We start from the raw sequence: 81,667 nt of genomic DNA on the forward strand, positions 1-81,667 counted from the left end.
TCAATCCGCTCGACTTGCATGTATTAGGCACGCCGCCAGCGTTCGTCCTGAGCCAGGATCAAACTCTCCGAAAAATTGTTGGCTCAAAGCCACAAAGTTTCAAGCTTGATTAGCTCGATTTTTAAAAAATAGATTAACGTTGACGTTTTGTTTTGTTCAGTTTTCAAAGATCAAGTTTGGAGCGGGTGAAGGGAATCGAACCCTCATCATCAGCTTGGAAGGCTGAGGTTTTACCACTAAACTACACCCGCATATAATATTGAAAGAAATCATGGTCGGGAAGACAGGATTCGAACCTGCGACCCCTTGGTCCCAAACCAAGTGCTCTACCAAGCTGAGCTACTTCCCGGATAATGATAGATTTACTATGAATTTGCTCTGCTCGTTTACATCATAGTGTTTTCTATGTACACTCGGTGTAACTCGCTCGCTTGTTTAAAAAATTTATGGCGCGCCCGATAGGAGTCGAACCCATAACCTTCTGATCCGTAGTCAGACGCTCTATCCAATTGAGCTACGGGCGCATGATGTGTTTGGTGCGGCCGAGAGGACTTGAACCTCCACGGGGTTGCCCCCACTAGGCCCTCAACCTAGCGCGTCTGCCATTCCGCCACGACCGCATTTTAGCGACAGGATCTATTATAACCTGATGGCTTTCAAAAAGTCAAGAATCTTTTTGAAAAGAAATGGTGCGGGTGAAGGGACTTGAACCCCCACGCCTTGCGGCGCCAGATCCTAAGTCTGGTGCGTCTGCCAATTCCGCCACACCCGCATAATTATGAAAGAGTTTTTGCTTTTCACAAAAATCTTATGGTGAGCCATGAAGGACTCGAACCTTCGACCCTCTGATTAAAAGTCAGATGCTCTACCAACTGAGCTAATGGCTCTCTTGGCTGGGCTAGCTGGATTCGAACCAACGCATGTCGCAGTCAAAGTGCGATGCCTTACCGCTTGGCTATAGCCCATCGTGTTTTTATTCTCGCCTTAAGACGAGGTTTTTAGTATATCACCATTTCTTGAAGACTGTCAACAAAATGTTTCAAGTTTTTTTAAGAAAGAAATGGCGGTCTGGACGGGACTCGAACCCGCGACCTCCTGCGTGACAGGCAGGCATTCTAACCAACTGAACTACCAGACCGAATTTTTTTGCTTTAGCAAAATAAATATCCTTAATTTACGCCAGCAAAATAACTTTCATTATAAAGCGCAAGTAAAATAAATGGTGACCCGTACGGGATTCGAACCCGTGTTACCGCCGTGAAAGGGCGGTGTCTTAACCGCTTGACCAACGGGCCGATATGTATGGCGGAGAAGGAGGGATTTGAACCCTCGCGCCGCTTACGCGACCTACACCCTTAGCAGGGGCGCCTCTTCAGCCTCTTGAGTACTTCCCCAAACATAAAAATGGCTCCGCAGGCAGGACTCGAACCTGCGACCGATCGGTTAACAGCCGATAGCTCTACCACTGAGCTACTGCGGAATAAAAAGTATGTTTAATACGACTCTTTAAATTATACTTAGGGACACCTATACTGTCAAGACGATTTCCAAGAAAAAATATAGAAGGAAAACAGGCCGTTAAAACATCAATAAAATTCATTTAAAACTTCGATAAGAGCTGTTTTCCTCTATCCTTTCTTAACGAGTTTCCCTGCACATTTCCCGCACACATACCTTTGTACGTTCACCCGTCTTTTCCGGTTGTATTTTTGCCCGCAGCCCGAACACTCATATAAATGCATCGCTTGTTTACGCTGCATCACCCTGCTTTTCAACGGGGTGCAATGTCTAGGAGATCCTGTTTCTTTCAGCAATTTGCGGAAATCTTCATCTCTGTGCTGATGCCCTTTCCCCTCAATATGCAGATGATAATGGCACAGCTCATGTTTGATAATGCCGATCAACTCATCCATCCCGTGTTCTTCATAATAAGCGGGGTTAATTTCAATATTGTGAGAACGCAGCATATACCTTCCGCCAGTGGTCCGCAGCCTTTTATTAAAAAGAGCTTTATGGTTGAAAGTCTTTCCGAAGACATTTTCTGAAATGGTTTCAGTCAATTGCTGAAGCTTCTCATCGTTCATCTGCAGTCCCCCCATTCACTTCTTCTCTCTATGATTTAAGGTGCAGGTATTCTGTAAACATGACAACCTATTATAGCATACAATGATTAGCAACTATCATGGCAAGGAGGTATTCTGCATGCCGACTTGGCTGCAAAAACAAATGCAAAAAGCTTTTCTCGAGAAAAACAGATATCAGATCAAACTTCTCAACCAGTGCTGGTATTTCTATAGAAAAAAACACTGCTCCTAATGAACAGTGTTTTTTCGTTTATTTAGAAGGAAGCATGGTCAAGGCTACTCGTCCTTTTTTCATGTCGACTGAATCGACCCAAACTGTGACGACATCTCCGACAGCCACCACATCTAAAGGATGCTTGACGAAGCGGTTGCTTAATTTGGAGATATGAACCAACCCATCCTGCTTTACGCCGATATCGACGAATGCGCCGAAATCGACCACGTTGCGGACAGTTCCTTGCAGTTCCATTCCCTCAGTGAGGTCTTCTAATTTAAGGACGTCTTTTTTCAGGATTGGCTTCGGCAATACGTCGCGCGGATCACGGCCAGGTCTTCTTAACGAATCCAGGATGTCCTTTAGCGTTAATTCACCGATCTCTAGTTCTGCCGCTAATTCTTGAATCGTGAACTTTTCAAGGGATGCACTTAATTTATCTGAGCCCAGTTCATTCAATCCCACACCGAGTTTCTTTAAGAGCTTTTCCACATCCCCGTATGTTTCAGGGTGAATCGATGTTTTATCAAGCGGATGCTTTCCGTCCATGATTCTTAAGAACCCGATACTTTGCTCATACGTTTTGGCTCCAAGTCGAGGGATTTTTTTCAGTTGGGCTCTGCTATTGATTTTTCCATTTTCATCGCGGAATTTTACGATATTGTTGGCAACTGTTTTGTTTAAACCTGCTACATATTGAAGCAAGGAAGATGAAGCTGTATTTACATTCACACCAACTTGGTTAACCACTGTTTCAACCACGAACGTTAAGGAATCATTCAGGTTTTTTTGTGAGACATCATGTTGATACTGCCCCACTCCTACTGATTTTGGATCGATCTTAACCAGCTCAGCCAACGGGTCTTGCAGGCGTCTTGCGATGGATACCGCGCTTCTTTCTTCTACCTGGAGGTCAGGGAACTCTTCCCTCGCCAAGTCAGAAGCGGAATAGACGCTTGCCCCAGCTTCATTGACAATGATATAAGAAATATCTCTTTTTGCTTCTTTCAATGTATCTACGATGAACTGCTCGGTTTCCCGAGATGCTGTTCCGTTTCCGATTGCGACTAGTTCAACGGAGTACTTTTCCAGGATGGAAAGGATGGCTTGTTTTGATTTTTCCGGCTGCGCTTTCGGCGGATGTGGATAGATGACTCCGATATAAAGGACCTTTCCTGTTTCATCCACCACGGAAAGTTTACAGCCTGTCCGATATGCCGGATCTACCCCGAGCACTACCTTTCCTTTTAAAGGCGGCTGAAGCAGAAGGTTCTTCAAGTTTTCAGAGAAGATGTGGATGGCCTGTTCATCCGCTTTTTCAGTCAGTTCATTTCGGATTTCCCGCTCAATGGATGGCTGTATCAATCGCTTATATCCATCATTGACTGCATCCCTTACCACTTCAGAAGCAATGGATTTCTCATTAGGAATAAATTTTTTGAACAGGTATTCGTGTATTCTTTCAGTATCCGGCTGAACGGATACCTTTAGAATCTCCTCTTTTTCCCCTCTATTGATGGCAAGCGTCCGATGAGGGACTACTTTTGCAAGAGGTTCTGAGTAGTCATAATACATTTCATAAACATTCTTTTCATCCTTCTCCTCATCTTTTACAGCTGTTGAGAGCTTTCCAGATTTGAATGTTTCACGGCGGATCCACTGTCGGGCAGCGGGATCATCGGAGACGATTTCTGCGATGATATCCTTCGCCCCTTCAATTGCTGCTTCAGCAGAATCGACACCTTTTTCAGATGAAATAAATGAAGCCGCTTTTTCTTCAAGGCTGCCTGCTGACGGAAATGTCAACAGCCACTCCGCCAGTGGCTCTAATCCTTTTTCTTTTGCCACTGTGGCTTTTGTTCTTCTTTTTTGTTTGTAAGGTCTGTATAGATCCTCCACCACTTGGAGTTTATCGGCAGATTCAATGGATTTTCTTAGTTCCTCTGTAAGCTTCCCTTGTTCTTCAATCAAACGAATGACATCTTCTTTTCGTTTTTTTAAATTCTGCATAAATGTCCATTTATCTATGATGGCACGGATTTGCACCTCATCCAGTGCACCTGTCATCTCTTTGCGGTAGCGGGCAATGAATGGGACGGTATTTCCTTCATTAATCATGTCGATTACGTTATGTACCTGCTTTGATTTAAATCCCAACTCTTTCGAAATGGATAGGATCAATTGATCTTCCTGGGTTTTCACTTGATTCAATGTACATCCCCCTATCAGTAAGCATGATTATAGTTTAACACACCTTTTTGGAGTAATTAAAATGGTGAACAAATATAAAAAAGCTCACTCCATTATCAGAGCAAGCTTCCTACAATAAACGTTAAATCGTCTTCTGCATTACTATAGCTTCGTTCCAATTCTTGAGCAATATACTCTAAAGAAAAGGAATCTTTCAGCAGACTTTTGGTGCTTGAAATCCTTAAACCATCTGAATGGATTAAAAATCTTGCACCTTCTTCAAAGGGATATCGATGGGTACTGAATAGTTGCGGCCTGCCAGATAAATAACCTGTGACAGGTAGTGGGTAGGTTAATTTACCGGTAGGGGAGTATAAATAGAAGCGGATGTTTCCAACGCAGCTATAAACAAAATCCTTGGTCTTGAAATAAGCTTTGACAACGGCAACTGCAGCACCGCGTTTATTGAGCAGCACCTGATTGCAGAGCTTCATGAGCGTTTCTACATCTTCCTCTTTATTCTCCTCTACTACTTGAGCTACAGCTGAAGATGCTTCATTGGCGTATTTTCCGCTGCCTAATCCATCCGCCAGCACGCAAAGGAAATATTCATCTGTAGCTGTGAAGTAATAGCTGTCGCCGCACTGTGCTTTACCTGCTTTTGACGTTTGATGCGAAAAGACTTCCACTTCCTTCTGCAAAAGATGGTTCATAAGGAAGACCTTTCTGAAAATGCATCTTCTTCAAGGATTGCCTCTTTAAGCTTCTTGATCGCTTTTCGCTGCAGCCTTGATACGTGCATTTGAGAAATACCCAGCATCTCTCCGGCATCTTTCTGGCTCATGTTATCAAGGAACGTATATTGAATGATTGAACGCTCCCTGTCACTCAGTACATGAAGAACCTTCTCCAGTACAAGCTTTTGGTTGGTTCTTTCATATCCCTCATCAACATTCCCAACAATATCGAGCAGTGTTACTGTACTACCTTCTGAGTCCGCTTCGATTGTATGATCCACAGATAGAGCTTGATAGCTTTTACCCATTTCCATCGCTTCCAATACTTCCTCTTCGGAAATACCCAGATGGTCTGCGATTTCAATAACGCGGGGAGATCGCTGAAGCTCTGTGGTCAATTCTTCAAGCGTTGCTTTTATTTTCGGTCCAAGCTCCTTAATCCTCCTAGGGACGTGGACGCTCCATGTTTTATCTCTTAGAAACCTTTTGATTTCTCCCACAATCGTCGGGATGGCAAAAGCTTCAAAAGATTTACCGAAAGAATCATCATAGCGCCTGATGGCACCAAGCAAGCCGATCATGCCGACTTGATAGATGTCTTCATGGTATGACTTCCCTTTGGAATACTTTCGGGCAATGGATTCGACCAGTCTCTGATAGTGGACGACCAGACGATCTTGGGCCTCTTGATCACCGTTTTCCTGGAATGCTTTAATCCAGCCATTCACTTGGTCGCGGGTTTGAAAATGATTAGGTTGAGATAGATTCGACATCCCTATCCACCTGCTCTCCTTCAAGGTACTTAGTCATTAAGACTGTAACCCCTTCCTTATGGTGGATTTTCACTTCATCCATAAGGCTTTCGATGAGGTATAAACCTAAACCTCCCTCACGTAAAAACTCAACTTCGAGACTTTCGTGATAAGGTCCGATTTCCTCGCGTGTTTTTTGGAAATCAAAGCTTGTACCATGATCGGAGACCATGATTTCCAAACGATTGGCATAGATGCCGAATCCAATGAGGACATCGCCTTCCTCATCTTCTTTATAGGCATGCTGTACGGCATTGGTGATTGCTTCACTTGCAGCGATTTTCAAATCCTCAATAGAGTCATAGGAAAATCCCATTCGACTGGCGATTCCGGAAATAGTCAGCCGGATAACCCCAACAAATTCTGGTTTTCCTGGAACCTTCATCTCGATGTAATCAAAATCCTCCATCATCATACTCCACCCTCTACCTCGGAATTGATTTCCATAATATCGGCCAATCCGGTGATATCGAATAAACGCTTCAAGCGTTCAGAAAGGCCTGTCAGTACCATTTGGCCGTCGTTTGCACGGATGCTTTTAAACAATCCGACAAAAACGCCAAGTCCTGTACTGTCCATGTATGAAACGTCTGTTAGATCTATGGTGAGATGTATATTCGGTTTGACGGCAAACGGAGAAAGAGCTTCCCTTACTTGAGGGGCTGTATACGCATCGATTTCTCCACCGATTTTACTTTTGACAAATTGTTCGTTTTCTTGAACTTCAACATTAATATTCATGAAATTATTCACCCCATCTACTTTTCAACACTAATACTTTTACCCCAAGAAAAACTGCTCAAACCAATTTCAGCATTTTCTTTTTAAAATGATTAGTGTAAAGTCATCCCTTAATTGAAAATCCTGAAGTTTTTCAAGGTCTTTATATACATTATTTACAATTTCCTGCGAATTTAAATGGATATATTTTTGGATATATTCCACCAAATCTTCCCGCTCCAGGAACCCTTCCTCTGTACGGCATTCTGTTACACCGTCTGAGAGGAGGATGATCATATCCCCAATTTCCACATATCTCTCGTATTGCTGATATTTTGTCTTCTTATCGATGCCGAGAAGAAGGCCCTTCGCAGAAAGATCGCTGAATTGCTTCTTGCTGGAATGGTAATAGAATCCAGGTTCGTGACCAGCAGAAGAATAGTAGAACGTATGCTTATCCGTGTCATACATCCCATGGAACATCGTGATGAACATCGTAGGATCGACATTCTGCTCCACTACGCGGTTGATATTCTCCAATACGCTGCTCGGGTTATATTGGTTTTCCGGAAGGCTGTCCATGGCATATTTGATCATGGACATACAAAGCGCAGCCGGGATCCCTTTCCCGATAACGTCGGCTATCGCAACGCTGATTCGATTTTTTTCTTTAACGAAATGATAATAGTCGCCGCTCATAGTTTTGGCCGCGACACTGATGGCGCCTATATCCAAGCACTCCTCTGTCGGGATCTTTGTACCGAGGAGCGTCTGCTGCATATTGGCCGCTATTTCGATTTCCCCGCGAAGCTCCTGCTGCTGATTGCGGAGGCTTTGATGCTCCCTGTAGGCAAGGCCATAGCCGATCATCACTTCCAATAGGACATCAAAAGAATGAACGATGGAGTCCGGCATGTCCGGCTCCATCTCCATGATCAGCGAACGGTGAAGACTGATGATTTCTTCAGGAGAAATCTTGTGTTCAATCGTTTTTCTACTGAACTTTTGCCCTTGGTAAAGCACTTGTTCATTTTGGTCTTTTAAATAGTTTTCGAGAATCTCTTTATATTTTAGTTCCATTATATTTCTAAAATCCATACTACTCCCCCTAGCGGAGCCATTTGGTTGCTCTTATATCCGTCCCTTCACCGGGATTTGAATCGATTGAGAAATCATCCATCAATCTTTTCACCCCGGGAAGTCCGGCACCCAAACCTCCTGATGTCGAGAAGCCGTCCTCCATGACTTTTCGGATATCGGTAATACCAGGACCTGTATCTACTGCGATAATCTTCAGGCCGGCTTTTCCATTCTCATATAACTTTTCAATGCAGACCTGTCCTTGTCCTGCATATAAATAAATATTTCGCGCAAGTTCACTAATAGCCGTTGTGATTCTCGCCTGGTCCACCGTACCAAACCCGAGCTCCTTGGCTACATTCCTACCCAATTGGCGGGCTGCGACGATGTCCCATTCGTTAAGAATTTTCACGCAGGATTGAACGTCCATACCGTTAATCCCCCAGTTCCTGTTGTAATTTCTCCAGGCCTTTTTCTAAATCCAATGCGGTTAGGACCTCTTCCAATCCAATTCCTAATTCAATGAGGGTAATCGCAACTGCCGGCTGGATTCCTGTAATCACTACTTTTGCACCCATTAGAGTGGACATATTAATGACATCCCCGAGTACTTTTGCAATGAACGAATCAATGAAGTCGATCGATGTAATATCGATGACGACACCTTTTGCATTCGTTTCATGTATTTTATTTAATAAATCTTCCTGGAATTGAAGCGCCGTTTGATCGTCAAGCTCCCATTGGATCGACACTAAAAGACAATCATGAAGTTTTAAAATTGGGATTCTCACTTTCATCATCCTTCCAGTTCCACGATTTTTCGATTCGTATATTCAAGTGCAGCCTCAATACCTTTTCTGAGAGTGCTCGTTGTAATGATCTGATTCAAGTTGATTCCTAAGTTCACAATGGTCTGTGCAATCTCGGGACGGATGCCTACAAGCATGCATTTCGCTCCGACAAGCCTTACAGCCTCAGCTGCCTGGATGATATGATGGGCAACCATAGTATCAACGACCGGAACCCCTGTAATATCAATCAGGACAACCTCTGCGCGGTGCTTTACAGTTCCAGTCAATAGATTTTCCATGATCAATTTTGCCCGTTCTGTATCGATTGTCCCCACAAGAGGAAGGACAGATATTTTCTCAAAGACCGGGATAAGAGGCGCCGATAATTCCTGAAGGGCAATTTTTTGGAGTGACACTGTCTTCTCCCATGTTTCTGTGTAGACATTGATGACTTCGTTATATAAAGGGGTCATCCACTTTTCAAATACTTCGCCGAATTCGATCAAACGCTCATCCGGAACGGCTCCTTCTTCACGCATACCTTCAAAGATAATTTTACTAAATGCCTGCATTCCTTTTGTAACAAATGTCAGCGGCCAGCCCAATCGGATGACTTTTGCAGCAAAGTCTTCTAATTTAGTGGAGAAATCCTGGTCGTTCACGAGATTGGAATTCAACAAGTCGACGAATTCACGGCTTGTCCGGGTAAAAACCTGGTCTGAAACCACTTTGACAATCCTTTCGTCCGCCTGGTCTTTCATGGACTCCATCCACTTTTCCAATAAAGTGTCCTTGTTGTTATGGATATAATCTACTAATTGATGATACATGTTGCCCTCCTTATTTATCACGCGGAATATATAAGCGGCAGAATCGAATCCCCTTTTTCGAAACCGCAGCGTTTGCTATGTTCTCTTTTGCTGGATTCATTCTTCAATCAAATGCATGTTTTATCTTATCTTCTTGCATTTATTTGATATCAATCCTTATTTTATATAAAAACAATCTATTCTGACAAATTTTTAATACATTTTACATTTTCCCGTTACTCTTACTATACAGAAGTTAGGAGATAATCACTATCATGAAATATTCCCAATTGAAAACTTCTGATAAAAAAATAAAAAAACGCCCTTTTTTCGGAGCGTTCTCAATTTAAAATTCAATAAGTCCTACACTAATCTGCAGGGCTTCATCCACTTTTTCCATCATTTCATCATCCAAATGAGTGATCTTGTCTGTTAAGCGCTGTTTATCTATTGTCCGGATTTGCTCCAGCAATATAACGGAGTCACGTTCAAATCCATAGCGCTTTGCGTCAATTTCGACGTGCGTCGGCAGTTTTGCTTTTTGAATTTGTGCGGTTATGGCAGCGACAATTACAGTGGGACTAAACCGATTCCCTATATCATTTTGGATGACTAAAACTGGACGTACACCGCCTTGCTCAGATCCAACTACCGGGGAAAGGTCTGCAAAATACACGTCACCACGTTTAACAATCAAAGGTTTAACCTCCGCTTACTAAACGTTCAACTGTATGTTCTGCCTCGTACTCAGCTTGAATAGCTTCTGAAGCAATAGCTAAGTTGATCTTAGCCATTTCCATATAGCCGCGTCTCATTGACTCTCGAATTTGGCGTTTCTTACGTTCGCGAAGATACATTTTCGTAGCACGATAAATAAACTCATTCCGATTCACATTCTCTTGTTCTGCAAATCCATCCAATTCGCTTAAGAGCTGCTGCGGCAAACGTATTAATATTTCTGTTGTTGCGCTGGATTCAGACACAATCGACACCTCCACCATCACTACACACCGTTTCATTCACTACCATTACAATCATACCATCAAACAACCGCAAAGAAAAGAGCATTCAGCAATCTTTATCTATTATCGGCAATGCCTGCCAGCTATTATGCATATTTTTTCCGCGAATGGCATTTAAATTATCTATTTTTTATGCCGCAAAGGAATATTTTCTATTCAATCAGCTTATTTTCAACGCTTTCCGGCTCATTATTGTGTATAAATACCCTTGGCACCCGATTGGAGATGATGCATGGCACTTCATAGTTGATGGTCTCCAGCTTCTCTGCGATTTCATCAATCGAGATGCTTTCATCCCCCTGGCAGCCGATCAAGGTCACAAGGGTCCCGACAGGCATTTCATGCGGAAGCTTGATCATGCATTGATCCATGCAGATCCTTCCGACAATGGGAGCGCGCTTGCCATCCACTAATACTTCCTGTCCTTGAAGCCTCCGGATCCAGCCGTCTGCGTACCCTATCGGAAGCGTTCCGATCCACTCCTCGCCTTCAGCGGTATATGTGGCTCCATAGCTTACACTCTCGCCAGGATTGATTTTTTTGACATGAACCAGCCTGGCATGCAAAGAGAAAACTTCTTTCAACGGAAAAGGAAGCAGCCCTTTCATTTCTTCCGACGGGGAAAGCCCATACATGGAAATGCCGAATCGGATGGCATTGAAGCTACTCTGCGAATGCCTCAAGGATGCCGCACTATTTGCAGCGTGGACATATTTGGGTTTCTCCCTTAGGGAAGCCACCATCTCCTTGAATGCTGCAAACTGTTTCTGATAGAGGGATTCATCTAATTCATCCGCTGTGGCAAAGTGGGTGAAGACCCCTTCAAAAACCAGCTGTGGTGATGAGTCCATGATCCGCTCCAGTTCTTTCAATTCTTCAATCGTCCTCACACCGAGCCTGTTCACCCCCGTATCGCACTTGATATGGAGGCTGACATTTTTTTCAGACGGCAAAAATCCCACCGCTTCTTCCAGCCACTCTCTTTGGAACACGGTTAAGGAAATATCATGCTCTGCAGCTAATGCAGCATCTTCAGCCCTGCTCGCGCCCAATACTAAAATCGGAGCTGTTATCCCCCTTTTTCTAAGCGAAAGCGCCTCATCTAAAAAGGCAACGGCCAATCCATGAGCACCCGCCTCGAGAGCCGTTTCTGAAACCTGGAAATCCCCGTGGCCATAGGCGTTTGCCTTTACAACTGCGAAAATACCGACACCTTCTGGAAGGAGCCCTCTGACAGCACTTACATTTTTATAAAGATTGTCCAAGTTGATTTCAGCCCATGTGTCACGGAAAAATTGAGTATTAGCGTTCAAAATGTTCACGTCCTTTAACCTTTGCCTCATCTGCTACATTTGATTATTTCAACTAAGAACCGTCCTTGTCAAATGTATTAATTACTAGCAAAAGAAATAAAAGCGTAAACGCCAGTTTTTGTCGAAAAAAACAGGCCGACACTTTCACGGCCTGTTCTAGTAAGAATACGTAATGCATTTCAGATTATTTTACGATGTCTCCTTGGACAGAGCGTGCCACCATCACCATTTCATCCGAAGACAAATCTTTGGACGCAAGCATGTAGTCAACTCCATCGTATGTCCAGGAGATAGAAGTATCCGTCATAGCACCGACTGTAAAGCCCAAATCGACGATCTTACCTGGCGCCTGCGTGGAAACCATCGCTGTCGGCATTACCTCTGCTTTTTCCTGAACCAATGTGAAGGACTTATCTCCGCCATATGTCAGGACAATACGTTTGCCGGAATCAGTTGCAATATCCTTTTCATCGATGAGGCTTGCGCCGACATCGGCTGTTGGATACTGAACTTTGAATTCCTTCGCGGAGGCTGAAGCATCCACCGGAACTTCAAGCTGGGCACCTGTCATATTTTTGTTCGTATCGAAAGCATCTTTATCGAAGCTTGCGTTGAAGTCCACTTTGGAAAATTCAACTGTGACAAGCGCATTGTGATCTGTATCCATCACTTTTACACTGACTGGAGCCAAGCTGCGTTTGCTAAGTTTGATTTCCTGTGTCGGAAGCATTTTGCTGTTTTGGTAGCGCGTTTTTGTTTCAAATACATAATAGTCCTTTGTAGCTGAAAACTTCGCGTTTTTATCTTCGAGGATATCCTTTACAAGCGATTCATATAAATACGCTTGGCTGCTGTTTTCCGGCCATTCGCTCTGGAATTTAAAGCTTTTGTTCAGAGCAGGCGTCAGCACATAGACACCTTCTTTATTCCTGAGGATCATTTGGCTTTGATCCCGCTGGGCATTTTTCAAATTCACTCTGTAGTAGTCCGGTTGATTATGCCAAACATCGATCTGATAAGTCTGCGGCTCATTCCCCATTTTAAGGGTCATCTTCGCATGTGCTTTATACCCTTTGATATCCCCCAGCTTCTCCGTCAAATCTTTTGTAACATCTTCCTGCGTTTTTGCACCGCAAGCAGATAGTGCCAGGATTGCTGAAATGGCAACTATGAGCACCCAAATCTTCCTTTTCATCTTTTCAGCCCCTTTTGTCTCATTTGAACGTAAAGGAGAGGGATTGAGGAGGCTGAACATCCATTCCGTTCCATCCCTTGCTTTGTGGTTCCGTCCTGTTGGATTGGAAATGGACGGATGGGGGATGATTCAGCACCCTTGTCTCTCCTATATGCACTATGAATATATGAGACAACCTTTTTGATTATGCTTGGGATAAAAAGACAAGCAGGAAAAACTTTTCATTCAGTCCGTTTCTTCTATTATGACTTGTGCCGCTGCATATTCCCTGCTGTGGGTTATAGATAAGTGCACTCCTTTCTCCATCGGCTTGATGAATACCGGCTTTCCTTTTTCATCATAGGCCGTTTCCATATCCTGAAATGAAAGATCCTTTCCAATCCCGCTTCCCCACGCTTTCGAAAAAGCTTCCTTGGCAGCAAACCGCCCTGCAAGATATTCCGTCCTTCTTTGTCCATTGAGGCGGTGATAATTCAGGATCTCATTTTCCGAAAGGACCCGGCCGGCGAAACGAGGCTGTTTTTCTTCGAGATGCCTGATCCTCTCAAGCTCCACAATATCCATCCCGATACCTTTAATCATAAAAAAACCTTCCTTCTATCCCGTGATTTCTGAGCATATATATGACAAGCAGAACTTGTACAAGAAAGAATCATTACACTAATTGAGGTGTGGCTAACATGTTTGTCAGAAATGAAAATTTCAATGATTATATCAAATTATATCCTATTATTACATGCATCGCCGCCATTCATACCGTATTATTCGGGATAGCCGCTTTGCCTTACCTTCCTAACGATTGGATATTCGAAAAGCTGATCGGGGCCAATATCTATATCAAGCAAGGAGAACTTTGGCGTTTCGTTACCCCTTTATTCGTGCATGTGAATTTTTCTCATTTCATCTTCAATACGATTGCCCTTTTGATATTCGGTCCACCGCTGGAAAAAAAGCTGGGGAAAATCGGCTTCTTTTGTTTTTATTTACTGTGCGGCATTACCGGAAACCTTTTTGCTTTTCTCCTGCTGCCCCTCACTTATGTTCATACAGGTTCAAGCGGTGCCATCTTCGGTCTCTTTGGCTTTTATTTAGCAGCGGCCCTGTTCGGGAAAAACCCAACATCCAGATCGGCGCAGGTGATTCTGCCCGTCCTGATCATCTCTCTTTTCATGTCTTTCATCCAGCCAGGCGTCAATATCACCGCTCATTTGGCAGGCTTGTTTACCGGAGTAGCTGCCGGCATACTGCTGCGTGGAAAGCTTGAATCCTAAAAGCAAAAAACTGCCGCGAATTTTATTCGAAGGCAGTTTTTTAGTTTAAGCCCGTTCTTCTTCAGGTAAGAACCATTCATACATTTTCTCTATTTGAACTGCATCTGCATATCTAACCACAGCTTTCCTTCCCATTTCCCCAGACTTAACGGCTGCTGAAAGGCTGGCAAGGTTCTTTCTTTTCTGAAACCAGCTTTGTGTCATCTCGAGGGATTGTATTCTCGCCTTTTTCATATAAATCGTTGTCTTTGTCACAGCCCGGCAGCAAAGGACTAATTGATCCCCCGCTATATTCCACCCTGCCGATTTATATTTCCACACACCTATTAATGCAGCCGCTGCCAGCACAATCAATGCGAGAGAACCCCACGGCCAAAACACAATTGAGACAACCGCTGCAGGAATCAGGACACGAACAGACTCCCGCACGATATAGCTCCCCAATGCACGGTTTGGCAGCTTAGTCAAACCCGCTTCCATTTGGTAGTCCGGAAAGAATTGTTCAGCCAGCATGGGGATCTTCTTCTTTTTGATGATCGGCAAGACCATCACAGACGCACTATCCGCCTCTTTGACAGATCCTCCCGCACTATCTATATAGACAGTGGCAAACCCGAATGGCTGCCTTGCTATATTTTCAACAATCCGGATAGCCTGTATCCTTTTCAACGGGATCGTAAGCTGCTTCTTCTCAAGCAAGCCCCTTGTGATGATCAAATCATCAGCCGTTTTTCGAATTGTAAATCGGCTGTATTTCAGCATGGTCACCACGATGGAAAACAGCCACGCCAACAGGAGGCCGAAAAATACAGCAAAAACGACCAATATAACGCTGCTGTGGACGGCCTTGTTCATCTGATTGAATACTTTTTGATAAGGAATGACTTCCTCAAATTGAAATACAAAAGCAGCAATGGCCGAAAGCACCACCCCGACACCGCCGGAAGTAACAGCCATCAATAATAACTCTGAATTTGAAACGTGATGAACTACAGCTTCCGTTTTTATTTCTTCCTGATCTCCCGGATGATCGGCCGTACCCTGCTTTTCCTTTTGAATCGTCTTCTCAAGCCAGAGAGCCTCTTCTTTTTTGATGGCTGTCAGCTCACCCTCTGCATGATTTTTCTCATTGCCGCCTGCTGTTTCAATTTGAACACGAACAAGACCGAACGGACGATGAAGAATTCCTTCTGAAAAATCCAAACTCTGAATTCTTTCCAAAGGGATATATCGTTTTTTCTTAACAAAAAGGCCGTACTCGATCCTTAACTCGCCATCCTCGATTCTGTAAGTGAATCGCTTCCACTTAATGATTCCTGAGACCAGGATAAAGATGATGGAGAGAACGGAAACAAAGAAGGGAAATGAATCCCAAAATGTCGAGTCCTTCCCTCTGCCTAAAAATAAAAAGACCAAAATGGGAAAAATCATTTCGCGCAGCTGTTTCAGCACTGTCCAGACTGCTGCAATCGGGTGAAGGCGTTTATATTCAGACATCGTCTTTCGCCACCCTCGCCAACGCCGATATGGATGACCGCAATTCATCGGCTTCTCTCGTATCAAGGGCTGGAATATGGTGCGTTGTGGCAGCGGTCGAAACCGTAACTGTCGCAAGATGATATCTTCTCAGCAACGGCCCTTCCACCGTGTCGACATGCTGCACCCGGACCATCGGCACTAGTGTTCTTTTTTTGAAAACGATCCCGCTCTGAAGTTCAATCTCTTTCTCACGGACCTCATACCTCCATCTTTTCCATTTCAAATTCGGAAAAAGATAGACAAATATGTATACATAAAGGATGCTGACCACACCGCCGCAAAGGATAATCCAAGACGGCCAGTCAAAAATGGAAACAACCGTGATGACCCCAAAATATATCGCTAAAATAATCAATGAATGCAGCATCCCCGTTATTCTCCACACTTTCAGGGCTTTATCAGAAATTTTATTCATCGGCTCCCTCATCCGCTATACCCCCATTTCTTTCTAGACCTATTCTCTCTTATTTACGCATCTACGGGAGGAAAGTTTCACAAAAAAATAAAGGATGCTTCACATGGAAGCGGCTTTTGACTGGGAAGGTGTCTTGAGAAAGTGCCTAGAAAGTGCCTGTCACGCCCCGGATTTTGTCGATTTTTGTAAAATTCAATTGGATCCATCAATATGCTTAGCTTGCATTAGGTATATTTAGTAGAAAAAGTGCAAGTGGCGCATAAGATGGTGAGTTTGGCGCATAGCCCCAACCGGCCGGCGCATAGCAGAGGATTTTTCGCGCATAGAGCCAGAACAGCGGCGCATAGCCGATGGTTTCTGGCGCATAGAGCCTGCAGAAGAGGCTAATCTCCCTTGGAATCCTTGCTTTTTCGTCATTTAGTCACTCTAACGGACACCATCTGAACCTTTCACCACATCTATATGCTTATTTCGAGGAACATTCACCATCATTTCCACTCATGTCCCTTCTATTTTCCACCCCAATGAACAAAATCAGACGAAAATAAAAGCCGCTTCACAAGGAAGCAGCTTTTGACTGATTAGTTATTTTTTTGAGGTCTTTTTCTTGGCGGTCTGCTAGCAGAAGAACGCTGCTGGTCGCGCCCGTAGCTGCGCTGTCCTTGACCGGATCCTTGAGGCTTCCCTCTTCTGCGGGAGCGGCCGTTGTCTCTGCTTCCGCTTCCGCTACCCCTTCTGGATGGAAGAGGAGCTTCTTCGGTAATTTTGATTGCTGAACTGTCAGGCTCTTTTGTAAGAACTTTCAATGCAGCTGCAGCAATTTGCTCAGGAGTGAAATTCTCAAGCAATTTTTCGCCCATTTCCTGATAATCCTGCAATGAATTTGCTTCGATGGTTTCAGCTAATTGATCGTAAGACGCTTTTAGCAGTCCTTCAAGTGCTTCTGACCAAGTCGGCGGCTTCATTGGAGTCATGCGCTTCTTAGTAGTCTGTTCAACTACTTTCAAGTAGCCCATTTCACGAGGGCTGACAAATGTCATTGCCACACCTTCTTTACCTGCGCGTCCAGTACGTCCGATACGGTGGACATAGCTTTCCGGATCTTGCGGGATATCGAAGTTGTAGACATGTGTGACGCCTGAAATATCCAGACCGCGAGCTGCAACATCCGTTGCAACCAATACATCGATTTTGCCTTCTTTGAACTTTTTAAGAACAAGCAGGCGCTTCGCTTGGCTTAGATCTCCGTGGATCCCTTCTGCCAAATATCCTCTTAAGGAAAGAGCATTTGCAAGTTCATCTACACGGCGCTTCGTACGGCCGAATACAATCGCAAGCTCAGGGGATTGCGTATCAAGCAAACGGGATAATACATCGAATTTTTCTCTTTCTGGTACTTTCACATAGAACTGCTCGATGTTGGATACTGTCATTTCCTTTGCTTTTACTTTTACAAGCTCAGGATTCTTCATGAATTTCTCAGCGATGCGGCGGATTGGATCCGGCATTGTAGCTGAGAATAGAAGTGTTTGGCGATCTGCCGGTACATTGGAAAGGATGGACTCGATATCTTCTTTGAAGCCCATGTTCAACATTTCATCCGCTTCGTCCAAAATCAATGTGTGAACATTATCTAAACGCAATGTGCGTCGTTTGATATGGTCAAGGATACGTCCTGGAGTTCCTACAACAATGTTAGGGTTTTTCTTAAGGGCACGGATTTGGCGCTGGATGTCCGCTCCTCCATATACAGCCAATACACGTGCACGGCTGTCTTGGCCGACTTTATATAATTCTTCAGAAACCTGAATGGCTAATTCACGGGTAGGGGCAATAATGATCCCTTGTACGTCATTGCTTTTTGGATCAAGCTTCTCGATCAGTGGAATACCAAAAGCAGCGGTTTTCCCTGTACCTGTCTGTGCCTGGCCGATGATGTCCTTTCCTTGTAGACTCAAAGGAATCGTTCCGGCTTGAATTGGAGTTGCTTCTTCAAAACCCATCCGTTTAACTGACTTCAACGTTGTTGGGCTTAAACCTAATTCTGAAAACTTCGTCAATGCTATTCATTCTCCTTTATTCTTCTTTAAAAGCGGCTACTTTATTTTATAGTCACTTTTCGTTTTTTATAAACAAAAAAAGACACTCTTCGGTTGAAGAGTTGTTTTTTTGGGTATTAATGATGTTTCTGTAATGTTACCACTAATAAAGATGGATTTCAACGTAAGGACCTGCCTTTATTTTTTTCCTTCAAAAAACAAAATATTTCGTCAAATAATTCCATCTGCCCATCGCAATGGCAGATCAAATGCTTGGCGCCAGGCTCCAGCCTTAGGATCTTTCGGCTGCTCCCGATTTTATCATATAAATAATAAGCGCTTTTAATGGGAACAATTCCATCTTCTTCCCCTTGAGCGATAAACGTGGGAATATCGATTTCACCCAGCACTGACTTGGAAAGCTTGACGATTTTCTTAAATTCTCTTGTGGAAGAAATTGGCGTTGAAATTATTTTCTTTCTGTAGCGGTTAAACAACTCATTCTCTTTAAGCTTTCCATTTAACGAGTCATTTATGATTTCTTTTATATCCTTCAATAGTTGTTCAAAGTTGATATAGTACGCAGCGGCACTCAGCAGCACCAGGCGGGACACAGGGTACCTTGCTGCAAGATAGCCTGCAATCAATCCGCCCATCGAGAATCCGACAAGGTAGACCTCTTCGCACTCATCCAACAGATCTTTTAACGCTTCTTCCGCACACTCAATCCATTCATGATGAAGGATGCCCTTAAGCTCCAGCTCTTCCCCATGTCCGGGAAGAGTCGGAACCGCCACTTTCCACTCGGTATGCTCTGCCAGATAGTCGGCTAAAGGCTGCACTTCAAATGGGGAGCCGGTAAAACCGTGTATTAATAGACATCCTTTCATCATATTCCACCAACTTCTATTTTGATTCTAAAGCATGGACGATATCTTCCAGCTTCATCCCTCTTGATGCCTTTACGAGGATAAAATCCTTTTCTTGCACTTTACTCTTAAGTTCCTCGATCAACGGCTCTTTATCCAGTGAGGCGTGGACCCGCTTCTCGCCAAATCTTTCCCTCGCCCCTTCCGCAATCCACAGCCCGCGCTCGCCATAAGTGAATACTTCAGTGATTTTCTCAGGATCGATTTCCCGTCCGGTTTGAAGATGGAATTCCTTCTCTTTATCGCCAAGTTCGAGCATATCCCCAAGGACTAAATATTTTTTGCCCAATCCTGTCTGTTCTTCTGCAAGATTGATTGCTGCACGCATAGAAGTCGGACTGGCATTATAAGCATCATTAATAATGACAGATCCATTGATTCCAGCCACTTTCTCCATTCTCATGGCAGTCAGTTTGAGGCCGGCCAACCCGGTTTTGATTTTCTCCAAATCAAGGCCAAGCTTGCTGCCGACGATAACCGCTGAAATGGCATTCATTACATTGTGTATCCCCATTACCGGAACGAAGAATTCGATATCAGGATTGATGTTTACTCGAAAATGGTTTCCATCCGCTGTCGAATCTACCTGGACAGGGTAAACGTCATTATTTTCACTTTGTCCAAACGACTGCAATTTATAAGGCAGACTGCCCTGCAGCCTTTCCTGCAGCAACGGCTCGTCGCCGAAATAAACGAGTGTCCCTTCTTCCCCAAGACCAAGGGCAATTTCAAGCTTGGCTTCAGCAATTCCTTCCCTCGAACCGAGATCCTGCAAGTGGGATTCTCCAATATTAGTGATAACAGCGATGTCTGGACGGGCTAATTTTGTCAGGAACTCGATTTCTCCTCTTGCGCTCATTCCCATTTCGAGGACGACCGCCTTTGTATCTTCCTCAATGGACAGCAGGGTCAATGGAAGGCCGAGGTGGTTATTGTAGTTCCCTTCTGTCTTCTGCACTTTAAATCCAGTGCCCAATACAGCAGCAATCATGTCCTTCGTTGTCGTTTTCCCGTTGCTGCCGGTGACGCCGACGACTTTCAAGTCTAGTTGATTCCGATACGACTTGGAAAGTTCCTGTACGGCTTCCATTGAGCTTTCCACCAGCAATATAGGGACATCCTGAGGAGGGTTGGGGACATCTTTTTCCCACAATGCTGCCGCAGCCCCTTTTTCAAAGGCATCCTTGACCAATGTATGCCCGTCGATTTTTTCTCCTTTAAACGGAATGAACAAATTGCCTTTTTGCAGCTTTCTCGTATCAATGCAGACGCCTTGAATGTCAGTGTCTCCGAAAGCATCAAGAACCTTTTGATCAAACTGAAACATTTCCGAAAGCTGTTTTATCGAACGTTTTATCATCTGGACGATTCTCCTTTTTCATAAACAATCAGGATACAAGAAGGGCCAACTAAAACAATTCTTAGTCAGCCTTCTATGAATCACTATTGGATTTTCACTATTAGAATGTATGCTTGATGTTTTGCTTTTCTTCATGGCGTTCAATCGCCAATTGAACCAATCTTTCAATAAGAGCCGGATAGTCGACACCTGTATGCTTCCAAAGAAGAGGGAACATGCTGAATGGCGTGAAGCCCGGCATGGTGTTCACTTCATTGATCAGGACTCTTCCATCCTTCGTCAAAAAGAAATCCGCTCGCACAAGACCGGAATTATCCAATGCCTTATAGGATTTAACTGCCATGTCCTTCATCTCCGCGTAGACCTCATCGGAAATTTCAGCCGGGATGATCAGTGCTGTTTCACCATCTTCGTATTTCGCTTTGTAATCATAGAAATCTTTTTTCGGAACAATTTCACCGGCAACGGAACATTCAGGTTTATCGTTCCCCATTACGCCGATTTCGATTTCTCTTGCGACAACGCCTTCTTCAATGATGATTTTACGGTCGAATTGGAAAGCCTCTTCAAACGCTTGGCTCAATTCTTCTCTATTCGTACATTTGCTGATACCTACACTCGAGCCGAGGTTTGCCGGTTTGACAAAGCAAGGATACCCCAATCTCTCTTCTACTTCTTTGTAGGCAGCTTCAGGGTCATCCTTCCAAGATTGGCGGATGAACCAGACATAATCGACTTGCGCCAATCCTGCTTGGGCAAATAGATTTTTCATGATGACTTTATCCATGCCGGCAGCGGATGCAAGCACTCCATTCCCAACGTAAGGAAGGTTGAGCAGCTCCAGCATGCCTTGAACTGTACCGTCCTCTCCATTTGGACCATGAAGGAGCGGAAAGACCACTTCAGTGTTTCCTTTTTCCACTTGTGCACTGGCGTCTGCCAAGGCAGTAGGTGCAATGTTTTCGCCATTGTTATATTCAAGTTCTTTCACGGTTTCTACCGGACCAGATAACAGTGGGCCTTTGACCCAGCGGCCTTCCGTTGTGATAAAGATCGGCTGAATATCATATTTTTCGGGATCTAAAGCACCGATAACCGCTTTAGCTGTTTGCAAAGATACTTTATGTTCTGCGGATTTCCCGCCGTATAATAAATTTAATTTCGTCTTCATGTTGACCTCCAAATGGCATTTGAGATGTCTCTATTTTAACACTTTCCTTCAAAAGAAAAAGAAGGATTAAAGGCTTGTAATAAAAAAATAACTTAACCATATCGCACCCAGCTGCTTATATATGGATATGTAAAGGAAGAAAAAAAGAACCTATTCCACCTGAAAAACGTTTCTTATATTGTCGCCTGCATTTATTATACCAAAATAATAAATATAGCTGTCTTTATTTTTCCTGTACCTATACCCATTGCACGCTGCAACTAAAACCATTTTGGAATCAAAATGGCAAATAAAAAACTGACTTAGTCAACATCTTGCTTTTGAGCCAGTTTATTATATTAATTTGAAGTTTATTGCTGGTTTCCCCGGACTAGCCATTTTTCTACAAATGAATAGCTGCCTACTGTTCCTTCCTTTGCGGCAGTAAAACGGCAGGAATCCGGAAATTCCATCCATTCAAATGTCATCCCGTCTTCTATCAACGATAAAAAGGTTTCCATGTGCTCCACTTCCTTTACTTTTGAAAAGGTAATGGCGATCGAATCATGGATTTCCTTTTGCTTATTCGTATTATAAATCCAATCGTGGTTGAATTTCATAAACTGCTCGTAAAGAACCTCGCAGCTCCAAATCCCCCAAATATGCGCGTTAAACTCTGCATCCCAGCCGCCTAATTGCCACAACAGGCCTGGTGTATTTTTAACTTTGAGCCATTGACCTTGCGCATCAGAAAATAATTCCCTTTTCCCTTCTGCTACTTCACAAACAATATGCTTAATCAGCATCTCTTTCCCCCAACATGTTTTTTCACAAATCCCCTAAGCCATTTTACTATGAAATAGCCGCGGATAATAGTCTGATTATTCAATCTAGAATAAAAAATGAGGCTTCTTGCCTAAGTGCGTACAGGAAGGTGACTGTTACGCCCCGGGTTTTGTCGATTTATGTAAGAACCACTGGAATTCATTGATATGTGCAGATTTCTATAAGTTTATTTAGTCCAAAAAGTACCAGTGGCGCATAGGAGTGTGAGTTTGGCGCATAGCCCCTACCGGCCGGCGCATAGTCGAGGGATTTTCGCGCATAGAACCAGAGAAATCGGTGCATAGCCGACTGATTCTGGCGCATTAGAGCCTCAGGAAACGGCTATTTACCCTTGGAATCCTTGCTTTTTCGACGTTTAGTCACTCTACCGGACACCATCTGATCCAATTGCCACATCCATAAGCCTATTCCGAAGAACATTCGCACTAATTTGACCCCATCACCCGCCAATTTCCTCACCAAATAGAAAAAATCCGCCAATCACCTCGGCGGATTCCTTTATTTTACGAAAACCTTCCATTCCTTGGTTTTCCGGTCAAAGACTATCTTCCCATCAAGGGGATTAGCCGTTATATTTTGGTATTCTTCGTACATCTCATCCATATTGACGAAATCGCCGATGACCCAAATGGGAATCTCGATTTTCGTCCTGCTCTGTTCTGCCTTTTCGATCGAAAATAAGAGTCCTTCTTTCATATCTTCTATAAATGGATAAAGAATTTCTTTCGGCATCACAGGGTAATCTTTTCGCTTTTTCAGTCCAAGAAATGATTTTTCACCTTTAAAGCTGCTGAGTTTATGGGATAGAGCGGTGCCAAGTACTCCGTAAAAGTCATCCATTGAACGATAATACGTTTTATTGAACCAGCCGTCATCCTGCGCCAGATACGCAAATTGATTATTCAATTTCCGGTAGAAAGGCAGTCTGAGGTGGCTTTTTGAATGGCTTAAATATAATAATTCAGCGATTTCCTGCCCTTCAAGCTGATCAAGGGATTCTTCGTCCTCAAAATCCAGCCAGCAGAACCCGCCATATTGATGCACTTCTTCCTTTAAGAGCTTATCGATTTCTTCATCCCCGACATATTCTAAAAGCGTATGGCGGTTAAATTCACCATCTTCAAAACGATGTTGCAGCAATAAAAGCTTCCCCGGCAGTTTGGGGACACCTGACATGAACTCTTTGAATTGAAGCCCATGTGATACGACATATTGATCTGAATGGTTTACATGAACATAGATGAGATTCCGCACATCCTGTGAATGTTTCAAATACTTGCCCTCCGAATCATCATTTCTCAAGAGAAATTATGCTTCAATTAGTTCTAAATCACTCCTTATATTCTACCAAAATTCTCTCCCAACCCATAATGATATTTTCCATATTCATATTACATTTACATTACTAAATTGATCAGGACAGGAAATTTATCCTTTTGTCCCACGTGCTGGTATCGTCTGAAGTGAAAAGGGTAAAGTAATGATATATAATGAACAGAAGAACGGAAAGTAATCTGCAGCATTAGGAGGTGTACGCCGCTTCATTTCGGCGGCGCATCATTGATAATCATAAATATTGGTTTATTGATCATTCTTATCGGTTTGACGGCATTCTTCGTTTCATCGGAATTCGCAATTGTTAAAGTACGTTCTTCCCGCATTGATCAGCTCGTTGCGGAAGGGAACCCTAAAGCGGAAGCTGCCAAAGAATTAGTCACAAATTTAGACAGCTACTTATCCGCATGCCAGCTGGGAATCACTATTACAGCTTTAGGACTTGGTTGGCTTGGGGAACCGACTGTGCAGGAATTAATCAATCCGCTGTTCCATACGCTGCACGTTCCCGGGTCGGTCAGCCATATTCTTTCCTTTATTATTTCGTTCAGCGTCATCACTTTTCTCCATGTCGTCCTTGGGGAGCTGGCTCCGAAGACTTTTGCCATCCAAAAGGCGGAACAATTGACGCTGCTCATTGCAACACCGTTAATCTGGTTTTATCGAATCATGTATCCATTCATTTGGACATTGAATAGCTCCGCACGGTTCACGGCTGGATTATTCGGCCTCGAACCCGCTTCTGAGCATGATATGGCCCATTCAGAGGAAGAGCTCAGAATCATCCTTTCTGAAAGCTACAAAAGCGGGGAAATTAACCAATCTGAGTATCGATATGTCAACAAGATCTTTGAATTCGACAATCGTGTAGCTAAGGAAATCATGGTGCCGAGGACCGAAATCATTTCATTTGAAAAAGATACAACCCTCAGTGAAATCCTTTCAATCGTAAAAGTGGAAAAATACACAAGGTACCCCGTTACAGATGGGGATAAAGATAACATTGTCGGTGTCGTCAATATGAAGGAACTGTTGACAGACTGCGTGCATAACCAGTGCCAGGAAGAAGAGACTCTTGCGAAATACACGAAGCCGATCATCAGCGTCATTGAGATGATCCCCATCCAGGATCTTCTGGTCAAAATGCAGAAAGAACGGAGCCATATGGCCATCCTCCTCGATGAGTACGGCGGAACGGCCGGTTTGGTAACGGTTGAAGACATACTTGAAGAAATCGTTGGCGAAATCAGGGACGAATTTGATGCCGATGAAATTCCGTTGATTCGCAAAACAGGCGAACACAATTATTTATTTGATGCCAAAGTGCTGGTCGAACAAGTCAACGATTTATTGGGCACACACCTCTCTGATGAAGAAGTTGATACAATCGGGGGCTGGATGCTTACCCAAAAGTATGACTTGAAAGAAGGAGATACCTTGGAAGAGGGTTCTTTCCTTTTCAAGGCACATGAGATGGAAGATCATCACGTTCTATATGTAGAAGTGAAAAAAGCTGCACAGAGCTGATCCATTCTGGGTCGGCTCTTTTTGTACAGAAATTGATTTTATGCATTATTTGACGGAATATTCATACTTTCATGCCCATAATATAGTGTAAATCCTCAAAATTCATACCCTGAGTTTGACGCAACTCTTTGAATTCCTTATAATATTGTTAACATTTAGATCGTCGAGGTGATAGGATGGGGCAGTCTATCGCATCTGGGAAATAGCACAATATCGGTATGTTTCCATGGAAACAATAGATGACTATGCTAACATCATGAAGAGAGATTGCTTTATTTTGCAGTCTCAGGAACAATTTTTTAATAAATTACTATTTTATTATTTTGGGAGGTGACTCCTTACTCGTTGAAAAAAACGAGCTAAGGAAAGTTATTTGGACATATTTAACTTGGTGCTTGTCGTAATACTTATTGCACTTACTGCTTTTTTTGTAGCTTCTGAATTTGCGATCGTCAAGGTGAGAAGTTCACGGATCGATCAATTATTAGAGGAAGGAAACAGCAGTGCAATTTCCGCTAAACGCGTCATTACGAGCTTAGACGAGTACTTATCTGCCTGTCAGCTGGGAATCACCATTACAGCGCTCGGGCTTGGTTGGCTTGGAGAACCTACAATTGCAGGTCTTGTCCATGTCCTTTTTGAAAAAATTAATTTTACGTCGTCCGTGTCCCACATTATTTCGGTAGCGATCGCATTCACTGCCATCACTTTTCTGCATGTGGTTATAGGTGAACTTGCACCTAAGACATTCGCCATTCAAAAAGCAGAAAATATTACACTTATAATCGCAAAGCCGCTTATCGCTTTTTATAAAGTCCTGTACCCATTTATCTGGACATTAAATACATCTGCAAGACTGGTTACAAGACTCTTTGGCTTAAAACCAGTATCTGAACACGAACTTGCCCATTCGGAGGAAGAGCTTAGAATCATTCTTTCCGAGAGCTACAAAAGCGGGGAAATCAATCAGTCTGAATTTAAATATGTAAATAAGATCTTTGAATTCGATGACAGGATTGCCAAAGAAATTATGGTCCCCCGTACTGAAATCGTCTCCCTTGCAAAAGAAGATACGCTTGATGTCTTTCTTGATATCGTAAGGGAAGAAAAATTCACCAGATATCCTATCATTGATGGAGATAAAGACCATATCATCGGAATGGTCAATGTGAAGGAAGTTTTCACAGACCTCATCAATAACATGGAATTAAATACGCAGACACTAGAATCCTATGTACGTCCGATCATCCGTGTCATCGACTCCATTCCGATCCACGACCTGCTCGTCAAGATGCAGAAAGAAAGAATCCACATGGCGATTCTTATGGATGAATACGGTGGAACTTCGGGACTTGTGACGGTTGAGGACATCCTGGAGGAAATCGTCGGCGAGATACGGGATGAATTCGATATGGATGAAATTCCGGTGATCCGAAAAATCAAAGACAACCATTACATCATTGACGCCAAAGTCCTTGTAGGCGAAGTGAACAACCTTCTTGGCCTTGCTATAAGCGATGAAGACATCGATACAATCGGCGGCTGGATCCTGACTGAGAACTACGATGCGAAACAAGGCGATTCCGTCATGTACGAGGATTTCGAGTTCACAATCAAAGAGATGGAAGAGCATCATATCAAATATTTGGATGTCAAAAAGAAAATAAATGTAACAGAAACTTCCCCCCAGCAAATTGCGTTGACAAAGTCTGAGGCTCTGTCACAACAAATGTAGGCACACGGGGAATACATCAAGGGATGCAGCAAATCGCTGCATCCCTTTTTTGTTCACGGATTTTTCCTTTTAAGAAACCGAATGAAACTGGTATGCTTATTAAATACTATAATATTCCTATAAAAAGAATGCAGGTGATTTTCTTGATATGGGCTGCAGCAATCATACTCGCCTATTTAATCTTAACGGTGTTTTCCACCATCTTTATCCGGGTCTTCTCCATCGGGATCACTAAAAAGGGGCAAATCCCCAATAGGATTGCCATTACGTTTGACGATGGCCCAGATCCTGTCTACACACCGAGACTATTAGATGTATTAAAAAAACATAACGTCAAAGCCACCTTCTTTCTGGTCGGCGAAAAAGCTGAAAGATATCCAGAAATCGTTAAGCGCATCCATGATGAAGGGCACTTGATCGGGCTGCACAATTACAAACATATATCGAACTGGTTCATCCCCCCTTTCACCCTAAGGACGCATCTCAAACGATCACAGGATATTATTTATTCTATTACTGGTGAAAAACCATTCTATTACCGCCCGCCTTGGGGGCACTTCAATGCCTTTACACTTATGGCTTCTGCCGGCAGCCGGGTAATCATGTGGACTTCTATCCCCGGTGACTGGAAGGAAAATGTAGGAGCTGACAAATTGCTGGAGCGTTTAGTGGCAGCAAGACAGAGCGGTGCGGTCATCACTCTTCATGACAGCGGAACTACGTTCGGTGCCGATGAACACGCACCGAAAAACACAATAGAAGCACTGGATCGTTTTTTAACCTTGGAAGATTCAAAAACCTACAGCTACACGACCGTAAATGATGTGCTGGAACATTCGAGCGGGAAATGAGGAACACATGAACGAACATATTCTGGAATTATTAAACCAATACAGCTACCTTCTCATATTTGTCATGGGATTTTTCGGCATCGTCGGCATCCCTGCCCCCGAAGAAAGCTTATTTGTCTATCTCGGGGTCCTGTCGAAGCAGGGCGGACTATCCTTGATTGGATGTATTGCATCATCCACTCTTGGTTCCTTCACAGGAATGGTCACGGCCTATTTGCTGGGAGCTTATATCGGGAAGCCTTTCCTTTCCCGCTTCGGCAAATATTTAGGGCTTAACTCAGATAGGTGGGAATCGTTCATGTCCCATTGGAATGTCAAACGTTCGCTTCTCAAAGGGTTTTTCATACCTGGCGTCCGTCAATTGAATCCTTATTTCGCAGGGATTGAGCACATTTCCTTTCTACTCTTTCTGCTTCTGTCTTTTGTCGGGGCGTTGATTTGGACGTCAGCTTATACACTGCTAGGCTTCTTTATCAGCACCTATATCCCGATTCATCCAATCATCATCACGTATGTAGGGATTGCGCTATTTGCCCTATTCATTATCCAGATGATCATCAGATGGATTAAATCCCGGCAGAAAAAACGAGCAAATGGGTAATTTTCTCTTGAATTAATTTCCAAAGGCTGTATAATAGCCAATAATATTAAATGAACTTAATGATTCAAAGTCTATGATGAAGAGAGTAGTCGATGCCTCTCCCTTTAGCGAGCCGGGGCCGGTGAAAGCCTGGCGGGATGCATGTGATGAAGCGCACTTCTAAGATGCCAGCAGTAATACTGGCCGGTTATCCGTTATCGATTCAAGCGGACCCAAATCAGTTGGGTCAATTTAGAGTGGCAACGCGGGTACAAGCTCGTCTCTTATTTTATAAGAGGCGGGCTTTTTTTAATTTAAAAAGGAGGAAAAGATGAATGATTGATTTAAAAGGCATTTATACCGAGAGCATCCTATCTGCATTGAATGGAGAATTAGATGCACAAACAATCTATTCCCTTATTGAAACGCCAAAGCATCAGCACCTTGGCGATTTAGCATTCCCTTGCTTCTCACTTGCAAAAGCCATGAAGAAAGCACCTATTGAAATAGCAGAACACCTTTCCCAAAAAATAAAAGGACCGGAGATTGATCACGTCCAGCCTGCTGGCCCCTATATCAACGTTTTCTTTTCTAAGAATGAGATCGCCCGTACCATCATCCCTTCCATTCTAACTGCAGGGGCTGCCTTTGGAAGCGGTGAGGACGGGATAGGAAAAACCGTCGTACTGGATATGTCTTCTCCAAATATCGCTAAACCCTTCTCCATGGGGCATCTTCGTTCCACTGTGATTGGAAACTCATTGGCCCTGATTGCCGAAAAAATGGGATATAAGGCAGTGCGGCTCAATCATTTAGGGGATTGGGGAACACAGTTTGGAAAATTAATCACAGCCTATCGGAAATGGGGTGTCGAAGAGGACGTTCAGGAAAATCCGATCGGAGAATTATTTAAACTGTACATCCGTTTTCACCAGGAGGCCGAAACGGATCCCATTTTAGAAGAAGAAGGGCGAAAGGCATTTAAGGAGCTTGAAGATGGTGTTGAAGAAAATATAAGAATCTGGACTTGGTTCCGCGATGAGTCCCTGAAAGCATTCATGACCATCTATGACCTGATGAATGTAAAATTCGACGATTGGAACGGCGAAGCCTTTTATAATGACAAGATGGGAGAAGTAATCGCGCTTCTGGAAGAACAAAAACTCTTGGAGACTTCTGAAGGGGCCGAAGTAGTTCGATTAGATGACAAACAGCTTCCTCCCTGCCTGATCAAGAAATCGGATGGTGCTACCCTTTATGCCACCAGGGATTTGGCAGCTGCCATCTACCGTCAACAGGAATATCATTTTGACGAAGCTCTCTATATCGTTGGCCAGGAGCAGACGATCCATTTCAAGCAGGTATTCGGAGTCCTGAAAAAACTGGGGTTTTCATGGGCAGACCATATGAAGCACGTACCTTTTGGCCTTTATTTAAAAGATGGGAAAAAAATGTCGACACGAAAAGGCAGAGTCATCTTGCTTGAGGAAGTCTTAAATGAAGCCATTTCGCTTGCCGCTAACAACATTAAAGCCAAGAACCCGGGGCTTCAGAATGCAGAGGATGTAGCGAAAGCAGTCGGAACCGGAGCTGTATTGTTCCACGATTTAAAAAATGACCGGATGAATAATATTGAGTTTTCACTTGAAGACATGCTTGCTTTTGAAGGAGAAACGGGTCCTTATATACAATATACGCATGCGCGGGCCAACACCCTTTTGAGAAAGTCTCCTATCGAAGATGTAGAATTCACCTCCTTATCGGACGAAGACAGCTGGGAAGTCATCAAGCTGCTCCGTCTTTTCCCAGAGATGATTTCAAAAGCTTATACACAGCTCTCTCCTTCGGTCCTAGCCAAATACTTGATTGATACGGCACAATCATTCAACAAGTACTATGGAAAAGTAAGGATTTTAGAACAAGACTCGGAGCTTGGTTCGAGATTGTCACTGGTCCAAGCAGTGGTAATTGTGCTTTCGGAAGGATTGAGATTACTCGGGATTTCTGCCCCGGATCAAATGTAAAAAACATACCCGAGGCTTCCAGCAAACGAGGAGCTACGGGTATGTTTTCATTATTAGTGCTGTCCCAGTATACCTTTTTTCATGGCAATCTCTTCACATTTCTTGAAAACCCATAGGCCGAGACTTAAATATACGAGTGCATTCACCCCAAGTATGAGAAAGTCTATGGCTGTAAAGGACTGCAACGAGACTCCCTTTACCATGATGGTTCTCACCATATCCACCCCTTTTACAAATGGCGCGGCCGCAAGATATGGAGCGACACTCAATGGCAGGAAGGTCAATCCCATGAAAACAAATTGAAGAATTTGCAAAAATGCCTGGATTTGTTTAAAGATAATCGCCATTCCTGCAATCATGAAGCTGATCCCATACATGCTTAAGAGCGTCAAAATGAGAATTGGAGCAATCGAAAGAATATCGATATTCAGCCAAGTATTTGTCGTGGCCATGGAAACATAGAGCAACAAGCTGATGATGATCAGCTGTAAAACGGTTGAAGAAACGATTCGGGCAAACAAGATGCGCCAGGCTCCCATAGGAGACATATACATCTGTTCGAGAGTACCAAGAGATGCCTCGTTTGAAATCACCCAGCCGATATCCTGCATCGCCATCATGGCAATATACCAGAAGATGTAGTTGACGATGACATATTGGACATTCGTATCGACTGAACCTGGATCCCCCACAATTTTGATTCCGAAAAACATCGCTAAAAAAATGCAGTAAAATGTGATAATCATACTGATTGTATTCGGAAGATAGCGTTTAAGAAGAATCGCTTCCCGTCTGAAATTAGCTTGTAGCAGATAAAGTGACTTCATTCTCCGGCTCTCCTTTCACGATCTTCATAAATACTTTTTCAAAGTCGATGGACGCACGATCAATTTTTTCAATGGAAGCATGGAATTCCTTCAATAAGTCAATTACCTGATAAAATTCCTCGCTATGGGAAATCGTTACTTCCAACTTAGTTTCTCCGTTTTCTTCTTGGCTCATATTCGCTAAAAAGTTATGATTAAGGACTGCCAGCTGCTGTTTATTGAGCGCTTTTGTAAGAGTGAAGCTATAAGCTTTTGTATCAAACAACTCCAGCAGGTTCTGGACTTTTTCATCCGTCACCACTTCTCCCCCATTAATGATGACGACCCGTTCACAGATTTCCTGTACAACCGGCATGTCATGGGAGCTGAGCAGAATCGTCTTATTCTCCTTTTTGGCGATTTCCGTTAGCAGCTTCCTGATTTCATAGCTTGTTTCAATATCCAATCCGAGGGTCGGTTCATCCAGGAAAATAATATCCGTGTCTGCTAATAGAGCAACTGCAATGGAAAGCTTTTGCTGCATACCCCTTGATAGAGTATTAACCTGCTCATGGGATTTATTTGTCAAATTGAAACGCTCCAATAATTCATCCACTTTTTGAGAAACCGCTTTTTTCGACATTCCTCGATTTCCCGAGAAATATTCGAGGTTTTCCCTCACCGTTAGACGCCAATACAGGTTCCGGTTTCCCTCTAAAACGACACTGATATGACGGAGTGCCTTCAATCTTTGGGATTTTATGTCGAATCCATTGATAGTTACTGAACCCTCATTCGGAATCAAAAGTCCGCACATCATTTTAATCAAGGTGGTCTTCCCTGCTCCATTCGGACCTAGCAGCCCCACCACTTCTCCCCGGTCTACCTGAAAAGAAATTCCTTTTACTGCTTCAATCAGCTCGTTGGATTTCTTTTTCTTATACCATTTCTTTACCCCTTTGATATCAATAAGTTTTTCCATAGCTCCTCCTTAATTTGAATCTTCTGACTTTATTATAACCAAACTCCTCTCCAATGTTTTCCATCCAGAGGCTGATTTGTTTTCCTTTTATAGTCTAAGCTGTTGTGTACTACCGCTGTTGATTTCCGTTCAAGACTTCGTATTCTAGACAAAAAAGCCTCCACCTGCAGCAGCTAGGATGCTTTTGCAGGTGGAGGCTTTTTCAATTAGATTCAGTAGGGGAATTCCCCCATGATAAAAGGGATCTTTTTGGGAAGGATTGATATCTTTGCCGGTGTTCCATCGTAGACTTCCCCGTCCATGTCTGCTTTCATCGGTTTGTCTGTTTCCACAGAGATTTCCTTTGCCTGCAGATGAATAATATCCGATTCCTCCAGATCCATATCCGTGGGTTCTTCCTGTGTAATCAAACTTTTAAATAGAGCAAATCCGGCATTCCGGATTACAAGGATATCCAAAAGGCCGTCATCTGCACAGATTTTCTTCAGCGGCACTCGGTTGGTTCCGATAAAACAGCCATTCGCTACTAATATCATGACGGCTTCATCCTCTAAAATCTGTCCATCGTACGTCAAGGTAAATGAAAAAGGACTGGCTTCTTTTACTGTTTGAATCGCACTGATATAATAGCTGATTTTTCCCAGCAGATTCTTTGATGAAGCGTTTATATTTTCGGATGTATCACTGATTAGGCCGATTCCCCAAAAATTCGAGAAATAGCGGTCATTTACACTTCCGATATCCATTTGGACTACCTTTCCGGATGCAGCGAGTTCTGCCGCTGCACCAAGATCCTGTGGAATCTTTAATAACCGGCTGAAGTCATTGCATGTCCCGCCGGGGAGCACCCCGACCACCGGTGGCGTTTCAAGTTCAGCTACCCCATTAATACATTCATGGACCGTCCCGTCCCCTCCCATAATGAAAAGGACATCATACCGGCTGCCGAACTCGCGGCAAATCCGCTCCCCATCTCCCGGCTCTTTCGTTTTCATCAGCGTTAATTCATCTAAATGCTCCGCTAATATTGGTACTGCCTGCTGCAGATTTTTGGCTAAATCCCGATTTCCTGCATTCCCATTGTAAATGAGTAATCCTTTTTTGAATTCTGGCATACTCGCTTCTCCTCTAAACTCTCGTTTTTATTACTGTTTCCGTTTTGCAGTATGCACAAACTTCAAATTAACGCTAAAAAGAAAGAACTGCTAATAGGTGCTTGCTGAATGGTGACTGAAAGGGGGCGGGTGCCTGGCTAAAAGTTGCCTGTCACCCCCCGACTTTTGTCAAATGGTGCTGTTATATGAATCATTCAGGCTTACGGGGTATAGCGGGAGCGGGGCTGTGGGCGCTGGCGCATAGACTGGGGTTTTTCGCGCATGAACACTATTTTTTGGCGCATTGACGCCATGTTTCCGCGCATAAGAGAAGACCGGCGACGCATAGACCGCCAGTTTCCGCGCATAGGGCTGGCGCACGAACCCAGATCCCCTCCATTTCCCTGTGCTTTCGCGCCTCCAGCATCCCTGATTGATACTTTTATAGCACTTTCTCCTATTTTCACCCTCCAAAATGAAGAATGGGATAGTCCAAATGAGGTTCTCCATCAAATTGTCTCTTTTTCTCTTTTTCCGCGGTGGGATTTCTATAGAAACTTGCACTCTTTTTTCATGGTATATAGCCGGTGGCGCATAGGGAACCGGTTCTGGCGCATGAGCAACGTTCTTTCGCGCATAGCCGGTGGATTCCGGCGCATAAGAGAAGCAAAGCGGCGCATAGACCGCCAGTTTCCGCGCATTAAGCGTTTGATCTAAGGGGAATCAGTGTGGTTATTGTGCTTTTTAAGACAGTTTCTTCCTCCATGAACACCTTATACTCGAAAAAAAGAAAAAACTGCCCGTTTGGATATGGGCAGCCATTATTATTATGCTGGATATTCTTCATCTTGATTGATTTTCATGATGGCATTATAAGCGAGCGCCATCCTTCCTTTGATGTAGGATTCGGGGTCATAGGATATATTCTCCCCTTTTACCTTTTTGATTTCCATATCCGCAAACATGCCGAGCGTCCTGCAGATGTGATCGAGCGCTTGCTTCAATACTTTTTCATCCTCATAGAACTGTCTGCTCATGCACATGTAGGAAATCTCGTCAGCCTGCCTTCTGATATCTTTCAGCGTCTCTAAATCAAACATGCTCTTATTCACCGGCCATCCCCCCTATTCTATGTATATCGCAAAAGGGGCAGAAATATGAAAAAACAGAGCTCCTAAGATTTCGGGCTCTGTCGAATGAATCAAGAATTCGGTTCAGCGAAGCTTGGGATTCGCTTCATCTCATCTAAAGATTTTCTTAATTCCAGTCTAGATTTTGTTTTTGAAATTTTCACACCGATTTTTCCAAGCTGGGAAATCACGCGTTTTACTTGATCATGATCTCTTTTCAAGAAAGACCACCTCTTCAATTTTGATGTCCAATGACATAGTTTTATTTTACCTAAAATACTAGACAATGAATATAGATATTTCCGACTTATTTCATGATTATCTCTTCCCTACTTTATTACGGGTTAAACGCTATAAGGTTTCAAATTTTTAAACTATTTTTTTAATAGGCTGAGATATCTTCTGTCACTATCATCCCAGATGAATATTAAATTTTTCTTAAAGCAGTCTAAATTTATTATAAATCCATCCCTTGGTATCTCTTAAACTTCCGGTCAAAGAATTGCTGAAGGCCGCTGCTGATGAGCGAAAATGTAAAAATAGTTACTGCAATGGCGATGACGCCGGTAAATGGAATCCAAGCATGGGACCAAATATGTTCAAGGATATTGATAAAGAATGTCGGCCAAGCATTAGACGTATTCACCGCATCATAGCCTCCCCCGAGCTGGGAAACAAATTTGAGGCTGATGTAAATCCTTACAACGCCAAGCTGAGCGATTAAAAATAGAATGCGGCCGATATCAGAAAAGAACTGGATCAACACATGTGGCTGAAGCGGCGGCCAGTAATATGTCCGGAGCATCTTCCAATTGGAGCATCCGGAAACCACTCCTGATTCCACATATGGCTTTTTGGAAATTCCCACGAGTGTCTTGTAAAAGATGTCTGCAACCCTGCCGACATCGACCAAGGCAATGACAATCATAAACCAGAGCGTCCTATCTTCTGAGAATACGATGAATGGGATGCCCAATAGAAGCGCCAGGAAAAAGATTGGCGGCATATAAGAGAATAGGCGGTTCCAGATGTTCAGCAAGTATCTTGCCGGCTTAAAGTAAAAGCTCCCCACCCCGAGCGGGATAGCCAGTATGTATCTCATTATTGCAATGCCCAATACCGTCAAAAGCGTTTCTTTCGTTCCAAGCAGGAGCCTGCTCAAAAGATCGACGCCCTTTTGGTCCGAGCCTATCGGAAATTGCTTTGATGGCTCATAAGGCGGCAGAGAAAAGCTTCCATCTTCTTGTTTCATCATGACATGCTCCTTCAATGAAGTATCCACAAAAGGAAGATACGGAGCAGCAATGGCCGTGATGATGAGCATGATCAGTAATATGCAGCCTGCAGCGAGCGACCGATTCATATCGATTCCCCCTTTTCTTCCACAGGGTCGACCATCGCCTTGCATAGTTGGGCAATCAAATTGGATAGGAAGATAATGATTGTAAAGAACAAAGTAAATCCTACTGCGGAAATGACATTAACCTCCATACTCCCGCCCACTTGGAAGCTTGATCCTCTCCTGACGGATTCAAAGAAGTAATAAGCTGCCCCTCTGAAGTCAGTCAGTTTTTCCACTATAAATAGATTTGATAACACATAGAGTGTAATCGTATTGGAATGTGTCAGGATCTTGGAGGCTGAATTCTTCAATATATGGACGTACAAAATCTTAGTGCTGGAAATCCCCTTGGATTTGGCTGTTCGAATATAATCCATTCCCTGTTCATCACTTAAACTTGTATTTGTGATATTTGCGACATAGAAAATCGGGTAGATAGCCAGGAAAATTGTGGCCATTACAAAGTTTTCAAATTTATCGCTCCCAAACAGGTCGACGTGGAAAAACAGACCTTTGCTGTAAAGGTACATCAACCCGATTTGAAGAAAAATGATGACAAACAAATCCGGAAGGGATAAAAAGAACCAAGTAGTCCCATTTCCGAGAAAGCCATTCTTCTTGCCCTTCAACCGGAAATCCAATACCCCTTTTGCTACGCCTAGAAAATACCCGGCAATCAATGCCGGGATGACGACCAGCAAGCTTTTCTTCACTTTATCTTTGATATGGTGGAATAGCGTTTCCGATGGATTGTAATCCCCCAATCCATTATGTTCTTTTATGTATTGAAAAAAATTCTCTATATTTTGTATGTGCTGTGCAATCGTGTAGTGATAGTCAGCTGAAATGAACTGTCCTCCCTGCCCTGTCTTATAAACAGCCTCTGTCGGCATGAATACAATCAACAGGAACAAGCATGTGGTAACCAGCCACAAAAAAAGCTGAACCCCTATTTTCTTTATATAAATCAAACCCGCTCCCCCTGCCCTCTCTTTCAAGATATTACCAGAATAACAGAAATCAATTTTAAAAAGAACTAATTTTCGTATTTTTCTATTTATTAGACAAAAGTCGGGTCGTGACAGGCACGACCCGACTTTTGTCGATTTATATTCCAACTTCTTCTGCGGCTCCATTGTAGACATCCAGGTCGAGTTCATTGTTGACTTTGCTTGTAATGACTCCTGATGTCATGGCCCCGCTGACATTAAGTGCAGTCCGCCCCATATCGATCAGCGGTTCGATCGAGATCAAAAGCCCCGCCAGCGCAACAGGCAGGTTTAAGGCAGACAGGACGAGGATGGCAGCGAACGTCGCTCCTCCTCCCACGCCCGCGACACCGAATGAGCTGACAGCCACTACGGCTATTACAGTAAAGATGAAGGATGGTGTAAACGGATCGATGCCGACGGTCGGGGCTATCATGACGGCAAGCATCGCCGGATATATCCCTGCACAGCCATTTTGGCCGATCGTCAATCCGAATGAACCCGACAGGTTGGCAATTCCTTCAGAAACACCAAGGTGCTTTGTCTGCGTACTTATATTCAACGGAAGTGTACCCGCACTCGATCTGGACGTGAAGGCAAATGTAAGGACCGGGAGAACTTTCTTTACGTAAGTGAATGGATTTAAGCCAAATAGACTCAACAAAATTAAATGGATGATAAAGACAACGAGCAGCGCGACATATGAAGCGATGACGAATTTGCCCAGTTTAACAATGGCATCAAAATCGCTTGTTGCAACAGCCTTTGTCATGATGGCCAGCACCCCGTACGGAGTCAGGCGTAATACAAGCGTGACAACCCTCATAACTATAGAATAGATGGAATCGACCAGACCCTTGAATTGGTCTGCCTGGGCAGGCTCTTTCCGTTTGACCCCTAAATAAGCAAGGCCGATAATCGCCGCAAAGATTACGACAGCAATCGTTGAAGTCGGTCTCTGGCCAGTGAAATCAAGGAAAGGATTGGCCGGCAGAAGCTGAAGGACTTTACTCGGAAAGCTTTGATCCTGAATTTGGGTATACGTTTGTTCAAGCTGCTGTCCTCTTAGCTGCTCCGCATCCCCTCCGTGTATCTGGACTGCTTCAAGATTAAATCCGAATGCAGTGCTGATTCCGACGGCTGCAGAGACAGCTGTCGTGCCGATCAGCAGCAGCAAAATCAGACCCGCGATCCTTCCGAGATTTTTCGTCAGCTTCAGTTTTGTAAAAGCAGAAAGAATAGAAATGAAGACAAGAGGCATCGTGACCATTTGCAGCAGCTTTACATATCCGTATCCGACCACATTGTACCAATCCATGGAAAGCGAGAGTTCATCAGATGTTTTGCCGTAAATCCAATGAAGGACAAAACCAAATACAAGACCCAGCCCCAGTGCAGTGAAGACCCTTTTTGAAAAAGAAATCCGCTTCCTCTGCATATAGACCAGGACGCCGGCAAGAATCAGAAAGGCCAAGATGTTGAGTACCACAAACCATTCGTTCATCGTTCATCCCTCCTGCGTGTTTTCAGAAAGCCATGCCTTCTGTATTGAATGTATATGCGCAGGTGTGAGAAAAACTTCCGGATGAACAAAAATAAGGGGAATTACCACACACAGGGAAGGGGAAAAAAGATGAGAAAAAACAGCATTTCCTATGATTCTTTCAAATGGAGACATTTGATATGGGGCATCATTTTTTCATTCCTATTAGTCCCGATCGCTTCTTCTTTATTGGCTGAAATTCTTTTTACAAGCGGAAAATGGCTCCTGCCTGGAATAGATGGCCTATCCGCCTATGCCCTTGACCGTCTTCAAACGGCTGCCATTTCTTTATTTCAAATGCTTGGGGCATGTCTGTTCCTGCTATTCTATGGTCCTATGAAGAAACTGATTCGGCCGGTATTATCGCTCAAGCCTCTCCGGATGAAAAAAACGTACCTGCTCATCTTCGGATTAATGATTGCAACCTATCTTATGGGCTTCCTGATTGATTACTTTTTCCCTTCCTCAGCAAAGGATCAGCTGAATGAGTTGAGTCTGGCGCAGGTTTGGGATATGCACCCCGGATTGATTATCCTCACATTCTTAGCGACTTCCCTGTTCGTCCCTATTTATGAGGAGTTCATTTTCCGTGGAGTCATCCTGACATTTTTTCAATCTAAATATTCTTATTTAACGAGCAGCATCTTATCCAGCCTTCTATTCGGAATCGCCCATTTCTATTCACTCGGAGTCGTCATTTCTGCTTTTTTCGCAGGCCTCCTTCTTTCGTACCTCTTTAAGAAAACCGGCTCCATCACACCCGGAATCCTTTTTCACATGGTAAACAACGCAGCAGTTCTATTTCTGTCGCAATATTTATAAATTTTAGATTATCTTTATATTCCACACATGCTATAATTCTTTTGTTATTAAACTTACATTTTATTGGAGGAAATACTTATGCAAAAAACACTATCCATTCTTGAAACTGGAGTGGCTAAAATCTAATCGATCCTAAAACACTCCGGTTTCTCAAAATCTTTTACGTATCGGATTAATTTGAGAAAGTTGGAGAATACATTGAAAAAGCATACTCTCGCATCGCATAATATCAACATTTTATTTTGGTCCCAATTCTTTGGGACGATCAGTTTTATACAGCCGGTATTGACCCTTTTTTATATGGAAAGAGGATTGACGGAAGCAAACATTTTGGTCGTATTGATGTTTTGGAGCGGCGGTGTCTTGCTCGGGGAAGTACCGACAGGCGTTTTCGCTGACAGATTTGGTCCAAAGGCCTCATTTATCACTGGCGCTTTTGTGAAAATGGCAAGCATATCGATCCTCTTCTTTGCGGATAATATTGGGCTGTTCTGTTTATACAGCGCCATAAACGGGATTTCCGTCACGTTCTTCTCAGGGGCCGATGAGGCTCTGATTTACGAGTCATTGAAAAAGTCAGATGAACAAAACCTTATGGATTCTGCCATGGGAAAAATTCAATCAGCCGGTTTCATCTCCATGATTGCAGCCGTACTATTTGGGTCTTACATGGCAAGGGATTTGCAGAATGAACAATTCATCCTTCTGATTGCTCTAGGGTTATGCTTTCAGGTAGTTGAGGTGATCTTTCTGTTCTTCTTGAAAAACCCATCCGATCACCTTCATTACCGGGAGAATCCTTTCACACAAGTCGCTGAAGGAATGAAAGCCATCAAAAAGGCTCCGCAGCTTCTTGTGATGTTTTTAAACGTGACACTTGTTTTCATTCCGGCTGGAGCAGTGTTTAAAAACTTTGATCAGCCATTTCTAAAGGATGCTGGCCTCCCTGTTGAATGGATTGGCGTCATGTATGCCCTATCGGCTTTGATGGGATTTTTCGCTTCGAGATCCATTCATTTAATGACCAAGCGCTTTTCACGCGTATTTTTAATGAACGCGACAGGGCTTCTTGCAGTAGGCGGCCTCGTACTGGCAGCTTCTCTCGGTGATATTTTATGGACTGCGCTCGGTGCTTTTTTTCTACTGACATTCGTCAGGGCCGTGCGCTATCCAATTTACGCGCAGCTCAGCAATGATTTGATTCCGTCAGAAGTCAGGGCTACCACCATATCCCTGCTGTCAATCCTTGATTCCGTCTGCGATTTGGTGATATTCGGTTCCCTGACCGGATTGGCTGTCATGGGATTGCCAAAGCTTTTCTTCGCCTGTGCTGCCATCACTTTGATTGGAACCCTGCTTCCGATTCGTGCTGCTGCACAGAGGTCATTGAGTAAAAAAGCTATATCTTAAAACGAAAGGACTGCCCGCTTATATATGCGGTACAGTCCTTTTTTTCGTGTTATTTAGCAGCAAAATGTTCCTCTGCACTTGTTTCGACAAAGCTGCAATCCGGAATCAGCGGATTCTTCCTCAACTGGATTTGAAGATGGTTCAAAAGAGGCAAGAGCTTTTCTCTATCTTTTTCATCCAATTGAAACTCAAATCCGTAGCGGCAAACCCCTTGATGCAAGTCCTCAGACCACACGATGGTCCCTTTGAAGCGGACGGTGTGTCCAAATATTTCAGCCTCTATGGCTAGAATGATATCATTTCGAACCGGTAGATTAATAGAAGAAGCAAACCGAAGCCCGCCTGGCCCAATATTTTCAATCAATATCTCCGTTGTACCCAACCGCACCTTTTTATGGTTGATTTCAATGATGGTCATATTGGCAGCAAGCGGATATTGAAACGACACCCGGAAAAACTTTCGCTTGGATTTATTAAGGTTCTTCTGTTTTTCAACAACCGGTTTGATGATTTTTTTCTTAAGTTTCTCTGCAAATTCCTTATGATCTACCGGCCTGCTGAATAGGAATCCCTGTATTTGATCACATTGCTTTTTCTTCATTCTTTCGAGGTGGCTTATCTGCTCTACCCCTTCAGCTACTACATTCATATTCAAGGCATGGGCCAAATTAATGAGGTTAGCCGCAATCGCCTGGTCTTCCGGATTAGTATCCAGGTTTTGAATAAAGGAGCGGTCGATTTTCAAGGTATCGAATTTAAACTTCTTTAAATATGTCAACGACGAATACCCTGTGCCGAAGTCATCCAATACAAGCTTGATTCCCAAATCTCTCAGCTGCTCCAAGGTCCGGAATACGGCATCATGATATTGGATCATGGTGCTTTCGGTAATCTCTATTTCAATGAAGCTTGAGTCAATTTGATATTTTTCCAACGTCGCTTGGATGGCCTCGGTCAAATTATTGCGCAGGAACCGATTTGCTGACACATTGACAGATACCGGTACAATTTGTATTCCTTCTTCCTGCCATTTTGACAGCTGTGCACAGACCTCATCAAGAACCCAGTCCCCAATATCAATAATCAAACCAGATTCCTCAGCAAGCGGGATGAATTCTCCCGGTGATATGATGCCCCATTCCGGGTGGCTCCACCTGATCAGCGCCTCTGCTGCAACGATCTTCCCTGTTGTGGTTTCCACACGGGGCTGATAGTGCAGGAAGAATTGATTTTCCTGGAGGGCCGTCCTCATATCCTTTTCAAGGGAGTACTGTTTAAAGGATTCCACGTTCATGGAAGAATGATAGACCTGTACGGTATTTTTCCCTAGCTGCTTCGCGTGGTATAGCGCCGCATCGGCATGTTTCAGAATGGAATCAGCGTCATTGCCGTCCTCTGGGTACTGGCTGATTCCGATGCTGGTGGTGACATGAAGTTCATAGTCCTGTATAAAGTAAGGCTCCTGGATGGCTTCCCTATGGACCAACCCGCCTTGATTGCGTCATCTAAATCCTCTGGCTCTTTCAGGAGGACGGAAAACTCATCTCCGGCCATTCTCGATATAAACATTTGCTGATTCGAATGGGTCCTCAATCTATTGGCCACTTCTATCAAAAGTTCGTCCCCGATGGTATGTCCCAACGTGTCGTTGATATGCTTGAACCTGTCTAAGTCTAAATAGAGAATCGCAAAAGAAGGGCACTCCTCAATCAGCAGCTTCAATTCCTCATCGAACTTCCTTCTATTCGGAAGATCCGTCAGATAGTCGTGGTGGGCCAAATGATTCATGACTTCCTGGTTTCTTTTTTGTTCTGTAATATCCGTCGTGATTCCATCAATTCTTAGGAACTGTCCCTCTTCAATGATCGGGATGATGCTCGCTTCTATCCATCTGATTTCGCCGGTCGAATGAAAGATTCGACACTGTTTCTTTACGGTCTTCCCTTGTTTCATCTGTTTAAATTCATTTTTTATGGCAAGGAAATCCTCAGGATAAATTGCATTCATCAACTGTTCGATGCATTCTTCGAAATAGCTCGCAGGATAGCCAAATATGTTCTCAACACCCTTTGAACAGAATAAGACCCTAGGTTCCAGGATATCGATTGACCATATGGCCACATCCAGATTGTTGTAGATATTGCGGAATTGCTTTTCGCTTTCCACCAGCTTTTTCTCCGCATATCTGCGCTCAGTGATATCATGGATGGTTCCGATGATTCTTGAAATCTCGCCGGAGGGCTTCAAAAGGATATCCGACTGCTGATGGACAATCCTGACTTCATCGTCCATTCGGATGATTTTATACTCAATGCTGAAGCTTTTACGGTTTTTTATCGCCTGCTGAAAGATGCTGATGAATCTCATCCGGTCTGAAGGATGGATGAATTCCAAGTATGTTTCATAGGAAGCCTTAAACTCTGCATGGGGGTTCATTCCAAAAATCTTATACATTTGAAGGGACCAATAAGCTTCATTTGCTTCATAATCGTAGTCCCAGCTGCCGATGTTCGCCATCTTCTGGGCATGTACAAGGCTGTCTTGGACTTTGTGAAGTGCTTCTTCCTGCGCTCTTGATCTTGTGATATCCTTGGCAATTCCAAATACCCCGACGATTTTCCCGTCCATCATCATCGGAATGTTTGTAATGTTGACGGCAACCCTCTGCCCGTTTTTATGGATTCCGACTGAATTATAATTCTGTGGCGACCCTTCAGCAGCTTTAGCAAAGCATTCATTCGTATAGTCGAGATACTCTTCCGCTACCAGGCTGTGGAATGAATAGGCCAATTCTTCCCTCGAATAGCCGAGGAATCGGCATAAAGAGTCATTGCAGTCGACAAAAGCACCATCCAACCCTAATAAATAGACGGCATCCGGATGATTTTCAAATAATGATCGATACTTCTGTTCATTCAAGTCGAGCTCTTTTTTCAAGTTTTCTTCTTCTGTAATATTTTTCGAGATTCCAATCGCTCCAACCACTTCCCCTTCGTCCGTAATGGGGATGGTGATGCAATTGACCAAAATCGGATCTCCGCTTTTTGCTTTGATGGCAAATATGGAGTTCTGCGTTTTCCCTTTAAGGACACGATTGAAAAGCTCCATGGAAGTATCCAGATACTCTTCTACGACGAAAGGGATAAAACTTTCGCCGATCATGTCCTTTTTACTGTACCCGGTTGTCTTAGAAGTGGCTTCGTTAATATTTAAAATCGTTCCGTCCCGATCCAAGATGAAAGTCAAATCAATATGATTGTTGAACAATGCTTCATATACCTTTTTATCATTGATGCTAAGGCTTGGAAGATTAGCTGATTCCATTGAATCTTCTTTTTGTCTTGAAAAAAAAGCAGAAATTTTCATCGTTCATCTTCCTTTGCATGATTATCGTCCCTCTTGAACCCTGGTGATTAATACCTATAAATCAATCATATTATATGAATCATAGCAAAAAATGTCGAAACTTGGAATATAAATCCTAGTAATATATTACATTTGACTTAATTTGTTTGATTATTCCAGTAAAGGGAATAGTCTAGAAATAACTAATTGAGGTGATTCCATGTTTAATACGACATTCAGCGAAACCTATGTTGCTTCCTATTTAAAGACGAAAATGAAAGAGTTCGAGGATAAGGTGAAGGAGGACGGCCTCAGCAGCGAGGAGCGAATCAAGATCGATGGGAAAATGGAAGCCTACCAGGAATTCCTGGATCATTTTGAACTGGATCGATATGAACTGAAAGAAGATTAAAAAATAAGGATCGGCGGGGCGCTCTGATTAGCGAGCTTACCCGGCGATCCTTTTTTTGTTTGTCTAGTTTCCGCTTTTCTACTTACCATGCATCTTAAACTCAAGGAACAGCTCGTTGTAGTGAGCGAGCATTTTCTTTCCGAGGTTTTCGTAGACTTCCAGTTTGTCGGTCATGTCGTCTGTTGGATAGAAGCGTGTATCCGAGGAGACATCTTTTGGAAGGTATGTTAATGCCTTCGCGTTTGGCGTGGAGTATCCGACGTAGTCCGCATTTTGCGCTGCGTGCTTCGGATCGAGCATGAAGTTGATAAACTCATGCGCTCCTTTCACATTTTTGGCTGTCTTCGGAATGACCATATTGTCAAACCAAAGATTTGTCCCTTCCTTCGGGAGCACGTAGTCCAGTTTATCATTTTCATACATGATCTCGGCTGCGTCGCCGGACCAAACAACGCCAACGGCCGCTTCTTCGTTAGCCAGGAGCATCTTTATTTCATCTCCGACAATGGCTTTGATATTCGGTGTCAGCTTATCAAGCTTGTGTTTTGCTTCTTGCAGATGCTTTTCATTTGTATCATTCAAGGAGTAGTGAAGGCTGTTAAGTCCCATCCCCATGACTTCGCGGGCTCCATCCACGAGCAGGATTTGGTTCTTGAGATCCTTATCCCACAAGTCATTCCAGGAAGTGATTTTCTTGCCCCCCAGCATATCAGGATTGTAGACAATCCCGACCGTTCCCCAGAAGTAAGGAACAGAATATTTATTATCCGGATCGAAAGACAGGTCCATGAACTTAGGATTGATGTATTTCAAGTTTGGCAGTTTGGACTTGTCGATCGGCAGAAGCAGATGCTCTCCATTCATTTTTTCAATCGCATATTCAGAAGGGACGGCTACATCGTAAGTGGTCCCACCCTGCTGGATTTTAGTCATCATTGCTTCATTGGAATCAAATGTCTGGTAAATGACCTTCATTCCCGATTCCTTCTCAAATTCTTTAATCAAATCCGGGTCGATATAGTCTCCCCAGTTGTAGATCGTCAATGTATTTTTGCCGCCGTATCCTTCAGAAGAATTCAATTTATCGACGAGCAGAATGAGTGCGCCGGAAATGAGGAGGATCGCTATAAATACACGCATCAGCTGCTTCATTTTCTAACCCCCATTCTTCCCGCTTTCATATTCCGCTGATTAATGAAGTAGTAGCCCACGACCAATATCATCGTGAACAAGAAGATCAGCGTCGACAACGCATTGATTGTCAATGAGATTCCTTGGCGTGCCATGGAATAGATTTCAACCGACAAGGTAGAGAATCCATTTCCGGTCACAAAGAATGTGACAGCAAAATCGTCCAGGGAGTAGGTCAATGCCATGAAGAATCCTGCGAAGATCCCAGGAGTGATGTAAGGCAAAATGACCTTTGACAGGACATCCCAGCGGCTCGCGCCGAGATCCTTTGCTGCATCGATCAAGGATGAGCTCATTTCCTGCAGTTTCGGCAGGACCATGATGACGACAATCGGAACGCTGAAAGCAATATGTGAAAGGAGGACAGACATGAATCCAAGCTTCAGGCCGATCATCGTAAATAGGATTAGAAAAGATGCTCCGATAATGACATCGGGGCTGACAATCAAGACATTGTTAAAAGATAATAGCGTATTTTTCGTTTGATTCTTTTTCACATTGGCAATTGCAATTGCCCCGATGACACCCAAGATGGTAGAAATCGCAGCCGACAACAGAGCAATGATCAATGTATTAAGTACAATGATGAACAAACGTGTATCATGAAAGACTTCTTTGTACCATTCCCATGTGAAACCTTTGAAATCATGCATGGTTCCCCCGCTGTTGAAGGAATAATACATCAGATAAAAGATCGGGGCGTATAAAATGATAAAGACCGCTGCCAGATAGACGTTTGCAAGTTTTCCGTTTTTTCTCATTCTACAGCCCTCTCTTTCTGCTGCCTGTGATGACCATGATGACAACCATGATAATAATCAGGAACACCGCGATTGTGGAACCCATTCCCCAATCCATTGTCACAAGGAAATGCTGCTCAATTGCGGTACCGAGAGTGATGACCCGGTTGCCGGCAATAAGCCTTGTGAGCATGAAAAGAGAAAGGGCCGGAATGAATACTGCCTGGCATCCTGATTTGACTCCATCAAGCGTCAGCGGGAATATCACTTTCTTGAACGTCGTCCATGCACTTGCCCCTAAATCCCGTGATGCAGAGATTAAGGATGGATTCATTTCTTCAAGTGCGTTATAGATTGGTAAAATCATAAACGGTATAAAAATATAGACCGAAACAAAAATGAAACTGAAATCAGTGAACAAAATTTGTTTTGTGCCGATTCCAACAGCTTCCAAAAACGCATTCGCCGCTCCATATGTTCCGAATATCCCGATGAATGCATATGCCTTTAACAGCAAGTTGATCCAAGATGGAAGAATGATCAATAGAAGCCATAGCTGCTTATGCTTCGTCTTTGTCAGGATATAGGCAGCCGGGTACGCAATCAACAGGGAAAAGGCAGTAATTAAAAATGCATACCAAAAGGAGCTTATCGTCATTTTCATATAAACAGGCGTAAAGAATTTTTGATAGTTTTCGAAGCTAAAATCCCCTTCGATGTTGAAGAAGGAATAATAGACAATCAATAGGATCGGAGCTGCGACAAACAATATAATCCAGAATACATAAGGAATCAGATAGACGTTTCTCGTTTTGCTCATTTTGAGGCTCCTTCTTGATAGCCTTCAAGGCGTCTGTCAAAGTCCTCTTCTGATTCATTGAATCGCATAACGTGGATGGCTTCAGGTTCGAAATATAGTCCGATCTTCGTACCGACAACCGCTTTTTTCGTTGAATGGACAAGCCACTCATTGCCGGCATCATCGAACCCGCAGATTTCGTAGTGAACGCCGCGGAACAATTGAGAATCCACACGTACTTCAAGCTTGCCTTGTTCCGGTTTTGTGATCTCTAAATCTTCCGGGCGGATGACGATTTCAATCGATTCGTTTGCCTGAAGCCCCTTGTCCACACATTCGAATTGCTTCCCGACGAACTCAACAAGGTAGTCATTCACCATTTTCCCAGAAACGATATTCGACTCCCCAATGAAATCAGCCACAAAACGGTTGATCGGCTCATCGTAGATATCGATAGGTGTACCGCTTTGCTGAATGACCCCTTCATTCATAACAAAGATTTCATCCGACATCGCAAGGGCCTCTTCCTGATCATGCGTGACGAAGATGAACGTGATGCCGAGTCTGCGCTGCAGCTCCCTCAATTCATACTGCATTTCCGTACGCAGCTTCAAATCCAGTGCTGACAGCGGTTCATCCAAAAGGATTACTTCCGGCTCGTTTACAATGGCACGGGCAATCGCGACACGCTGTCTCTGCCCGCCGGACATTTCATTGATTTCTCTTGTTTCATAGCCTTCCAAGTTGACGAAGCGAAGCGCTTCACGGACTTTTTCCTGAATCTGTGCATTCTTCATTTTCTTGATGCGAAGTCCGAATGCAACATTTTCAAATACATTTAAATGAGGAAACAGTGCATAGTCCTGGAACACAGTATTGACCTGTCTTTTGTTAGCCGGCAATTGATTTACTTTTTTGCCATTGATATAGATCGTTCCTTCAGTAGGCTCCATAAATCCTGCAATTAAACGTAAAATAGTTGTTTTCCCACACCCTGAAGGTCCGAGGAGTGTATGGAATTTCCCTTTTTCTATTTCAAAGCTGACATCTCTCAATACAGTTGTTTCATCAAATTTCTTTGTCACATTTTCAAAACGAATAATCGTCTGCTCTTCCACTCATTCCCACTCCCTAAAGTTATAAATAAGATTGTGTTGCGGCAATTAAAACTTTTGAGGTCCCATGATGGGCATTAATGAATTGGTGCTCATCAGAGGCCAGATAATAAATCGATTCACCCTGTTTGGCATGAAAGAATGTATTCCCGACCCGAACGGAGATCTTCCCCTCAAGCACGTAGGCAAATGTTTCCGATAAAGAAGGAGGAAAAGCTTTAAATTCCCCATTGTCCTGGAGTGTTAAAATGATGGGCTCCATTTCCTTTTCATTGGATTCCGGCACAAGCCATTGAATTCGATAGCCTTTTTCATCATCCCAATACTCAGTTTGATCTTCTTCGTGGTAAACGACTTTTTGATCCGCTACATCTTCATCAAAGAAGTCCTTTGGAGAACAGCCCAGCACTTCCAAAATACTAAAGAACGTATCAATGGACGGTGAACTGAGGTCTCTTTCAAGCTGCGAAATATACCCCTTGCTCAAATCGGTCCTTTCCCCCAGTTCCTCTTGGGTAAGCCCTTTTTTCACCCTTAAGTTTTTAATTTTCTTCCCTATTTTCATGTCAGTACCTCTCTCACTGTTTAAAATAAGTAAACTCAAAGTGAAGAAAGTTTATTATTACGAAACTTTATGTTTAATATAAATGCTAGTTCATTATACAAAAGTTGATTTTGATTTCCAACAATTTTTTATGGATTTTATGTGGGAATTTTTAAGAAAAAGTGACGAAATATAATATTGACAAATAAATAATTTTATGTTATAATTAAATATTTTACTATTGACTGCATTCTCCTTTTTCTTTATTCTATATTTTGTAGAAAGATGGAAGGGGCGAACGTTTATATGAAAATAGGAAATGGGATTGAAATGCTTGAAATATCCGCAGAAATGATGGGGGCTGTACAGACGATTCACCCTGTATTGATTTGGGATGACAATGAAGCTCTATTGATTGATACGGGTTTTCCTGGACAGCTTCCACTCTTTAAAGGAGCGTTTGAAAAAGCAGGCGTCCGGATGGATTCTCTTTCCACTATCCTCATTACCCATCAAGATATTGACCATATTGGCAGTCTTTCCGCTCTTCTTGATGAAGCAGAAAGAGCTATAAAGGTATTAGCCAGCAGCGTGGAACAGCCTTATATCCAAGGGGATAAACGATTACTGAAGATTACGGATGAGGCTATATCTAAAGTGGAAGCAAGTCTCCCTTCAGATATTCCCGAGCAATGGAAACAATCATTTATTTCTATTTTGAAAAATCCGCCGAAAGCTCCTGTCGACCGCGTTATAACGAAAGGAGAGGTGCTTGATATTGGAGGCGGATTGACCGTCCTCGCTACCCCGGGACATACTCCCGGACACATCAGCCTTTTCCATCATGCAAGCAAGACATTGATTGCCGGTGATGCTATGGTGGTGGAGAATGGAGAACTTCAAGGCCCTTCACCGGCCGTCACAATTGATATGAAGTCTGCCATGCTTTCGCTTAAGCAGCTGCTTGAACTGGATATCGACAAAGTCATCTGCTACCACGGCGGTCTGTACGAAGGAAATATCCATAATAGAATCAAACAAATTCTTGAACAAAAATAAACAAAACCCCCGCCAATCACGACGGGGGTTTTCGTCTGTTCTATTTTAGTTAAAACGGGCATCGCTTAATATGCGGCCGATTTCTTCCATATGACCTGTTTCATCTGCGATCATATCGTCAAGTTTCACAGTCAGTTCTGTCAATCCAAGCTCTTCTGCCTGCTTCTTGCGCTTCTCATAGCGTTCGATTGTATCCTTCTCTGCACGGTGCGCTTCTTCAAGCATCTCCTTAACATCTGTCAACTGCTTCACTTCAGCAGGCTTCGTTGTCGGTGATCCGCCCAATGTTTTGATTTTTTCCGCCAAGTACAATGCATGTCCCTGCTCATCGCTGATCTCACTTTCAAAGAAAGGCTTCAGCGTTTGACGATACAAACCTGATACTACAGCTGCATTGTATGTATACATAATGGAAGCAGCATACTCGTTTGCTAAATCCTCATTTAAACCATCGATTAACTCTTTCATTTTTTGATCCATGAATACATCTTCCTTTCTTCTTCGATTCTATATGTACTTTACCCGTTCTAATAAAAAATAATCATCCACTGAGGGAATTCATCTGGGGTAACGCTTTTACCAGTGATCCAAAAAAGGATTCCGATCGTTATCTTGTTAGTCATTGTTATAAAATGTTCAACATTTCGCTACCAATCGTTCACAACCTTTCGCGTTATAAAAGAAAATACCCACTATACTTAAGTTTGAAAATGTGAAAATCAGTTAAAAATTAACTACTAATGGGAGGTGGTTTCTATGAGGATACATAAGGGCCGGTTATGGTTATTGCTTTTAAGCCTTTTGGTCATCTTCAACTTATTGACTCCAAAATCAGCCGATGCCCACGCTGTACTGCTGTCTGCTTCACCATCTGAAAACAGCACGCTAAAAACAGCACCAGATCAAATTATTCTTACGTTCAATGAACGGCTAGAAAGCAGCTTATATGAAATTAAAGTGAAGGACTCAAATGGGAAAGAAGCAGATTCCAGCAAGGCATTGCTGAGCAAAAACCATCACCAAATGTCACTCAAGCTGCCTCCATTGAAGAATGGTGTCTACTCAGTGACATATAGGGCCACCTCCCAGGATGGACACCCTGTTGGCTCAACCTATGTATTTTCTATCGGGAAGCCTCTTTCGGATTCCGACAAATCACAGATTCTAGGCAGCACCGGAAGCTCCAGTCCATTCGGGCTCGTCTGGTTTTTCCGCTCCATTTATTACGTAAGCCTCCTCCTGCTTACCGGATGGCTTGCATGGCGGATAATTTCACCTGATTCATTCATAACAATGCCAAACGAAAAAAAATGGCTGATGCGCATGAAATGGTTTTATTTATACATGATGATCATCATCGGAATCGGGCCAAATGCCGATGTACTGTTATCCGGACACTCCCTGAATGTGAACAACCTCATTCCTTTCTTTACTGGTACAGCATTTGGAATCACTTGGGGACTGTCACTTATCATCAGCATTGCAGGATTATGGATTGGCGGAAAATCAAAATGGTTTGACGGCTTCTGGATCCTTTCCCTTTTGGCACTTGAAGGGGTAAACGGACACGCGAATACAACTGTCCCAAAAATATTTGGCATCACTTTTGATATTGTCCACTTAGGTTCAGCAGCCATCTGGACAGGCGGACTATTCTATATCCTGATTTTCTGGAAAAGCCACCGCGAACAAGCGAAGAAATTCATTCCACGTTTTTCTCAAGGTGCGTTAGCAAGCATGATCCTTCTGTTTTTAACAGGCGGAATCCTGACTTTGATGCTCGCAGGAGATACCTCTTATCTCACTAAAGATTTATGGGGAATCCTCTTGCTGTCAAAAATCGGCTTAGCATGCGTTGTCCTTATAATCGGGGCCGTCTTGCGCAAGAAAGTGGCCACGATTCAAGAGAATGGCTTCCGCAAATGGTTCTGGGCAGATCTGACGCTCATGATTCTCATCACTGCCATCGTTGGGGGACTTACATACACAAGCCCTCTTCCAGAAAATAAACCGATAGAGTGGGCAAGCACCCAAAATGGCTTTAAGGTTTCTACAAATGCTGCACCTGCACAGCCGGGGATAAGCAGCCACATCCAAGTGAAGATAGATACTCCCGACGGGCGAAATCCAAATGATGTCCAACTAGTCTTGAAGCCGTTAGGAAAAGAAGAAACGGAACCTATCCAGGTCCCGCTAAAATCTGATAAAAATACAGGAAACTCATTCCTCTATAGTGCTGACGGGATTTACTTCCCAGCACCTGGGGATTGGCAGATGGAAATCATCGTTTACGACAGCAAGGACAACTATTCCGTTTTCAAAAAAGAGTTCACTCTTTATGAAATAAATACTCAATGAAAGCAGGTAATTTAAAATGAAAAAAGCATTGAAAATGATTCCACTCGCATTCGTATTACTGTTTGCTTTTGCAGGCATGGCAAGCGCACACGTTGTGGTATTTCCAAAAGAAGTACAACAGGGAACTTATGAAAAATTCACGGTAAGAGTACCATCCGAAAAAGAAACGGCTACCACCATGGTGAAAGTCGTTGTACCTGAAGGAGTCGACATTTCCAGAGTAAAAGCAATTCCAGGATGGTCTTATACATTCGAAAAGGATGCAAGCGGCAAAGTAAAAAGCATCACATGGAAAGCTGAAGATAAAGGAATTGCCTCTACTGAATTCGGTGAATTCGATATGCAGGGAAAAGTAAGCGACAATGCCGATCAATTGATCTGGAAAGCCTACCAAACCTATGCAGATAACAGCGAAGTAAAATGGATCGGCCCGGAAGATTCCGATAAGCCTGCGTCCATCACGGTTGTGAGCAAAGCTACAGGTGAGGAAGCCGATCATCACGGCGCCCATTCAACAGCAGCTGTTCAGAGTGAGGAGAATGAGGATGACGCTTCATCCCTTCCTCTCTATCTTTCCATTGGGGCATTGGTGATTGCCGTCCTTGCCTTTATCGTTTCGTTGATGAAGAAAAAATAATCGAAGGCTACAAGTTCCAAGAGCCCTGCTGAATTGATTCAGCAGGGCTCTTCTCATGCGCGAAATGTTTTTCCAAGTTCTTTACCAAGCCCAAAGTAGTGGCGGAAGTTATAGATAAGCGGACTCCATTTTGCAGGATCAATATAATTCTCATCTTTTATAATCGTTTCCGAAGCATGAAAATGGATGGCTTCTGTTTCAACGATTGCAAAAAACGGGTCGTATTCCGGAATACGGATATGATTGACTTTCGCTTCAATCTGGATGGGACACTCTTGAATCCGTTGAGGAATTACCGTCTTAGATTCAAAAGGTGTAAGTCCCGCAGCTTGGAACTTGTTTTTCATATAAGAAAAACCAATTTCCTTTTTAAAATTCGGCACTTCCAATTTCCCAGTGTAAGAAGCTATTTTTTCAACTTTCCCCCACAAACTAGGATCGGGGAGGTTTAGCGTGCATTCCTTATGTCTTTCCAAATTCTCGATTGCTTTTCCTCCAAGGCCGATTCCAAGAATGATATTTTTCCCTAGTGCCCAAGAAGAGGAGATAGGACTGATATTCGTGGTGCCATCTTCATTGAGCGTATTCAATAAGACAACCGGCGTTCCATAATACATGACTTTCGGATGGATTTCCTTTATGTTTTCCTGCGTTTCTATTTTCATTTCATTCCCTCCATTCATTTACTCATCCATTGTATATTTTTTACATTTCAATTATCATCGAAATATGGATGTAAATTAATGAAAGGTGGAATAAGCATGAATCCCAATATTTCTTCCGTGGCCGCTGCAATCAGTGAACCTTCAAGAGCTGCCATGCTGGTTTGTCTTATGGATGGCAGTGTTCACCCTGCTAGTGAATTGGCACTTGCAGCTAAAATTAAGCCCCAGACAGCGAGTTTTCATTTGAACAAGTTGATGGAATCCAACTTGATTTGTGCAGAAAAGCATGGCAGACACCGATATTATCGACTAATCAATAATGAAGCAGCTGAAATAGTTGAGAAGCTTTTGCAAATATCCCCTCCTGCTCCCGTCAAATCCCTGCGTCAAGCAAGTGAAAAGAAAGCCATTGACTACGCCCGTACTTGCTATGACCACCTTGCAGGACACGTAGGGGTGGCACTTACCACTATGATGATCGACAAAGGCTATTTAAAAAAAGATGATTTAAACTTCATTTTGACGCCTGAAGGAGAACAACTTTTTACTAGGATGGAGATTGACCTCGAAGAAGCTAAAAAGAAACGAAGGGCTTTTGCAAAATGTTGTTTGGATTGGACAGAACGCAGATACCATTTGGCCGGATCCCTTGGCCATGCACTTTTAGAAAAGATGTTTGAGCTGGAATGGCTGACGCGCATCCCGGGCACCCGCGCGGTTAAAGTGACCGCCAGCGGAAAAGCCGGCCTAAAGGAGTTTCTCTCAATTGAGTTATGAAGAACAAAAAAAGCTTCCCATGAGCAGAGTTTCGTCTGCTTGCGGGAAGCTTTTTGTCTATTTCCTCATCCTCTTACATCCGTTATCGGAATATAAGGGAAATGCATGCCCGTTAGATAAATAGCCGGAACCATCAAAATCACCAGTCCTATCCATAGCCAATCCAAATAGCTGAAGCCCAATTGGTAATAAAACGTCCTTTGTGCGCTGCTTTTAAAACGCTTGGCTTCCATGGCGACTGCCATACGATGCGCCCGGCGGATGCTTTGGGAAAGCAATGCAATGGAGTAGGTCTGCATCATGTGATAGACGCCTTTCAGCCCACTCCTTTTCTGTATGCCCCTGACTTTAAGGGCGGAGCGGATGGTTTGGAATTCTGCAATCATAATCGGAATCAATCGGATGCCTGCCATGAAGCTGTACGCGTATTTCGGGCTGAGCTTCAGCTGCTGCATCAGTGAGTAGAACAAATAGACCGGTCTGGTGGTCAGACTGAATAAAAGGCCCAAAAGGGAAAACGCGAAAGCCCTCAATCCGATATGCAAGCCCCTGATAAAGCTTTCTTTTGAAACCTGGATGATTCCCCAATGAATCCATTGTTCTTCTCCGGTCCCGAATAAAATCATCGGAATTGCGGTTGTCAGGGAAATGAAGAAAAACGGAAAGGCAATCCAGAATACTCTTTTGAATGGGTGGCCAGAAAACGCAAACAGAATGATGGTCAATAAGATGGCGAAATTCACGAGAACATTAGGGTTGTTGATGAATAAGGCTGCCAAAAATAGAATCAAGAGACTGAGCAGCTTTAAGGATGGGTTGACTTTATGAAGCCACGTTTCCTGATATCGAAAAGACCTATGCATGGTAAATCACCTCAGATGGATCAATCAAATTCAAGTGTACATCTTCTTTTACAAGCTCTCCGTCCTTAATCTCCCATACCTTTGTAGAATAGTTCTCTATAATTTCCGGTTCGTGGGTAATCATCATGATTGTGGTCCCCTGTCTTCTCCAATGCTCCATCATTTCCAGGATGGCAAATGTATTTTTGGCATCCTGTCCGAATGTCGGCTCATCTAAAAGGACAATGCCAGGCTGTGAGACAATGGCCGCTGCAACACTCAATCTTCTTTTCTGCCCCATGGAAAGCTGATATGGATGCTGGCTGCGGCATCCATTCAAATGGAACATGTCGAGCATTTCTTCTACCCTTTCCTTCACTTCTTCTTCTGCCTCGCCTCTAACTCGGAGGGTGTAGGCAATTTCGTCATAGACCGTATGGCTGACAAATTGATGTTCCGGGTTTTGAAATACAAAGGTGATATCTTGTGTTAAGTCATCCGTTTTCCCTGCAGCCTTTCCATTGATCATGTACTTTCCTTTGGTGGGGATGAGCTTCATTAAACTGTGAAGGAGAGTACTTTTACCCGCACCATTTTTGCCGATGATACTAATCCAATCGCCTTTCATCACAGAGGCATGCGGGATGGAGATACGCTCTTCTTTCCCATAAAAGCCTCGAAACTCATTTAAAGAAATCACTTCTTTATTTGCTGGAAGATGCGATGATTTCTCTTTTTCACTCAAATAATCGCTCCATGCCCCCGGATACCAGATCCCTTGCTCCATCATGGTTTCCTTATGATCAAGTAGAAGGGAATGCGGCGGGCCTTCAGCAGCGATTGTTCCATCATCGCTAAGCATGATGACCCTGTCCACCAGATCCCAAACATGCTCCAGCCTATGTTCAACAATCACCATCGTTTTACCGACAGCTGCGTTATGGATGGTTTTCCAAATGTCCTCCGTTCCTTGTTGATCGAGCATCGCCGTCGGTTCGTCGAGGAACAGGACTTCCGGTTCCAAAGCAAGTGCAGAAGCTATAGCCAGTCGCTGCTTCATCCCCCCGGACATGCTGTTGATTTCATGATGGATATCGTTCAAGGAAAGGCCAACGCTGTTTAAAAGTTCATGGATGCGCTGCTGCATGGTTTCAGGCTGTACATTTAAGTTTTCAAGAACAAAAGCGAGTTCCTCATCTGCATATGGCATACAAAACTGCGAATCAGGATCTTGAAAGATATATCCCCATGATTCCGGCGTTTGAATGGTTTCTGCTTTCATGGGAATTTCATAAGAGTGCGGAATTATCCCGGCCATCACCTGAAGCAGAGTTGATTTCCCGCACCCCGACGGTCCAATAAGCAGCACCTTTTCTCCTTGATTGATTGGAAGAGTGAAATCCTTAAAAACAAGTCCTTCATTTCCGGGATATTTCAGCCGTAAGTTTTCCACTTTGCAAATGGTGCTCATGCTGCTCACCTCATCATTGATCAAGAGAATCGTATTCCTTTTTGGAGATTGGCCTTAGCATGCCGGTCACACCTGTCTGCTCTAGAGCCTTCACCAAATAGTAGGCAAAGACGCCGGAAATCAGGACGGATCCAATGAGCCTTGCGACAAGATATAAGGTGAGATTCCACGGGGCCAAATCTCCAATGTACCCTTTGTACCAGTCCATGGCGATGGAACCCGCTGCAGATCCTATAGAAGCGAGCGACACTACCAAAATGTCGTATCGTTTATAGCGGAATAACAAGAAAACAAGCTCTGCAAGCAAGCCTTGAATCACGCCGTATATGAGCACCTCGAGTCCCCATTGGGAACCAGTCAGGAATTCACCGCTGGCGGCAGCAATCTCTGCCAATAGAGCAAGCCCAGGCTTTCGAATCAAAAGATAAGCGACCGTCCCGGCCATAAACCACATGCCGTAGATCAACTGATCAATATGAAGGCCAAGGGTAGCCGCAAAACTATACAGCGGCCCCCACACCTTGTAAATCAAACCAAACACGATTGCCACCACAATCGTCACCAAAACATCCGTCAACTTCAGTCCATTCTGACTTCTGCTCATCGTACTCCCTCCTTCTCGCATAAATCGACAAATTCCGTGGCATGCCTGTCACCTGGAGTGTTACTTGGAGTGTTACTTTGCCACTTCTCCTTCGTGTAGGCCATTTCCCAGAATTGCAGTTCGTATTGGCTGCTGATAATGAATAGTTCTTTCATTTGCGCCCTCTGCTTTTCAGTTGCTTCTTCTGCCAACACATCAAGGCGGTGGATCTGTTCTTCCACAAGCGTTCGGAACCACTCGCCGCCATAGGCTGCAATCCATTCCTGATAGATGGAGTCTTCCGGTTTGCAGTCTTTCAGCCTCTCCCCGATTTCATAGTAAAGCCAGTAGCACGGCAGCAATGCAGCGATGATTTCTCCTAATCCTCCAAGGCTGGCCGCTCTGTACATATGTGATGTATAAGCATAGGCTGTTGGCGCCGGCTTGAACGATGCCCGCTCTTCTTCTGTAATGCCCATCAGTGTTGAAAATTTGCTGTGAAGGCTCAACTCCGCCTCAGCTGTGCTTTGGGCATGAGCGGCCATTCGGCTCGTCGTTTCCATATCCAATGCTTTTGCAGCACCGAATGATTGGACGCGTGCGAAATGGCTTAGGTAATATGCATCCTGCATCACATAAAACCGGAATTTCTCTCTGGATAAACTTCCTTCTCCCAGCTCACGCACAAATGCATGGCGGAAGCTCGCTTCCCAAATTTCATTAGCCGCTTGTCGGCATTCTTTTGAAAATGACATTTCGTATTCCTCCTCTACTGCTTTTCCCACTACTTCTCCCAGCTGTGCCAGAATGATTCAAGCCAATAAAAAAACCGCTCCTGCACAGGCAGAAACGGTTGTCGTTTAACTTCATCAACGAAGCAGCCTCGCTATATAGCGAGATGCACCACAACCACTTCCCTACGCTAGTACAAACTAGATCAGGTTCTAAGGGTTAAGGCTTCTGCCTCTCTCAGCTTTCGCACCCCTAGTGGAAAATCGCGTATTCATTTTTACATCACCCATGTTACATCACTCATTTATAAATGACAAGGAAAGAAATTTCTCATCCATCCAAGAAAGCGATTCATTCATATTTCTGCAAAAATGGACCATCCTATGGAGGAGATTAATTCCATAGGAGGAATCGTGATGACGGATAATAAATTTGTGGTTTTATTAATGATGACAATCTTTAATATGATTTTAACCATCATCTTCAGCGGCATTCTGATTTCAAAAGCAAACCAGCTGGAGGCGAGCATGGATCAGCCGAAACAGGAAGGGAAAAAATAAAGATAAAAGCGTCCCACTCTCCTCTTAAATTAGAGATTGCGGACGCTATTTTTATCCTCTTGGCCACCAAAGCATGACGCCCACTCCGATGATGCAGATGACAGAGCCGATCCAGTCGAATGTATCCGGGGTTTTTTTATCAATTCCCCAGCCCCAAAGAACAGAAAGGATGATAAACACTCCACCATAAGCAGCATAAACCCTGCCGAACGAAGGGAAGCTCTGAAGCGTCGGGATGACGCCATATATAACAAGGATCAAGCTGCCGAGAATTCCATACCAGAATGTCTGGCCTTCACGCAGCCAAAGCCAGACAAGATAGCCGCCGCCAATTTCAGCCAGCCCGGCAAGAATGAACAAGACTATAGTCATAATGCCTATTTGCCCCTTTCCCTTTATAGAAAACAGTTTACCAGTTTGTCCCTTTTTTATTAAAAAAAGAAAAAGGCATGGATTTCATCCCGCCTTTTAGATTTATACAAATGATTTCTTGATGTCATTGATTATGCAAATTCATAATAAATTGGTTCTAGTATGCTATTTGTATAGAAAACTATTAATCAACTAATTGATTAATATGAATTGGGTACTTTTGAATAATGCTGTGCGCATTTTCCAGCACGACTCTGATGAGTACACAAAACTTTTTGGTCTCGGCTGCTTTTTCGATATTATCCGGAATGTTCAAAACAAATGAAAATGTGCCAGTTTTGTTTGGCGAGCAGTCATGTGAACAAAAAACGGATCGGCTGTTAATCGTTTCTTCCTTCTTTTGAAACTGATCGATGCTGATTAGATCGATGTCGTAGCGCTTGATTTTCTTTTTCGCGCTGCCGCCTTTTACTTCAATTTGGCCGTTGATGCAGCCGCCTTTGGAATAAACGTCGTTATCTAAATACAAGCAAGCCTTTGGCATGCCGATTTTATTTTTTAATAATCGTTCATGAAATAGCATTCCCATCACCTTGTGTCAGAAAATTAATGAATTCCAGCAGCCTTGTGTAAAGACAAGGCAAACCTTCCGAACGGTCCTGCTCAGATTCACAAATAACATAATGCAACTTTTAATCCAAAATTACAAGACCTTTTTTGTAAATATTTTTTTCAAATTAGTGGGAATAACTGGATAGCTGGATTATGGTCAAAAATCTGCACGAATCCTGTCGAAAAACATTCGACAGGTGACTGTCACTACCCGGTTTTTGTCGAACGAGTTCTTCTGTTGGATATCTTGGGGATTGTGCCATTATAATGTGAGTGTTGAACGAAATAAGTCGCAGAATATTAATATAGAGGAGTTGTTTTTTCATGAAAGTAGAAGTTTGGTCAGATTACGCATGTCCGTTTTGTTATATAGGGAAACGCAGGTTTGAAGGTGGATTGAAACAATTCGCCCATAGTGATGGGGTGGATGTAGAGTTTAAAAGCTTTCAATTGGACCCTTCTGCTCCTCGTGACAACGAGCACGATATGCATACATTGCTCGCGAAGAAATATGGAATGAGCGTCGAGCAGGCAAAGCAGATGAATGCACAGATGACCCAGCAGGCTAAAGAAGTGGGACTCGACTACCACATCGACACGCTGATTCCGACAAACACTTTCGATGCACACCGACTGACACACTATGCCAAGACGCAAGGAAAAATGGAGGCATTGAAAGAAAGACTCCTAAAAGCTTATTTCACTGACTCTCTCCATTTAGGGGATCATAAAACATTAGTGAAATTGGCCGTTGAGGCTGGACTCGATGAAGAAGGTGTACGTACCGTTCTGCAAAGCGATGATTTCGGAGTAGAAGTCAATCAGGATCAGCAAATCGCTGCCCAAATTGGAGTGACAGGCGTCCCGTTCTATGTGTTCAATCAAAAATATGCTGTCTCAGGTGCACAGCCAAGCGAAGTCTTCCTGGAAGTCCTGAATAAAGTGTGGGAGGAAGAACAGGAGAAGCTGCCGCTGAAGGTGCTGACTCCGGAAAACGGGGGCAATGAAGACCCTTCCGGAAACTGCGGAGACGGCAGCTGCAGCATTTAATATCATTCGTTTCTTAAGGATAATCCTTTTCATTGGGTTATCCTTTTTTGCTGCCGCTGCCAGGCTCTTACCGTCCCGAATTTTGCCGAAAAAAAGAGGCTTTTCCACAGCAACTTGTGCGGATAGCCTCTTTCTTTTTCGATGTCCAGCTTCAGTCCAACCTCGGCGCCTCTGGACAGCCGGCTTTTCTAATTTAATCGATGAGCCTCTCGATTTTTCTCTTTTTCCAGAAAAGCTGGTAATATCCGTACTGCAGAATCAAGCTGACTATGAAGGCTGCAGGATAGCCGAGCCAAATGCCGTTGATGCCTAAGTCTGTGTAGTGAGAAAGCAGATAAGCTACCGGCACCTCCACTGCCCAAATGGAAACAATGCTGAAAACCGTCGGCCACAAAACCGTGCCGCTTGCCCTCATCGAAGCAGTAATGATCTGGGCATGGCCAAAAATCAAGTAGCTCCATAATGTGATGACCAAAAGCCCCTCCGCTATATCAAGCGTATGCTGATTGGTGATGAACAAAGCAAGAATGCTTTTGGAAAATAAATAGACCAGGATGATCAGCACACCTCCCATGATGTAGTTCAGGATAATCCCGCTCTTTATCACTTTCTGGAGACGATCGAATCGATTTCCACCAATCGCCTGAGCCGCAAAGATCGATACAGCGATTCCTAAACTGATGGCAGGCATCTGGACGTAGCTTGCTACCTGATTCACCGCACCATAGGCTGCCGTTGCGTCAGATCCGTAAGCATTGACAAAAGCAATGACGGCAATTTCCGAAAGGGAGAGCAGGATCATATTGACACTCGCAGGCACACCTAGGCGTAAAAGAAGCTTCATAAGTTTCCAGTCAATCTTTAAGTGCTTCCTGACACTCGCATCGAATTGAAGCGGGTGCTTCACCATTTTCAAATAAAGCAGCAGAAGGAAAAATGTCAATATGGTTGAAATGACCGAAGCATAAGCCGCACCATAAATCCCAAGCTCAGGGAGTCCTAGCCACCCGAATATCAAGACCGGAAGCAGGACAATATTCAATGCCGTACTGACAATCAAGGAATAAAATGGCGTCTTAGAGTCCCCGGTCCCCCTCATGAAAGTGGTATAGACAAAATACATAAACATGATCGGCATGGACCAGAAAAGAATCCTGGAATAATGGACCGTCACTTCGATAATATTATCTGGCGTCCCCATAATCCTTAAAATATCCCACGCAAATATACTACCAAGGACTGCAAGCACCAGCCCTAAAAGAAACGTCGATGTGAGCGTGGTGCCGACGATCGCTTTCAAACGCTCTTCATTCTTCGCTCCATATGCCTGCCCCACCAGGATGGAACTGCCGGAACCCAGTCCGATTGCAAAGGAAACAAGCAGGAAGAACAGCGGGAAAAACGCTGAGATCGCAGCAAGGGCATTGACTCCCAGATATCTTCCCACCACGATGCTCCCTACCAGCTGTCCAATGGATTGAAGCGCATTGCTGAGCAGCAGCGGCACAAGAAAAACGACCATGACCCGCCAAATCGGCTTCTCTTCCGGACTTCCTCCTATCATCTCTTTACTGCCTTTTTGCATTTCTTTCGGTGTATCCATATCCCTATCCCCTTTGTAGTGAGATGCATGTATGTAAGCTCATCCTATTTCTCAAATCAATAGATATTAATTCAGTATGGTCCCACTCTATCCCTTCTAAAACAAAAAATTAATAAAGTAAAAATGATAAAAAAACACCGCCATCCTCGATTAGCGGTGTCTAAACAGTTATTAACAGTTGTTAATTATGTTGTTCTTTTGAATTCATTTTCAAAAAAGAACGTCTTAGGATGTTCCGAAACGATATAGGAATAGGTTTTCATATGTTTGACATATTGGCATTTTAAAATGGTGACCGATTCACCCGTTTCTTTCACTTGAACGATATCACCGCTGCTGAATTGATTTTTTGAGCCTTTCAATGGCACACTTCCCTTCATATTTCCATTATACCATTATTGAATGTCCGTTATCGGGAAGAATTCTTACCATTTTGTCATTTCGTGAATTCTGAAAGGTCCAATTCCCTCGATGGGGTGGTATCAGCAAAGACCGAACGCCTGATAATCTGCAGCGCATGCTCATTCGCCTTTTTGCTCTCCGAGGCAATGCAATCCTCCGGAACCCAAAGGTCATACTCGCGCATGTAGGCATCATTTGCGGTGAAAAGAACGCACATATCTCCCGCAACGCCAGTCAAAATCAACTTTTCTACACCCATTTGATTCAAAAGAATTTCAAGCTGGGTTCCAAAAAAAGCGGAATGCTTCGGCTTAATGATAAAAAAATCATCGTCATCCGGCTCTACTTTTTCCACAATCGGGCTGCCCGGGCTGCGGCGGCATTCTTTGATGATTTCAGAGGCATTATCCTGCCACTGGCCAAAATTATCATTGACATAAATGACCGGGAGTCCTTTTTCCTTGACCCTTTTCTTAAGTTCCATGAGATGGTCAGTCATCGGGAGTGTATATTTTAATAAGTTTTCTCCTCCCTCGAAGTCCATTTTATTGATCATGTCGATAATCAATAAAGCTGCAGAAGCCTTTTTCATCTCATCCACTCCTTTTATATGGATTCTTCCATTTTCCGCACGCATTTAAACATTTTTATCATAAGGAAGCGACAAAGAAGTGCCTGTCAATTAGAAAAGCGTAAGCGCCCTGAAAGGCCCGTCCAGCATAAAACGGAACTCGTAGGAAATCCTGATTTCCCTAGAGTTTTGGCTTATGACTTCGAGGGGCAGGGCGCTGAAGCTGGACACGCCCCGATTTTTGTCGAAAAAAAGCCGCCAATTGGCAGCTTTCATACTCATCTTTCTTTAAAGCGATAGCGGTATTGGATATAATATGGCCGGTCATCAGTGCGGTTGGTCCATCGTCTCCACGCGCTATTGTGCTTCACTTCCTCTTTTGTCACCAAGGGAACGGCCTCGTTTGGATTCAAGTGGATGATTCCGGACTTGATGGTTTCAATCACTTTATCATTCCGGTCGAAAAAGGCCACTTCCACTTGGGCGAGCATTTCTTTATCGTGCATGTTTTTGATAAAAACTAGATTTTCATAGTCGTCGTCCCTACAGCTGGAGCTTTTTCCATAGCAATGCTGGCCGGATTCAGCCAATACGGCGGCAACCGCATCGTCGGGAGCTGCCTTCTTTTCCATCTCTTCAAAAGACGTCTTAGCCCTATCGATGGCTGAACTGTAAATATACTTTTCACCTGCAGGCATGATGAATATAAAGATCATTAACATTGAACCTATGAAAACACCGAAGACAACTGTCAACTTCCCCAGCGTGGATGCGTAAGAAGCGATGCTCTTATTTGTGAGCACTCCCGCCAATGCTGAAATGATAAAGATAAGAGCAAAGATTCCTCCCGTCACCCAGCACATGATTTTGATTTCTTCCCAAATCGGGAAAAAGGAGAAGTGATACTTCTGCCAATAATGAAGGTTCATAGCTGCAGCAATCCCAAACACGACAAGTGCAACAGCACCCCCGGCAATAAAATATCTTCCAAGTGTTTTCCAGTGGCGGTGATCCATCAATCCGAAAAGAAAAATGATTATGGGGACGGTTGAGCATAGGATCAGTAAATAAGAAATGATCATGCCTTCACCCCCATGTCATCAAGGAAATAAAGCAGTTGATTGTCATCGGTAAACACAGCCTGAAACGGTTTCTCCTGCAGCTTTTGCTCGAATACGATCTTAAAATCCTTTCGTTCCTTCTCCGCCAATTTTTCATACATCTCTTCAATTGAAGATGGATTTGTCTTGGTCGAAGTGAACAAATAAAAATATTCATCATGCCAGTATGAATAGACCTTCCAGTTCAGCCATTTATAGCCGATTCCTGTCATCCGCCTGATCTTTTGATGCGAAAATAATTGGTGGGCCTCTGCAAAGGAGAATTTCCTCATCTTCATGGAAATGGGGTAGCAGCCATGCAGCTTTTCCATCATCTGTAGAATGGAGGACTTTCCATCATCAATTGTCCTGGAGTCTCTCCAAAGCCTTTTTCCTTCATGAATCACATTTGCCTCATCTATTTTTTTCAAATCCCTCATCGTTTCATTGAAAAAGCAGATTTCATCACGGGACAGACGTTCTTCATCGAAACCGGATTGTTCAAGCTCCTCAAACACCGCCAAGTGAATCTCAAAGTCCCCCCTTCGCCTCCGCTGCGGTATTCGCTCTCGATAAAAAGCGGAAGCGATTTTTTCCATAATCCGATGGTATAATTCCCTTTCTTTCAGTTCCTCCAACAAAGACTGCTCTCCCAAACTGCGCATCTGATTCTCAGTATGTTCAATCAAGTAAGACTTCGAGTACCTGCCTTCTCTGGAAAAAATCCATTCCAATATTCTGTCGGATTCACAAAATAGAAGCCGAGCCGTTATGTTTTTTGCAGGTATGTACTCTTCCAATAAAATCTGCCGGTTCTTGAGATTGTCGAGTAGTTCCATGCCACATCCTCCCCTTTCTTTTCCTGCTATAAAACTTATTCCTATACCCCGGAAACAATAAAAAAACACACCCTTTTTTACAATTATTTGTAAAAAGGGTGTGTGTCTTTTGAAACGGGATTATACGCCCATTTTCCGTCTAGTATTGCTTGGCTTTTTCGTCATCTGCGATTTCATTTTCTGCGTTTGCTTGACCAATCCGGTATCATGCTTTGTTTCCTGCAATCCTTTTTTCTCAGCAAGCTTTTGTTTCATGGCTTCAGCCAAACTGACTTTCTTCTTTTCGGTCATGTGTTTTATCTCCTTAAAGGAATATAGTTTCCTTCATTATAATCGGCAGGCGAACCCGATACAAGACAGAAAAAAATCGGGTGGTGCACTACCCGATTTTTGTTGAATAAAAGCGTGCTATGTTTGAAATCGTTTATTTTCAAGGATGGTCACTTTCAGATTGGTCGTTTCAGCTACTTTTTTCGTGTTCTCCACCAGTTTAAGGATATCGAGGCAGCACTGCTTTGCGCCTTTTACTAATAACGGGATGCCAATGCTGTCTATTTTCAGTTCACGTGAAAAGAAGCCTCCCATCGTCATGGAAAAAGGAACGGTCGGTGATGTGTTGGAGAAAATGATTTTTTCATCCTGGTCAAAGCGATCCAACAGCAATAAGCTCAGATCCTTCAGACCATGGATCAAATGCTTATCCCGCCTCCTGCCGATGGTATACACCGGGTTATCCAGCTCATCCATCCCATGAAAAAAAATCTTTCCTGCATCTGTAGGAGCCAGTGCATTAAAATAATCCGTCTGTAAGATTTCTTCTTTCGTAAGCTCCCGATTCTCAGGCAATTTTTTTAAATGGTAGGCTGCTGCCAGTGCAGTCGTATGTGTGCCGCCAAAATCATTGTAGATATATATCACATGATCATCCCTTTATGCAGTATCTAAAGGATATGATTCCCAATCTTTTGGCGGTCATTCATATTAATGCTTTTTTATCACTGCCGGCTCAGGCAGAAAAGACCTTCTTATCCACAGTATACCGGTCCAGTACATCCCGATTGATAGCATATCCGATTCCGGGGCCGGAAACCGCTAGAACAATCCCATTTTCCACTGTGACTTCCGGTGAAATAATGTCCTCTTTCCAATAATGCCTGGATGGGCCCGTATCTCCCGGGATGGTAAATTGACTGAGCGATGTCAGCGCAATATTATGGGCCCTTCCCACACCTGCTTCAAGCATCCCCCCGCACCAGACAGGGATTCCATGCTCCTTGCATAGATCGTGGATTTTCTTAGCCTCGGATAATCCGCCTACCCTGCCAATCTTGATATTGATAATCTTGCAGCTTCCGAGTTCAATGGCTTCCTTTGCATCTTTAAAGGAGCAGATGCTTTCATCAAGGCAGATAGGCGTTTTCAGCTGCTTCTGCAGGAGGCTGTGTTCCAGGATATCATCCGACTGCAGCGGCTGCTCGATCATCATCAGGTTAAATTCCTCCAGCTGTTTAAGTACGCCGATATCCTCCAGCGTGTAGGCAGAGTTGGCATCGGCCATCAATGGAATATCGGGATACACCTTCCGCACCTCCCGGATCACTTCAACATCTTTTCCAGGTTTGATTTTCAACTTTATTTTACGGAGGCCGTTTGAAATTTTCCCCTCGATTACTTTCAATAATTCTTCGACAGAATCATGGATGCCGATGCTGACTCCCACTTCAATCTGTTTTTGTTCATCGCCGCCCAATGCCTGCTTCAACGAAATCTGATTGTTCTTCGCATATAAATCCCAAATGGCTGTTTCTAAAGTAGACTTCGCCATCCGGTTCCGGCGGATCGGAGCGAACAATTCGTTCGCTTCATCAGGGTGGTGAAATGTTTTGCCTAAAATAGCAGGGATCAAATAGTTTTCAAGCATCAGCTGATTGGTTTCGGTTGTTTCTTCGTTATAAAATGGACCTGTCATGGCCACAGATTCTCCCCAGCCGCTGTTTCCATTCTCATCAATGACTTCCACCAAACAGAAATCCTTTCCCGTTTCAGTCCCGAAGCTTGTCGTAAACGGTTGATTCAATGTCATATTCAGCCTTCGGAGTACGACTTCTTTTGGATGGATGGTTTGACTATTCATTCCCATTCCCATTCCCTTTCATCTCCTCTTTTTGCAAAGTTTTGAGCACCGCTTTTGACAAGATATCCATTCCATAGAACATGGCTTCTTTTCTGAACGTCATATGCGGATGGTGTAGCCCAGGCTCCAAATCACAACCCAATCCGAGCATGGTCGCTTTAAGATGCGGCCTTTTCATCGGGTAGAAGTGAAAATCCTCGCTGCCTGTCGTTACAAGGGCACCGTCATGATTTTCTTTGCCAAGCACCTTGCAAATCGCCTCTGCCATCAATTCTTGTGCTTCTGTATTCATCGTTGCAGCAGCAAGGTTGGATGGAATAACAAGGTCGATCTCCACTTTGTAGAAGTTCCCAACGGATTCAGCAGCAGCCTTTACATGTTCCATTAGGGACGTCATGACTTCATTCGACTGAGAGCGCATATCCAGGGTGAATTCTGCCTGACCCGGGATGATATTATGGCTTTCCCCTCCAGCATGAAGTTTGGTCATCTTGACCGAGTGAGGAATCATGGGATCGATATGTATATGAGAAAGTTCATTCAACAGCGTTGAGGCCACTTCGATGGAATTGGTGCCAAGATGAGGCCGCGCTGCATGGGCATCCTCTCCTTTGATGGTCCCGCGGATGGACTGGCTTGCTCCATGCAAAATGGCAGAAGCCGCATGGCCAAATTTGGTCTCCTGTATCGGCCGAACATGAACCCCATACAAATAGTCCACATCATCGACGATTCCCTTTTCAATCATTTTCAACGCACCTGTGCCTTTTTCTTCTGAAGGCTGAAAAATGAAGCGGATGGTCCCTTTCGGCAGCTGCTCCTGCTGATTCAGGATTTTCATCGCACCGATGGCCATGGTCATATGGGAGTCGTGTCCACAGGAATGGTTCGCTCTGAATTCCCCATCTACCTCCTGCCAAAGTGCATCCATATCTGCCCTTAATGCAACGACAGGCTTCCCTTCGCCGATTTCCCCCACAACCCCAGGACAGTCGTCGAAGGTTTTCGTCCTGCATCCATGTTCTTCTAGGATCTCTTTAATATAGGCGGTCGTTTTATATTCCTTCCAGCTGATTTCAGGGTTTTCATGCAGATGGTTAAAAATTTTCAACAATTCTTCTTTTTGATTGGCATCTAATGGTTTCATTGTTTTCCCCTCCGTTTTTTCTTCTCGGTTGTTCATTTCACGCAAAACTTTTTGGAATTCTCTTGGATAAACATGTTCTTTCTAGACTCCCCCGGGTTTGCCTGCTTCAAAGATACTCCCGCCAACAGCGCATTTAAAATGGAATAGACAACGGGCACAGTCTGCAGAATGGATTTTGCCGGGAGATTCAATACAAATAATTGATCGGCAATCTTCGTGATCGGCGCTGTCGGAGAATCCGTAATGGCTAGTACATGGATTCCACGTTCTTTCGCCTCTTCTGCCAGCATGATGGTATCCATAGCATATCGGTAAAAAGAGAACACAATGAGCATGCTTTTTTTCGAAAATCGATCGAGGCCTACATCTGATTCCGGCCGATAAAGAGTAGCTCCTCCACGCAGGAGATTCAATGTGTAGGACAGCCAATGCGCCATCGAAAAGGATGCATGCAATCCCGCCACTAATATTTCGTCTGCTTCGTTGATCCTATCAACAGCCGTTTCAAATTCTTCTTCTTTAAATCCTTTTGCCGCTTCACTTATATTCATTTGATCCGACAGCATCACTTCGTGGAAATAAGGAATCTGTTCCTGATTATCTGCCACTTTTGTTTTCTTGGCTCCTAAATCAAAAATGTATTCTCTCACTTCTGTCTGCAGATCACTGAAACCACCATATCCAATTGCGGTGCAGAAACGAAGGACCATCGTTTCACTGACACCAATGAACTCTCCAACCTTTTTGGCTGGGTGTGTTGCAAAGGCAGTGGGATCTCTCATTAAAAAATCCGCTACTTTCTTAGTTCCTTTTGTCAGCTCTTCATATTGTGCATTTATCCTAGAAATGTAGTTGGACAAAATGAATCCACTTCCTTTTCCAATATATACAAATTATTTTATGAAGTATTCACTTCAAAATTTATTGCATTGAAGGATATACTTCAATATAATATATCACAAAGGTCAGAATATTCAATATTATTTGCATTCAAAGGGGGAAATAATGTGAGTTTGCAAACAGAGCCAAATGTACCGCACCAGAAAAAATCAAGATTTAGAATGCCGGATGCCTATGTACTGTTGTTTGTCATTGCCTTAATCTGTGCAATCGCTACGTACATCATCCCAGCCGGTGAATTCAAACGAATCACAAATGGGACAATCACTCAGGCTGTTCCCGGCAGCTATCACACCGTAGAAAACAGCCCAATTGGATTTGTAGACTTTTTCACAGCCTTCCAGCAAGGTATGGTGAATTCATCTTCCATCATCTTTTTAATTCTATTCACAGGCGGTACTTTAGCCATCCTTGAAAAAACAGGGGCAATCAACGGACTTATCCATAATGTCGTCAATAAGTTCAGAACAAAGGAATTATTATTCATCGCTGTAGTTGGAGCATTGTTCTCCATCCTTGGAACAACCGGAATCGTCGTCAACTCCGTTATCGGCTTCATCCCGATCGGCATCATTGTTGCAAGGGCGCTGAAGTGGGACGCAGTAGTCGGCGTTGCCGTCATTTATCTAGGTACATATGCTGGATTCAACTCCACCATCCTGTCGCCTACACCGCTTGGATTGTCGCAAAAAATCGCTGAACTGCCGCTGTTTTCCGGCATCGGACTGCGCACTGGCATCTATGCCGCGTTTTTAGTAGCAACGGTCGTTTATATTTATTTCTATGTAAGGCGTTTAAGAAAAACGGAAAAGAGTATCCTTGGCGAAGACTGGTTCCCTAGTAAAGCCCTTCTTGATGAAGAAGAAAAAGTGGATGTGCCATTTACAGGCAGACATAAACTTATCTTGGCAGTAACCGGATTATCTTTGGTCGGCTTCCTTTGCGGCGCTCTATGGCTGAAATGGGGCGACCATGAAATGGCCGGGACGTTTGTCTTCATCGCCATCGTGAACGGATTGATCGGCAGAATGGACGCAAACAATATTGCACGGACATTCCTAACCGGATGTCAGCGGTTAGTATACGGAGCATTGATTGTTGGGATGGCAAGAAGCATCTCCATCGTTTTGGAAAACGGAAAATTGCTTGATACGATCGTCAATGGATTGGCAAGCCTTTTGGACGGCCACAGTCCGCTCCTGGGTGCGCTTGGCATGTATGTATCGAGCGGACTGCTTCACTTCCTGATCTCTTCTGGATCCGGTGAATCCGTCATCTTTATCCCAATCCTTGCACCACTTGCGGATTTAATGAATATCACACGCCAAGTAGCGGTTGAAGCCGTTATGCTTGGTGAAGGGGTAGTCAACTGCATCAACCCGACTTCAGGCGTCTTGATGGGTGTGCTTGCTGCGAGCGGAATCCCTTACGGAAAATGGGTCAAATTCATGGCCCCGCTAGCACTAATCTGGTTCGTCATCGGACTCGTGTTCATCACAGCAGGCGTCCTTATCCATTGGGGTCCAGTTTAAGCGACATCAAGGATCAAGGTGACAGGCACCACCCGATACGCCCCGAAATATGTCGAAGAAAGGAGCCGCTTCACGGAAGCGGCTCCTTTTTTGATTTTATATTAATATTGCATTCTCTTTTTATAGTCCGGGCTGAGCTCGCTCCAAACGTCGAATCGATTACCGTCCAAATCTTCAAAGACAAAATTCCTGCCTGCATGTCCCCTGTCTTCGATTTCTCCTATTTGGATTCCGTTTTGGGTAAACTCCCGATGAAGGGTTTCAAGCGACTCCATCCCATCCACTTCGAATGTCATCGAAAACCGTTCCCTTCCATTGGCATCAATGAAGTTCGCCGTCTCACCCTCTTTTGCTTTCACTAGGAAAAAGCTTTGATTCGCAAGATTGATGATGGCTTTTTCATCATCCTGGTAGGAAATGACTGCTCCCAGTTTTTGTGCGTACCATTCTGCAGAAGCACCTGCATCTTTAACTGGTATATAGGTAGTTCCGACCCTTAACAAACTGTTATTCACTTAATCTGCCTCCTTGTTTATTTTTTTAAATCATCTGGCGGTAGTTTATAAAGGACATTACCTTCCCCATCCAAAAACTCCATCCGAGGTATATCATTTTCATCTACAACCATTCGGATTCGATCCTTTCCTTTCGAATCCATCAATTTCACAGAGACTTCCCCTTTCTTATTTTTCCCCATGAAAGCTCGCTGAGTACTTCCTTTCCACACTTGATCTATAGCTTCCGCCTTCGCTTCGTCATCCAAATGGGATTCTTCGATTTCTTTTGTCTCATCCAATTGCTGTTTAAGTGAAACATCTGGCCTGTCAAAAATATTGAAGCCATAATGCCGCTCACCATTGTCATCTATGTACATCATTTGAACCACTTGATCCTGTTTATACTGATCAAACGTCATAGAAGCCGAGGCACGGTAATTCCCTTCCTCATCCCGTTCATTTCCAAATATCATTCCACCGCATTCGTCGCCTTCATTATTAAAGAACATGATTCCCGCAAATGGATTGTCGTCCCTGTGCCCTGGAAGTATATCTTCTCCATCCATCAGAGCAGGAGGGATGTGATCCTGATTAAAAAGGGTCATCCTCACAGTTCCCTGCTTGTCCACAATATTCAATTTCTCGAGTTCAAGTTCAGTCATTTTATTAGTTTTTTCGTCAATCACTTTTGATTCTCCTCTCTTCCTCTAAAACAATACTTCTGTAAAAAAGAGGAATATCCTTCTTGATTTAGATTTTTCTGACTTTTCGGAAGGAGATTTGGCCACACGCGACTGTCACGCCCCGGAATTTGTCGAAGAATGACGGTTGATTCTTGGCGTGTGGTCGACTGCCCGGCGGGAGTCAGGCTTATTTTGTTTAGTTTTCGCCGCTGGCGCATAAGCAGTTGTTTTTGGCGCATTGGCTCCTCTCAGCGGCGCATAAGAGGATTTTTTCCGCGCATAGGATGGTGGAAACGGCTCATAGAAGGCCCACTTTCGCGCATAGAGCCATTAAGTACACTTCATTTCAACTTAATCCCCTTCAAATATCCTCTATTTCACCCTTACGTAAATGAAATTCTCAACGAAATACACAATTTTCATCCTTCAGTTACTCCAATATGCTAGGCATCATGAAAATTTCAGGCACTTAAAAAGGAAAATCAAAAATAAAAAGGTCATTCCTCATTCATACGAAGAGAAATGACCTTATCTTATTTAGATTGACTTTACCAGTAAGATTTCATCCCTGATGGGAATTCCATTCTCAGCGATTAAGGGAATTTCCGGCTTTCGTTTCCTCGCTGCCTCAACTGCATTGGGGAAAATCTCTGCCAGCCGATATCCTCTCCTCTGATAGAATCTGAGGGCATGGATATTGTCGTTGGTCGTAATTAGTTTCATCTTATTGCATCCTGTGGTCTTTGCAGCTTCTTCTGCCGCACTAACCAAAGAAGAGCCAATTCCCTTGTTTTCTAAGAGGCTGTCCAGCGAAACAATTTCACATTCCGACCCTTCGATGCTGTACGTGATTAGCCCTGCGATACCGCCATCATCATCAACCATAGCAAAACCATCCAGCTGGTCGCAGTGGTAAATGCCGGTGGACAGGACCATTTCCGGACTTCCCCAGTGTTCAACAAAAAAATTTGTCACTTCATTCTTTTTTAAACTATGTAGGCTCCATACTTTCATAAAAATTCCCCTATTGTGTTTTTTTACCTCTTTAGTGTAAAATTACACAAAAGAGGAGTTGATAATTTGAAGAAATTGATCATACTTTCGATTTTCGTAAGCTTTTTGAGCATAGCTTCAGCGCCATTTATTTTCATTTATATTCTAAACCACGGAAACCCTATAATGAACCATGTAATTGGAAAAGAAGGAAAGGAATATCTAAAAGCTGGAGGCTATTCAAATAAAGATATTTTAAAGCAGGCAGCATATCCTAATTATCAATCGATCAACCGAAACTATTTTAATACGATTTACCAAGTGGTTTTTAAGGATGAACCCGAAATGACTTACTACTATGGAAAAGAGAAATATTTTGGAGACATTGTTCAATTTTGTGAAAAAGATACTAAAGAAGGGGGAATTTATACTAAAACAATTACTACAAAGACAGAGCATAGTGAGGCCTCTTGTATATCAATGAATGAAAATAGAATATCAGGGTTCCAAATCCGCCCCTAGTTAACTAGAGACGGATTTTCCCCTGATATATTTTGTCAGTTATTTTCCTCCAACCTCTTCAACCATGCAGTAACCACAACGGCGCCTGCAACCATAATGGCTCCGACCCACGGTGTATGGATGATGCCGATGGAATCTACTATCAATCCGCCAACAAAGGAGCCGATGGCAATCCCGATATTAAAGGCAGCGATATTCAAAGCAGATGCTACGTTGACAGCTGATGGGACATATTTTTCTGCTAAATTCACGACGAGCAATTGCAGGCCAGGTACGTTCATGAAAGCGAACAAGCCCATCATGAAAATGGTTGCCAGCCCAAGTGCTTTAAATGGTGCGGTAAAAGTAAGAATTAATAAGATGATGGCCTGGAAAATAAACATCCACATCAAAGCTTTCAATGGATTTTTATCGGATGCTTTCCCTCCCACGACGTTTCCGATTGCTACGGCAATTCCATAAACGAGCAATATGATGCTGACCCATTTGGAACTGAAGCCTGTTACGTCTTGCAGAAGTGGTGTTAAATACGTGAAGGAGACAAACGTACCTCCATATCCTAATGCTGTGATGCCAAAGGCAAGCAATAGTTTTCCGTTTCTTAGGATCTTCAGCTGCTCGCTGAATTTTGCCGGTGGGGCTTCTTTTAAATTTTTCGGCACAAGAATGGAGCTTGCAATAATTCCAACTAGTCCAAGTGCCGCAACTCCCCAGAATGTAGCTCTCCAGCCGAATACTTGTCCGATGAATGTCCCGAAAGGAACCCCTGTAACGGTTGCGACCGTCAACCCGGTGAACATAAAGGCGATGGCGCTCGCACGTTTATTGGCGGGGACTAAATCCGCTGCGATCGTTGACCCTATGGAAAAGAATATTCCGTGTGAAAACGCAGTGACGAACCGTGCAGCCAGCAGCAATCCGAAACTTGATGACATCGCTGCAATTGAATTGCCGGCAATGAATAAAATCATCAATGACATGAGCAATGTTTTTCTGCTCATTTTATTCGTCAAAGCTGTCAGGATTGGTGCTCCAAACGCGACTCCAAGTGCGTATCCGGAGATCAAAAGCCCTGCTAGAGTAATGGAAATGGATAGATCATCTGCAATGGATGAGAGAAGGCCGACAGGGACAAATTCAGTGGTCCCGATCCCGAATGCACTAATGGCCAAGGCCAGCAGTGCGGGAGTCCCGCCTTTTGTTTTTGTTTGATTGATTGCTTGTGTATGTGAACTCATTTGAGCATTCCTCCTTGTTTGTCCTGAATAAGCGAAGGCGCCTTTCACTTATGATGAAGTTCATTATGAACTGTTGACTCCCATATAGGAACTACGCACTTTAAAGTAATGTAGTTACTATTTAGTGCCTATATTACTTTTCTGATGTATAATCTCCTTTTTGCTATACATCGAATTGCGTCTGTCTGTTCTCGATTATGCACCGTTTGATTCTTTTTAAAAAGTACGCACTTTCCAGTAATATAGGCACTTGCAGGTAACAATTGCGGAGGATGGGGCTTTAAATGTCCATGAAAAACAAAAAAACCGATTCCCATTTGTAGAAATAGGGATCGGTTCTAGCGATTTTTATATATCTTCTAGCAAATATTCATTAGGTTCTAGCGAATTTTTTATATCTTCTAGCAAATTTACATCAGGTTCTAGCAATTCCCCAGATGTTCATGGCCACCCATTACTTCTTCGGGAAGCTTTCCGCCCCAAAGTACCGCTCTTTCAAAATCATACAATGATGCAATTCATGGCCAGCAATGATCCAGGCAAGCGCCTTTACCGTAACAGGGGCACCATTTGCTGTCCCGCTGCGCTCCCACGCTTCTTCATCCAAGTTTTCCAACAGGGAAATAGTCGATGAACGGACGGCCGCTAAGTTTTCTAAAAGTGCAGGAATGGATTGCCGGTCAAATCTAGCTCTCGCCACATATTCGTTTTCATCAAACCCAGGCAGCTCCGATGATTCACCCCGTGCAAAACTCATCAAACGGAAGTTCATCACTCGCTCCGTGTCGGCCATATGGCCAATGACTTCTTTAATGGACCATTTGCCATCTCCATAGCGGTATGCACCCTGCTCTTCAGAAAGGTCCTTCAGCAGCCCTACTGTCACTTGAATTTGATTAGACAAAACTTCCTCTATCTCTCCCGCTTCCACTCGCTCAATATAAGTGGAGTAATACGGTATGTAATCTCCCGAGACTGGTGGTTTGTTCATATTAGTCTCCTCCTTTATTTTGCAGATACAATTTCTAATCCATTTGGATCGGATTTTCTTAAACCGTCCAATCCTGAAATATATGCTCTGTTTAACTGCACATTTCCTGTCTGAGTAATGTTTATTTTTCCTGCATGCCTGTTCAATAAATAGGAAAGCGACTCTTCTGCGTCAGGTTGATTCACAGACAAATCCAATTGCTCAATTGCAGAATTGCCCTCTTCAACAAATTCCATATTTGTCTGCAGTTCAATTTTAAAGCCGTAGGGCGTTTCTATAAACGTTCTGCGTTCGTTTGAACGATGCCCCCAATTCAACTCGCCTGCTCTATTGATGATCCCATTTTTCTCTTCTTCAGAAACCAAAATTCCAATATGGTCAAAGACAGGCCTCTTCCCATACCCGAAAGTAATATTGACGCGCCCTTTTCTTAGTTCAATGATGCGGAAAAGGACCTTTTTATCCCTGAAATCATCCCAGGTCAATGGAGGGTCAAAGGGTTGAAACTCCCCCTCATACCTCCCTATCCTCTGATGTACCTGAAAACCTTCCTGTACATAAAACTTCTCGGTCTCTTCTAAATACGGCGTCCAAAAATGGTAATGAAATAACATCCTATTTCCCCCTCATCCATACCATTTATCCTAATCGTAACCTTCCGAACCATTATATACATTAGCCATCCGCCGCATTTTCTCTACGACATTAGTCGCATAAAAGGGAGGAATATCCAAAAATTTGTCGAATACATTATTTTAAATTAAGGGGGAAATGCCATGAAACTAAATAGCTTAATCAAAGAAAATATAACAGTGAAATTCGTCAATGGGGAAACTATTACGGGTGAATTATCCTATGTTGACCCTGAAATGAACTCCATTACACTCGACTTAAATACACACGATATTATCATACCGATGACTTCTGTTTTATTTGTGAAAGAGGAATTCTAAAGCACTCATCAAAGAGTGCTTTATCCTTTCGCATTCCCCAAGCCGCGCCCGATAAAATTCGCCGATACGGGTTTTTTTCCAAGTTCTCTTGCCCACACGGATATTTGCCCGATGTGGTGAATTTCATGTGCAATGGTATGGCGCATGATTTCTCCCCAAGTGTATCTCTCTTCCCACTCAATCCCTTCTACATCCGGGACGACATTGTCTTCATAGCGGTCTTCCCAATTCTGTACGAACGCCGAAACCTCCTGATGGAAGACAGCATCAAGTTCCCGGACCCTTTCCAACGTATTGTACTCCTCGAATTTCTCCTGAAAATCCGGCTTGCCATGCATGATGCGGATCCAGCTCCACTCTACATCAATAATATGAAAAAGAGTTTCCAAGATGCCGCCCACGCCGCCCGTTCTTTTTTTCAGCAGCTCTTCTTCCGGAACGCCTTCACACCATTGATACCAATCATGACGAACCTGCCAATTATAGAGGAACAATTCTTTCACTTCGCTTCATCCCCTTTTTTACTTATAAACTATCTTACTTATTCCAACACCAGAACCCTAATCCCTTCAAGGAAATCTTATTTTTGCATATCAATGACAAAAGGACTATCTTTAGGGTAGAAACAGCAAGGAGGTATGACAATGGATGTTACCGCTTATCTTAAAAAAATTGGAATGACTGCTATTCCTGCCCCTACTCTCGAAAACCTTAAATATATACAAGAATCTCATATGCTTCATATCCCATTTGAAAATCTGAACATCCTCAATTCCCATCCCATCGTCTTGGAAATTGAAAAGCTTTATCAAAAAATCATCACAGCCAGCCGCGGCGGCATATGTTTTGAACTGAATGCACTTTATCAATGGCTCCTTCAACAGCTCGGCTACAAAAGTTTCCTGATCTCGGCGACTGTTGCAAAAGGCGATGGAGAATGGAACAAGCTCGATACCCATATGTCAGTCATTGCAGAAATAGATGGCCAGCTATATTTAACGGATGTCGGCTTCGGCGATGCTTCGCTCCATCCAATACCTGTCGAAGGGCAGGCAGTACAAGCCCCCAATAACGTTTATCGGATCAGGCAGACAGAATCCCTCTATTATTTAGAAGAATATAGAGAAGACGTCTGGATCATTAAGCATCGATTCACATTGGAGCCGAGGAATTTGGCATATTTCCATTCAAGAAATCAATTCATCCAGTTCGATGAGGCATCTCCATTCAATAAATCCCGGCTGATCACAAAGGCAACTCCTAACGGGAGGATCACATTGACTGACCACCAGATGACCATAACCGAAAATGGGGAAAAATTGATTTCACCAAGCACTCCGGATAACTTTGAGAATCTGTTGAGCAAACACTTCTAATATCCGCTGCGCTTAAAATCTATCAAATTTGTAACATTTTTCATTTTCATTGCGTCTAATCTATAGAGCCTAATAGGTTCAAATCAATAAATAAAGGATTGACTTGATGAATACTCCCAATCGAGAAACACGATTCAGCAAGAAAAAAAGAAGCAAGCTCCGCATTGTCCTTTATACGCTTTTGACGGTATTTATCCTGTTTATGGGCACCGCTGCGTATGCCTATTGGAACTATAAAACCGCACTAAAATCAGCCAGCACCGGAACAAACACAGTCAGTGAACCGGTAGAATTTAATGGTGTTGAAAATAACTTTGGGAAAATCAATGTGCTATTACTGGGGATAGACTCGCGTGGAGAAAAAAATTCCCGTACAGATACCATCATGGTGGCGCAGTATGACCAAGATACAAAGAAATCGAAGCTTGTTTCAATCATGAGGGATTCCTATGTAGACATTCCTGGGTATGATGAAAAAAACAGGGTGAACGCCGCGTATTCCTATGGCGGACCGGAGCTTTTGAGGAAAACATTAAAAGAGAATTTCGATATCGATGTTCAATACTATGCTTTGATTGATTTTAAAGGATTTGCAAAAGTCATTGATGAAGTCTTTCCTGAAGGGGTTCAAATCGATGTGGAGAAGAAAATGTCACACGGACTAGGTTTGACGCTTCAGCCAGGCAAGCAAATGCTTCACGGAAAAGAACTGTTGGGATACGTCCGCTTCCGCTATGATGCCATCAGTGATTTCGGCCGGATTCAGCGACAGCAAAAAGTCTTACAGATTCTTTCCGACAAAATAACAAGTGCAGCAGGCATCATGAAAATCCCGAGTATGATCGGGACTGTCCAGCCGTACATCGAAACCAACCTGCCAAAATCCTTGCTGTTTTCAGTGGCTACCTCCTTTTTAGGCGACAAGGAACGGAATTTTGAAACATTAAGGATTCCAGAGAATAATGGTTTTACCAATGAAAAAATATCGATTAACGGAGAGTTGAGCGACGTTTTAGTCCTTTCACCGGAAAATCTTCAAAAAAACACGGTGGCACTCGATCGATTCCTGAACAATTAAAGTCCAGCCAAAATTGGCCGGACTTTTTTCATTTAGGCTGTTTTCGTAAACATTGTTGTTAAAATCTGAATGCCGATTTTAACGTCAAAATACTTTTTTTACGCGTTGAAATGGAGTATCCAGGCTCTTTTCTAGCTGAATTCCCTGCATAGATTACACAAGTTATCCTGTATTAATGCAACAAACTTTGAGAAAAGAGCCTTTATTTATAAAATGATTTCCGTTTCTTTTTCTTCAGCAGATCGCCGGTCCATCCCTTCTGCTGCAGGAATAGGTAGATAAGGACGGTCAATGCAAAGATCAAGACCAGTGAAGCAGCGTATCCATACTTCCAATCCAGTTCCGGCATATGCTTGAAGTTCATTCCCCAAATGGCGCCAAGAGCTGTCATTGGTGTAAATATAGTGGTGAAAATGGTCAGGGCTTTGGTGATTTCGTTGCCTCGATAGGAACTGACGACTTCCTCCGAATGATAGAGGTTTTCGATTTCTTCTTCATACCCTGCAATTAGCGTGCTCCCTCTTTTGACTCTTCTCGCGGTCCGTTCGTGGCCGACCCTATCGCCCGACTCAATTAAAAAAGCTTCTTCCACAGCAAATTGATTCTCTTTCACCGAATGAATCAATCCCTTTAACACAAGGAGTTCATGCCGATGCTTATGGATCTGTTCTAAAATATGCGTCCCATTATCGTTGTAAAACTTCCAGATGAGCTCTCTCAGCTTTGTTTCAAATTCATCAATTCCGTATAGAAACTCATTCATCAACTCTCCCTGCAAAATAAAGAAAGCATCGATGGCATCTTCAGCTGATTTTACCAATCGGAGAATTTGATCCATGCTGGTCTTTTGGATGAGCGCTGGATTGAGATTGACGGTTACAAGCGTATTGCGGGTAAGATAAAAATGCAGGATGGTGAAATCATCTTTTTCATGCAGGTCTTGGCGGTACACAAAAGAGCCGAAAAGACATTCCTGCCCACTGACTTCTGTCACCATTCGGAGGTCATTCCTATCAGCAATGCCTATTCCATCAAACCATTCCCGGCATCTGCGCCAATGCATAGGATCAATATAATCCCGGCATTTTTCTTTTTCATCCACATCCAAGCGGATCCACGTCCACTCATTCCCTCGAAAAGTGTTCATCTCTAACCATCCTTTTCCCATTTCGCTGCTGTCCATTATTATTCTTTTTTAATACCCTAAAGATTCCCTGCGTAGACAGTTTCCAAAATAAAAAAGAACCCGTTGAAGGGTCCTTTACTTTACAATTCTTTCGGCTTTCTTGGACTGCTGACATCCAAGACATCCAGAAAGAATACAAAAATCGGGATTCCGACGATCAATCCCCATATTCCAAAAATGTGTTCAGAGAAAATCAGCACAATGAACGTATAGAATACAGGTAGATTCGTCTTGGATGACATCAAATTAGGGTTGAGGATATAAGTTTCAACCGCATGGACAATCATGATGGCAATCACAATGTAAGCGACTTTTACGATGCCCCCTATGCTGAAGGCAATGATGCACAATGGAATCAAGGAAATGATGACCCCTGCAACAGGGATGATCCCCAGAACCAGTATCATGATTGACAGCCCCACCAGCTGTGGGAAGCCCAATATCCATAAAGCAATGGTCGTCAGGATGCAGTTGACTAAAGCAATGATGATCTGCGCCTCGATGACCTTTCCAAATGTACCTGCAAATTTCCCTGCAAAAAAAGCAATTTCCTTATATACTGGCGCCATTTTGCTGTATTTGAACTTATCGGTAAACCGGATGATGCGCGGCTTCTCCAGCATATAAAATAAACTGAGCAGCAAGGCCAAGAGTATTTGAAGCCCGACACGGCTCACATCTGAGAAATATTTGATCAAGAATGTAAATCCTTGTTCCATATAGCCGGACACCTTTGTAGCCTCTACCTTTTGCAAGAAATAATTCAACCAGCCATAGTCATCAGGGACGTTTGAATAAAAATCTGTAAGCTGCTTGATCAGCAGTCGAATCTCATTGATAACAAGCGGCAGATATTTAATGAATACGAAAGAAAGCAGCCCGACAATAAAGGTGTACAAAATAATCACAAGCAATGTCCGGTTGATCGAAATCTTTCTCATGATGGAGTTCACTAAACGATCCATTAAAAAGGAAAAGATAAACGTAAACAATATTAAATTGATCATGTCTTTTAACAGATATAACACCAGAGCCATCGCCAAAAAGATCAAAATTCTTTTGAACGTATTGCTTTGGAAGAATCGATTGAATGTATTCACCAGATGCTCCTCATCCCATTCCGCAAAAATTTATTTATTAATATAAGTATACGATTTGTGGGATGAAAAAAAAAACTACTTCGCAATATTTTTTATGAAAAAAATCAAATAGGTACAAGGGGACAGGTTCCTTGTCCCATCAATTGGGACGAGGAACCTGTCCCCATAGCCGTCAAGTTAACAAGAAAAAATAGGTACGTAAACCAGTGATAGTAAGAAAACCCTATGACTATTCAAAATTTTTCCATATATAGACGACTTGAATGAAAGCT

86 protein-coding genes, 11 tRNA genes, 1 rRNA gene, 1 riboswitch and 1 other annotated feature are annotated in these 81,667 nt (G+C 43.4%); of the genes, 21 read left to right on the top strand and 77 right to left on the bottom strand.

Annotated features, from left to right (window positions below):
• The 13 genes from DFR59_RS15710 to DFR59_RS15770 form a co-directional block, all read right to left on the bottom strand.
• A 16S ribosomal RNA gene (locus DFR59_RS15710) occupies window positions 1-74 on the bottom strand; the annotation flags it as partial.
• 103 nt (window positions 75-177) lie between these two features.
• Window positions 178-251, bottom strand: a tRNA-Gly gene (locus tag DFR59_RS15715).
• 21 nt (window positions 252-272) lie between these two features.
• Window positions 273-349 (bottom strand) — tRNA-Pro (locus DFR59_RS15720).
• A 98-nt stretch (window positions 350-447) separates the two neighbouring features.
• Window positions 448-524, bottom strand: a tRNA-Arg gene (locus DFR59_RS15725).
• A 10-nt stretch (window positions 525-534) separates the two neighbouring features.
• A tRNA-Leu gene (locus DFR59_RS15730) sits at window positions 535-620 on the bottom strand.
• 67 nt (window positions 621-687) lie between these two features.
• Window positions 688-772 (bottom strand) — tRNA-Leu (locus tag DFR59_RS15735).
• Between the two features lie 39 nt (window positions 773-811).
• Window positions 812-887, bottom strand: a tRNA-Lys gene (locus tag DFR59_RS15740).
• 3 nt (window positions 888-890) lie between these two features.
• Window positions 891-965 (bottom strand) — tRNA-Gln (locus tag DFR59_RS15745).
• 96 nt (window positions 966-1,061) lie between these two features.
• Window positions 1,062-1,138: transfer RNA gene (locus DFR59_RS15750), tRNA-Asp, on the bottom strand.
• 82 nt (window positions 1,139-1,220) lie between these two features.
• Window positions 1,221-1,295 (bottom strand) — tRNA-Glu (locus DFR59_RS15755).
• Between the two features lie 8 nt (window positions 1,296-1,303).
• Window positions 1,304-1,394: transfer RNA gene (locus DFR59_RS15760), tRNA-Ser, on the bottom strand.
• A gap of 11 nt (window positions 1,395-1,405) precedes the next feature.
• Window positions 1,406-1,480: transfer RNA gene (locus DFR59_RS15765), tRNA-Asn, on the bottom strand.
• A gap of 148 nt (window positions 1,481-1,628) precedes the next feature.
• Window positions 1,629-2,084, bottom strand: a complete 456-nt coding sequence (locus DFR59_RS15770) for a SprT family protein (RefSeq protein ID WP_114746628.1) — start codon at window positions 2,082-2,084, stop codon at window positions 1,629-1,631.
• Window positions 2,085-2,202: 118 nt separating this feature from the next.
• Here DFR59_RS15770 and cmpA point away from each other — a divergent pair, with 118 nt between their 5' ends.
• Entirely contained in the window at window positions 2,203-2,316 is a 114-nt protein-coding gene (gene cmpA, locus DFR59_RS15775) for a cortex morphogenetic protein CmpA (RefSeq protein ID WP_114746629.1), read from the top strand.
• 18 nt (window positions 2,317-2,334) lie between these two features.
• Here the strand turns inward: cmpA and DFR59_RS15780 are convergent, their stop codons facing one another.
• The 14 genes from DFR59_RS15780 to acpS all read right to left on the bottom strand — a co-directional run bounded on the left by DFR59_RS15780 (window position 2,335) and on the right by acpS (window position 13,549).
• The gene (locus DFR59_RS15780; RefSeq protein WP_114746704.1) at window positions 2,335-4,500 is read right to left on the bottom strand and encodes a Tex family protein; all 2,166 of its coding nucleotides are present in this window, start codon (window positions 4,498-4,500) and stop codon (window positions 2,335-2,337) included.
• Between the two features lie 104 nt (window positions 4,501-4,604).
• Entirely contained in the window at window positions 4,605-5,201 is a 597-nt protein-coding gene (locus DFR59_RS15785; protein ID WP_114746630.1) for a PP2C family serine/threonine-protein phosphatase, read from the bottom strand.
• Window positions 5,198-5,998: an RNA polymerase sigma factor SigB gene (gene sigB, locus DFR59_RS15790; RefSeq protein WP_114746631.1), complete on the bottom strand. Its 801-nt coding sequence runs from the start codon at window positions 5,996-5,998 to the stop codon at window positions 5,198-5,200. The genes DFR59_RS15785 and sigB overlap by 4 nt, the downstream gene beginning before the upstream one ends.
• Entirely contained in the window at window positions 5,976-6,446 is a 471-nt protein-coding gene (rsbW, locus tag DFR59_RS15795; protein ID WP_425454718.1) for an anti-sigma B factor RsbW, read from the bottom strand. The genes sigB and rsbW overlap by 23 nt, the downstream gene beginning before the upstream one ends.
• 2 nt (window positions 6,447-6,448) lie before the next feature.
• Complete coding sequence (locus tag DFR59_RS15800) at window positions 6,449-6,778, bottom strand: anti-sigma factor antagonist (RefSeq protein ID WP_114746632.1); 330 nt, start codon at window positions 6,776-6,778, stop codon at window positions 6,449-6,451.
• A 69-nt stretch (window positions 6,779-6,847) separates the two neighbouring features.
• Window positions 6,848-7,855 carry a PP2C family protein-serine/threonine phosphatase gene (locus DFR59_RS15805; RefSeq protein WP_114746633.1) on the bottom strand — a complete coding sequence of 336 codons (1,008 nt, stop codon included), beginning with the start codon at window positions 7,853-7,855 and terminating at the stop codon, window positions 6,848-6,850.
• Between the two features lie 10 nt (window positions 7,856-7,865).
• Window positions 7,866-8,267 (bottom strand): anti-sigma regulatory factor, encoded by a 402-nt coding sequence (locus DFR59_RS15810; protein WP_114746634.1) that lies wholly within the window; start codon window positions 8,265-8,267, stop codon window positions 7,866-7,868.
• Between the two features lie 4 nt (window positions 8,268-8,271).
• Complete coding sequence (locus DFR59_RS15815; protein ID WP_114746706.1) at window positions 8,272-8,628, bottom strand: STAS domain-containing protein; 357 nt, start codon at window positions 8,626-8,628, stop codon at window positions 8,272-8,274.
• A 5-nt stretch (window positions 8,629-8,633) separates the two neighbouring features.
• Window positions 8,634-9,458: an RsbT co-antagonist protein RsbRA gene (locus DFR59_RS15820; RefSeq protein ID WP_114746635.1), complete on the bottom strand. Its 825-nt coding sequence runs from the start codon at window positions 9,456-9,458 to the stop codon at window positions 8,634-8,636.
• 325 nt (window positions 9,459-9,783) lie between these two features.
• The gene (gene ndoA / locus DFR59_RS15825) at window positions 9,784-10,134 is read right to left on the bottom strand and encodes a type II toxin-antitoxin system endoribonuclease NdoA (protein ID WP_114746636.1); all 351 of its coding nucleotides are present in this window, start codon (window positions 10,132-10,134) and stop codon (window positions 9,784-9,786) included.
• A gap of 4 nt (window positions 10,135-10,138) precedes the next feature.
• On the bottom strand, window positions 10,139-10,420 hold the full coding sequence (locus DFR59_RS15830) for a CopG family ribbon-helix-helix protein (protein ID WP_114746637.1): 282 nt from the start codon (window positions 10,418-10,420) through the stop codon (window positions 10,139-10,141).
• A gap of 191 nt (window positions 10,421-10,611) precedes the next feature.
• Complete coding sequence (gene alr / locus DFR59_RS15835; RefSeq protein ID WP_342768321.1) at window positions 10,612-11,772, bottom strand: alanine racemase; 1,161 nt, start codon at window positions 11,770-11,772, stop codon at window positions 10,612-10,614.
• Window positions 11,773-11,956: 184 nt separating this feature from the next.
• A complete protein-coding gene (locus DFR59_RS15840) occupies window positions 11,957-12,967 on the bottom strand; it encodes a LolA family protein (RefSeq protein WP_114746639.1) in 1,011 nt (336 codons plus the stop codon).
• A gap of 225 nt (window positions 12,968-13,192) precedes the next feature.
• Window positions 13,193-13,549: a holo-ACP synthase gene (acpS, locus tag DFR59_RS15845; RefSeq protein ID WP_114746640.1), complete on the bottom strand. Its 357-nt coding sequence runs from the start codon at window positions 13,547-13,549 to the stop codon at window positions 13,193-13,195.
• A gap of 98 nt (window positions 13,550-13,647) precedes the next feature.
• Between acpS and DFR59_RS15850 the strand changes: the two genes are divergently transcribed.
• Window positions 13,648-14,238, top strand: coding sequence for a rhomboid family intramembrane serine protease (locus DFR59_RS15850; RefSeq protein ID WP_114746641.1), 591 nt, complete (start codon window positions 13,648-13,650; stop codon window positions 14,236-14,238).
• Window positions 14,239-14,283: 45 nt separating this feature from the next.
• Here the strand turns inward: DFR59_RS15850 and DFR59_RS15855 are convergent, their stop codons facing one another.
• The 8 genes from DFR59_RS15855 to DFR59_RS15890 form a co-directional block, all read right to left on the bottom strand.
• Window positions 14,284-15,735, bottom strand: coding sequence for a PH domain-containing protein (locus tag DFR59_RS15855; protein WP_114746642.1), 1,452 nt, complete (start codon window positions 15,733-15,735; stop codon window positions 14,284-14,286).
• Window positions 15,728-16,192 (bottom strand): PH domain-containing protein, encoded by a 465-nt coding sequence (locus DFR59_RS15860; protein ID WP_245948501.1) that lies wholly within the window; start codon window positions 16,190-16,192, stop codon window positions 15,728-15,730. The genes DFR59_RS15855 and DFR59_RS15860 overlap by 8 nt, the downstream gene beginning before the upstream one ends.
• Before the next feature lie 581 nt (window positions 16,193-16,773).
• Window positions 16,774-18,252, bottom strand: coding sequence for a degradosome RNA helicase CshA (gene cshA / locus DFR59_RS15865; RefSeq protein WP_114746644.1), 1,479 nt, complete (start codon window positions 18,250-18,252; stop codon window positions 16,774-16,776).
• Window positions 18,253-18,410: 158 nt separating this feature from the next.
• Complete coding sequence (locus tag DFR59_RS15870) at window positions 18,411-19,124, bottom strand: alpha/beta hydrolase (RefSeq protein WP_342768322.1); 714 nt, start codon at window positions 19,122-19,124, stop codon at window positions 18,411-18,413.
• A 13-nt stretch (window positions 19,125-19,137) separates the two neighbouring features.
• A complete protein-coding gene (locus DFR59_RS15875; RefSeq protein ID WP_114746646.1) occupies window positions 19,138-20,520 on the bottom strand; it encodes a UDP-N-acetylmuramoyl-tripeptide--D-alanyl-D-alanine ligase in 1,383 nt (460 codons plus the stop codon).
• A gap of 100 nt (window positions 20,521-20,620) precedes the next feature.
• Window positions 20,621-21,691 (bottom strand): D-alanine--D-alanine ligase, encoded by a 1,071-nt coding sequence (locus DFR59_RS15880; protein WP_114746647.1) that lies wholly within the window; start codon window positions 21,689-21,691, stop codon window positions 20,621-20,623.
• Window positions 21,692-22,041: 350 nt separating this feature from the next.
• Window positions 22,042-22,476 carry a DUF4937 domain-containing protein gene (locus tag DFR59_RS15885; RefSeq protein WP_114746648.1) on the bottom strand — a complete coding sequence of 145 codons (435 nt, stop codon included), beginning with the start codon at window positions 22,474-22,476 and terminating at the stop codon, window positions 22,042-22,044.
• A 538-nt stretch (window positions 22,477-23,014) separates the two neighbouring features.
• The gene (locus DFR59_RS15890; protein WP_114746649.1) at window positions 23,015-23,788 is read right to left on the bottom strand and encodes a hypothetical protein; all 774 of its coding nucleotides are present in this window, start codon (window positions 23,786-23,788) and stop codon (window positions 23,015-23,017) included.
• 288 nt (window positions 23,789-24,076) lie between these two features.
• Here DFR59_RS15890 and DFR59_RS15895 point away from each other — a divergent pair, with 288 nt between their 5' ends.
• The 5 genes from DFR59_RS15895 to argS all read left to right on the top strand — a co-directional run bounded on the left by DFR59_RS15895 (window position 24,077) and on the right by argS (window position 30,568).
• On the top strand, window positions 24,077-25,378 hold the full coding sequence (locus DFR59_RS15895) for a hemolysin family protein (protein WP_114746650.1): 1,302 nt from the start codon (window positions 24,077-24,079) through the stop codon (window positions 25,376-25,378).
• Between the two features lie 373 nt (window positions 25,379-25,751).
• On the top strand, window positions 25,752-27,113 hold the full coding sequence (locus tag DFR59_RS15900; RefSeq protein ID WP_114746651.1) for a hemolysin family protein: 1,362 nt from the start codon (window positions 25,752-25,754) through the stop codon (window positions 27,111-27,113).
• Window positions 27,114-27,247: 134 nt separating this feature from the next.
• A complete protein-coding gene (locus tag DFR59_RS15905; protein WP_425454719.1) occupies window positions 27,248-27,964 on the top strand; it encodes a polysaccharide deacetylase family protein in 717 nt (238 codons plus the stop codon).
• A gap of 7 nt (window positions 27,965-27,971) precedes the next feature.
• Window positions 27,972-28,565, top strand: a complete 594-nt coding sequence (locus tag DFR59_RS15910; protein WP_158538416.1) for a DedA family protein — start codon at window positions 27,972-27,974, stop codon at window positions 28,563-28,565.
• A 64-nt stretch (window positions 28,566-28,629) separates the two neighbouring features.
• Window positions 28,630-28,832 (top strand) — a binding site (T-box leader).
• 50 nt (window positions 28,833-28,882) lie between these two features.
• Window positions 28,883-30,568: an arginine--tRNA ligase gene (gene argS, locus DFR59_RS15915; RefSeq protein WP_425454720.1), complete on the top strand. Its 1,686-nt coding sequence runs from the start codon at window positions 28,883-28,885 to the stop codon at window positions 30,566-30,568.
• A gap of 53 nt (window positions 30,569-30,621) precedes the next feature.
• On the opposite strand, the gene DFR59_RS15920 is transcribed toward argS, so the two are convergent.
• The 8 genes from DFR59_RS15920 to DFR59_RS15955 all read right to left on the bottom strand — a co-directional run bounded on the left by DFR59_RS15920 (window position 30,622) and on the right by DFR59_RS15955 (window position 38,415).
• The gene (locus DFR59_RS15920) at window positions 30,622-31,395 is read right to left on the bottom strand and encodes an ABC transporter permease (RefSeq protein ID WP_114746654.1); all 774 of its coding nucleotides are present in this window, start codon (window positions 31,393-31,395) and stop codon (window positions 30,622-30,624) included.
• A complete protein-coding gene (locus DFR59_RS15925) occupies window positions 31,367-32,356 on the bottom strand; it encodes an ABC transporter ATP-binding protein (protein ID WP_114746655.1) in 990 nt (329 codons plus the stop codon). Before DFR59_RS15925 ends, DFR59_RS15920 begins: the two co-directional genes overlap by 29 nt.
• A 212-nt stretch (window positions 32,357-32,568) precedes the next feature.
• Window positions 32,569-33,471 carry a diacylglycerol/lipid kinase family protein gene (locus DFR59_RS15930; RefSeq protein WP_114746656.1) on the bottom strand — a complete coding sequence of 301 codons (903 nt, stop codon included), beginning with the start codon at window positions 33,469-33,471 and terminating at the stop codon, window positions 32,569-32,571.
• 806 nt (window positions 33,472-34,277) lie between these two features.
• A complete protein-coding gene (locus DFR59_RS15940; RefSeq protein WP_245948503.1) occupies window positions 34,278-34,562 on the bottom strand; it encodes a hypothetical protein in 285 nt (94 codons plus the stop codon).
• Between the two features lie 89 nt (window positions 34,563-34,651).
• On the bottom strand, window positions 34,652-34,801 hold the full coding sequence (locus DFR59_RS20130) for an Lmo0850 family protein (protein ID WP_158538417.1): 150 nt from the start codon (window positions 34,799-34,801) through the stop codon (window positions 34,652-34,654).
• A gap of 236 nt (window positions 34,802-35,037) precedes the next feature.
• The gene (locus tag DFR59_RS15945) at window positions 35,038-35,943 is read right to left on the bottom strand and encodes an ABC transporter permease subunit (protein WP_158538418.1); all 906 of its coding nucleotides are present in this window, start codon (window positions 35,941-35,943) and stop codon (window positions 35,038-35,040) included.
• Window positions 35,940-36,893, bottom strand: coding sequence for an ABC transporter permease subunit (locus DFR59_RS15950; protein WP_158538419.1), 954 nt, complete (start codon window positions 36,891-36,893; stop codon window positions 35,940-35,942). The genes DFR59_RS15945 and DFR59_RS15950 overlap by 4 nt, the downstream gene beginning before the upstream one ends.
• Before the next feature lie 136 nt (window positions 36,894-37,029).
• Window positions 37,030-38,415 (bottom strand): L-cystine transporter, encoded by a 1,386-nt coding sequence (locus tag DFR59_RS15955; protein ID WP_114746660.1) that lies wholly within the window; start codon window positions 38,413-38,415, stop codon window positions 37,030-37,032.
• 129 nt (window positions 38,416-38,544) lie between these two features.
• On the opposite strand from DFR59_RS15955, the gene DFR59_RS15960 reads away from it, so the two are divergent.
• Window positions 38,545-39,276 (top strand): CPBP family intramembrane glutamic endopeptidase, encoded by a 732-nt coding sequence (locus DFR59_RS15960; protein ID WP_158538420.1) that lies wholly within the window; start codon window positions 38,545-38,547, stop codon window positions 39,274-39,276.
• Between the two features lie 198 nt (window positions 39,277-39,474).
• Window positions 39,475-40,686, top strand: coding sequence for an MFS transporter (locus tag DFR59_RS15965; RefSeq protein WP_114746662.1), 1,212 nt, complete (start codon window positions 39,475-39,477; stop codon window positions 40,684-40,686).
• A 49-nt stretch (window positions 40,687-40,735) separates the two neighbouring features.
• Here DFR59_RS15965 and DFR59_RS15970 read toward each other — a convergent pair whose 3' ends face one another.
• Both DFR59_RS15970 and DFR59_RS20425 read right to left on the bottom strand, forming a co-directional pair.
• The gene (locus DFR59_RS15970) at window positions 40,736-42,154 is read right to left on the bottom strand and encodes an EAL domain-containing protein (protein ID WP_281269370.1); all 1,419 of its coding nucleotides are present in this window, start codon (window positions 42,152-42,154) and stop codon (window positions 40,736-40,738) included.
• Complete coding sequence (locus tag DFR59_RS20425; protein WP_114746664.1) at window positions 42,052-44,052, bottom strand: PAS domain S-box protein; 2,001 nt, start codon at window positions 44,050-44,052, stop codon at window positions 42,052-42,054. The genes DFR59_RS15970 and DFR59_RS20425 overlap by 103 nt, the downstream gene beginning before the upstream one ends.
• Window positions 44,053-44,251: 199 nt before the next feature.
• Between DFR59_RS20425 and DFR59_RS15980 the strand changes: the two genes are divergently transcribed.
• A complete protein-coding gene (locus tag DFR59_RS15980; protein ID WP_114746665.1) occupies window positions 44,252-44,443 on the top strand; it encodes a hypothetical protein in 192 nt (63 codons plus the stop codon).
• 78 nt (window positions 44,444-44,521) lie between these two features.
• On the opposite strand, the gene DFR59_RS15985 is transcribed toward DFR59_RS15980, so the two are convergent.
• The 5 genes from DFR59_RS15985 to DFR59_RS16005 are packed head-to-tail and all read right to left on the bottom strand — an operon-like array spanning window position 44,522 to window position 48,853.
• Window positions 44,522-45,595, bottom strand: a complete 1,074-nt coding sequence (locus DFR59_RS15985; RefSeq protein WP_114746666.1) for an ABC transporter substrate-binding protein — start codon at window positions 45,593-45,595, stop codon at window positions 44,522-44,524.
• Complete coding sequence (locus DFR59_RS15990; protein ID WP_114746667.1) at window positions 45,592-46,395, bottom strand: ABC transporter permease; 804 nt, start codon at window positions 46,393-46,395, stop codon at window positions 45,592-45,594. The genes DFR59_RS15985 and DFR59_RS15990 overlap by 4 nt, the downstream gene beginning before the upstream one ends.
• Window position 46,396: 1 nt before the next feature.
• Window positions 46,397-47,194 (bottom strand): ABC transporter permease, encoded by a 798-nt coding sequence (locus DFR59_RS15995; RefSeq protein WP_114746668.1) that lies wholly within the window; start codon window positions 47,192-47,194, stop codon window positions 46,397-46,399.
• Window positions 47,191-48,291, bottom strand: coding sequence for an ABC transporter ATP-binding protein (locus DFR59_RS16000; protein ID WP_114746669.1), 1,101 nt, complete (start codon window positions 48,289-48,291; stop codon window positions 47,191-47,193). The genes DFR59_RS15995 and DFR59_RS16000 overlap by 4 nt, the downstream gene beginning before the upstream one ends.
• Before the next feature lie 19 nt (window positions 48,292-48,310).
• Window positions 48,311-48,853: a helix-turn-helix domain-containing protein gene (locus DFR59_RS16005; RefSeq protein ID WP_114746670.1), complete on the bottom strand. Its 543-nt coding sequence runs from the start codon at window positions 48,851-48,853 to the stop codon at window positions 48,311-48,313.
• A gap of 285 nt (window positions 48,854-49,138) precedes the next feature.
• Here DFR59_RS16005 and DFR59_RS16010 point away from each other — a divergent pair, with 285 nt between their 5' ends.
• Complete coding sequence (locus tag DFR59_RS16010) at window positions 49,139-49,891, top strand: MBL fold metallo-hydrolase (RefSeq protein WP_114746671.1); 753 nt, start codon at window positions 49,139-49,141, stop codon at window positions 49,889-49,891.
• Window positions 49,892-49,936: 45 nt separating this feature from the next.
• On the opposite strand, the gene DFR59_RS16015 is transcribed toward DFR59_RS16010, so the two are convergent.
• Complete coding sequence (locus DFR59_RS16015) at window positions 49,937-50,371, bottom strand: ferritin-like domain-containing protein (protein WP_114746672.1); 435 nt, start codon at window positions 50,369-50,371, stop codon at window positions 49,937-49,939.
• A 276-nt stretch (window positions 50,372-50,647) separates the two neighbouring features.
• Between DFR59_RS16015 and DFR59_RS16020 the strand changes: the two genes are divergently transcribed.
• Both DFR59_RS16020 and DFR59_RS16025 read left to right on the top strand, forming a co-directional pair.
• Window positions 50,648-52,249: a copper resistance CopC/CopD family protein gene (locus tag DFR59_RS16020; RefSeq protein WP_114746673.1), complete on the top strand. Its 1,602-nt coding sequence runs from the start codon at window positions 50,648-50,650 to the stop codon at window positions 52,247-52,249.
• A gap of 16 nt (window positions 52,250-52,265) precedes the next feature.
• Window positions 52,266-52,886 (top strand): YcnI family copper-binding membrane protein, encoded by a 621-nt coding sequence (locus tag DFR59_RS16025; RefSeq protein WP_114746674.1) that lies wholly within the window; start codon window positions 52,266-52,268, stop codon window positions 52,884-52,886.
• Window positions 52,887-52,939: 53 nt separating this feature from the next.
• Here the strand turns inward: DFR59_RS16025 and DFR59_RS16030 are convergent, their stop codons facing one another.
• Entirely contained in the window at window positions 52,940-53,551 is a 612-nt protein-coding gene (locus tag DFR59_RS16030; RefSeq protein ID WP_114746675.1) for a flavin reductase family protein, read from the bottom strand.
• Window positions 53,552-53,647: 96 nt separating this feature from the next.
• Here DFR59_RS16030 and DFR59_RS16035 point away from each other — a divergent pair, with 96 nt between their 5' ends.
• Window positions 53,648-54,328 carry an ArsR/SmtB family transcription factor gene (locus DFR59_RS16035; RefSeq protein ID WP_114746676.1) on the top strand — a complete coding sequence of 227 codons (681 nt, stop codon included), beginning with the start codon at window positions 53,648-53,650 and terminating at the stop codon, window positions 54,326-54,328.
• Between the two features lie 65 nt (window positions 54,329-54,393).
• On the opposite strand, the gene DFR59_RS16040 is transcribed toward DFR59_RS16035, so the two are convergent.
• The 4 genes from DFR59_RS16040 to tenA are packed head-to-tail and all read right to left on the bottom strand — an operon-like array spanning window position 54,394 to window position 57,979.
• Complete coding sequence (locus tag DFR59_RS16040) at window positions 54,394-55,191, bottom strand: energy-coupling factor transporter transmembrane component T family protein (protein WP_114746677.1); 798 nt, start codon at window positions 55,189-55,191, stop codon at window positions 54,394-54,396.
• Window positions 55,184-56,641 (bottom strand): ABC transporter ATP-binding protein, encoded by a 1,458-nt coding sequence (locus tag DFR59_RS16045; RefSeq protein WP_114746709.1) that lies wholly within the window; start codon window positions 56,639-56,641, stop codon window positions 55,184-55,186. The genes DFR59_RS16040 and DFR59_RS16045 overlap by 8 nt, the downstream gene beginning before the upstream one ends.
• A 13-nt stretch (window positions 56,642-56,654) precedes the next feature.
• Window positions 56,655-57,245 (bottom strand): ECF transporter S component, encoded by a 591-nt coding sequence (locus tag DFR59_RS16050; RefSeq protein ID WP_114746678.1) that lies wholly within the window; start codon window positions 57,243-57,245, stop codon window positions 56,655-56,657.
• A complete protein-coding gene (gene tenA, locus DFR59_RS16055; protein WP_114746679.1) occupies window positions 57,242-57,979 on the bottom strand; it encodes a thiaminase II in 738 nt (245 codons plus the stop codon). Before tenA ends, DFR59_RS16050 begins: the two co-directional genes overlap by 4 nt.
• Window positions 57,980-58,121: 142 nt before the next feature.
• Window positions 58,122-58,220: riboswitch (TPP riboswitch) on the bottom strand.
• Window positions 58,221-58,372: 152 nt separating this feature from the next.
• On the opposite strand from tenA, the gene DFR59_RS20135 reads away from it, so the two are divergent.
• Window positions 58,373-58,516, top strand: coding sequence for a hypothetical protein (locus DFR59_RS20135; RefSeq protein ID WP_158538421.1), 144 nt, complete (start codon window positions 58,373-58,375; stop codon window positions 58,514-58,516).
• A gap of 51 nt (window positions 58,517-58,567) precedes the next feature.
• On the opposite strand, the gene DFR59_RS16060 is transcribed toward DFR59_RS20135, so the two are convergent.
• Both DFR59_RS16060 and DFR59_RS16065 read right to left on the bottom strand, forming a co-directional pair.
• The gene (locus tag DFR59_RS16060; protein ID WP_114746680.1) at window positions 58,568-58,888 is read right to left on the bottom strand and encodes a YnfA family protein; all 321 of its coding nucleotides are present in this window, start codon (window positions 58,886-58,888) and stop codon (window positions 58,568-58,570) included.
• Between the two features lie 184 nt (window positions 58,889-59,072).
• Complete coding sequence (locus DFR59_RS16065) at window positions 59,073-59,471, bottom strand: sporulation protein (RefSeq protein ID WP_158538422.1); 399 nt, start codon at window positions 59,469-59,471, stop codon at window positions 59,073-59,075.
• 353 nt (window positions 59,472-59,824) lie between these two features.
• On the opposite strand from DFR59_RS16065, the gene DFR59_RS16070 reads away from it, so the two are divergent.
• Window positions 59,825-60,550, top strand: coding sequence for a DsbA family oxidoreductase (locus tag DFR59_RS16070; RefSeq protein WP_114746682.1), 726 nt, complete (start codon window positions 59,825-59,827; stop codon window positions 60,548-60,550).
• 193 nt (window positions 60,551-60,743) lie between these two features.
• Here the strand turns inward: DFR59_RS16070 and DFR59_RS16075 are convergent, their stop codons facing one another.
• The 10 genes from DFR59_RS16075 to DFR59_RS16115 all read right to left on the bottom strand — a co-directional run bounded on the left by DFR59_RS16075 (window position 60,744) and on the right by DFR59_RS16115 (window position 69,206).
• On the bottom strand, window positions 60,744-62,114 hold the full coding sequence (locus DFR59_RS16075; RefSeq protein ID WP_425454721.1) for an MATE family efflux transporter: 1,371 nt from the start codon (window positions 62,112-62,114) through the stop codon (window positions 60,744-60,746).
• A 224-nt stretch (window positions 62,115-62,338) separates the two neighbouring features.
• Window positions 62,339-62,515: a hypothetical protein gene (locus DFR59_RS16080; RefSeq protein ID WP_245948504.1), complete on the bottom strand. Its 177-nt coding sequence runs from the start codon at window positions 62,513-62,515 to the stop codon at window positions 62,339-62,341.
• Window positions 62,516-62,589: 74 nt separating this feature from the next.
• Entirely contained in the window at window positions 62,590-63,147 is a 558-nt protein-coding gene (locus DFR59_RS16085; RefSeq protein WP_114746685.1) for a cysteine hydrolase family protein, read from the bottom strand.
• Between the two features lie 257 nt (window positions 63,148-63,404).
• A complete protein-coding gene (locus DFR59_RS16090) occupies window positions 63,405-64,208 on the bottom strand; it encodes a hypothetical protein (RefSeq protein ID WP_114746686.1) in 804 nt (267 codons plus the stop codon).
• The gene (locus tag DFR59_RS16095) at window positions 64,205-65,065 is read right to left on the bottom strand and encodes a hypothetical protein (protein WP_114746687.1); all 861 of its coding nucleotides are present in this window, start codon (window positions 65,063-65,065) and stop codon (window positions 64,205-64,207) included. Before DFR59_RS16095 ends, DFR59_RS16090 begins: the two co-directional genes overlap by 4 nt.
• Before the next feature lie 120 nt (window positions 65,066-65,185).
• Complete coding sequence (locus tag DFR59_RS20285) at window positions 65,186-65,356, bottom strand: hypothetical protein (RefSeq protein WP_170137284.1); 171 nt, start codon at window positions 65,354-65,356, stop codon at window positions 65,186-65,188.
• Window positions 65,357-65,473: 117 nt separating this feature from the next.
• On the bottom strand, window positions 65,474-65,983 hold the full coding sequence (locus tag DFR59_RS16100; RefSeq protein ID WP_114746688.1) for a DUF3189 family protein: 510 nt from the start codon (window positions 65,981-65,983) through the stop codon (window positions 65,474-65,476).
• An 88-nt stretch (window positions 65,984-66,071) separates the two neighbouring features.
• Complete coding sequence (gene menC / locus DFR59_RS16105; protein WP_425454717.1) at window positions 66,072-67,211, bottom strand: o-succinylbenzoate synthase; 1,140 nt, start codon at window positions 67,209-67,211, stop codon at window positions 66,072-66,074.
• Window positions 67,192-68,346, bottom strand: coding sequence for a M20 peptidase aminoacylase family protein (locus DFR59_RS16110; protein ID WP_114746689.1), 1,155 nt, complete (start codon window positions 68,344-68,346; stop codon window positions 67,192-67,194). Before DFR59_RS16110 ends, menC begins: the two co-directional genes overlap by 20 nt.
• Window positions 68,347-68,378: 32 nt before the next feature.
• Window positions 68,379-69,206 carry a MurR/RpiR family transcriptional regulator gene (locus DFR59_RS16115; RefSeq protein WP_114746690.1) on the bottom strand — a complete coding sequence of 276 codons (828 nt, stop codon included), beginning with the start codon at window positions 69,204-69,206 and terminating at the stop codon, window positions 68,379-68,381.
• Window positions 69,207-69,407: 201 nt separating this feature from the next.
• Here DFR59_RS16115 and DFR59_RS16120 point away from each other — a divergent pair, with 201 nt between their 5' ends.
• Window positions 69,408-70,778 carry a YfcC family protein gene (locus DFR59_RS16120; protein ID WP_114746711.1) on the top strand — a complete coding sequence of 457 codons (1,371 nt, stop codon included), beginning with the start codon at window positions 69,408-69,410 and terminating at the stop codon, window positions 70,776-70,778.
• A gap of 101 nt (window positions 70,779-70,879) precedes the next feature.
• Here DFR59_RS16120 and DFR59_RS16125 read toward each other — a convergent pair whose 3' ends face one another.
• The 3 genes from DFR59_RS16125 to DFR59_RS16140 form a co-directional block, all read right to left on the bottom strand.
• Window positions 70,880-71,293 carry a VOC family protein gene (locus DFR59_RS16125; RefSeq protein ID WP_114746691.1) on the bottom strand — a complete coding sequence of 138 codons (414 nt, stop codon included), beginning with the start codon at window positions 71,291-71,293 and terminating at the stop codon, window positions 70,880-70,882.
• A gap of 17 nt (window positions 71,294-71,310) precedes the next feature.
• Window positions 71,311-71,961, bottom strand: coding sequence for a hypothetical protein (locus tag DFR59_RS16130; protein ID WP_245948505.1), 651 nt, complete (start codon window positions 71,959-71,961; stop codon window positions 71,311-71,313).
• 534 nt (window positions 71,962-72,495) lie between these two features.
• Window positions 72,496-72,972, bottom strand: coding sequence for a GNAT family N-acetyltransferase (locus DFR59_RS16140; RefSeq protein ID WP_114746693.1), 477 nt, complete (start codon window positions 72,970-72,972; stop codon window positions 72,496-72,498).
• 66 nt (window positions 72,973-73,038) lie between these two features.
• Between DFR59_RS16140 and DFR59_RS16145 the strand changes: the two genes are divergently transcribed.
• Entirely contained in the window at window positions 73,039-73,473 is a 435-nt protein-coding gene (locus DFR59_RS16145) for a DUF3139 domain-containing protein (protein ID WP_158538423.1), read from the top strand.
• A gap of 35 nt (window positions 73,474-73,508) precedes the next feature.
• Here DFR59_RS16145 and DFR59_RS16150 read toward each other — a convergent pair whose 3' ends face one another.
• From DFR59_RS16150 to DFR59_RS16160, 3 genes are all read right to left on the bottom strand, one after another.
• Entirely contained in the window at window positions 73,509-74,711 is a 1,203-nt protein-coding gene (locus DFR59_RS16150) for an MFS transporter (RefSeq protein WP_114746695.1), read from the bottom strand.
• Between the two features lie 454 nt (window positions 74,712-75,165).
• The gene (locus tag DFR59_RS16155; RefSeq protein WP_114746696.1) at window positions 75,166-75,702 is read right to left on the bottom strand and encodes a DinB family protein; all 537 of its coding nucleotides are present in this window, start codon (window positions 75,700-75,702) and stop codon (window positions 75,166-75,168) included.
• 14 nt (window positions 75,703-75,716) lie between these two features.
• Window positions 75,717-76,316, bottom strand: a complete 600-nt coding sequence (locus DFR59_RS16160; protein WP_114746697.1) for a hypothetical protein — start codon at window positions 76,314-76,316, stop codon at window positions 75,717-75,719.
• 162 nt (window positions 76,317-76,478) lie between these two features.
• Between DFR59_RS16160 and DFR59_RS16165 the strand changes: the two genes are divergently transcribed.
• A complete protein-coding gene (locus DFR59_RS16165; protein WP_114746698.1) occupies window positions 76,479-76,655 on the top strand; it encodes an LSM domain-containing protein in 177 nt (58 codons plus the stop codon).
• A gap of 20 nt (window positions 76,656-76,675) precedes the next feature.
• Here DFR59_RS16165 and DFR59_RS16170 read toward each other — a convergent pair whose 3' ends face one another.
• On the bottom strand, window positions 76,676-77,158 hold the full coding sequence (locus DFR59_RS16170) for a DinB family protein (protein ID WP_114746699.1): 483 nt from the start codon (window positions 77,156-77,158) through the stop codon (window positions 76,676-76,678).
• A gap of 141 nt (window positions 77,159-77,299) precedes the next feature.
• Between DFR59_RS16170 and DFR59_RS16175 the strand changes: the two genes are divergently transcribed.
• Together DFR59_RS16175 and DFR59_RS16180 are read left to right on the top strand one after the other, a co-directional pair.
• On the top strand, window positions 77,300-78,031 hold the full coding sequence (locus DFR59_RS16175; RefSeq protein WP_158538424.1) for an arylamine N-acetyltransferase family protein: 732 nt from the start codon (window positions 77,300-77,302) through the stop codon (window positions 78,029-78,031).
• 106 nt (window positions 78,032-78,137) lie between these two features.
• Window positions 78,138-79,109, top strand: coding sequence for an LCP family protein (locus DFR59_RS16180; RefSeq protein ID WP_114746701.1), 972 nt, complete (start codon window positions 78,138-78,140; stop codon window positions 79,107-79,109).
• 202 nt (window positions 79,110-79,311) lie between these two features.
• On the opposite strand, the gene DFR59_RS16185 is transcribed toward DFR59_RS16180, so the two are convergent.
• Both DFR59_RS16185 and DFR59_RS16190 read right to left on the bottom strand, forming a co-directional pair.
• The gene (locus DFR59_RS16185; protein ID WP_158538425.1) at window positions 79,312-80,256 is read right to left on the bottom strand and encodes a magnesium transporter CorA family protein; all 945 of its coding nucleotides are present in this window, start codon (window positions 80,254-80,256) and stop codon (window positions 79,312-79,314) included.
• A 119-nt stretch (window positions 80,257-80,375) separates the two neighbouring features.
• Entirely contained in the window at window positions 80,376-81,395 is a 1,020-nt protein-coding gene (locus tag DFR59_RS16190) for an AI-2E family transporter (protein ID WP_114746703.1), read from the bottom strand.
• Between the last annotated feature and the right edge of the window lie 272 nt (window positions 81,396-81,667).

Origin of the sequence: Falsibacillus pallidus (genome assembly GCF_003350505.1) — a bacterium.
GTDB lineage: Bacteria > Bacillota > Bacilli > Bacillales > DSM-25281 > Falsibacillus > Falsibacillus pallidus.

Excerpts from the sequence above, each read along its gene's own strand:
- DFR59_RS16010 (WP_114746671.1), top strand. The coding sequence starts at position 49,139 with ATGAAAATAGGAAATGGGATTGAAATGCTTGAAATATCCGCAGAAATG.
- DFR59_RS15930 (WP_114746656.1), bottom strand. The coding sequence starts at position 33,471 with ATGCCAGAATTCAAAAAAGGATTACTCATTTACAATGGGAATGCAGGA.
- DFR59_RS16180 (WP_114746701.1), top strand. The coding sequence starts at position 78,138 with ATGAATACTCCCAATCGAGAAACACGATTCAGCAAGAAAAAAAGAAGC.
- DFR59_RS16120 (WP_114746711.1), top strand. The coding sequence starts at position 69,408 with ATGCCGGATGCCTATGTACTGTTGTTTGTCATTGCCTTAATCTGTGCA.
- DFR59_RS16025 (WP_114746674.1), top strand. The coding sequence starts at position 52,266 with ATGAAAAAAGCATTGAAAATGATTCCACTCGCATTCGTATTACTGTTT.
- DFR59_RS16110 (WP_114746689.1), bottom strand. The coding sequence starts at position 68,346 with ATGAAACCATTAGATGCCAATCAAAAAGAAGAATTGTTGAAAATTTTT.
- DFR59_RS16155 (WP_114746696.1), bottom strand. The coding sequence starts at position 75,702 with ATGAACAAACCACCAGTCTCGGGAGATTACATACCGTATTACTCCACT.
- DFR59_RS15910 (WP_158538416.1), top strand. The coding sequence starts at position 27,972 with ATGAACGAACATATTCTGGAATTATTAAACCAATACAGCTACCTTCTC.
- DFR59_RS16150 (WP_114746695.1), bottom strand. The coding sequence starts at position 74,711 with ATGAGTTCACATACACAAGCAATCAATCAAACAAAAACAAAAGGCGGG.
- DFR59_RS16085 (WP_114746685.1), bottom strand. The coding sequence starts at position 63,147 with ATGAAAAAGGCTTCTGCAGCTTTATTGATTATCGACATGATCAATAAA.
- DFR59_RS16165 (WP_114746698.1), top strand. The coding sequence starts at position 76,479 with ATGAAACTAAATAGCTTAATCAAAGAAAATATAACAGTGAAATTCGTC.
- DFR59_RS16020 (WP_114746673.1), top strand. The coding sequence starts at position 50,648 with ATGAGGATACATAAGGGCCGGTTATGGTTATTGCTTTTAAGCCTTTTG.
- DFR59_RS16175 (WP_158538424.1), top strand. The coding sequence starts at position 77,300 with ATGGATGTTACCGCTTATCTTAAAAAAATTGGAATGACTGCTATTCCT.
- DFR59_RS15985 (WP_114746666.1), bottom strand. The coding sequence starts at position 45,595 with ATGAAGCAGCTGATGCGTGTATTTATAGCGATCCTCCTCATTTCCGGC.
- DFR59_RS16065 (WP_158538422.1), bottom strand. The coding sequence starts at position 59,471 with ATGCTATTTCATGAACGATTATTAAAAAATAAAATCGGCATGCCAAAG.
- DFR59_RS15800 (WP_114746632.1), bottom strand. The coding sequence starts at position 6,778 with ATGAATATTAATGTTGAAGTTCAAGAAAACGAACAATTTGTCAAAAGT.
- DFR59_RS15810 (WP_114746634.1), bottom strand. The coding sequence starts at position 8,267 with ATGGACGTTCAATCCTGCGTGAAAATTCTTAACGAATGGGACATCGTC.
- DFR59_RS20425 (WP_114746664.1), bottom strand. The coding sequence starts at position 44,052 with ATGAAAATTTCTGCTTTTTTTTCAAGACAAAAAGAAGATTCAATGGAA.
- DFR59_RS16005 (WP_114746670.1), bottom strand. The coding sequence starts at position 48,853 with ATGAAAATAGGGAAGAAAATTAAAAACTTAAGGGTGAAAAAAGGGCTT.
- DFR59_RS16040 (WP_114746677.1), bottom strand. The coding sequence starts at position 55,191 with ATGCATAGGTCTTTTCGATATCAGGAAACGTGGCTTCATAAAGTCAAC.
- DFR59_RS15980 (WP_114746665.1), top strand. The coding sequence starts at position 44,252 with ATGTTTAATACGACATTCAGCGAAACCTATGTTGCTTCCTATTTAAAG.
- menC (WP_425454717.1), bottom strand. The coding sequence starts at position 67,211 with ATGGGAATGGGAATGAATAGTCAAACCATCCATCCAAAAGAAGTCGTA.
- DFR59_RS16140 (WP_114746693.1), bottom strand. The coding sequence starts at position 72,972 with ATGAAAGTATGGAGCCTACATAGTTTAAAAAAGAATGAAGTGACAAAT.
- DFR59_RS15920 (WP_114746654.1), bottom strand. The coding sequence starts at position 31,395 with ATGAAGTCACTTTATCTGCTACAAGCTAATTTCAGACGGGAAGCGATT.
- DFR59_RS16075 (WP_425454721.1), bottom strand. The coding sequence starts at position 62,114 with ATGATAGGAGGAAGTCCGGAAGAGAAGCCGATTTGGCGGGTCATGGTC.
- DFR59_RS16015 (WP_114746672.1), bottom strand. The coding sequence starts at position 50,371 with ATGGATCAAAAAATGAAAGAGTTAATCGATGGTTTAAATGAGGATTTA.
- DFR59_RS15860 (WP_245948501.1), bottom strand. The coding sequence starts at position 16,192 with ATGAATAAAATTTCTGATAAAGCCCTGAAAGTGTGGAGAATAACGGGG.
- DFR59_RS15880 (WP_114746647.1), bottom strand. The coding sequence starts at position 21,691 with ATGAAGACGAAATTAAATTTATTATACGGCGGGAAATCCGCAGAACAT.
- DFR59_RS15960 (WP_158538420.1), top strand. The coding sequence starts at position 38,545 with ATGAGAAAAAACAGCATTTCCTATGATTCTTTCAAATGGAGACATTTG.
- DFR59_RS20285 (WP_170137284.1), bottom strand. The coding sequence starts at position 65,356 with ATGACCGAAAAGAAGAAAGTCAGTTTGGCTGAAGCCATGAAACAAAAG.
- DFR59_RS15995 (WP_114746668.1), bottom strand. The coding sequence starts at position 47,194 with ATGAGCAAAACGAGAAACGTCTATCTGATTCCTTATGTATTCTGGATT.
- DFR59_RS15840 (WP_114746639.1), bottom strand. The coding sequence starts at position 12,967 with ATGAAAAGGAAGATTTGGGTGCTCATAGTTGCCATTTCAGCAATCCTG.
- DFR59_RS16050 (WP_114746678.1), bottom strand. The coding sequence starts at position 57,245 with ATGAGCAGAAGTCAGAATGGACTGAAGTTGACGGATGTTTTGGTGACG.
- DFR59_RS15820 (WP_114746635.1), bottom strand. The coding sequence starts at position 9,458 with ATGTATCATCAATTAGTAGATTATATCCATAACAACAAGGACACTTTA.
- DFR59_RS16060 (WP_114746680.1), bottom strand. The coding sequence starts at position 58,888 with ATGACTATAGTCTTGTTCATTCTTGCCGGGCTGGCTGAAATTGGCGGC.
- DFR59_RS15925 (WP_114746655.1), bottom strand. The coding sequence starts at position 32,356 with ATGGAAAAACTTATTGATATCAAAGGGGTAAAGAAATGGTATAAGAAA.
- DFR59_RS16095 (WP_114746687.1), bottom strand. The coding sequence starts at position 65,065 with ATGGAACTACTCGACAATCTCAAGAACCGGCAGATTTTATTGGAAGAG.
- DFR59_RS15870 (WP_342768322.1), bottom strand. The coding sequence starts at position 19,124 with ATGATGAAAGGATGTCTATTAATACACGGTTTTACCGGCTCCCCATTT.
- DFR59_RS15785 (WP_114746630.1), bottom strand. The coding sequence starts at position 5,201 with ATGAACCATCTTTTGCAGAAGGAAGTGGAAGTCTTTTCGCATCAAACG.
- DFR59_RS16185 (WP_158538425.1), bottom strand. The coding sequence starts at position 80,256 with ATGAACACTTTTCGAGGGAATGAGTGGACGTGGATCCGCTTGGATGTG.
- DFR59_RS16090 (WP_114746686.1), bottom strand. The coding sequence starts at position 64,208 with ATGATCATTTCTTATTTACTGATCCTATGCTCAACCGTCCCCATAATC.
- DFR59_RS15770 (WP_114746628.1), bottom strand. The coding sequence starts at position 2,084 with ATGAACGATGAGAAGCTTCAGCAATTGACTGAAACCATTTCAGAAAAT.
- DFR59_RS15955 (WP_114746660.1), bottom strand. The coding sequence starts at position 38,415 with ATGAACGAATGGTTTGTGGTACTCAACATCTTGGCCTTTCTGATTCTT.
- DFR59_RS16070 (WP_114746682.1), top strand. The coding sequence starts at position 59,825 with ATGAAAGTAGAAGTTTGGTCAGATTACGCATGTCCGTTTTGTTATATA.
- DFR59_RS20135 (WP_158538421.1), top strand. The coding sequence starts at position 58,373 with ATGACGGATAATAAATTTGTGGTTTTATTAATGATGACAATCTTTAAT.
- DFR59_RS15850 (WP_114746641.1), top strand. The coding sequence starts at position 13,648 with ATGTTTGTCAGAAATGAAAATTTCAATGATTATATCAAATTATATCCT.
- DFR59_RS15805 (WP_114746633.1), bottom strand. The coding sequence starts at position 7,855 with ATGGATTTTAGAAATATAATGGAACTAAAATATAAAGAGATTCTCGAA.
- acpS (WP_114746640.1), bottom strand. The coding sequence starts at position 13,549 with ATGATTAAAGGTATCGGGATGGATATTGTGGAGCTTGAGAGGATCAGG.
- DFR59_RS16035 (WP_114746676.1), top strand. The coding sequence starts at position 53,648 with ATGAATCCCAATATTTCTTCCGTGGCCGCTGCAATCAGTGAACCTTCA.
- DFR59_RS16030 (WP_114746675.1), bottom strand. The coding sequence starts at position 53,551 with ATGAAAATAGAAACGCAGGAAAACATAAAGGAAATCCATCCGAAAGTC.
- DFR59_RS15875 (WP_114746646.1), bottom strand. The coding sequence starts at position 20,520 with ATGATAAAACGTTCGATAAAACAGCTTTCGGAAATGTTTCAGTTTGAT.
- DFR59_RS15945 (WP_158538418.1), bottom strand. The coding sequence starts at position 35,943 with ATGAATCGGTCGCTCGCTGCAGGCTGCATATTACTGATCATGCTCATC.
- DFR59_RS16045 (WP_114746709.1), bottom strand. The coding sequence starts at position 56,641 with ATGAGCACCATTTGCAAAGTGGAAAACTTACGGCTGAAATATCCCGGA.
- rsbW (WP_425454718.1), bottom strand. The coding sequence starts at position 6,446 with ATGGAGGATTTTGATTACATCGAGATGAAGGTTCCAGGAAAACCAGAA.
- DFR59_RS15990 (WP_114746667.1), bottom strand. The coding sequence starts at position 46,395 with ATGAGAAAAAACGGAAAACTTGCAAACGTCTATCTGGCAGCGGTCTTT.
- cmpA (WP_114746629.1), top strand. The coding sequence starts at position 2,203 with ATGCCGACTTGGCTGCAAAAACAAATGCAAAAAGCTTTTCTCGAGAAA.
- DFR59_RS15885 (WP_114746648.1), bottom strand. The coding sequence starts at position 22,476 with ATGCTGATTAAGCATATTGTTTGTGAAGTAGCAGAAGGGAAAAGGGAA.
- DFR59_RS15855 (WP_114746642.1), bottom strand. The coding sequence starts at position 15,735 with ATGTCTGAATATAAACGCCTTCACCCGATTGCAGCAGTCTGGACAGTG.
- sigB (WP_114746631.1), bottom strand. The coding sequence starts at position 5,998 with ATGTCGAATCTATCTCAACCTAATCATTTTCAAACCCGCGACCAAGTG.
- DFR59_RS16160 (WP_114746697.1), bottom strand. The coding sequence starts at position 76,316 with ATGTTATTTCATTACCATTTTTGGACGCCGTATTTAGAAGAGACCGAG.
- tenA (WP_114746679.1), bottom strand. The coding sequence starts at position 57,979 with ATGTCATTTTCAAAAGAATGCCGACAAGCGGCTAATGAAATTTGGGAA.